The organism is bacterium (genome assembly GCA_023150945.1).
GTDB lineage: Bacteria > Zhuqueibacterota > Zhuqueibacteria > Zhuqueibacterales > Zhuqueibacteraceae > Coneutiohabitans.
Window position 1 is genome coordinate 57,672 of sequence record JAKLJX010000008.1, and the last position, 115,343, is coordinate 173,014.

A 115,343-nucleotide genomic window follows, 5' to 3' on the forward strand; every position below is an offset into this window, starting at 1 on the left:
GAGAGAAACCAAGTTAGCCACAACGTCTGCGATGCTAGCAGAACTGCCGCGGGAGGCGGGCTTTACATTTTTGGCGGACTCGGATACGAGGGAAACTATATTGTCCGCGATAATATCATCAGCAGTAATATGGTTCTGCATGCGTCCGCCAACAACGTAGGCGGTGGCGTGGTGATACAAAATGCTAGTCCGATTCTGACTAACAATATCATCTCCGGTAATGTTGCTCTTGGGGGTGGTGGGATATGGGTTTACCACGAGCCAATGTATACCGGAATTCCCAGGCCTATATTGATCAACAATACCATCACGAACAATACTGCTGCGGGAAGGGGCGGAGGTATTCTCGTATCCGGACCACAGCCAAGTGTTATGGTGATGAACACCATCTTATGGGGAAACGTTGCTGGGCAAATTCGGGTCGGTGCTGGCTCAATCACGGTGCGCTATTCTGATGTGCAAGGCGGCTGGGATGGTGAGGGGAATATTGATGCCGATCCGGTATTTTCCGACAACTCGTTCCGCCTTGCGGATACCAGCCCGTGCCTCGGTAAAGGCGTGACCAGCCATAATTCTGGCACTGTCACGTTGCAGGCGCCTGCCACGGATTTCTTCGGCAATCCACGTCCCAATCCCACCGGCTCACGTCCGGACCTGGGCGCCGTTGAGCACAGCCGCGCTTTTCCCAAACAGCCGCATCTGGTCGAAGTCCCGAGCGATCATCCCACCATTCAGTCCGCCATCAATGCCGCAGCCAAAGGCGACACGGTTTTGGTTGCCGACGGCACCTACTACGAGAACATTAGCTTCAAAGGCAAGGCCATCACGGTGGCGAGCCACTATTGGGCTGATGGCGATACCAACCACATCAACAACACCATCATCAACGGCAGCCGGCACAGCCATCCCGATAGCGGCTCGGTGGTGTATTTTATTTCCGGCGAAGATACCAGCTCGGTGCTGACCGGTCTTACCATTACCGGCGGCAGGGGCACGCCTATACTCTGGGAAGATGGTTACCGCAGTAAAGAGGGTGGGGGCATTTTCGTGAAAAATGCTGGGGCAAAAATTGAATGGAACAGGATCGTTAATAATCAAGTAACGGCTGTGGCTGATACCTTTGCGGAGTCTGCCGGCATCTTTGTCATGGGAGGGGTCGGTGGTCATATCGTTATTCGGCATAACGACATCAGTTACAATACCGCTACGACTACAGGGGCGAATGGGGCTGCTTTCGGCGCTATTGCCTTGGCAACAAAGGAAACCTGTGTGTTTGAGAAAAATCGGGTTAGCCACAACGTCTGCGATGCTAGCAAGATTGCTGCGGGAGGCGGGCTTTACATTTTTGGCGGACTCGGATACCAGGGACACTATATTATCCGCGATAATATCATCAGCAGTAATATGCTTCTGAATGCGCCCGGCAGCAACGGCGGTGGCGTGGTGATACAAAATGCCAGTCCGATCCTGATTAACAATATCATCTCCGGTAATGTTGCCCGTGGTGGCGGCGGGATATGGGTTTACCACGAGCCGATGTATACCGGAATTCCCAAACCGGTCTTGATCAACAATACCATCACGAACAATATCGCTACCCTAAGGTGCGGAGGTATTATCGTAACCGGACCGCAGCCAAGCGTAATGGTGATGAACACTATCTTATGGGGGAACAATGCTCCTACCAACCCACAAATTGGGGTCTATGGTGGTTCCATTGCGGTGCGTTATTCCGACGTGCAAGGCGGTTGGAGCGGCGAAGGGAATATCAATGCAGATCCAGTATTTGCCGACAACTCGTTCCGCCTTGCGGATACCAGCCCGTGCATCGGCAAAGGCGTGACGAGCCATAATTTTGGCGCTGTCACGTTGCAGGCGCCTGCCACGGATTTCTTCGGCAATCCACGTCCCAATCCCACCGGCTCACGTCCGGACCTGGGCGCCGTTGAGCACAGCCGCGCCTTTCCGAAACAGCCGCATCTGGTCGAAGTCCCGAAGGATTATCCCACCATTCAGGCGGCTATCAATGCCGCGGCCACAGGCGACACGGTTTTGGTCGCCGAGGGCACTTACTACGAGAACATCAATTTCAAAGGCAAGGCCATCACCGCGGCGAGCCACTATTGGGCGGATGGCGATACCAACCATATCAACAATACCATCATCAACGGCAGCAAGCCCAGCCATCCCGATAGCGGCTCGGTGGTGTATTTTATTTCCGGCGAAGATACCAACTCGGTGCTGACCGGCTTTACCATTACCGGCGGCAGGGGCACGCTTACACTCTGGCCTTCTTTCCCTGGTTTTATCGATAAAGATGGCGGGGGTATTTATGTGAGAAATTCCGGGGCAAAAATTGAAAAAAACAAAATTGCCCAGAATCATGTTACTGCTGCCGGTGATACCACAGTGATGGCGGCCGGTATGTTTCTCGTGGGCGAGGTCGGTGACCATATCGTTATTCGGAATAACGACATCAGTCGAAATACCGCTACGGCTACAGGGGTGAATCTTACGGGGCTGGATGGCGGTGCTGGCAACACTGTTTATTTAATGACGAAGGCAACCTGTGTGTTTGAGAAAAACCGGGTCATCCAGAACGTCTGTAACTCTAACAATTGGGCCAACGGAGGTGGACTTGCGATTGATGGTGCCACAATGGGATCCCAGGGACCCTACATTATCCGCGACAATATCATCAGTGGTAATAAAGTCCTGAATGGGCCCTACATCAACGGTGGAGGTGGCGTGCTTATAGGTAACGCCAGTCCAATTCTCACCAACAATATTATCTCCGGTAATGTCGCCCGTATTGGGGGCGGTTTCTGGATTCTCCACAATCAATCATATACCGGAATTACGAAGCCGGTATTGATCAACAATACCATCACGAACAATAGCGCTACCGAAAGGGGTGGTGGTATTCTTTTCGATGGCGACCCGCAGGTTTATGCAATCGTGATGAACACCATTTTATGGGGCAACAGCGCCGCCAGAGGCTCGCAAATTTGGGTCGATGCTGGCTCTATCACGGTGCGTTATTCCGACGTGGAAGGCGGTTGGAGCGGTGAGGGCAATAAGAATGTGAATCCCCGGCTGGTGGCTGACAGCTTGTCGAACGACAGCGAATGCATTGGCGCTGGAACCCATGTTTACGATTTTGGCAATGGTATCGTTTGCTGGTGTCCGGGCAAAGATATCAACGGCAGGTCGCGACCCTATCCTGCAGGCACTAAGCCGGATATTGGCGCGTGGGAGTCAATGCTTTGGACTACTGCCGTCGAATCCCAGCCGAGCGCAGAGATTCCGAAAGCCTACGCTCTGCATCAGAACCATCCCAACCCTTTCAACCCCAGCACCACCATCGAATTCGCCCTGCCGAAAGCGAGCTTGGTCACGCTGAAGATTTATGATTTGCTCGGCAAAGAAGTCGCCACGCTGGTGGCTGAAAAACTGCCGGCGGGCAGGCACCAGCGCGTGTGGGAGGCAAAGGGCTTGGCCAGCGGCGTGTATTTGTATCGGCTGGAGGCGGGTGAGTTCGCGCAGGTGAGAAAGCTGATTCTGCTGCAGTGAGTCTGTTCGCTGGCTGAATTTGTTCTCATAAGTAGGAATTTTCATGCCGCCTTTCCCAGATTCGCCAAAAAGGGCCGGCTGATTGGCAGTCACGTTGCCGATAACGTTTTGAGAAAGCTGCGTGCAAGCTTCTATGCAGGCGGCATGGCGCTTGCTATTGGATTTTCACTGGCCTGTGACGGCGTCTTGGCGTCACTTCTGGCCACGATCAAACCTCGGGGAGCACACCGGAAAATCATCGAAAACTAGCAGCAAAAATTACCGCCGAGCCTGTGGCAGGTCTGGGCAGGCTCTCACCGGCAGTCACGCACTCGCGTTGCCTGCCATCAGTTTCTTTCCCGCCTACCCAATCTGGCCTGGCTGCAGGCTTGCCCCGGCTTTTCACATCAATATCACACTCCCGCCAGGAGGGAGCCTGCAATGAGCCTCATGAAACGACGAGGTGGAATCTGGAGGTGGCTGTGCTTGCTTCCTGCCGTCACGATGTCCAGTTGCACGATTATCGGTTTGACCATTGGCCTGACGAGTGATGCGCACCGGCCCAAGGCAATGACCGTCCCCGGCTGGAAGGTCGATTCCCTCCGGGCCGACGACAAGATTGAAATCCGGTTCAAGGATGGCACCACACTGAGCTGCAATCATTTTGTGGTGGAACCTCTCCCGCTCTATCAATACGCAAGCCTGCATGCCGAAGCCCAAACACGGCTGCCCGCTGAGCTTAGTCTTCCGAATCTGGGAGATACACTGACCATGTCATTTGCCTCTATCATCCCGCAAGCACCGGAAATGATCGTGGCTGGGCAGTTGTCGGAATTCGATGTTGACCTGATCCGATTCACCACGAACGAACATGGCGCGGTAACCACGAAAGCCAGGCGCCTCAGCGAATTGCTCCGCCTGCGCGACCCAAAAGGACACGAACTCAGCGGCGAGATGATTAGAGATCTGATCGACCAGGGCAAGATTCCGGTGCGTTCGGGCCTGACCCTCGTCGAGCAGGGCGGGCAGAGAATGGTGGCGGCCAATCAGATTCAGCAAATCCGGCAGTCTGCTCCCCCCAGGAATGGCGCCTTTATCGGCCTTGTTGTCGGGGCGTGCCTTGACGCGATGGTCATCTTGGCGATTTCGTCCTTGAGCTTTGGAGGAATCTGAGGGTCATGGTTTGAGCAGCAGGTCTCCTGCTGCTGGTGAACAGTACCGACCGAGGGGAATTCGCTTACGATTCCCCGCTGTAGCTCGGCCGCTCTTCGTGCCACCCCACACCTGCTGTCAGGCAGCAAATGAAGTTCTCGCGATCGTATGGAGGCCACCATGATTACCGAAAAACGGCAGTGCCCGAGCTGGAGGCCATTGTGCCTTCTGCTTGCTGTCGCACTGTGCGGCTGCAGCATTATTGGCTTGTCGATCGGCGCGATCAGCGATTCCCGTCGCTCCTCGGCTGTGACCATTCCTGGCTGGCAAGTGGAAACTCTCAAAGCGGGGTCGCGAATAGAAGCTTTGTTGTGGGAGGGCAGCAGCGTCACCGGCAAGTACACCGGCATCGAGCTTATGCCGCTCAATCAGTACGACGCAATCTATTCCGAGGCGCTCGCGCGTCTACCTGAAGGGATTCACTTCCCGGGACGGGGAGACACCATCATCATGACGTTTGCCACGCACGTGCCGGAAACACCTGAAACAACGGTGACCGGACAGTTGTCGCGAATAGAGCTTGGTACCATTCGGGTTGTCCAAGACCGGACCGGCACATCCAGCATTGTCGGGTGGCGTCTCAGTGAATTGCTCCACTTGAGCGATCAGAAAGGTAATCATTTTACCGGCGAGACGGTCAGAGACCTGATCGGCCACGGCAAAATACCAGTGCGATCCGCACTCGCTCTTTCAGAAGGTGGGGAGAAAAGGTTGATTGCCGCCAATCAAGTTCAAGAGATTCACGTCTTGCCCGCCAAGAAATCGGGCGCACTTACCGGTTTTCTGGTGGGCGCGGCGATCGATGCCGTGGTTCTCATCGCTGCGGCGTCAGCGGATTATGGAGGAGGCCTCAGCACCAGCGAGAGCGGCAGCATGTCCTGCCCCTTTGTTTACAGTTTCGATGGTAGGCAATACGTGCTCGACTCCGAGACTTTTGGCGGCGCAATCTTTCGCGCCGCGCAACGCACCGATCTCGACAATCTCGACCATTTGACTGAAGTGAACGGCGGCTACCGCATCAAAATTACCAACGAACTGCCGGAGACGCAGTTTGTTGACGAACTCCGATTGCTCGTGGTTGACCATCCGCGCGACACCCGCGTCGTTCCATCTTTCGCTGGAAGAATTCATACCCTCACCGCGCCGCAACCGCCCAATATGGCAAAGAGCTATCGTGGAGATGAAGTACAGAATTTGATTATGGACAAAGACAATCGCGTTTGGGTGAGCAATCCTTTTGGTCGAAATCCCGAGGACAAGTCACAAGCACGAGACGGCCTGTTGCTGGAGTTCCCTCGTCCCGCAGGAGTGAACGCAGCCAAACTGTACTGCAACCTGCAAAACACCCTCTGGGCTTCCTATCTGCAAGGCCAGCTTTTGGCGTTGCACGGCCGCGAATTGCCGGATTGGTATGCGCTCATGAACAGCTCGCCGGAGGCGCGTGCCGCGCTGTTCCAAGCCATGGTGCGAGAAGGCATGCTGCGGGTGCAGGTGTGGAATGGCCAGAACTGGCAAGAGGCCGGTTTCTTCTGGGAAGTCGGCCCGAGTGTACCGAAAGATCAAGTGCTCTGGCTCGATCTCAGCAACATTCCCGGCGACACACTTCAGGTGAAGCTCGAATCCACCGCCGGTTTTTGGATGATCAACAGCGTTGCGATCGACTATTCCCCCGAGGCCGAGCTCATCGTCACCGAGTTGCTGCCGCAGCAAGCGCGCGATCAGTTGGGCCAGGATCAGCGCGAAATTCTGACGAACAACGACGCCCGCTACTACGTGATGCCCGCCGTAGATGATTGGGCCGAACTTGTGTTTTCCGCACCGCCAGCGCGACCCGGATATCAGCGGTCGATTCTGCTCAAAAGCTCAGGCTATTATGAAATTCATGTGACCGCCGCAGGCGAGCCGCAGCGCGAGCTGGTGGCGCAGTTGATGACTGAGCCGGGCGCGTATGGACAATTCACGTTGCGCTTGTTGCAACAGTATCACGACAATCTTCTGGCCAAGATGCAATGAATGACATGTTTCGGTGCTCAGGAGGCAACCATGAGTCTGGCGAAACCGCGATTGCTGAAAAGGTGGGTGGCATTGTCCTTGTTGCCCGCCATGGTGTTGTGCAGTTGTAGCATCATCGGTTTGATTATTGGTGCGACAAGCGACGCGCGTCAACCCAAAGCAATGACAGTTCCGGGCTGGAAAGTGGACACCCTGAAAGTCGGTGCCAAGGTGGAAGTTCTGCTCAGAGATGGCCGCACGATGAACGGCAAGTTCAAAGGCATCAAGCCAATGCCGTTTAACCAGTATGTCACCCTGCATAACGAGGCAAAGGCGCAACTGCCGGAAGGGATGTACCTTCCCAACCCGACAGATACTCTCGTCATGACCTTCGCCGCGCGCAAGCCGCAAGAGTCTGAAGTGACAGTGACCGGCCAACTGGCTGCATTCGTGCGCGATTCTGTGCGGATCGGTCAAAACGTGGCTGGAAAAGCAAGAATCGTTGCGTGGCCACTCAGCGAGTTGATCCGCATGAGCGGCCACAGGGGCAATGAGATCACGGGTGAGACTGTCAGGAGGCTGATCAACGACGGCACGATACCGGTGCGATCCAGCCTGGCCATATTGGCGAAGAGCGAGCAGAAACTGATTCCGACCAATCAGGTTCAGCAAGTTCACCAACTGGCGGGCAAGAAAGAGGGCGTACTTGTCGGTTTTCTGTTGGGCGCCGCCATTGATGCAGCGGTACTGGTGTATGTAATGTCTCAGCCTCTTTTCGATAGCGATGACTGTAACTCCAGCGGTACCGACAACCAATCCTGCCCCTTTGTTTACAGTTTCGATGGTAAGCAATACGTGCGCGATTCCGAAACCTTTGGCGGCGCTATCTTTCGTGCAGCACAACGTACCGATCTCGACAATCTCGACCATTTGACTGAAGTGAACGGCGGCTACCGCATCAAAATCACTAATGAATTGCCGGAGACGCAGTTTGTTGACGAACTCCGATTGCTCGTGGTTGACCATCCGCGCGACACCCGCGTCGTTCCATCTTTCGCTGGAAGAATTCATACCCTCACCGCGCCGCAACCGCCTAATAAGGCAACGAGCTATCGTGGAGATGAAGTACAGAATCTGATTACAGACAAAAACGATCACGTTTGGGTGAGCAATCCCTTCGGTCGAGATCCCGAAGACAAGTCACAAGCACGAGACGGCCTGTTGCTGGAGTTCCCTCGTCCCGCTGAAACGAACTCCGCCAAGCTCTGCTGCAACCTGCAAAACACACTCTGGGCTTCCTATCTGCAAGGCCAGCTTTTGGCGTTGCACGGCCGCGAATTGCCGGATTGGTATGCGCTCATGAACAGCTCGCCGGAGGCGCGTGCCGCGCTGTTCCAAGCCATGGTGCGAGAGGGCATGCTGCGGGTGCAGGTGTGGAATGGCCAGAACTGGCAAGAGGCCGGTTTCTTCTGGGAAGTCGGCCCGAGTGTACCGAAAGATCAAGTGCTCTGGCTCGATCTCAGCAACATTCCCGGCGGGACTCTGCAAGTGAAGCTGGAATCCACCGCCGGTTTTTGGATGATCAACAGCGTTGCGATCGACTATTCCCCCGAGGCCGAGCTCATCGTCACCGAGTTGCTGCCGCAGCAAGCGCGCGATCAGTTGGGGCAAGATCAGCGCGAAATTCTGACGAACAACGACGCCCGCTACTACGTGATGCCCGCCGTAGATGATTGGGCCGAACTTGTGTTTGCCGCACCGCCAGCGCGACCCGGATATCAGCGGTCGATTCTGCTCAAAAGCTCAGGCTATTATGAAATTCATGTGACCGCCGCAGGCGAGCCGCAGCGCGAGCTGGTGGCGCAGTTGATGACTGAGCCGGGCGCGTATGGGCAATACACGTTGCGCCTGCTCAATCAGCACCTCGCCGAATTGCCGACCAAGGTGGAGTAAAGCGAATGTTTCCACGGATTGTCATCACCGGCATGGGAGCCGTCTCTGCCGCGGGCGTGGGCCTCGCAGCGCTGCTGCATGTTCTGCAAGAGGGCCGCTCCTGCGTCGGGCCAATCGACGCGCTCTCCTCCTCTGACCTGCCTTGTCGGTTTGGCGCGGCCGCGACCTCCTTTGCCCCGCAGGATTTCCTTGGCAGCCGGGAGATCAAACGCCTGGACCGCTCGGCGCAACTGTTCGTGGCTGCCGGTCAAATGGCGCTCACCGACGGCAACTTGCTCAACGGCAAGGTTGATTTGTCACGCCTCGGCATTTTTGAGGGGACTTCTTTGGGGGGATTGTCGCGGACGCTGGCCGAGCATGAAGTCCTGTTGGCTAAAGGCGCGCGGGCAGTGAACCCGCATCTGCTGAGCGCGGCGATGACGGGCGCGGGCGGCAGCATGCTTTCGCTCTTGCATCATCTCCACGGCCCGGTGATGGCCTTCTCCAACGGCAGCGTGTCTTCCGCCTGTGCCGTGGCCGCGGGCGTGCACCAGCTTCGTTTGCATGAAATCGACGCGGCCGTGGTTGGTGGCGGCGAGGCGCCACTCAGTTTTCCCGTCATGGCGCTCTTTTGCCGCGCCGGCATGCTCTCGACGCGCATTGATGCACCGGAAACCGCGTGCCGGCCTTTTGATGCGAGCAGAGATGGCGCGGTGCTGGGCGAAGGCGGTGCGGCGCTGATTCTGGAGCGGCTCGAATCGGCCCGCCGCCGTGACGCCAAGATCTACGGGGAAGTCTTGGCCGTGGCATTCACCAGTGAGGCCTACAGTCTGGTTGCACCGGCGCCCGATGCCGGAGAGCAAGCCCGCGCGCTGCGCCTGGCGCTTTCACAAGCAGCGCTGCAGCCAAATCAAATCGGCTGCCTCGCGGCGCATGGCACTTCAACGCCCTTGAATGATCGTTTGGAAACGCGCGCGATCAAGCAGGCTTGCGGAGAGCAGGCCGGCAAAATTCCCATTACTGCGATCAAATCCATGCTGGGGCATACCCTGGGCGCCTGTGCCGCCGTCGAGGCCGTGGCAACGCTGCTGGCCATGCAGCACGGCTTCGTTCCGCCAACCATCAATCTCACCACACCTGATCCCGAATGTGATCTGGATTATGTGCCGCAGCGCGCGCGGCAACAGCCGGTTGATCTGGCGCTGGTGAAAAACGCGAGCTTCGGCGGCAAGAATAGCGCAATAGTCCTGCGTAACTGGCACGGAGTCATTTCCGATTGAATTGGATGAATCGCTATTGCAACTGTTTTCAACACACAACGGAGGTTGACGATGCGACATTCGCTGTCTGTAACCTCATGCGCGCTGGTGGCGGCATTCCTGCTGGCGTCGCTGCCCGCTGCCACCCAGGCGCAATCGCTGTGGCTGAATTGGCGCCAGGACAGAACGCTCACTCTCGAGATTCTCAAACCGGATTTTGACGGTGAGGACAACAGCACCTTCGCGACTTCAGTACTCTTTCTCGCGCTGCGCCAGCCGATTGGAGACCGAGCCATGCTCGTGGCAGAGCTGCCTTTTGCGCATGCCGGCTGGGACTCCAGATTTAGCGGGGACGAATCCGACAACACCCTTGGCAATCCCTATGCCGGATTCGAAATCTACAACCAAAACGCCAGTTTCATTGCGGAAGTGGGCCTGCGCGTGCCCGTGGCCGAGGAGGACAAAACCGCCACCTTCGTAGGCCTTATCACCGAGATCACCGAGCGCTATGACGCGTTTGCGCCGAAATTTCTTCCGCTGAGCGCGCTCATGAACTATCGCTATCAAGCGCCGACCGGCTTCGTCCTGCGGCTGCGGGGTGGACCGGTGTTTTGGATCAACACGGACAAAGATCGCTACGAGGATGGCACGGAACTCTTCTTGAACTACAGCGCACAAGTAGGATATGAGTCAAAACGATTCGATCTTCTTGGCGGCTTCTCCGGGCGTGCGTTACTGAGTGAAGAAGATCTCGATGCCCGCGAACGGACGGTGCATCAACTGGGCCTGGCCGCCACCGTGACTTTGGGAAGTGTGCGCCCCGGCCTGCAAGTCCGGATTCCGCTGGACGAGGATGTGACCGAGATGCTCGATGCAGTGTTTGGCTTGCATCTCGGAATCGTGCTGCAGTGATCTGCCACCAACCAACCGGCCACCCGGCCGCCAGAGCGGGTGGCCGGTTGGCGAACGGCAGCAATCGGTTACGCTCTTCTTTCCGCTGCCCAATCGGGTGGAATGTGAGATGAGGTGGGGCGAATTGGTTTTGGATTTCGCGGTAATACTGGCTGAGAATCCTGCACACAATCCCGCTCGAACTTCCTTCCAGTCATCCCCCAGCCCGCGTCCCGTGTGACGCGCGCGCTTGATCACCTTGACCTGCCCAGAGCATCGCGCCCGCCCTTTTTGCCGCAACGACTGCAACGTTTTGTGCCGGCAAGCTGGCCGGGCGGAGCCGGCTTGTGTTCAAAACATTACGCTCTGCAATGCCTCCTTTTGCGCGATTTTTCAAAGCGCGCGGCGCCTCCTCTCCGGTAAGCCATTACGCAGAATCAGTTTACTCGCCAGCGCAACGTGCCGGATTGCTGCTGGCATTGGCCTTGCCTTAAAGCAGCGCAAAACGACCCCGCACCGCGGGAAAACATATGAAAACGGTCAGATGGTTATGCGTTTCTTTTGCCTGTTTTAATGTGAGGGAGCCAACATGCTCTTCAATTCATGGCAATTTCTGATTTTTTTCCCCCTGGTGGTGGCGGCTTATTTCCTGCTGCCGCACCGGCTGCGCTGGATGCTCCTGCTCGGCGCCAGCTACTATTTCTACATGTGCTGGAAGCCGGAGTACGCCCTGCTGTTGATGTTCTCCACCGTGATCGATTATTACACCGGCCTGCAAATGGGAAAAGCGACGAGCGCGCGCAAGCGAAAATTCTATTTGGGCGTGAGCTTGAGTTCGAACCTCGGCATTCTGTTTCTGTTCAAATATTTCAATTTCCTCAATGCCTCGGCACGGGCGGTGTTCGATCAATTCAACCTCTTCTACAATGTCCCGATGTTCGAGCTGTTGCTGCCCGTGGGCATTTCCTTCTACACCTTCCAAACCCTGAGCTATTCCATCGACGTTTACCGCGGCCGCCTCGCCCCGGAAAAGCATCTGGGCATGTTTGCGCTGTATGTGACTTTCTTTCCCCAACTCGTTGCCGGCCCGATCGAGCGCTCCACCAACCTGTTACCGCAGTTCTACCGAGTGCACGGCATTGATCGCCAGCGCATACTCGACGGCTTGAAGCTCATGCTGTGGGGTTTCTTCAAGAAAATCGTGATTGCCGACCGCCTGGCGGTCTATGTGAACCAGGCCTACAACAATCCCGCCGGTGCCAGCGGCGCCGACTTGCTGGTTGCCACCTATTTCTTCGCCTTTCAAATCTATTGTGACTTTTCCGGTTATTCCGACATCGCCATCGGCGCCGCCAAAGTGATGGGGTTCGAGCTGATGGAGAATTTCCGGCGGCCGTACCTGTCCCAATCGATTGCCGAATTTTGGCAAAGATGGCACATCTCCCTGTCGACCTGGTTCAAAGACTACCTCTACATTCCGCTGGGCGGCAATCGCGTCGCCAAGTGGCGCTGGCTCTGCAATCTTTTCATCGTCTTTCTCGTCAGCGGCTTGTGGCACGGCGCCAACTGGACCTTCGTGGTGTGGGGTGCGCTGCACGGTTTCTATCTGGTTTTTTCGATATGGACCGACAATGCCCGCCGCTGGCTGTGGCAGGCCGCGCGTCTCGACCGGCTTGCCGGTGTCGTGCGCGTCACGCGCATGCTGCTGACGTTTCACTTGGTGCTGTTTGCCTGGATCTTTTTCCGCGCCAACCATCTCGCCGATGCCTATTTGATCATCACCAAAATCGCGCCGGCGGTGGCCAGCGTGTTCCGGTTCGAGCTGGTGCCGGCGGTCAGCCTGATCGAGACGCGCGCCTTGTTGCTGATGCTGGTGCTGATCACCGGCATGAGTCTTTATGAGCGCTTTCAAAGCGCAGTGGGCGCCCGGCTCGGCAATCGCTATGCCCGCGTGGCCTTTGCCTCGGTGTTGTTCTGGGTGATCCTGGTCTGGGGCGCATTCAACAATCAACAGTTCATTTACTTTCAATTCTAGTTGCCGGCGATGAAGACATTCAGACAGTTTGTGCTCATTTTCGCGATTTTTTTCGCGAGCGGCGAGGCCGTGGTCCGGCTGGACAAGCAGTTCCTGTTCTTCCACGGCAGCCAGTTCGTTGAAATCTCCAACGACGCCAGACGCAGCGTTGAGCTCGAGGCCGTCGAACACGGCCGGCTCACCATCTCGGCGAACGATTTGCGCATCATGGTTTTGGGCGATTCGAAATTCTATGGCCCGGGCGTGGAATTCGACAAGATCTTTTCCCAGCAGCTCAAGGGCATGCTGGCCCAGGACAACCGCTTGCGCCACGACAATGTGCTGGTGCTCGACCTCAGCCGGGGCGGCTACAACACGCTGATGAACCGGTTGACGTACTTCGAATACGTCGACCAATTCAAGCCGCACGTCGTCATCCTGGGGAACAACTACGAAGATGTCTACGGCAACCAGGACGTGCCCGAGGCCATCAGCAATTCCAACCTGAACCCCCATGAACAAACGAGCAAAGTGTTTGCGGAGCGCCCCACCGACAATATGCCGCTGTTTCAGCGCGTGCGCGATCAGCTATATCACTCCAGCCTGCTGGAATTCATCATGTCGGGGCTGAATCTGGAATTGAAACTGCATGGCGTGATCGTGCCGGGCAGCGTTTTTCATCATCTCATCTATAAATCACACCGCGAGGACTATCCCGGCTGGATCAAGGCGCAAAGGCATCTGCGCGATATGATTGCGGACTGCCGGCAAAGGGGCATTGCTCTGATTGTTTATTCGGTTCCGGAGCTGAACATGCTGGACAACTACGCGCCTTATGAGATGGTGGATCGCAAGCTGGCGGCGTTTTTTGCGACATACGCTGTTCCGTACATCAGCGGCGTGCAGCCGTTTCGCGGCATGAATTCAAACGAGCTGGCATTGTCCCGCTATGACGGCCATGCCAACGACAAGGGCCACTACCTCATGGCCCGGCAAGTCTACGCCTCGCTCGCGCCCACGCTGCAGCGCGAATATGCGGCGCAGATAAGTCCGGCCGGCTACCGCGCCGAAGCGTGGCGGAGCGCGGGCAGTGCCCTGCAGTGAGCGGCAGATCCCGCAATGAGATTGCCGCGGACGAGAGGTTGTTGACAGGTATTTTTCACAGGCAGAGACCGTACATGAAAAAGTCGCATCAAATCATGCTGCTGGCGTTGGTTCTGGCGGGCGCCGGCATGCTCGGTGACGCACCGATCGCCGCAGCCCAAACGACGAAATGGGTTGATCAAACGAATGGCAACGACAGCAACGACGGCAACAGCGAGGCGACGGCGTACGCCTCGCTGCAATTCGCGCTCGATCATTCCGTGAGCGGCACGGCCGCGGCGCGTTCGCTCATCCATGTGAAGGGCGGTGTCCACGGCGCGGCCGGTTTGACGAACCCAAACGGCGCGCGCACCGCGATTCTGATTCGAAACCTGGACTACGTGACGATTCAAGCCGTGGCCGGGCATTATCCCATGCTGAAGCCGCGCACCGACGGTGTGGTTTCCCTGTCGGCGGTAAATTGCAGGCATCTTACCATCGCCGGCCTGATCTCGGTGCAAACCGGGGCGCAGTCCGATCACTGGCAGATGTTCAATGTCCGGGATCTGACGGTGCGCCACTGCGTCTTCGAGGGCGGCCAGCGCGGCATCAAGTTCTGCACGGCGTTGCGCACGGCCACGCTGGAGCAAAACCTGTTCAACAACATCACGGCGCTCGACACCGGTGATGCGCTGGAATTCCTGGAGGCCGCGTGCTCCGGCGTCAGGATTCAGGACAATCTCTTTCATGACAACACCCGCCACATTCGCTTGCAGGCGCAGGCCGGCCAGACCATCGCTGACTTCGTCATCCGGCGCAATTTCATGATCGGGACGCCCGGCGAAGAGGGCGTGCGCCTGATCGGTGCCCAAAACGTGGTGCTCGAAAACAACATCGTGATCTATGCCGCGCAGCAGGGCTTGTTCATCGATGCCGGCTGTCGCAACATCACGGTACGCCACAATACCTTCTACCGGAATCGATTCGAGGCGATTCGCACCGCGACCGCGGCGGCGGACATTGTGATCAAGAACAACATTCTCTACGGCAACGGCACCTACGCGGCGCTGGCAGCGCCGGTTTCCTCCCTGCCGGGCGCAGACTACAATCTGATTTACCACACCGGCAGCGCCACCGAATCCGCCATGCAGCCGGCCGTCACGGCCTTCGGTGCCAACAGCAGAATCGGCAGCGATCCGCTCTTTGTCTGCACGATTCGCGGCGAAGAAAACCTCTATTTGCAGGACAACAGTCCGGCGCTGGCAATGGGTGTTGACTTGGGAGTCGGCGAAGATATCGAACGATTCCCCCGGCCGCTGCCCCGTTCGACGCGGCCGGACGTGGGCGCCTATGAAAGCCCGCTGCCGCATCCCGCCATTCCCATCATCGCTGTGACCCCGGGCGCGCACCATTTCGGCGAATTGAAAATCGGCGCGACCCGCGCGCAGACCATCGTCGTGAGCAACCTCGGCAACCGCGATTTGCAGGTCAGGCGAAGCGTGCTGGTCGGCGACAATGCCGCGGAGTTTGCGCTTCTGAGCGGCAAGGCGCCGTTCACGCTGGCGCCCGGAGCGTCACGTGAGCTGGCGATCGGCTTCACGCCCAAATCACTCGGCGCGAAGAGTGTCACCCTCGAACTGCATTGCGATGATCCGGACCATAGCCCGTTTCTGGTGCGCTTGTCCGGCGTAGGCGGCCTGCCCGGCCTGGCCGTAGCGGTCGAGCACAACGACAGCAAACAAGTGCCAGCCGGCTTTGTGTTGGAACAAAACTATCCCAATCCCTTTGGCTGCGGGCCGGCCTCGCTGGTTTCCGAGCCGGAGAATTCCCACACCACGATTCGCTTTACCCTGCCCACCACCGCACAAGTTACGCTGCAGGTTTTCGATGCACGGGGAGCGTTGGTCACGACGCTGGTGGCGGGGAGGTTCACTGCCGGCCGCCATGAGCTCCGGTGGCACGGCAGAAATGTCCACGGCCAGCCGCTGGCCAGCGGCATGTATTGCTACCGGCTTACCGCCGGCCGTTTTTCACAAACCAGGCAGATGCTGCTGGTGCGCTAGCGCCGGCATTCTTCTGTATCATTCAATCACTGTTTTCATCCCGTCAGGAGGATATCCCATGAAAACACGACGTATGCCTTTCGCGCTGACTGCCGTGTTGGCGCTCGCGTTGGCAGCCGGCGGCGCTGAAACGGCCGCAGCACAAACGACCAAGTGGGTCGATCAAATCAACGGCAGCGACAGCAACAACGGCAACACCGAAGCGACGGCCTATGCCAGCCTGCAGACGGCCCTCAACAATTCTCAAAGCGGGACTGCCGCCACCCGTTCGCACGTCTATGTGAAGAACGGCACCTATGCCGCGGCGGGACTGGTAAATCCCGGCGGCACCAGCACCGCCGTCTTGATTCAGAATCTGGATTATTTGACCATTCAAGCGGCGCCGAATCACGCGCCGCTGATTCAACCGGCGACCGCGGGCATGGTCTCTGTGTCGGCCGTCAATTGCCAGCATCTCATCATTGACGGCCTCGCTTCCGATCAGACCGTGGCGCAAGCCGACAACTGGCAGGTGTTCGACGCCCATGATCTGACCGTGCGCAACTGCAGCTTCACCGGCGGGCAGCGCGGCCTCAACTTCAGCACGACGCTGAACAACGTGATCGTGGAAAAAAGCACCTTCCAGAACATCGCACTGCTCGAAACCAGCGATGCGCTGGAATTTCTACGAGCCTCCTACAGCAACGTCACCATTCAGGACAACACGTTTTTGAACAACAAACGCCATATTCGCCTGCACGAACAAACCGGCAACACCATCGGCAATTTCACCATTCGCCGCAATCTGATGAACGGCACGAGCGGCGAAGAGAGCCTGCGCTTGATCGGCGCCGCGGACGTGGTCATCGAGAACAACGTGGTGATGCACAGCGCCCAGCAGGGCCTTTACCTCGATGCGGGCTGCAGCAACATCACGGTGCGGCACAATTCGTTTTACCAAACCGGCTTTGAAACCATCCGCACCAAACTCACCTCAGCCGACATGGTCATCAAGAACAACATCTTCTACTGCAACGGCACGCATGCGGCGCTGGCCGCGGCGCTCGCGCCCCTGCCCGGCGAAGATTACAATCTCATTTTCAACGCCGGAACCATGACGGAAACGACGGCACAGCCCGCGGTCACGGTTTGGGGCGCACACACCCAAAGCGGCGTCAATCCGCTGTTCGTGAGCACGATTGCAGGCAGCGAAGACCTGCATCTGCAGAGCGGCAGTCCGGCTCTCGGCGCCGGCCTCGATTTGGGCGTCGCCAGCGATTACGGCAATGCCGGCCGGCCCCAGCCGGCCGCCTCCAATCCGGATTTGGGCGCATATGAAAACTCCCGCGCCACGCCGGACAATGGCAGCGCAAACGGGGCCATCAAAATCATGCCGCTGGGCGATTCCATCACACAGATGTATACCGATCACGACAGCTATCGCCGGCCGTTGTGGTTCCTGCTGCGCGACGGCGGGTTCAACGTCGATTTCGTCGGCAGCCAGAATGTCAACAAAGGCGGACCGCCGCCGCATGCGGATTTCGACATGGATCACGAAGGCCATTCCGGCTGGCGCACCGATGAAACTCTGGCCTCCGTTGGCGGCTGGGCCAGAACCTACCGGCCGGACGTCGTGTTGATCCATCTGGGCAGCAACGACGTGTTTCAATACCAGAGCAACAGCAGCACCATCACCGAGCTGGGCCAGATCATCGACACGCTGCGCGCGGTGAATCCCACCAGCAAAGTCCTGCTCGCGCAGATCATTCCTTCCATCTACAATGCCACGGACATCGTTGACCTCAACCAGCGCATGCCGGCGCTGGCGGCCTCGAAAAACACGCCGATCTCACCGGTCCTCGTCGTCGATCAGTGGACGGGATTCAGCGTGAATCAGGATATGTATGACGGCGTGCATCCCAACGATAGCGGCGATCAAAAACTGGCGAACAAGTGGTATGCGACGCTGGCGGGGGTGTTGAGCCATGCCACCACGAAGTGGGTCGATCAACTCAACGGCAGCGACAGCAATGACGGCAACCGCGAAACCACGGCTTATGCCTCGCTGCAGTTTGCTCTCGAACAGTCGAAAAGCGGCAATGCCTCCGCCCGTTCGCTGATTTATGTGAAGAACGGCACGTATGGCACGGCCGGCTTGACCAACCCGGCCGGCGTCGCGACGGCGGTCCTGGTGCAGAATCTGGACTATCTGACGATTCAGGCTGCGCCCGGCCATTCCCCCACGATCAAACCGGCGGCCGCCGGCACGGTATCCTTGTCCGTGGTGAACTGCGACCATTTGATCATCGACGGCCTGGCCTCCGATCAATCCCTGGCGCAGGCCGACAACTGGCAGGTGTTCGATGCCAACGATGTGACGGTGCGCAACTGCACCTTCGCCGGCGGCCAGCGCGGCATCAAGTTCAGCGCGACGCTGACCACGGCGCTGGTGGAAAAGTGCACGTTCAAGAACATCGCGCTGCTCGCCACCAGTGACGCGCTGGAATTTCTGCAGGCTTCCTACCACGGGGTGACCATTCAGGACAACACGTTTCAAAACAACATGCGCCATCTCCGCCTGCATCTGCAAACGGGCAACACCATCACCGATTTCACCATTCGCCGCAATGTCATGAACGGCACGAGCGGCGAAGAGAGCCTGCGGCTGATCGGCGCCACCAATGTCGTGATCGAGAACAACGTGGTGATGAAGAGCGCGCAGCAGGGGCTTTACGTCGATACCGGCTGCAGCAACATTACCGTGCGCCACAATTCGTTCTACCAAACCGGCTTTGAAACCATCCGCACCAAACTCACCTCCGTCGACATGATCATCAAGAACAACATCTTCTACGGCGACGGCGCCCACGCCGCGCTGGCCGCGCCCCTTTCGCCTCTGCCGGGTGAAGATCACAACCTCATTTTCAACACCGGCACCGTGACGGAAACGGCCGCGCAACCGGCGGTCACGGCCTTCGGCATGAACAGCAAAACCGGCAGCGATCCGTTGTTTGTGAGCACCGTCGCCGGCGCGGAAGATTTGCATCTGCAAAGCAGCAGTCCGGCGATTGCGATGGGTGTGAATGTGGGCGTGGGAGACGATCTTGACCGCGGCGCGCGGCCGCAACCGGCGGCGACCAATCCCGAGGTGGGCGCTTATGAAAGCGCACTGCCGGTGGTGTCAACGCCGGATATCGCCGTGAACCCGGCGGCCATGAACCTGGGCGAAGTGACGATCGGCTCCAATGCCTCGCAGACGCTGGTGGTGAGCAATGCCGGTAGTGCTGCGTTGCAGGTCACGGCCACCAGCCTGACCGGCAGCCATGCCGGCGAATTCACGATCGCGAGCGGCGGCGCACCGTTCACGCTGGCACCGGCGGCGACCCACAACCTCGTGTTGCGCTTCACGCCGGCCTCGGCAGGCGCCAAGAGCGCGAATTTGAATTTGACCAGCAACGATCCGGATGAAAATCCCCTGGTGGTGGCGGTGACCGGCAACGGGCGTACGCCGCCCGCCAGCGCCTATGTTCTGCTCGCCGACAACAAAATTCAGGTCAAGGGGCAGAAGCCGTCGAATGGCAACGTTCACTCCAACAATGAACTGCTCTTCGACGCCGGCAATCCCAGCACGCACACCGGCAATCTGACATCGGTGGGAAAGACGACGATCAAGAGGAACAACACGATTCAAGGCAATGTCAGGGCGGGCGGCGCGCTGGTGACCGAAAACAACGTCACCATCACCGGTGCGGCGAACGGCAACATGGCGGTGGCATGGGTGACGCTGCCCACACTTTCCTTCTCCGCGGGTACCGAGAAGATAGCGGTCGCCAAACACCAGAGCCTGAGCCTGGCGCCGGGTTACTATGGCGATACGCGGGTGGACAACGACGCCACCTTGTTCTTGCGAACTGGCGAGTATTTCTTCAAGAATTTCGAAGTGAAGGATCGCGCCGTGCTGGCGATTGATGTGACGAACGGGCCGGTGAAGATCAATGTCGCGGCGGCCCTGAATTTCAGAAATTCCGCGGAAATGACCATTTCGCCGGACGGCGACGATGGCAGCAGCCTGGTCACGTTCAACAGCAAGGGCGCCGTCATGCTGGAGGACAACGTGATCATCCTGGGCGCGCTGGTTGCTCCCGTCAAGCGCGTCACCCTCGGCAAGAATGTCTTCTTCAAAGGCTCGATCACAGCCCGGGAAATCATCATCGGAGACAACGCCACGTTCTTGTATCACACTGCCGCAGGCGCGCCGCCCAAGGCCAGTGCCGCCGAGCCCCAAACGCCGCAAGCAACGGAACAATCCGGCGTGGTGAAAGGCTATGAGCTGGCGCAGAACTATCCCAATCCCTTCAACCCGAGCACGACCATTCAATTCAGCCTTCCGAGTTCTGAACAGGTGACGTTGCAGATTTTCGACATGCGCGGCGCATTGGTGAAGACGCTGGTCGCGGGAATCCTCACTGCCGGCAGCCACCAAGTGCGGTGGAACGGCACCAACAAAAATGGCGAACACGTCGCCAGCGGCATGTATCTGTATCGCATTCACGCCGGCGATTTCGTACGGACCAAGCAGATGTTGCTGGTGCGCTGACCGTTCGCCGGTCCTGATGTCCACACTGCCGCTGCCATTCTTGCTCTTGCCCGCTGGGTGGGGTTTGCCCAAGCGGGCAAGAGTTTGAGCAGACGCGGCGCAGAATTCCATAGCCGTGTCAACAAACTGGAGCGCTGCCAATGAGAACAGACAGAGTGATCGCGGGGGTGAGTACCACGCTGCCCAAGTCATGCCCGCGCTCGCGGGCTGGATATTTTTTGACGAAGGCAAGGCGCGCCGCGCGCCACAGCAGCAGCCGGCCAGGCGACCTCGGACTGAGCCTGATGAGTGTTGCGCGCCGGCAGCAAGCGAAGGAACCAGAGAAAGGAAGTGGTTTACTGCTGCAGCGCCAACTCCGGCACGGCAGCGGGCTTCGTTCAACCCTGGCCGCTTGCACGGGCCTCTGCATTGATCCGCTGCCAGCTTTTGACGCGGTGAAACTTCCTCTCAGCCTCTCCACCCGGTACTGTTGCCATCCTGTGCGATGTTGAAGCCGGTTACACTGACATACCCTCTCGCCCGAAGATACGCGGCAACCGCGACCTCCGATCCGGTTTGTTCCTTGCGCAGAAAGGCATTGTGCAGGTCGGTTTCCGCCACCGCGGCGGCTTCATCTTCTTCCTCATATTGCTCCGGCAGTTTTACGAGAACGAAGTGGTGATGCCATTGGTCTGCACTTGTTTGGGTCAGGCAGGCGATGGACGGCAGGAAGCCGCCGGCCTCACCATAGCTGCCCGGTTCGAAGCGAAACAGTGAAGGCAGTTTCGGTTCGCCCTTGTCCGGCTGCGACTCTCGCAGGCAACAGGACTTGTACTTCTTGCCGCTGCCGCAGGGACAGGGATCATTCCTGCGAACTTTGTCGGTCATATCTTCCCGTTCTCATATTCAGGTGAAAGACCCGCCGAGCATAGGCTTGGCCCACGATCAAAGAAGAAAACAATGCGCTGAACTGGCCGCCACGCTGCTCATCCGTTCAGCACTTTGGCAATGGCTGTGATGGTATGCCAACTACGCGTCGTGGCCGGCACGCCGAAAATTCGATCCAACTGGCCCAGGTAGCCGATCACTTTCATGTCCCGCCGGTATGTGCCGAAAACGAACCGGCCCTCGCGCGCGAGAACTTTCAGCAGCCATTTGCCGCGGGCAGGAAAAGTCATCGGCAGACTTGGTGACTGCGAGGGAACTCGCGTCAGAATGCTTACGAATCGGACGAGATCGGCACGCGCCGGCAGTGTCGCGAATGCCTCGTGAGACAACAGCCGGATGATGTCCCGGCCCTGGCAGATGGTGATCGCGGCAGCGAAAGGAAGCCGGCGTGCGATCTCCGCACGCAGTTGCGTGCGGCTGACGGGCTGCCGGATCACAAACGTGCCGGTTGCGCCCAGGTTGACGGCGTCAAGGTGGTGCAGTTGTTTCGCCAGCAAAGTCGGCCGAAAGGTTCTGTGGCCGCCAACGTTGAGACCTCTCAGAAAAACGACGAGTGCCATGAGTTGACTCCCACGGTAGATTCCTGCGCCGGCACGGCAAAACCCAACGCCGGGCACCGGCTCAAGCGTCGAGGCCCGTGCTCAGTTCTCGCCCTGCTTTCGAAATTGCGGTTGGATATTGCCAAAACGTCGCGACATAGTCAAGCGGGAATCCATCTGATGCCATAAGGCGCTCACAGTCAGAATAAAATTCTGAAAGATCCTGGACCACAAAGCAAACGCTTGCCCCGCGGAGCCGCGGAGAGCGCGGAGTTGCCAAATCAAAAAGCCTTTCTCCGCGTTCTCGGCGCCTTGGCGGTGAGCTTTTGCCTTCTACAGTCAGAATAAAATTCTGAAAGATTCCTGACCGCAAAGCAAACGCTTGCACCGCGGAGCCGCGGAGAGCGCGGAGTTGCCAAACCAAAAAGCCTTTCTCTGCGTTCTCAGCGACTCTGCGGTGATCTTTTGCCTTCTACAGTCAGAATAAAATTCTGAAAGATCCAAGCCCACAAAGCAAACATCTGCGCCGCGGAGCCGCGGAGAGCGCGGAGTTGCTGCATCAAGAAGCCTTTCTCCGCGTTCTGCGCGCCGTGGCGGTGAGTTTTTGAGGTGAATGGCACGGCAGTGTGCCCCAATCTTCACAGGATCCTTACTGGATGACACTTGGATGACAGTGGTGGTGGATACCTCGTGCGAGGCAACAGTGTACGAATCGGCCTTATTGCTGCCCGTAAGGTTTCAGAATTCAACTTGTCTGAAGTTCGGAATAGAGCATGACGCTGGCGAAACGATCCCGCCCGCGAAGATGTTTTGGCGCAAGCGGCCTGCTTGCCTTCGTTCGCAGGCTTGAAACCGGCGTTGTGCCATTCGGGAAATGATCATTCTGGAAAGGGAGTGATGAACTTTCGCCACGGATCGACACGGATTGCCACGGATGAAGCCCAAACACGAAATCCATGAGAATCCGTGTTCATCCGTGGCCTAGGCTTTAGTCACTCAAAAGCGTTTACCCTCAGTTGGTACTCCCAGCGACTTGATACCGCGTTAAGTTTCTGGGAAGGAAGGGAAGCGAGGAGCATTAGCCACGGATCGACACGGATTGCCACGGATGAAGCCCAAACACGAAATCCATGAGAATCCGTGTTCATCTGTGGCTCAGGCTTTAGTCACTCAAAAGCGTTTACCCTCAGTTGGTACTCCCAGTAACTTGATACCGCGTCAATGCCTTAGTAGTCAAATTTGTGCAAAAAAAGCAAAGATTTTTTCAAGGAGTGCCATTTTGATCTGTGTTTACACGGGTTTCGTAACACTTTTTCAAATCTCCAACTTTTGAGATTCTTGCTAAAAGAATTCACGCAAAGATGCAGAGCCGCAAAGGCCCGCAAAGGTTTTTCAATCATTTGTTCTCTTCATGAAAGTCTGAAGTCAAGATTTTCTTTGCGTATCTTTGCGTCTTTGCGTGAGCTGTTGTTTTTCTTTTTTGGTTGCGGCTCGTTGTGTTTCTGGGAAGTAAACTCGAGTCTTTTCTTTGCGCGCCTTCGCGGTGAGCTTTTGCCTTCTTTGGTTCCGGCTCGTACGGGTTGGGGAAGACGGAGGTCACGTTTTCCTTTGCACCCTTTGATGCCTTGGCGAGCGCTTCTGCCTGCTTTGGTTCCGGCACAGTCGGGTCATGAAGTGAACTCGTCGCGCGACCGGCGCTTGCTTTTCTCATTGAATTCTGCATATTGATTTCACGCCCCGAATGCAAGATCGGCTTCTGCGGCCTCGAACGAATTGCGCTTTGCGGGAGTTGCCATGCCTCTTCAAGAATTGTACAAGCTCCGTCCCCATGAATCCCTGATGCAGAACAGCCTCTGGCATCATGACTACCATCCCGAACTGCCGGATTTGGAACCGCGCAGCACGCTCACGATCGGCAGCTTCACCGGGCCGGGCATTATCCGCACGATTCACCTCACCCTCAATATCACCGGCGATGATCGCGAAGAACTGCTGCGCGGTGTTTTCCTCGCGGTCACGTATGATCGCAATCCCTTCCCCTCGGTTTATGCGCCGGTGGGAGATTTTTTCTGCGACTCCTTTGCCGGCGAATCGCTTTGTTTCGCCAGCGCGGTGATGGCGAAAAGACCCACCAACTCACTGTTCTGCTATTTGCCCATGCCGTTCCAGCAGGAGATTATCGTGCAACTCCTCAACCGGACGGACAAAAAAGTGACCGGCTATGGCTACGTGACCGCCGAACGTCTGCCGGCGTGGGAGGCGGCAAACGCCTATTTGCATGCGCAATGGCGCGCGGCCACGGTTCGCCTGCCGCAGGAAACGATTCCTCTGCTGCATACGGAGGGCCGCGGGCACTTCCTGGGCTGTCACCTCACCGCCACCAGCGCGTGTCCCTACTTCGCCGAGAATCAAGGCATCTGCGAAGGCAATGTCGAGTTCTTCATCGACGGCAGCGCGCAGCCGGTGTGCAATTATCTCGGCACGGAGGACTTTTTCGGGTTCAGTTGGAACTGGCGCAAATTGTGGTATGATGACCGCGCCGGCACGACTTACCTGCGCGACGAGGGCGGCGTCACCAAGCTGGCGTGCTATCGCTTTCTGCTCGATGATCCGGTGCGCTTCGCCACGTCGCTGCGGGCGCGCATCAATTATGAATATGAGTTGCAGAATCTGCCGTTGCAGCAGGCCAAAAGCGCGGGCAACGGCGTGGTGCAGTTCGGGATGGTGACCTATTGGTATCAAGCGAGCGCGTGCGATGCCCGCGCCGGCGAGGTGGTTCATTGATTGTGAGGGTGGCTCTCATGAAGAACTTGTGGCCTGTCCAAATGTTGTCGGTGCTGACGTTGAGCGCCTGGTCTCCGGCACCGGTCCCGGCGCAAACCGCGCCGCAAGCCGAGGCGCCGCGCCTGCTCATTCGCTGTGATGATTTCGGCATGTGCCATGCGGTGAACATGGCGATTCAGCAAGTCATCGCGGCCGGCATTCCGGTTTCGGTTTCGGTGATGTTCGCCTGCCCGTGGTATCAGGAGGCGGTGGAAATCCTCCGGGCGCATCCGGAAGTCTCCGTGGGCGTGCATTTGACTTTGAATGCCGAGTGGAAAAACTATCGCTGGGGACCGGTGGCCGGCCGGTCGCAAGTGCCCTCGCTGGTCGACCGCGAAGGCTTTTTCTTCCCCTCGCGCGCGCTGTTGATGGCCAACCGCCCGAAGGATTCGGAAGTGGAGAAGGAACTGCGCGCGCAAGTCGAGCGCGCGTTGCGCACCGGCCTGCGCATCGACTATCTCGATCATCACATGGGCACGGCAATGCAAACCGAGAAGTGGCGGCGGATGGTCGAGAAGCTGGCGCAGAAGCACCAGCTCGGCATTCCGCAATATTTCGACGAGGCTTATTCCAGCGCGACCTATGCGGCCCCGCAAGCCGGCAAGGTGGACAGCCTGGTGGCGCACTTGCAGAAGCTCGATCGGCAGCGGGTGAATTTGCAGGTCATGCACGTCGGCCTCGACACGCCGGAGATGGCGGCCTTGATCGATCTCAACGCCTTTGGCTTGGCGAACATGAGCCAGCATCGCCAGGCCGAGCTGGCGGCGCTGCTGTCCCCGCAATTCCGCGCGGCCGTGGAACAGCACGGCGTGCGCTTGATCACGTATCGCGATTTGATTGCGGCAGAGGGGTTGGCGAAGATGCGGCGGCCGGGTTTGACGCAATGATCTTGATCCACCGCCCACCGCCCGGGCGCTCGGAGCGCCCGGGCGGTAATCCCACAACATTGCTCATTTTGAACCAAACAGATACTTTTCCAAATCTCTGTCTTCCTCCGTACCATAGCCGGCGACAAAATCCTCATATTCCTTCGCTGTTTTGAAAAATCGCTCGCGAAAAGCAGGCATCCACAACTCACCCTCTCGTGCGCCGACAAACTCCAGATAGTTGGAAAACGGCCAGTCGCGCAAGTTGGCTACCAGGCCGTCCTTCTTTGGGTTATGGTGAATATAACGGCAACATATAAGCTGATAGCGGTCGCTGTAAACGTGCGCGTGCCGGAATCTCTCGTTATGAAACAAGCTGCCGCGGCGGTGATACCGTTTGTTGATGGCTTGGGCATAGCTTTGTTCGAGCCGTCCCACGAAGCGCGAAAGATTGTCGGAGATTTTCGGCTGTACAAGGAGATGAAAATGGTTGGGCATGAGGCAATAGGCGATGAGGTTCATCTCAAATGCGTCGCGATATTTCTTGAGCAGGCGCAGAAAGTGAAGGTAGTTTTCGCTTGCGAAGAATATCTTTTTGCGATCTTGGCCGCGGTGATAGATGTGGTAATATTCCCCGGCGTGAAATTCGGCGTAACGATATGGCATGATTGATTCCTCCCATGATTGAGTCACCACCGCTACCGCCCGGGCGCTGCGAGCGCCCGGGCGGTAAAAAGGGCAAAATTTCAAAAATTTTTGAAGCCGCTCGCTGGCGCTCGCTCTGTAAAAGCAACAGCAACAACAACAACCACAGCAACAGCTCAGAGTTTCAGAGTCCAGAGATTCAGAGTTCAGAGTAATGGGGACACAACCACACGAAACCCGAAGTTGGAGTACCAGTTGACGGGATCGCCCCTGAGGCGACAGGCGCACCGCACGCCCCACTGATTGAAGTGGAACGCACCGCCCCGCAACACGCGGACTTCTTCGCCTTCAAGACTATCATCTGCCGGCTGTTTGTAATTTTCCCGCCATTTCGTCCGGCACCATTCCCACACATTTCCGCTCATCTCTTCACAGCAGTAAGGCGAACACCCAGCGGGAAAACAACCCACTGCGCTCGTGGTTCCAATCTTCGTCTCATCGTAGTTGGCCAAATTCGCCTGTGCTTCATTGCCCCAGAGATAAAGGCGTTGCGGCAAAGGATTCGGCTGCAAAGCTGGGCTGTACGATTCTTCGAATTTGATCCCGGCAATCGGCTGAATTTTCATTTCTGTTGGAAGCTCGAGTCCGCCGCGCGCTGCTTTCTCCCACTCCGCTTCTGTCGGCAGTTGCACTGCCCAATCTGCCGGCAAGCGTCCCTCCTGCTGCCATTTGGCGGTGAGCCATTTGCAAAATTTCACTGCTTCGTGCCAAGTCACATAACGCACCGGCCGGTTGGCAGGATCCTTCAGGCATTCAGAATTTGCTGGTTTGTGCCCACTGGCAGTCACAAAGAGCTGGTATTGCGCCACGGTAATGGGGAAGCGTGCCACCCAATATTCATAGTCAAGCTGAGAATTGGTGTGAAGTGGTTTTTCTCTCTCCAAGGCTTCATTATCGAAGTCAGGACTTCCCATCCAAAACGGACCAGCCGGCACCAGGCAGAATTGCATGTGCTCAACCGTGGTCACCTCCAGCCGTGGGTCACCGCGCTTTGCCAACTTGTCACCAATTTGGGCGCGTTGGACCGGCGTGGTCTTTTCAAACAGAAGTCTTATTGAAAAGACAAGCTCGGGCTTTATCGCAAGAGGGTCAGGCGCCATCTCACTCAAAAAGGCCTCCATCTGATCAGTGAGCTTGAGATCAGCGGAGAAATGTTCCTCGGCCAATAGCCGTTTGACCACGAGAAATTCCATGATCGAACGGTGCGCGAACTTGTAGTTGCCCTCGGCATCACGATTCAGCAGCGAGCGGCCGCGCAGTTGCCAATCCTCCAACGCGATATTCCACTTCTGCGCCAACGGTTGCAGCTCCTGGCCGGGGATGCGCTCTGAGCCGCGGCTGGCCGCGTTGACGTAAAGATCAAAAGCCATTTGCTCGGAAAAGGTGCGCAGATGATCGGGATTGACCCAGCCGCTTTCGCGCTCATACCATTTCTCCAACATGAGGCTGTAAAGCTCAGAGGCGGTTTTAATCTGTTTGCCGCTGGCGAGTACGTCCGGAATGTAGGCGAGCAGCATGGGCCGCACGCTCAGCAGCGGAATTTTGGCAACGATTTCGCGGGCTTGCTGGCGCTTTTGCCAGCGCAGCCGGCCGTAGCGCTTGTGAAGGTAGGCATCGACCAACTCGTCACTGAACGGAGTCAAATAGAGCTTCCAAAACTCATAGGTGGCGCGCTCGCCCAGTCCCCGCGGGGTCACCCGCACGATGCCACTGTCTTTGGGAATCTCTTCATCACGCGGGAAGAATTGCGTGCGGCAGGTAATCAGAATTCGCTTGAAACCCGCGCACAAGCGCATCAGCTCGGCCAGCCGGGCGCGATGATCTTTGGTCGCGCGCAGGTCTTCATCATAGGCATCGAGAAAAATGATGGTCTCGGCCTGGTCCGCGATTTTGGTGATGTAGGCATCGGCATTGGGCGCGCCCAACGGCACCACTGCCAGGCGATGGCGTTTGCGCCGCGGTTGTTTTTGGTTGTGGGCGTAGTAGTTCAACACAAACGAGGACTTGCCCATGCCGGAATCGGCCAGCAACAGCAAATGGCGATTGCTGTCGCTGGTGCGGAGATGGCGATCAACGACGTCAAAAAGCTTTTCCTGGGGCACGAGAACCTGGCGCAGTTCCGCTTCCTGCGAAGGGTCAACACTCGAACAATAGGGCGGCACGTAGTAGCGGGTCGAGTTTCTGATCTGATCAGGATGGTAGAATTCAGAACCGAACTTCTGCTCGAGCAGTTTTTGCTTGCGGTGTTGTTCCCACACCGGCTTGGCGCCGTAGTAGGCCGCGATCACGGCAGTGACGATCCCGAGGAGGGGCAGAGCATTCTGGCTCAGCCAGTGCAGCAGCGGTGAGTAATCAGTTGGCATAGTTTTTCTTCGCGTTTCTGCGCCTTTGCATGCGCTTTTGCCTGCTTCGATTCCGGCTCGTTCGGATCAAGTCATACGTTGGGCGCTGCCATTTCAGAACAAGATGCAGCAAGATACCCAACGCAGATAGATCGCAACTCAAATGCAATCGCCAACGGACAGTAACAACCCAACAGATGAAAAAACTCTCTATCAGTTGGCTTGTTTCAATCCGCTGGAAAAGATCTTTGCTGGCGAAACCACGATTTCACTGCAAGGAGACGAATATCACAACGTTCGGTCGAATTCTATAGCACAGACCCAAAGCCCCAAAGGGGCAAAATGTGGAAGCGAAGGGCAACGCCCTGGAAAATCGATACCCATTGCGTTACCACCAAGCCCCACCGAGGCGCCATGAAACCAACACCGGAACCGCAGAGTCGCTGAGAACGCAGAGAAAGGCTTTTTGATTTGGCAACTCCGCGCTCTCCGCGGCTCCGCGGTACAAGCGGTTGCTTTGTGGTCAGGAATTTTTCAGAATTTTATTCCGACTTTGAGCGTCTTATGGCAAAAATTGCCCTTCCCCGCGTTCTCTGCAACTCCGCGGTTCCGCTGCTGCCTTTGTCACTTGGTGAGAGGCCGGATTCGCCTGGTTCATCGCGGCCCACAGGACTTCAAATATCAACCCGGCTGCAATCTCGCGGCGCGCTCATTATGCAGAAATGCGCAAGGAAAAACAAGGCCTTCATTGGCAGGGCGCCAGTGGGAAGAAAGGGCTTGTAATTGAGCCAGCGGCGCGCTACCATGCGCGTGATTCGTCGCAGCATTGGCACACGGCCTGGCGTTCGATGAGGAAAAGCTAACGAAGGGCGGCGAAACTGGCGCAGCGCATGCAAACCTCTCTCCGGCATTCCTCCGGAGTGGGTGAATTGCCGGCAGTCTCCCTCCCGCCGGCAGCCAATGTTTCCGCCGATTTGCATCTCCCCTGCCGCCTGCGCGCTTTTTCATCCCGCCGCCAGCCCCAAGCCTTCTCCGTTTCCAATTCGCATTTCGCATGATGATTTTTGGGAGCCGTTTATGACATGGAATCAGATGGTTGTTGCTTGCCGCTGGTGGCTGGTTTCGTTGGCAGTTGCATTTGCGGTGTCGGGACAGAGTCCCGCGGTGCTGGTGCGCTTCGATCTGCGCCAGCCCGAGGAGGTGAGCCGCTTGCAGGGCTTGCCGCTCAAAGTTTGCTTGCGCACGGACAACTTCGTGCTGGCAACCGTTGCGGTGACGGAGCTGCCGCACTTGCAGCGCAGCGGCCTCGCTCATGAAATTGTCGATCGCGAGGCTTGGTCGCAGCCGTACTATCTCCTCGGCCGGCCGGCGCTCGCCAAAACCTTGCCCGCCGGGCGCACCGCAAAGGTCATTGTTGAAAGCGCAACGGAAACCGTAGTCAAAATGAGCGCAGCAGAGGCGCTGCTGGCGGCGCAACAGGGGTTGCAGCCGGTGCGGCTGGCAGAGCGTCCGCTGCCGCTGGTGGCCGGCGGACCGCAATTTCACCCGCAACTGGCCGCTGCCGGCGCGGATACCATGCTGCAGCGCTTGGTGAAGCAAGTTTCGGACTCGACCATCGGCGCATATTTGCGGCGGCTGGAGGATTTTCGCAGCCGCTATTCCTTCTCCGATTCCATCGTGCCGGCGCGGCAGTGGCTGTTCAAAAAATTCCAGGAATTCGGCTACACCAACGTGCGGTTCGATCCCTTCCCCTGGTTCAACACCACGCAACTGAATGTGGTGGCAACCAAACCGGGAACGCACAAAACGCCGCGGCTGATCATCGTCGGCGGACATTATGATTCAGTGGTGTATGACGGCGGCAATGCCGCGGTGTATGCGCCGGGCGTGGATGACAACGGCTCCGGCACGGTGGGCACGCTGGAAGTGGCGCGCGTGCTGGCCGGCGAGGAGTTGGAAACCACGGTGCTGTTCATTCCCTTTGCCGGAGAAGAACAGGGCTTGGGCGGCAGCCAGCATTTCGCGGAGAATGCCTTGAACCAGGGCCTGCCCATCGATCTCGTGCTCAACATGGACATGATCGCCAATGTCGCGGATGCCTATCCTGATTTCAACATTCTGACCGACCGCCCCACAGAAGGATTTGCGCGGCTGGTCGAGCAACTGACCAGGCAATACAGCACGCTGATTCCGGTGGTGGCGCCCAGCGGCAGCGGCAGCGATCATTTCTACTTTCAACAGTACGGCTTTCGTGCACTGTTCATTCAAGAGGGTGACTTCAGCCCGCATTGGCATCTGTCCTCGGACGTGGTGGCCAACATCAGCATTCCTTATGCGACGGAAGCCATCAAGGTGGTGCTGGCCGCGGTGGTGAAAGTGGCGAATGCGCCGGCAACGCCGGTGGGACTGCAGGTCGCGGAAGTGGGCGACGGGCAATCGCAAATCTTGAGCTGGCAGCCCAATCAAGAGCCGGATTTGGCGGGCTACAAGCTTTATCTCGGCTCTGCCAGCGGCAATTACAATCAAATTCTCACGCTGACCACACCGGTGGATACGCTGCGCGGCCTGACGGAAAACCAGCGCGTGTATGCCGCGGTGTCGGCCATCGACCAAAGCGGCAACGAGAGTTTGTTGACGCCGGAACTGGCGTTCACGCCCCGCACCGCACCGGTGGCGCCCGCGGCACTGGAGGCGACCTCGCGCACCAGCACGATTACGCTCACCTGGCAAGCCAACAACGTCGAACTGGATTTGGCCGGGTACAACCTCTATCGCAGCCTGTCACCGCAGCAAGGTTTCGCCCTGGCCGCGTTCGTGCCGGCGCCGCAAACCACCTGGGAGGATGCCAACGTTGCGCCGCGCACTTTTTACTATTACCAAATCAAGGCAGTGGATCGCACTGCGATCGAAAGCGCAGCCTCGAATTTGGTGAAAGGAAGGCTGGCCACGCATGATCAGGGCATCTTGATCGTGGACAACACGCGCGACGGCGACGGCAGCGCGTTGCGGCCCACCGATGAGGCAGTGGACAACTTCTATCGCGCGCTGTTGGCGGGTTACAACGTCACGAGTGAGTGGGATCTGGCGGACAGCACGGCGCAACAGATCGCCCTGAGCGACGCCGACCTGGGCATCTATTCCACCGTGATTTGGCACGTGGATGCGCGGCAGGCCCGGCCGATGACGGCGGACACGGTGGCGTTGCGCAAGTATCTCGCGCAGGGCGGCAATCTCTGGCTGGTGGGCTGGTCGCTGCTGCGCTCACTGGGCACGCCGCCGAGCAACGAGGCCGTTTATCCGAACGGCAGTTTTGTGCGCGACTTTCTGAAAATCCGCGCGGCCCGGGTTGCCACTGATCGTGATTTCAAAGCGGCAGAAAGCCAAATGGCGGGCTATCCCTCGCTCAGGGTCGACAGCTTGCGCGCCACGCTGTTCAGCGGCAACCTGTTGGAGATCGACGCTTTTCTGCCGCCGCTGGCAGAGGAGCCGCAGACCGAGACGATCTACAACTATGTCTCCGCCGCGGGCATTGCCGGGGTGAATCACGGCCGGCCCGTGGGCTTGCGCTATTTGAGCGACCGTTACCGTCTGGTGGTGTTCGATTTTCCGCTTTATTTCATGGAGGCAGGAGCAGCGGCAGAAGCGGCCCGCAAAGCGCTGGCGGATTTGGGCGAGATGGCGACGGTGGTCGAGGAGGGCACTGCGCCGCACGGCAGCGTGCCGCAGCAATTTGCCTTGCAGCAAAACTACCCCAATCCTTTCAATCCCAGCACCACCATTCGCTATCAATTGCCGGTGGCGAGCCACGTCACGCTAGCCATTTTCAACACGGCCGGCCAGGAAGTGGCGCGCCTGGTGAATGGCGTGCAGCCGCCGGGAACCTACACCGTGTCGTGGCAGGGCAAAACGCCGGAGGGCAAACCGGTGGCTTCCGGAATCTACTTCTGCAAGATGATGACGGAGAATTTCACGCAGGTGCGGAAGATGGCACTGGTGCGGTAGTCGCGGCGAAGCGGAAGTGCCGCGCAATGCGACCGCGACACGCACGGCTGTGTTGCGATTGTGTCCCGGAGTTATGTGGCATTCACTCGCAATCGATGAACCGGCCACCCTGCCGCCAAGCAGGGTGGCCGGTTTGCATGACGCATGCACTCAGGTCGCGCTCGCAATGCGGTGGCCGTGCACTTTGAATTTGTAGATCCCCGGTTTCATCCCTTCAAAAACGACCCGGCCCGCGGCATCGGATTCGCCATCGTCGAGATATTTTTCCCGGTTGGAATAAAGCTCCACAATCACACCGGCAGCGCCGACATTCACCACCAGATCGCCGCCGGCATGCTCCACTGCCACGAAGTCACTCTTCTCCCCTGCGGCACTGTCGCGAAAACCGAGAGCCGGCTCCAGCGGTGCAAGCGTTAACCGAATCTCCCGCAGGACTTTCTTGACCTGCTTCACCGCGGCCGGCAACACACTTTCCGCGTAAGGCCTCGCGCCGGCTCGCTCGTCCAACGCAGCCGCGATCTTCTCCGCCAGCCGCGGCGGCACGGGGATTTCCCACGTTTCCACTTGCAACAAGTCCGGAAAATCCGACAAGCGCGCCAACAGCATGCGGCAGGCGTGGCATTCGCTGCTGTGCTGCCTGAGGCTCTGCTGCTGTTCCGCGGAGAATACGCCCAGGGCATAGGCTTCGAGCGCCGCGTGCGTTGCCGCACAGGCTTGGTGATTCTCCAGATTCAGCCTGTTCACCTGCTGCCGCAGGCGTTGCAGCCGTTCCCGGCACGCCGGGCAATTGTCGAGATGCCGGTCAAACGCCCGGCGCTCCGCCGCGCGCAAGCCATACGTGGTCAGGTACAGTGCCAACTGATTGGTGTTCAGGCAGTCCATTCTACTCCTCGCTGTCGTGATTGGCCACCAACACTGCCTCTCTTCACTTATGATAGACGAACAGCGGCGGTCTTTTTATGCGGCAGATTCGGGGCATTCCAATCCGAATGAACGGGATTCAATCTCCGGTCATCGCGGCCGGAGCGCTGGTCAAGGCGGAGCGCAGAACTTCGCAAACGGCGCGCCGTGGAGGCTGTAGCAATACCGGGTGATGTCATACTCCGGATCGCGGCCCGCGGCATGGCGCGCTTGTCCCAGTTCCACACACGTGCGGCGCAGCGCTTCGCCGGCCGTCGCGGCTTGTTGCACGAAATGGTGATAGAAGCGCGCGGCCACCCGGCGGGCGCCGGTTTCATGCACCGGGAGGCCGGTGATGAGGCAGGCGGCGGCGCCGCATTCGAGCAGTTCGTTGGAGAGGTTCTCGCCGCGCGCTGCGGTCATGCCGCCGGAGCGGCAGCCATTGAGAAAGACAATCGGCTGTGAGGGCAGGGTGACGCCCACGGTTTCGCGGAAGAAGCCCGGCGCGAGGTAGCTCTCCTCACCCGCAGCGAGCTTGCTGCCTTCGACGTGACCGCAGTAGTGCAGCACGCGCAGGTTGCGCCTCTGCGTCTCCATCTCCAGCAGCAGCTCGGCCAATTGATCGAGATCCTGCGACACCAGGTGCACCCGGGTTCCCGCCTGGCGCAGAATGCCTTCCACCTCCTGAATTTCAGCGTTGACTTCCTGCAGCTCTTTGCGATCACCGTGCCAATCGCCGTAGAAGATGATGGCCTCCGGCGCCGCGCCGCGGCCGGCTGTTTCATCCGCAAGGCCACGAAAGCCGGCGCCGGGCGCCGGAAAAACCGGAAAGGAAACGGCGCAAGAGAACCGCTCGCAGAGAAAGCACTGCTGCTCCTCATCATAGACCAGAGGCCAGGGCAGCTCGAGACTGTCGAGCACGAATTCCACCTGCGCCGCGAGATGGGCCGGCAGGCTGAACAAGCGATTGTAGAAGCCGGCCAGGCCAAAGAAGCGATGCAGCCGGTGCCCGATGTCGCGCAGCGCCTGTGCCGGCGAAAGTTCCGCTTTCTGGCCGTGCCGCACGTAGGCGGCATAAGCCGCAAAGGCCTCCTGCACATCCAGCTTGAGATGGCGGAGCTTTTCCGCGCGCAAAAGATAAGGCTGCTTTTCCTGGCGCCCGAGATGGAAATCGGGAAAGGCCTCCTCCAGGCCACGCACCTGTTCGAGCGTGTGCGTCAAGAGCAGATCGTTTTTGAATTCGATCAAACTGATGCTCACTTTGACGCTGGCCGGCAGTTGGCCGGACGCCGGCACGGGGAGAGAGCGGGATGGCGGCGTGCGCAGCAGTTCCGCAACCGGACGGAAGTGCCGGTCTTTGCGCACCAGAGCGAGGCGCCGAAACTGGTGCGCCAGCACAGGAACCACGCGTTTGGCGCTCCACCACAGGAGAGCGAGCAGCACCAGCACGCCGCCAAGCCGCCAAGACCACCACTGCACCGCGGCGAGCGTTGCCCGCTCGAGCTGGATCGGTCCGGCTTTGAAAGGCTCTGCAACAGTGAGAATTTGATTGAGGCGTGGCTGCTTCAGCGTCTGCACGATGCCGCTCGGCCAGCGAATGATCAGTTCCTCCACCTTTTCGCGGAGGCCAAAACCGAAGGCGAGGCGCAGGCTGTTTTGCGAAGTGTGCATGCCGCCGCCTTGCACTTCGCGGATTTGCCGCAAATCTCCGGCGCGCGCTGCGACGCGGACGCCAATCGCGGCGCGGTTGCTGCGGTGGCCAACCAGACTCAGGTGAAGATAATGATTGCTGTTGCCGAGATTGCGGTAGAGTTTGTTTTCCGGATAAGGCGGGAAATTGACTTTGGGCGCTCCCAGGCGTTTGTCATAGCTGTTGCACAAAAACAGGTCGAGATCACCGTCATTATCAATATCTCCCCATATCGCCGCAAGACAATGCGCAGGATTATCGATGCCCGCGGCCGTGGTGATGTCGGTGAAGGTCCATCCCAGTGCAGGGTCAAAACCATTATTGCGGTACAACACATCTGGCAAGAGACGATGGACGGCTTGCAGGCTGTCGATTAACCAACTTGACGCCGTCACATACAAATCCAAATCGCCGTCATTGTCCATGTCAGCAAAGTTGGGCGCATGCGCGGCAAAAGGACCGGCGACACCGGCTTGCGCTGCCATGTCATCAAAAGTGCCGTCGCCGTTGTTGCGAAACAACCGATTGTCACCGCCGTCGTTGGCCACGTACAAATCCAAGTCGCCGTCATTGTCGTAATCCGCAAAAATGGCGCCTTTGGAATTGGTCGAATCCGCCACGCCCGCCGGCACGGTGACATCTTCAAACGTGCCGTCGCCGCGATCGCGGAAAAGATAGTTGGGCGCATCGTGCTTTTTGTACGACCAGTTGGAGTTGGTCAAATAGACATCAATGTCGCCGTCATTATCGTAATCGCCCGTGCAGCCGGTCATGTGTTTCGCAGAACGAATGTTGACCAAGCCGGCTGCTTGCGCGGATTCGACAAAGGTGGCATTGCCCTGATTGAGAAACAATTGCACCGGCACGGCGCTGGGAATCAGTACGTCTAAAAAGCCGTTGCGGTCGAAATCCGCCAAAAGCACCGGCCCGCCATTACCCGGCAACGCAACACCAGCTTCCGTGGTCACTTCGAGAAAACTGCCATCCGTTTGGCCGAGGAAAAGACGATGCAGCATCTTGCTTTCATGCGTGAAAAACAGATCCAATCGGCCATCGTTGTTGAAATCTCCCCACGCCACCCCGCCGTTATGCGACCAGCGCGTCGTGTAGATGCCGCTTTTTTCGGCGACCTCGGTGAACGTGCCATTGCAGTTGTTGTGAAACAGCATGCCGTGGCCGCCATTGACGACAAGATCGAGATGGCCGTCGTTATCAAAGTCGCCGCAGGCGGCGCCGCGCGATTGCCACGCGCCGACAATGCCGGCGGCGGCAGTGATGTCTTCAAAATTGGTGATCATCGGTTGGGTGATGATCAACCGTTGATTTGCTGCAACGCGCACGAGCTGCTGGACCTGGCCGGAGGGCCAGGAAATGCGCAGGCTGTCGGCATGCGAATGGACACCCAATCCGAAATGAATTTGCTGATTGACGCCGCTCGTGATGGTTTGGCGCAGATCTTTTGCCACGATTTCCACGCGGCTGCCAATGCCATCAGCATTGCTGGCGAGGCCTTTGAGCTGAATTTGCAGCCAATGATGTTGCGGGCTGTCGTTGCGATATAGCACGCAGCCGCCGGGCGCGACGGAAATGAGATCGAGATCGCCGTCATTATCATAATCGCCGGCGCTCAGCGAATAGAAAGACAGCTCGGGATTCCACGCATGAATGGGCACGGCCTTTTCTTCAAATTGACCACCTACTCTGCCGCGCCAGGCGCTGACGAGGCCGTCAGCCGAGGTGGCGAGCAAATCAAGAAAGCCGTCATTATCAACATCGGCCCGCGCGAGCAATTGCAGCAACCGTGAGTCAAACGCAGAAGGAAAGAGGCGGTGATGCGGCGTCGCCACAAAGCGGCCATTTTGATAAAGGTAACAACGGGACGGGAGATCGATGAGCAGGTCCAAATCCCCGTCGTGATTCAGGTCCATGGCATCGAAAAACGCCGGGGCCTCGTGTTCGAAAGCGATGGCATCCAAACCGGCCGTGGTCGTGGCCTCCTGAAACTTGTCACGGCGATTCAGGAACGCCTGCAAGAAAGGCCGCGAATTGTTGAGAATGATCAAGTCGGGCCAGCCATCCCGGTTCAAGTCGGTCCAAAACGCGCGGCTGACATCGAAGAAATCGGGAAGGCCGGCGGTTTGGCTCACCTCGGCGAATTTTCCCTGGCCGAGATTTCGCAACAGTAGCGCGCGGTCGGCGGGTTCGGGCCGGGGATCGAGATTGCCCTGCGCAGCAAAAATGTCAACCAGTCCATCATTGTCAAAATCCGCGATTGCCAGGCCGGTGTTGCGGCCGGTGCTGGCACGTCCGAACAAGCTGCCGCGCGAAGTGAAGGTCACCTCGCCGGAAACCTGCACGCCATTGTTGATGAAATATTCATCCTGATTCTCGCCGGCACTCAAACAATCCTGGTCGCCGTCGTTGTCCAAATCCACCCAGAATGTCGCAGCGTGATTGAAGCGCAGGCGCAGCCCGCTGGCTTCGGCCACGTCCGTGAAGGTGCCGTTGCGTTGATTGCGATAGAGTAAACAGGGTTGATAATGGCGATTGATCAATTGCAGATCCACCCAACCATCACTGTCAAAGTCGACGAAGAGGGCGCGCATGGCATCGGTTTCGCGATCGAGGCCGGCAGCCTGGGTGACGTTGGTGAATTTGAGCGGAGCCTTCACCGTGGGGTCGCCTGGCATGGGCAGAACGGTCGAGGCAGCGCACAGTCCGGCGAGCAAGGCCCGCCACCAGCCGCCGCGCGCCGGCCCAAGGGTTCGTTGTCCGTTTGCCGGTTTCATGGCTGCCTCATGAGTTGGTGGCCCAGCTCGTGTTCCAGACACTGCCGCAACTGCACGCGGCCGCGCGCCAAATGAGAAGTCACCGTACCCTGGGGCAGCGCGAGAATTTCGGCGATTTGCCGCAGCTTAAAGCCATCGAGCCAGAGCGCGAGCACGGCGCGCCGCGCGACGCTGCGCAGTTTCGCCAGGCAATTGCCGAGACTCTCCTCCAGGTCGCCACCGGCAGGCGTTGGACTGAAGCTGCGGGAGGCGAACGCAGCCGGCGGCGCGAGTTCGAGCAAATCGATCAGCTCGGTTGGGCGCCGCAGTCCGGAGGCGCGCTGCCGGCGATAGAAATCAATCAGCTTGTGCGTGATGGAACGATCGAGGTAGGTTTTGAAGGTGCTGCGGCCGGCGAAATGGCGCAGCGCGGTGGTGAGTTTGAGAAAGAGATCCTGCGTGAAATCTTCCGCATCCGCGCCGGGTACACCTTTGCGGATCAGGACTTTGTAGACATACGCATGATAGCGTTGAAACAGAGTCCGGAACGCCCCCTCCTCCCCCTGCTGATACTGCTGAATCAGAATTTCATCGTCGGGCACGGTCATGTCTCCCTCCCGAGGCCATCGGTCGGAAGCGAGTCATCTGCGTTTCATCCGGCTGGCTTCAGCAAAGGCGCCGACGCTCTCATCGTTGCGGCGGTAATATCCGCTATTTCCGCTTGAAGAGCAAGCGAAAATCCGGCGCCCGCCGGCTGCTTTGCCTCAATGCGTGAGTCGCTGACCCGGTCAAGTTGGGCCGGCTTACCACTGAGCAACGTGGCTGCAGAGAAAGCAGGAGGCGATTGCATTTTTCATCGCAAGCCGGCAATTGGCAAGAGGGAGCGACACTGAGTGCCGCTGCCCGAGGTCGAATCCTCCCTCCCGCAAGACACGCAGCGCCCAGGGTGATTTTGCGTTCAGCAAGAATACTCGGCGGCCTGCACCTGCTGCCAGTTTCTCTTCCCCGCCGAGGCCAGCAAAAATTTCTCACGACTGCATAAAAATCGCGCTGGCTGCGTCTGGAGGATTGTGAGAGCGAAATCGACGCCAACGATCCTACGAAGGGCAGAATTGTTTCCATGCGCCCTGAGCCGGTTCAGGTTTGTCGGCACAAACTCATTGCCAAAGCGGACCAGGTCTGCTGCCAGGAAACCGGCCGGCGTTACGTAGGAATTGATTTTGTGGCAAAATTATCCCAAGCCGTTCAATCCCGAGACGGAGATTGGCTTCGCGCTGCCGGAGGCAAGTCACGTGGTGGTGACAATCTGTGACATCACGGGCCGCGAGATTCGCAAGCAGGCGAAGAAGATGACTTTGGTGCGGTGAGGGACGGGACAGAAGGAACAAAATGCGAGGCGCGTGCGGTGTTTTTCGCTTCTGTTTGCGGCACCGCCCGTGCCAGCTAGATCAAACTCGAGTAAGGAGGTCTGATATGTCACGAAAAGTATTTTCCAACCTGCTCAAGAGCATCTTGGTCTTGAGCATCATTATGGCGTTCCCACAGATTGGCAGGACGCAGGCCGGCGCGGAATTCCGGGTCGGGGTTCAGCAGAATGCCGATCTGCTGGCCGTTCGAAATGCCATCACCGCATTGGGAGGTAACGTCCTGGATTTTGTCGCGGAATACGCCTTTGTCATTCACATATCGCGCGACCGGATTCCAGATATCAATCAAATCCCGGGGGTGATACGCGTCGAAGAGAGGAAGCTCCCTGAAGTTCTGTCGGGCGGCCCCGGTGAAATTCCGGCGCTCGGCGCTCTGGAAGTGACTCAGGAAGAACAGCGATTCATTGATTCGATCTTTGTTCCGGTTTACACCGTGCCGGCCAATGCCCTGGCGAAAACCCGCGCTCTCCTGCAGGACGTCATGGCCCGGCCGTTGCGGGTTGACAACAGCCTCTCGCAGTATTTCCCGCCTATCGGCAATCAGGGTAATCAGGGATCTTGCACGGCGTGGGCGGCGTGCTACTACTGGGCGACGTACACGCAGGCCAGAGACGGAGGCTACGATGTATCTCGCGGGATCGAAGATAGTGAGGCCAGAAAGCAGATTGCCAGCCCGGCTTTCATGTATCCCCTGACCAATAGCGGCAGCGATCTCGGAGCCGCCACCGCCAAAGTCGTGAACCGGCTGAATGAGGTGGGCTGCGCCAGTTGGGAATTCATGCCCTATTCTGATGCGGATTATACCACCTGGCCCTCGGAATCCGCCTGGATCGAAGCGTTAGGCCGGCGAACGCTGCAGTCGTATGCAATCGATTTGACGACGCCAGAGGGAATCGCTGCGCTCAAGCAACATCTTGCCAACGGCAACATTGCTGTAACTCGGACGGCGGTCTATTCGAACTGGTATTACGAGTTTGGTCTGGACGGTTCGGGTTTGAGCAACGGCGTGCTTTATTCCCACAGCGGCGCCAGCTTCGTTGGGTCCCATGCCATGACCATTGTCGGCTATGATGATGACAAGTCTTTTGAGGAAGACGGCGTCACCCAGCATGGGGCATTCCTGATTGCCAATTCCTGGGGCAACGCGTGGGGCACTTCCAACAGCGCCAACAGCACCTCACCGGAGGGACAAGGTTTCATGTGGGCAGCGTATGACTATGTCTTGGCTCCCAATGGCGCCTTCGATGTTGCCTATTACAACGAAGATCGCGAGGATTATGCGCCACGCCTTTATGCGACTGCGGCGCTTACGCATCCGCAGCGAGGGCGCATTGCCTACTGCGGCGGCATCGGTTCCCCCGCCACGCCCCTATGGACGTCGTACCATCCAGTGCGGTATGACGGAGGCTATAATCTCAGCCTGGCGGAAACCGCTCCGCTCGTTGTCGATCTTACCGATGGCATACCGTTTTTGCGCGAGTATATCAACCACCTGTTTGTCGCGCTGGAAGTGGCAGATGGCGCCGCCGCTCCCGGGCAGATTGTGCAGGCAGTCTTTTCCTACGATTTCAACGGGGATGGCACTTTCTATCATTACAGTTCCGCCGATCCGATCGTGACCGTCATGCCGGGCGAGCGCGGCTATGCTCGCCTCGCGCTCGGCGGATTCGAGAAATCCCTTGCGCAGATCTATGCCGAAACCTATCCGGGCTATGCCCTGCCGCCAGAACTCGAGGATAGCGGCCAGTTTTTTGAAACCAACGGCGGCGCTCAAGTCATGGCGAGATTCTCGGCGACACAGATTCTCAATCTTGGCTATTACCAGGGAACCATGAAGCACAGCCTGCTGGCCAATGCCAGGCCAGGGGACAATACCAGCTTTCAGGCAGCGGGTAAATTTGGCTTCTATCTTGATGTCATCTTCAGCTCGTTGGGAGATTTTACCTTCTACTCTGAAGCCGGCCTGAATCCCGATGGCCTGGACCATCTCGCGCTTTACTCAACGCCCGATCCCGAGGAGTGGTTTATGGGGTGGGAAGATCAATTCCAGGGCGGCGACAATGATCATCAGGATCTGGTCGTGGTCGCGAAAAACATCTATCTGCCGCTGCCACCCGGGTCGGTTTACTCGCCGCTCAGCGGACGTGTTGATGTCACACAAAACATCGATATTCCCATCATCTTTGCCCGTGCGGTTGTGCCAAAATTCTTCGGCATTCAATCTGTCAATGTCCTCGGCAGCCAATCCGGTGTCCACATCGGATCTTTCTCATTCGAAGACGGCAACAAGGCAGTGAAGTTCGATCCAATCAGGGACTTTGCAATTGGCGAGCAAGTCACCGTCACACTGACCACAGCCACAGGACTCGCCGAGCCTTACACCTTCTCCTTCATGATTGCTCCGGCTCAGGGGGCTGAGACCTTTGCTGCCGCGCCGGGCTCGCCGTACCGCCTCAGCTCCTTCGCCGGCGACAAGACGCGCAATCTGGTCACCGCGGATTACAACAATGACGGTCATCTCGATTTGCTCATTCTGCGCGCGGAAACCAATCATGCGCTGATCTTCCTGGGCGAGGGCGACGGCACGTTCAAAAAGCTGTCTGATGACAAGTACCTGGGCGCGGAGGCTTGGCCGATCTACCATCCGGATCCCCGGCGCTACTATCCTCAACACGTGGCAACCGGCGACCTCAACGCCGACGGCAAGATGGACCTGGCCGTCTGCACGGCTGACCTCGAGCCGGCGACGCCGGACTATGTGCTGGTGCTCTACGGCCTCGGCGACGGCTGGTTCGGCTCAGCGTTTCCTTATCAAGTCGGGCGCGATCCGTGGAATGCCGCCATTGCTGACCTCAACGGCGACGGCCGGCAAGATATTGTGGTGAACAATCACGCGGAGACGACTCTTGCCGTGCTTCTTAGCCAGAATCAGATTCCCGCTTTTGCAGCAGCGCGATTCTATTCCTGCGCACATCCGGCGAACGCGCTGGCCGTGGGTGACTATAACAATGATGCCAGGCTCGATCTCGCCGTGGTCGGGGGCGACAAGACCGAGGCGTCAGCGGTGCAGGAATTTGGCACCGTGTTCCTGGGAAACGGCGACGGCACTTTTACGACCCAGCGCGGCTTCGTGTCCGGCGAAGGGCCGTTGCAGCTCGCCAACGCCGATTGCAACGAAGATGGCATTCTCGACCTGGTGGTGGCGAATGAAGACGACGGCTTCCCGAATTATGCCGGCAGCAAGAGCATCTCGGTGTTGCTGGGCCGCGGCGATGGCCGCTTCTTCCCGCGCGTGATCCATCCGATTGCCTTGACCGATTGTGAACCGCGAGCCGTGACCGTCGCGGATCTCGACAAAGATGGGCATGTCGATGTCATCGTGGCCGCCTCCGGCACCGGCGAAATCGTGGTCCTGCGCGGTGACGGCAAGGGCAATCTGGCGAATCCTGCAGCGTATCCGGTGGGCGACACGCCCACCTCGGTGGTTGCGGGAGACTTCAACCACGACGGCATTCTGGATCTCGCCGCCGGCAACTACGGCCGGAAAGACAGCAAGGGCTGGTACGGCCCGGGCGCGATCAGCGTGCTGCTCGGCGCCCCCGCCGCCACTGCGACGGAAACCATCACCTTCGGCGAAACCGGCAACACTGATTTTGCCGGGGTGACGCAGGACGCCCACATTCGTGAAATCGACTTTGCGCAAAACCGGAATTACGGCAACACCACCCGCTTGCGCGTGCTCGGCGCCAATGCCGAGAAGAAAGAGTGGCGCGGCTTGCTGCAATTCGATTTTGTTCCGGGCTTGCAGTCGCGCGGCGTGAACGCGGCGGATCAGATCATTTCCGCCAAAATCAGTTTGTTGCTGGCGGAATCTGAAGGTGTCAAGGCAGATCAACTCTCGTTGCATCGCCTGCTGCGGGCGTGGGGTGAAGGCGCGGGCGATAACACCGAAGCCAAATCCGGTGAGGTCACCTGGCTGAGCGCCAAACACGCACAGGAATGGTGGGCCAGTCCCGGCGGTGATTATCTCATCACGCCTGATGCCGTGCAAGCGGTGGGCAACGCACCCGGCACCTGGTGCGAACTGAACGTGACCCAAGCCGTCAAAGCGATGTTGGCGGCGAATGCCAACGAGGGCTGGTTGCTGATTCTCGAACCCAATGCCGGCATGCGGTACTTTCACGCCAGTGAAGAATACTTGACACCGGCATATCGTCCCAAACTGACGGTCGTGGTCCAGCCGGCGCTCGGCAAACCAGCCGGCGATTCGAAGAGGGCTGTCACTGGTGTGCCGCAGGAGTTCCGGTTGGAGCAGAATTATCCCAACCCCTTCAATCCCGAAACCGAGATTGGCTTCGCGCTGCCGGAGGCCTCAGCCGTGAAGCTGACGGTTTTCAGCCTGCTCGGCGAAAGGGTGCGCACGCTGGTGGAACAAGAATGTTCGGCCGGCTTTCACCGCGTCATTTGGGATGGCAAAGACGAGCGCGGCCGGCTGCGGGCAAGTGGAATCTATCTTTACCGCCTGCAGGCCGGTGAATTTGTGCAGGTGAAGAAGATGAGCCTGCTGCGATAAGGCGCGTTGGCCGTTCGCCACGGCTTGCCGTCACGCGCGCGGAAATCGCCACTCCGCCACTCGCGCTGTTGCCTTGACTTGTGTGTGTGATTCCGCGTGTCATTCAGCAGGAATCCTGCAAGGGACGTGGCGCCGTGCTCGAATCTTCACAGGATTTTTGCAGAACAACACGGGCGAGGGCTATACTTTCCAGTGTAACAAACCACCAGCGTGACGGAACCAACCAGGCACAAAGACGCCTCGCGTGTCTTTGTGCCTTTGCTTTTTCCTGAACAAAAAGCCCTTGAAATTGAAAACGACGCTGGTTACCATGCGCTCCCAAGCCTTGCGCGACGATCCCCCCGCGGCCGGCATGAGTAATGACTCGCCGGAGAGTGGCGGCCAACCCGGTTTCGTTCCCGCCGTCATCTCCTCACTCGCAGTGCAGTTGATTTCGCCAGTAAACCGGGGTCCGGCGCGGCTGCGCGTCAACGCTGCGTTCCCCCTGACGCCGCAGCGTAACGCCAGTGCGGCGGCAGCATACTCACTTCAGAAACTCACACGCAACAGAAGGGAGAGGCAAGATGGCATGGCAGCGACGGCTGTGCAAATTGGGATTCCTGCTGGCAGCGCTGGCGGTGTTGCCCCTGCCGGCGCAGGACAAGCAGCAGGCAGCAGATTACCTGCGGCAGCATTACACCAAATACGAATACCGCATCCCGATGCGCGACGGCGTCCGCCTGTTTACCAGCGTCTACGTGCCCAAGGACAAATCCCAGCAGTATCCCATCCTGCTGCGCCGCACGCCCTACAGCGTTGCGCCTTACGGCCTCGATTACTATCTCGACAAGCCCGACAATCAGCGCTGGCGCTATTTCCAGGAAGGCTACATCATTGCGGCGCAGGACGTGCGCGGCCGTTACCTGTCGGAGGGAGAATTTCAGGACGTGCGGCCCTACCTGCCGGCGAAGAAAAGCAAACGCGACATCGACGAAAGCACGGATGCCTACGACACGATCGACTGGCTGGTGAAAAACATTCCGGGCAACAACGGCCGCGTGGGCGTCAGCGGCATTTCCTATCCGGGATTCTACAGCACGATGGCCGCCCTCGATGCGCATCCGGCGGTCAAAGCCGTATCGCCGCAGGCACCGGTTTCCAAATGGATGGCCGGCGATGACTTCTACCACAATGGCGCTTTTCTCCTCTCGCATGCCTTCGATTTCTACGTGCGCTTCGGGCAACCGCGGCCGGAGCCGACCAGTACGCCCCTCCCTCCCTTCGATCATCAAACACCCGACGGTTACCAGTTCTTTCTGAATCTCGGGCCGTTGTCCAACGCCAACACCCGCTACATGAAGAATCAGGTGGCCTTCTGGAATGAGCTGGCGCGCAACAGTGTCTGGAATGCCTTTTGGGAGGCGCGCGATGTGCTGCCGCATCTCCGCAAGATCAAGCCCGCGATGCTGGTGGTGGGCGGCTGGTACGACACGGAGAATCTCTACGGCGCGCTGCACACCTATCAGGCCATCGAACAAAACAATCCCAGCGCTTTCAACATGCTGGTGATGGGGCCGTGGTCGCACGGGCAATGGGGAAACGACGAAGGCGAACAACTGGGCGATCTCAACTTCGGCGCCAAGACCGCGGCGTTTTACCTCGAACACGTCGAACTGCCGTTTTTCAATCATTATCTCAAGGAACGCAAGCCCCCGGAGCTGCCGGAAGCCGTGGTGTTCGAAACCGGTGGCAATGCCTGGCGCATGCTCGAGCGCTGGCCACCGGCGGAAGCCGCGGCGGTGGCGCTGCATCTGCATGCAGACGGCACGTTGCGCTTCGACGCTCCAGCGGCCCGCGACAACGCGTTCCGCGAATATGACAGCGATCCCGCCAAGCCCGTGCCCTACACCGCGGAAATCAGGCACTGGTACAATCCCGCCTTCATGCTGGAGGATCAACGCTTCGCCGCGACACGGCCCGAGGTGCTGGTCTATCAAAGCGAGCCGCTCGCGGCGGACTTGTGCGCGGCCGGGCCGATTACCGCCACGTTGTTCGTGTCCACCAGCGGCACGGATTCCGATTGGATCGTCAAGGTGATCGACGTGTTTCCCGCAGACACGCCCGACCCGGATCCCAATCCACGCCAGGTGAAGATGGGCGGCTACCAACAGCTCGTGCGCGGCGACGTCATCCGCGGAAAGTTCCGCAACAGCCTGGCGGCGCCCGAGCCGTTCGCGCCCGGCAAGATCACCAAAGTGGAATTCGTGCTGCAGGATGTTCTGCACCGCTTCAAACAAGGCCATCGCGTCATGGTGCAGGTACAAAGCACCTGGTTTCCGATGATCGACCGCAATCCCCAGAAGTTCATCGACGTTTTCGCCGCGCAGCCCGGGGATTTTCAAATCGCCACGCAGCGCGTGTACAGCTCGGCGGAGTATCCCAGCCGGGTCACGTTGCGCATTCTGCCCGAGGCCGGCCGGCGGTGAAACCGGCGCCGGAAAAACCTCTTGAAATTCACCAAAGGTTCTGATACATACTGGCACGCGGCGGCCGAGTTTGGAATGCCGCACCGCCGGGCGGCGCAGCGGCTGCTTGCGGCGGCCGCATGATTCATCGCCGGCCATGCTGATCCTTCAACGTCGGGTCGGCATTTCTGCTCTGGCGCCCGATGGGGCTGGGTGGCATCTCATGATTACCGGTTTTCCCGGACATTGCCCTGGGAAAGAAAGCCGTAATCAGGAAAAATCACCAAGCCCCAGCAGGGCGCCATAGAACCACGTCAGGAATACCGCCCCTGCCGGGCTAAATGCGACAAATCCTATCGGTTCCCAAGGCGCTGCCCGTGGGCTGTTACATGCGACCCCGTCGGGGTCAACCCGGCCTGCTAAACGAGGAGAGTGTATACTCAACGTTGTAGTACTCATGTGTGCAAGGAGAATTGAATTCATGCGCGATTTGACCGTTGTCATGCCCTTGACGGCTGCGCCTTATGTGCAATCTCTGCTCGAGGAACTGTCGCAAGCCGCGGTGGTTCGTGAGATCGTGCTGCTGCATCACGGGGTGGAATTGCCGGCGCTGGCAAAAACGGCGGGCCTGCAAGTGGAGGGGCTGCAAGCCGGCCGAACGTTGAATGCGATTTGCGGGCGCGTCAAGACCAGCTATGCCCTGCTCATGCCGCAGCCCGTGGAGATTCAACTCGGCCAGCAGGCGTTGCAGCGGCTGGTGACCGTGGCGGAAAGCACGGGCGCGGGCATGGTCTATGCGGATTTCCATGAGATCAAAAACGGCGAACGCAGCGAGCATCCGCTGAATGATTACCAGCCCGGCAGTGTGCGCGACAATTTCGATTTCGGTGCGCTGCTGTTGTACGACATGAAAGCAGTGCGCGCGAGTTTGAAAAAATACGGCGCGGTGGCCAACGTCGCATATGCCGGCTGGTATGATCTCCGCCTGAAGCTCTCGCTGCGCGCGCCGCTGTTTCACCTGCAGGAATATCTCTACACCAAGGTCGAAGCCGACGTGCGGCACAGCGGCGAGAAGCTGTTCGACTATGTCGATCCGCGCAATCAAGCCGTGCAACTGGAAATGGAAAAAGTGGCGACGCAGCATCTCAAGCGCCTCGGCGCCTATCTCGCCCCGCGCTTCAAGAAAGTGCCCAAACCGGCCGCGGCCTTTCCGGTGAAAGCGAGCGTCATCATTCCGGTGCGCAACCGTGCGCGCACGATTGCCGACGCAGTGCACAGCGCGCTCAGCCAGCAAACCGATTTCCCCTTCAACGTGATCGTGGTCGACAATCACTCCAGTGACGGCACCACCGCGAAGCTGCAGAGCCTGGCAGCGCAACATGCCGGTTTGCGGCACTTGATTCCCGGCCGCCGCGACCTGGGCATCGGCGGCTGCTGGAACGCAGCGATTCAATCCGAGCACTGCGGCCGCTACGCCGTGCAGCTCGATTCCGATGACATCTACAGCGGCCCCGATACGCTGCAGCGCATCGTGGAGGAATTTCAGCGCGGCGATTACGCCATGGTCATCGGCTCCTACCGCCTGGTCAACATGAACCTCGAGGAAATTCCGCCGGGCCTGATCGACCATCGCGAGTGGACGCCGGCCAACGGCCGCAACAACGCGCTGCGCATCAACGGCCTGGGCGCGCCGCGCGCCTTTGACACGGCTTTGCTGCGCGCGCTGCCCCTGCCCAACGTCAGCTATGGCGAGGACTATGCCGTGGCGCTGCGCCTCTCCCGCGAGTATCAAATCGGGCGCATTTACGATTGTGTTTACCTCTGCCGCCGCTGGGAAGGTAATACCGACGCGGCGCTGCCCATCGACAAGATCAACCGCAACGATTATTACAAAGACAAGATCCGCACGATCGAGCTGCTCGCGCGGCAACGCCTGAATCGCCGCCGCCGTTGAGGCGCAGCGGCGCCTCGTCCTCATCGGCTGCGGATTCCGCCACCGCGCAACCAAGCGCATGATTCCGTCGCCAAATCCGGGAGTCGAAGTTTGTTGTCACCTCGTTATTTTGCGGAATATGGGCCGGCCAAGAATTCACCGACGCTGGCCCGGCTGGCGCTGGATCTGCTGGCCCAACAACAAGCGGCCTGGCCGCAACTCCGCGAAGGCTATCGCGCCCTTGCCAGCGTGCAAGTGCGCGAGTTGGACAATCACGAGTATGCCGTGCGGCTGCAGTTCAATCCCCTGCGCGTGGTGAGCAGCGGCGCCAAGGTCGATCCCCGCTCCATTCAAGCGCGGCCCTGCTTTCTCTGCGTGGAAAATCTGCCGCCGCCGCAACAGGGCATTCTGTATCGCGAAGAATTTCTGGTGTTGTGCAACCCCGCGCCGATTTTCTCGCAGCATTACACCATTTCCCACCTGCAGCATCAGCCGCAGGCGCTCGCCGGCCACGTCGAGACGCTGCTGCGGCTCGCCCGCGATTTCAGCCCGTATTTCACCGTGTTCTACAACGGCCCGAAATGCGGCGCCTCGGCGCCGGATCATTTGCATTTTCAGGCCTGCCCGCGGCGGGTGATTCCCGCGGAAACGCAGATGTATGAACCCGCCCGGCGTTTGCTGATGAAAAGCCTGCTGGGCGTCTCGCTGCACAAACTGCAGGGCTTGGGCCGCGAAGTGCTGCTGCTCACCGGCTTCGAAGCCGCGGCGCTGGCAACCGTGTGGCGCCGCACGCTGGCGGCGATGCAGGCCGTGCTGCCGATCGATCATGAGCCCATGCTGAACGCCATCTGTTTCTATGAAGATGAACTCTATCACGTTCTCCTCTTTCCGCGGCACAAGCACCGGCCGGAGGTCTTCTTTCGCGAAGGCGAAGATAGAATCCTGATCAGCCCGGCCGCGGTGGACATGGGCGGGCTGATCGTCACGCCCATCGAGAAGGACTTCCGGCAGGTCGAGGCCGCGCTGGTGGCGGATATCTATCGCGAAGTCTCCATTCCACCGGAAGTCACCCATCAAATCCTGGCACGCATATGATTGCAAGCGAACCACGTCTCAAAGTCGGTGTGCTCGATCACCGGCAGCAAGTGCGCGGCACCTTCAACGGCGGCTTTGCCCTGCCGGACGGCCGGCAATGCCACGGCGCGTTTACGGCAGTTGTGGCAAACGGCGCCGTCGTCCTGAAGAACGGCAGCGGCGAGACCTGGCTGAGCGCGCCGGCTATTCACTGCCGCAGTGTTGCCGCCGCCACCTTCACGCTGCAGGAAGTCGTCATCGGCATTGCTTTTCATTGGGAACGCAAGGAAGACCAGACTTTTGCGGGTGATCTGCTGCTGCTGGCGCGGGAGGAGGGCACGCTGGCGGCGATCAATGCGATCGCGGTGGAAGATTATCTCGCCAGCGTGATTTCTTCGGAGATGAGCGCCACCGCGCCGGTGGAATTGCTGCGCAGCCATGCCATCACCTCGCGCAGTTGGCTGGTGGCGATGCTGGAACGCGAACAACGGGAACAGCGGCGCGGCCGGCCTTCACAACGCACGCTGGCCCGGCCGGGCGAGCTGATCCGCTGGTACGATCGCGAAGATCATGATCTCTACGACGTGTGCGCCGATGATCATTGCCAGCGCTATCAGGGCGTAACCAAGATCATCGCACCGGCGGCGGCCGCGGCCGTGCAAGCGACGCGCGGCGTTTTCCTAGTCTATGCGCACGAAATCTGCGATGCGCGTTTTTCCAAGGCCTGCGGCGGCTTGAGCGAGAACTTCGAAAATGCCTGGGAGAATACGCCGGTACCTTATCTGCAGTGCCTCGCGGATGCGCGGCAGCCGCACGCGCCGCTGCGCAGCGAGGCCGAAGCGGAACAATGGATTCTCTCCCAACCAGACGCCTTTTGCAACACCACCGACGGCAGGATTCTGCAACAAATCCTGCCGTCGTTCGATCAGGAGACCACGGATTTCTTTCGCTGGCAGGTGAGTTATGCGCGCGAACAACTCGAGGAGATTCTGCACCGCAAATCAGGGATGCGCTTCGGCGCGCTGCGCGATCTGGTGCCGGTGCAGCGCGGTCCCTCCGGCCGGCTGGTGAAATTGAAGATCGTGGGCAGCGAGCAAACGCTGATCGTGGGCAAGGAGCTGGAGATTCGGCGCTGGCTGTCCCCTAGTCATCTCTACAGCTCGGCATTCGTTGTCAAGACCGAGCGCGATGGCCGCGGCCTGCCGGTGCGCTTCACGCTGCACGGCGCGGGATGGGGACACGGGGTGGGTTTTTGCCAGATTGGCGCGGCGGTCATGGCGATTGCAGGCTATGGCGCGGAAGAAATCGTGCGGCACTATTTTCGCGGCGCAGAGCTTCAGAAACTCTATTGAGGCGCGCGGCCCGCCTCAGTAAGCCGTGAGGTTTCGCGCCGGCCAAGTTCCTCCCGGGCCTCCACTTTCCCCCCAACTCACCATTCACCCAGAGCATCATTTCCCAGCGGACATGAATCAAATCCACTGGGAGATGCTGCCCGCGGTCTGCGCTGGGTCTGCGGCTCTCATTTGAGCGGCGTCAGCGTGAGCAGGATTACATCATGTGATTCCACGCGGCCGGCAAAAGGCCGGTCGGTTTTGCCGCGACTCTTCTTGCCCCACAAATCGCGAATGGCATAAGTCGTCCTGGTGAAATCGAGGGCGCGTTCGGAGAAATCATCCGTGATCGCATGCTGCTTCCAGGCAAAGGAAACCTCCTGCGCCGCGTGACCGCGATTCAGGAAGCACACCGCCCAGGCGCCGTGCGCCAGCGGCTTGAACCAAATCTCCACGCTGTCGCGGCTCGAGTATTTGAAGCCCTGAATGCCGAGCGAGTCTTGATTGACCGCAATGGCTTCGCGGTTCGTGAGAATGGCAACGGTTTCCGGCGTCATATTGCGCAAATCATTGCCGGCCATCAGCGGCGCGGCCAGCATACACCACAGCGAGAAATGGGCGCGATCTTCATTCACGGCCATGCCGTTGCCCACTTCCATCATATCGGGATCATTCCAATGACCCGGCCCGGCGTGCATGCGCAGCCCGTCCTGCATGTCGAGAATGTAAGTGATGCCCCAGGATTTCCACGTGCCGTGGTCAACGAGACAGTCGAAGCAGTCGGTGATGTCGCCGGTGGTGCGCCACAGATGGCCGATGTTCTTGCCCCATTCCCACGGCTTGTTGCTGCCCCATTCACACAGACTGAAGACGATCGGGCGGCCGGCGGCGTACAGCGCCTGGCGCATGGTCAAATAGGCGCCTTCGGCATTGAGGGCTTCGGTGTTGCACCAATCATACTTCAAGTAATCCACGCCCCACTTGGCGTATTGCATTGCGTCCTGGAATTCATAGCCGCGGCTGCCCGGCCGGCCGGCGCAAGTTTTCCAGCCGGCATCGGAGTAAATGCCGAACTTCAGGCCTTTCGCATGCACGTAGTCCGCGAGCGCCTTCATGCCGGAAGGAAAGCGCTCCGGGTGCGGCTGAATGAAACCCAGGCTGTCGCGCTCGCCGTGCCAGCAATCATCGATGACGACGTACTGATAGCCCGCCGCCTGCATGCCGCTGCTCACCATCGCCTCGGCGGTTTCGCGAATGAGCTTTTCCGTGACGTCACAACCGAACTTGTTCCAACTGTTCCAGCCCATCGGCGGCGTCCGCGCCAGGCCTTCGAATTTCTGTGCCCAGGCAGAGGCCGCGGCCAGCACGACGAGGAGGAGAGCTGTTCTTTTCATGGACCAACTCCTTTCGGGATCGGCTCGAATATGCTCGAGCAGGAAACACGAAAAAATTCCGCCGGCTTGCCAGGCCGGCAAGCTGTGGCAAAACTCTGCGACGCCGGCGGTTGCTCATCGTGGCGGCAGCAGTTGCAGGGCGGTGATTGCCGCGCTCAGTTGGCCGGCGATCTTCTCATGCGAGGCAACACTGGGATGGCCGTTGGCCACGTATCCGCCCGCGAAATGATCGAACTGGGCGAAATGAACCTCCTGCCGGCCCGCCGCCTGTTCTTCCGCCACCACCTGCCGCACATTCGCGCGCATCCACTCGGGATGCGCCGCCGTGGCCAGCAGCACCACGCCCGGATAAACCTGGCGCAGCCGCGCCAGCAGCGCATGATAGCGCTGCCGGTATAGCAGCGAGTTTTCCGGTGAGACGTTGCCCTCCTTGTCCTTCAATCCGGAATAATCATTCAACCCCAGACAAATGACCACGAGATGGGGACGCCACTGCTGAAAGTCCCATTTCGGTTCGGAAGCGTCCATCAGCGCGCGGTCGAAACGATCGGGCAGATTGAGGCTGCGGTCGCCGGTCCAGTCGCACACCAGGCCGATGCCGGAACGGGCGGTCACGTGATATTGCGCCTGAAAATGCCGGGTGATGAGCCACGCAAATCCCATGTCGATGTTGGTCACCGGAAAAGTCTCTTCCCACGGCATGCTCGCCACCGTTGCTTCATTGCCCTCGGCGACGGTAAACGAGTCGCCCAGGAATTCGATTTTGATGGCGGGTTTCGGTGGCGGCGGCAGCAGCTCTGCGCCGGGATCGAGCAGCAGCCCGGCAAACGAAAAGACTCTGTTTTGGACGCAATTGCGCTTGGTCAGGCGCAGCGTGTGGCGGGTGTTGGCAAGGCCCTGCGCCAACAGGTAATCTGCCTCTGCGCTTTGGTCGCCGCGAAAAACGCGCTGCCATGCGCCATCAAGGTAGACGTTGTAGTAGTGCTCGCCGTCAGTCATGCGCACGCCGATGCGGGTGCCGGTGAACTCGGCGTAGATCTGCACGCCCGGCCAGGAATGCCGGGGATGCCGGGCATCGCTCAAATCCCATCTGCCGAAAAGCTGCAGGTGGGGATGATTGGCCGGAATGAAATTCAAAGCGGAAAGCGTATCGCGCTGGCCGACAGAGAACGACAAGACGACTTGCGACAAAAGCAGCAGCCAGTTCATCTGGATCTCACGAGTTGGACGGAATGAATTGCGGTGCGGCAAACGCAATGGTGTTGCCGCGGGCTTGAACGGCATGGCCGCGCCGGCCTCACTCCCAATGTCACTGACTTATGCGGCAGAATGCGTCCCAACCTTGGCTGGACCAAGGTTGGGCGATCGTTTGTGCTGCGGGGAGTCACCGATGGCATTCCACGGCTCAGCCGTGAAAGACTTCGCCGAAAGGTCCGCGGTATTGGGCCTCACTCCGCCACGGCGCCGCGCCGCGCCGTCAACTCGGATTCGATCTGCCGCATGGTCTGCTCATCCAGTTTGTAGAACAGGATCAAGACAATCGCCACCACGCCGGCCACCGCTGGGATCACGCTCATCAGCGCTTTCAAGCCGAACAGCACCTCGGCATTCTGGGCGATATTGGCCTGAAAACCGAAGGCCGAGAGCAGCACGCCTGCGACAAAAGTGCCGATCGCCCAGCCGAACTTTTGCGACATGGTGGAGGCCGAAAACACCAGTCCGGTGGCGCGACGGTGGGTTTTCCATTCGGAATAATCCGCCGCATCGGCATACATCGCCCAAATCAACGGTGACAGCGGGCCGCCGGCAAAGGAGCCGATGATCTGCAGGATGAACATGGGAAGGATATGGTGCGGCTGCAGCACGAAGAACGCCGCCGTGCACACCGTGGCGGTGATGAAAAGCATCAGGAAAGCGCGCTTCTTCCCCACTTTTTGGGCAAAGAAGTTGGTGAAGATGACGCCGAGAATCGCCAGCCACTGGCCGATGGCATTGAAGGCCGAAGTGAGCGCAATGAAGCCGAAGGTGTAGGTTTTGCCGAAGAGCGTCAGTTGTTGGTCACCGACGTAGTACTTGAAATAATGCGCGGTCACGCTCATGCGGGTGGCGACGAAGAGAATGAACAGCAGCGTGGTGAAGAGCAGCAGCACCCAGGGCTTGTTGGCGATGAGATCCTTCAGGTCCTGCGCGATCGATGATTTCTGCGTCTTGGGCGGCTGCACGCGCTCGCGCGTGGAGAGAAACGTGATCAGAAAAAAGACGATGGCCGCCGCGCCAAACACCATCATCGTCACTTGCCAGCCGCGCGCATAGTCACCCTTGCCGAAATACTCGGTCAACGGCAGCGCAAAAGCGGAGACAATCGTGCCGCTGAGATAGGCAAAGACGTATTTGTAGGAGGAGACACTGGTGCGCTCGATGGGATCCGGCGTGATCACGCCCAACAGCGAGGAATAGGGAATGTTGATGGCGGTGTACAGCATCATCAGGAGAATGAACGTGACGTAAGCGTAGATCAGCTTTCCGGTCGGGCTGAAATCCGGTGTCGAAAACGTCAACACGCCCACCACCGCGAGCGGCACCGCCATCCACAACAGATAAGGCCGGAACTTGCCCCAGCGGGTGTTGGTGCGGTCCGCCACCATTCCCATCATCGGATCATTGACGCCATCCCACAACCGGCTGAGCAGAATCATGGTGCCGGCGGCCGCGGCGGTGAGGCCGAACACATCGGTGTAAAAGTAGAGTAGATAGGCGGAGATCGTTTGCCAATACAACACCGAGGCCAAATCCCCAAAACCATAGCCGATCTTTTCCCGCACGGAAAGCTTCATTCGTTCATTGCTCACGGGGTTCTCCTCCGGTTGAGTCGCGCTGTGAAGTACCACAACATTGAGTCACTTCTTCAATCTGTCATGCCGGGGAATTTTGCGAGAAACTTGACGCGAGACTTGCCTCTTCACCGGATGCTTGCTACACGGCGTCGCGGCAAGTGCCGCAGGATTTGCGCTCTCCTGAGCTCGATTGCAACGGCCGTCCGCTCAGCGCAGCACGAGCATCTTCATCGAATCCTGCCAGGCGCGGCCGTTGGCGTGCAGGCGCAGGCGGGCGAGATAAACGCCGCTGGCGACCCGATTCCCGGCATCCGTCTCCGCGTTCCACGTCGTGGTGTAATATCCCGCGGGCAGCAGCGATTGCTGCAGCCGGCGAATCAACTGGCCGGCGGCATTGTAGATGCCGAGGTCGACCTCACCCGGCGCCGGCAAGGCATAGGCAATCTGGGTGGAAGGGTTGAACGGATTCGGGTAGTTCTGCTGTAAACCAAAGCCGCGCGGCAGCGCGCCTTCTTGCGGTTCTGCCACACTGGTGGGATTGGGCTTGCCGGTGGGCGAAAGCAAGGCTTCGATCGCGCCGGCGAGGTAAACCAGTGGCGCGTTCCAGTTGATGGCGTTTTCATTCGAGGCATAGCTGCACACGTTGTCGACGTACGCGCGCGCCCGCTCGCTGCCGAGATAGCCGGAGCAATTGCCGCCATCGTCACTGCGCGCATTGGCGTTGGGTCCGCCCGCCAGCAAACCGGGAACCGGCTCAACGATGCCGTCCGCCTGTGACTGGCGATGGTGCGGATGCAGGGGAGATTTCTCGCCCAATCCGGTTACGAAACAATAGCCGGTGGCATTGCGGCCCAGCAGGTAATCGAGGTTGTGTATGGCTGCCTCCAGATACGTGGCCTCGCCGGTGAGGCGGTAAGCTTGCACCAGCGCCATGCCCTGATTGGCGGCAACGCCGTTGCTGCCCCACACAAAATCGCCGTTCGCGATGCCCATCGCAACGCGATAAGCGGAAGCGTTGGCAGCGGTGCGCAAGCTGCCGGCGAGATTCAACAAGACAGTTTTGACCGCGGTGGTGTCAAGCGCAGGGCCGAGGTGGGCACGGTGAAAGGCCAGCGAATACACGCCCAGCGTGTTGACCGAGGGCCACGCGGGCACGCCAAACGGTCCCACCAGCGGATTGGCGGCCGCCAGAAAGCTGTCGGCTTTGGTGGTGATGAACAACTCTGCGGCGGCCCAGCGCAGTTCGTCGGTGGCGCTGCCATCGCCATACTCGCCGGTGGTGATGTCGGGATCATACGCCGCGTTGAGGGCGCGTTGATCGTAGCGCACGTTGGGATTCCGGCGTGCCCAGCGCCAGGCGGCCAGGCCGGCCTCCAGACAGGTTTGCGCGAAGCCCGGCATCTCGGCATTGAACCCGGCGAAGATGCGGCTGGCCTGCGCCATCACCGCGGCAAAATCGAGCGTGGCGGCGGTGCTCTTCTGCACGACGTAGCGCCGCGCCGTGTCTTGCTGCGGCATGACGAAGCCGCTGAAGTTGGCGGTGGTGAGCTTGTGATAGACGCCGCCATCATTGGGATCCTGCATGGTCAGCATCCAGGTGAGATTCCACAGCGCCTCGTCGAGAAGGTCAGGCAAGTTGTTGCCGCTCTCTGGAATGTTGACCGCCAGTTCGCGGAAATACGCGGGAAATTGTTCGAAGGCCGCCAGCAGCGTGTAGGTGGTGATGCCGGAGTTGACGATGTACTTGTTGTAATCGCCCGCGTCATACCAGCCTTTGGGCGAGGCGATGATGGTATTGACCGGCCGCGCGGTGCTGGCGGTCGAAGCATGCACCCACACTTGCGTGTCCGGATGGCCGGCCGGCCGTTTCCATTTTCCGGCAAAGGGATCGACCAGTGCCGTCGAGGCGCGCAGAAAATAGTATGACTTCAATGCCATGACGGTTACGGTTTGATGAACATAATTGCCGATGGTGAAAGGATGCGAGATTCCCAAACCCGGCACCACGAGGGTGTATTCTCCCGGCTGCTGCAACGGGGTGAAGTCGATCAACTTCACCGTCTCGCCGGAATGCGGCCAGAGACGCGCTGCGCCCAGCGTGCCGGTGAGCAGAGTATCGGCTTGGTCGCGCGTGGTCACGTAGAACACGTTGCCCGCCGCAGCCACGGCAACGGCGAATTTCGGGCCGGCGGGATGGAAGCCGATTTGATTCAAACGAATGGCATCCTGCCCGGCAGCCGTGGCCGTAACGAACAGGAGCAGCAGCAGCAGGCGAGCATGGAGCATTTTGCAGAACATGTTTTCTTCTCCAACGTTGGGGCGTTACGGCACGGCCGCTCAATCGCTCGGCGGCCAGGCAGATTCATAGGCGGCAATGAGACGATCCATCAATTGATTGGTTTCTTCGTTGACAACTTTGCGGGCCGGCACGGCATCAAACCAGGCCAGGATCTCGCGCGCGCCGGCGGCGAAGGAAATAGTGGCGCGAAAGTCAGGCACCACGCGCTTGATTTTGGAATTGTCGAAGATCATGCTGTGGGCTTTGTCGCCGAGCAGGCTGGCGCCCCACTCCGGGGCATAAGCGGCGATCAGCTCGGAAGGCACATGCACGAGACGCGGAGACACGCCCGCGGCCTGGCCGACGATCTCGAAAATCTGATTCCAGGTGAGAATCTCATCGGAGGTGAGGTGGAACACTTCGCCAATTGCATGCGGGTTGCCGAGCAGCCCGACGAATCCCCGCGCAAAATCGCGATGATGGGTCAACGCCCACAGGGAAGTGCCGTCACCGTGCACGATGACTTTGCGGCCGGTGCGCATGCGATCGACCACGGTGTACTGGCCGTGCATGGGCAGCAGCGTGCAATCATATGTGTGGGAGGGCCGCACGATCGTGACGGGAAAATTCTCCTCCTGCTGCGCGCGGCGCAGCCGTTCTTCGCAGGCGATCTTGTTGCGGGAATAAGCCCAGTAAGGATTGTGCAGCGGCGTGGATTCGGTGACGGGCAGCAGCGCCGGCGGGGTTTGATAGACCGAGGCCGAGCTGATGAAGACATATTGCGCGGTGCGGCCGCGAAACAATTCCAAATCCACTTCGAGGTGTTCGGGCGTGAACGCGATCCACTCCACCACCGCGTCGAAAACCCTGCCGGCCAGCGCCTGACGCACCGCAGCGCCATTGCGCATGTCGGCCTGCAGCACTTCCGCCGCGGCGGGCAGGCGGCGTTCGCTGCGGCCGCGATTGAGCACACTGAGCTCGAGGCCGCGCTCCACCGCAAGCTGCGCGCAAGCCGAGCTGATCACACCGGTGCCGCCAATGAACAAGACTCGCAAGCCGGCCTCCTCCTCTTTGGAATTTCCGCTGCGGGATCAATCTTCCAGCTTGTCGTACCAAGTATGCTTCAAGATCAAGCTGGTGGTGATCAGGACAATTGTGTCGTAAAGCACGAACATCTTCTCCTGGATGACTAGGCAAATGGGAAGCGCGACCAGGCTGGTTTGCCAGATGATGCCGATCACGACGTTGAACATGTCGCGTTTGAAATTGCGGTTTGCTTTGAAATCGGGATGCTCCGCCACCACCAGCTCATGCACCGGTTTCCAGAAGCCCCAGGGCCGGACTTGTTTGTAGAAGCTTTTGAGCACTTCCATGTCGTCGGGCTGGGTGGCAAAAGTCGCGATGAAGCAACCGGCCAGCGAGGCGGCAAAGATGAGGGGGAATTGATAGATGGTCGGCGACAGCGGCGCCACCAGCGGCGTGATCAGCGAGGCCGCGATGCCGGTCAGCATTCCCCAGAAATAGCCATAGCCATTGAAGCGCCACCAATACCATTTGAGCACATTGGCCGCGGTGTAACCGCCCCACAGCGCATTCACGATCCACTGCGTCACCGAGTTGATCGATTCCACGAAGAAGCCGAAGCTGACGCCCACCACCACCACGCCGAACGAGCACAGGTAACTCATGCGAATGAGGGTCTTGGAATCGGCGTTGGGATTGATGAAACGCTTGTAGATGTCATTGACGAGATAGGCGGGCGCGGCATTGACCGTGGCCGCAAAGGTCGACATGAACGCCGCCAGCAGCCCGGCCATCAGAATGCCGAGCAGGCCGATGGGCACGAAGTTTCCCAGTGCGTAGGGCAGGATCAGCTCGAAGTCGAGGTCTGCGCCCATGCCGCGCAATTGCGGCATGAAATAGGCGAGCGCCAGCACGGTCAGGCCGGCAATCAACATGTAGCGCGGAAAGAACAACACCACCGAAACAAACGCGTTCATCTTGGCTGCTTCCTTCGGCGAGCGCGTCGAGAGAATGCGTTGCATGTCATAGTTGGGCGCCGGCCCGGCCATGCTCACCAGCGTGCCTTTGAACACCATCATGCCCCAAAAGATCGCAAACAGCGAATAGCCGTCCGCCGCGATTTTCGCATTCACCGAATCCAGAATGCCGCTCCAATCCAGGTTGAGATGCCAGCCGAAGAAGATGCTCTTCCAGCCGGCGGGCAGCACGTTGTTGAGCATCGCGGGATCCACTTGGTTGATGGCAATCACGCCGACGGCGAGCGAGGCGATGACCATGATGCAGAACTGCGCCAGTTCGGTGAGCACCACGCTGAACATGCCGCCCTTGATGACATATATCGTGGTGATGCTCATCAGAATCACGGCATAGGTGTCGGGCGAAAGCTGCCAGGGCAGAAAGGTGGCGGCAAACTTGCCGATGCCCTTGAAATCATAGGCGAGAAAGCCGATCACGCTCACCATGGCAAACACCACGATGATGATGTGGCTCAGGGTGGCGCCCCTGCCCGTGCCGAAGCGCGTCTTCAGCCATTCGGCGCCGGTCATGGCATTCGAACGCCGCAGCCAGGTGGAGAGAAAAACCATCAGAAAGATTTGATTGAAAACGGGCCAGAGCCAGGGAATGAAGACGCCCTTCAAGCCATAAACGAAAGTGACGTAGACCAGCCACATGGTGCCGGTCACATCGAACATGCCCGAGGCGTCGGAAACGCCCAGCACGTACCACGGCAGCACGTTGCCGCCGAGAAAATAGGACTTGAGGTCGCGCGTCGCCCGTTTCGCCACCCAAAAACCGATGAGCAGGGTCAGCGTGAGGTACAAGAAGATGATGCTGATATCGATCCAATGCAACTGCATGCGCTCTCCCTTCCGGTTGACAGCATCTGATTGGCGGATGCCGGCTTAGCGCCGGCGCGTCACCACGACGGCCAGATCCTTCACAAACGAGGGCACCGGCAGCGCCAGCGTGCCTTCGGCCTCGGCTTCCATTGCGATCGGCTTTCCCAGGAAGGCGCCGGTTTGGGGATCATACCACGCCACGGTGTAACGGCCGGGCGGGAGCTCGGGAATGATTTGCGTGAACACGCCCAAAGCGCCGGGCTGCTTGCCCTCCTGCACCAGCGACCATTGATAGTCCATGTTCTTGAACCACAGGGCGCAGTGCTCGCCGCTGTAGATGATCCGCACCAGGCAGGCGGCCTGCTCCTCGGGCTGGGCCGTGAGCCGGCCCGCCGCCAGCGTCTTGAACACGAGATGCTGCTGGTCGATTGGCAGCGCCTGCGCGAAACGTGACAGGCTCGCAAACTCGCGCCAGAGATCGTGGGGATCGATGTAATTGTCCCACCACCAGGTCAATGGAATGATCGGCGTTTCGCTGAACCAACCCGACCAGATGCCGTTGTGCAATCCGATGTGCTGCGGATCAACCGCAAAGGTACGATCGGCGCCGCGGAACTCGACGCCAAACTCGCCCAGCACCACCGGCTTGTGATAGTATTCGATCGTCGCCTCGTGCAAATCGATGAAGTGCGGCGCGACGTTGACCGAATTGTAATCATGAAACATGACGTAATCCAGCGCCGGCGACTTGAACGCGTCCACCAATTTCTCCGGATAGGAACGCGTCGAGCTGCTCGACACCAGGCGGTCGTGCACGTCGATCGCCTGGACGTACTCGGCCATTTCCACATGCCAGCGATTCACCGGAATGGACTGGCCCGCCATCAGATCCGCTTCATTGTAGAATTCCCAGGTGGCGAGACGCGAGCTGTGGCCAAAACGTGAAACCAGGTATTTGTATTTGCGCTTGAAGAATTCCCGCGCTGCCGTATTGGTGAAGAGTTCGGCATCCGTGGCGCACGGACCGCCGTTGGCTTGATTGTAGGGATTTTCCAGCCAGCGATTTTCCTTGAAGAAACCCAGGCCTTTGCGGGCAATGCCGTGGTAGTCCATGCAGAGAATGAGGTAGATGCCATACTTGTCTGCCAGCGCCAACAGCATGTCGAGACGCCGCGCTGAGTCCAGATTGTAGCGGCCCAATCCGGTTTCCTTCCACTCGAAGGAAAGATGCCAGGGGCACATCCAGATGCGGGTGAGGTTGAGGCCGGCCGCCTGCATTTTCTTGAAGTAGTATTCGTAGTCATCCGCCCAGCAGACATTGAGGCCGAGGCCGCGAAACGGCTCGCCGTTTTCGAGTTCGAAAATCCCCAACTGCGGCGCGCGCCGCAGGCCTCCCCGCTTTCCGGGATTGGCCTTGACCATCACTTCAAACGGCGCCTCGGATTTGCCGTTGATCCGAACGCGGAAGCGATGCAGGCCCGCTTGCTTGGGCGCAAAGCGCGCTTCCCACTGCTCCAAACCCTCGGCGTTTTGGCCGTCATAGAAAAAGGAGAGTGTGCGGCGCGTAAAGTCGGGCTGCTGCATCAGCAATTCCACCCGATTCGTCTCCAAGTCAAAGGGATTGGCGAAGCCCAGGTTCTCCTCGAAGCGAAAGCGGAGCGTTTCATATTGCCGCCCCTCGGTGGGCCGGTCGATCAATCCCACCGCGCCGAGATCAACAACGCCGCCCAGCAACACCGCGGCAATTCCCGTGAACAACCTCGCTCTGAAGTTTTGCATGATGGTTTTTCCTTAATCATTCAATCCATTGCGCGTGATAACGCCGGCATACCACTGCGCCGAGGCCTTCGGAAAACGGCGGCCGGTGGCATAATCCACATAGTGCAGCCCGAAACGCTTGGAATAGCCCTCCGCCCATTCGAAATTGTCCATGAACGACCAGGCAAAATAGCCGCGCAGATCGACCTGCGCGCTCAGGGCTTCGTGCGCCGCCGTGAGATAGGCGCTGAGAAATTCGATGCGGCCGGTGTCGTGCACTTCGCCGTTGGCCGCGACGTCCGCTTGGGCGCAGCCGTTCTCGGTGACGTAGATGGCCGGGGAATCATACCGATCACGGATCCACAGCAGCAGCTTGCGAAAGCCCCACGGCACGATGTTCCACTGCATTTCCGTTTTTTGCCAGGCGGGATCCGAGCTGAGCACCACGCCCTGATCCTCCGCCATGCCGCTGTTGTCGTGCGCGGCGCGCGCAGCGGCGGGAGTGGCGGCGTCCGCGGCATACATGGTGGAGTAGTGATTCAAGCCGAAGAAATCCGAGGAGCCTTTCAGCAGCTCTTGCTCTTCGTCGGTGAAATGGGGCAGCCGGTCGCCCAGGCGCTGGCGCATCACCGCCGGGTAATCGCCGCGAAAAACGGGATCAGCGAACCACCCCAGGAAAAACTCCACTGCCCGTTGTGCCGCCTGCCGGTCGGCCTCGCTGTCAGTGAGTGGCTCGCGCCAGTCACAGTTGTTGGTGAGAGCAATCACGCCCTGTTGCGCGGGTTGAAACTCGGTGCGATACTTTGCCACGGCCAGGGCATGCGCCCGCAAGAGGTGGTGGCCGGCGCGATAAGGCTCATCGCGGGAAACACGGCCCGGCGCATGCACGCCCAGGCCGTGGCCGAGCACCGCGCTGCACCACGGCTCGTTGAGCGTGAGCCAATGCTTGACGCGGTCGCCGAACGCGGCAAAACAAATCGCGGCGTAGTCGGCAAAGAACGTGGCGATTCGGGGATTCAACCAGCCGTCGTGTTCCGTTTGCAGGGCCAGCGGCAAATCCCAATGATAGAGCGTAATCCACGGCGTGATGTTGTGGGCGAGCAGCGTGTCGATGAGTTCGGAATAAAAGCGAATGCCTTCGGCATTGGGCTGGCCGGTGCCGCTGGGTTGAATGCGCGGCCAGGACAGCGAGAAGCGATAGGCCGGCAGCCCCATTTCGGCCATCAATTTGATATCGTCTTTGCAGCGATGATAATGGTCACAGGCAACCTCGCCGGTTTCATTGCGGTGAATTTTGCCGGGCGTACGGCAGAAGGCGTCCCAAATCGAGAGGCCTTTGCCGCCCGTGAGCCAGGCGCCTTCGATCTGATAGCTCGAAGTCGCGGCGCCCCAGACAAAACCAGGTGGGAATGTTTTCATGAAAGAAGCTTTCTGGCTGAGCAGCCGTTGGAAATGTGGCCGGGCGGCGGCCGCGCAGGCGTGATCACGCTGCCGCCGGCCGCAGCCCACGTTGGCAAAGTGTCAAGCGCACAACTCCTACTGCAACATTAAGCACGCGGGCAGCGCCCTTGGAACTGACAAAGTTCATTGCCTGCAGCCCTGAAAAGGCGGTATTGCTGACGTGCCTCTCTGGCGCCCCCTGGGGCCAGGTGTTATCTCATGACCACCGATTTTCCAGGGCGTCGCCCTTCGCTTCTACATTTCGCCCCGTGTCACTCAGGAAGAGTCTTTTCCAGCAACTGATGAGTCGTAGCAATCTCAACGACTGTGCAGTATGCTGAAAAGGATGCTGCCAGCATGACAATCCAGGGAGCGTGAGGATCGACGCAACAGTGTCAAGCTGGTCTGTCCAAGAGTACTCCAACCTTGGCTGAGCCGAGGTTTCCAAAATTTCGAGTTTCGTGGAAACTCTGAGGGCCTTGAGGCAACGGCCAAGCCGTTGCAGGAACAATTTCTCAAAGGCTTGCCCTTTCGGACAGACACGAACTACGGCACGACCATTCAGGAAATCTCCGAATTGCTTTTCAAATATGCCAGCAGTTCGTCGGCCTGCGTGAAAGCGATGCCGGTATGGGTGTCGGCCGCGCCGTAGTAGATCGCAATCCGGCCGGTGGCGGCATCGACCAGGGTCGCGCACGGAAACACGACATTGGGCACGAAGCCGCTGACTTCGTAGTCTTTTTCCGGCGTGAGAATGTAATCTCTGGTGCGATAGAGCACGCGGCTGGGTTCGTCGCGAGCAAGCAGCGCCGCGCCCATGCTGTACACGAAGCCATTGCAAGTGGTGGTGACGCCGTGATAGAAGAGCAACCAGCCTTCTTTGGTTTCGATCGGCACCGGTCCGGCGCCGATCTTGGTCGCCTGCCACCAGTTCCGGCCACCGCTGGACATCACGTGGCGATGCTTGCCCCAATAGATCAGGTCCGGGCTGTAGCTGAGCACGATGTCGCCAAAGGGGGTGTGGCCGCTGTCGCTCGGCCGGCTGAGCATGACATACAGGCCGTTGATCTTGCGCGGGAACAGCACGCCGTTGCGATTGAAGGGCATGGTGGGATTTTCCATGCGGATGAAGGTTTTGAAATCGCGCGTCATTCCCAAACCGATGGAAGGGCCGGGGAAATCATCGCACCAGGTAATGTAGTAAACGTCGTCGATCTTGACCAGGCGCGGGTCGTAGGCGTAACTGGTGGGCGCGGGATTTCCCTGCTCATCCACCCAGAGAATCGCTTCCGGCTCCAGCTTCCAGTTGACGGCATCCGGGCTGCGGCCGAAATGCAGCAGCGGCCGGCTGTTGCGGTGATCGATGCGGAAGACGCCGACAAACGCGTCCTGATAGGGAATCACCGCGCTGTTGAACGCGCGCGCGCCGTTGGGAATGGGATTCCAACTGATGATGGGATTCTTGCTGTAACGCCACACCACCTCCCGCAAGCCTTTTGGTTTGTCCTCCCAGGGCAGATTGGGCAATCCCGGACCCTGAATCAATGCGCTCATAATCGTCTCCCTTTGGGTTTGAAGAAGTTCCTCCTCAAAACAGCACAATACCGAAGTAATTCGCGTTCGCCCGAAAATGCTCCACCCTCGACAGAGCCGAGGTTTCCAAAACTTCGAGCACCGTGGAAACGCCGAGGTTTCTGATGCAACGGCCAAGCCGTTGCAAGAGCAACCTCATTCAAAAGGCTGCGATTTCGGACGGGCACTAGGCCATGAGGCGCTCAGAGTCAGAATATGATTCTGAAAGATTCTTGACCACAAAGCAACCGCTTGCACCGCGGAGCCGCGGAGAGCGCAGAGTTTTGAAATCAAGATAGTCCTTCGCCGCGTTCTTCGCGGTGAGCCTTTGATGTGAATGACATGGCAGTGTGCCCAAATCTTCACAAGATCCTTACTGGATGACAACTGGATGACAATGGTGGTGGATACCTCGTGCGAGACAACAGCGTACGAATCGGGCTCATTGCTGCCCGCGGGCTTCAGGTTTCAGCTTGTCTGAAACCTGGCATCGTTCTTTACGGCTCCTCATTCCCCAGCCGGTGGAGGCGGCAAGCTCGCCTTCCTCTCACTTCGCCGCCCGGGTGAACTCGAGGCGAATGGGCATTTGCGCCGCGCGATAGCGCGCGGAAGTGGCCTCCCCCAACAGCAGCAGACCGTTGCGCTGGGTGGCCTGTTGGCGGATTGCGAAGCGCAACGCATTCCGGCCGGCCGGCAACACCAGCAGGCTGCGGCCGTGGTCGCGCGCGTAATGCACGGCGTAGATCGTGCCGAAGTATTGCTGGGGCCGGACGAGCAGCGTCCCCAGCTCGAAATCATTCAGGGAAATCGTCACTTCGGAAGCGCCCAGCGTATCCGCGCCCGGCACCGGCGGGAACGAAGTCGAGAGGCGTGCGCGCAAATCCGCGGCCGCCAAGGTTTCAGCTTTGGTGGTGAAGAACGGATACTCGAAGTAACCCTCGTCCACGCCGAACACAAAGGCAAATCCGGGCTCATTGTTGCGGTAATTGAAATTGGGCCATTTTGCCCGATCATAGGCGCGCACCGGAATATCATAGACCAGACGGCCTGCAGTTTCAGCGGCAAAGAGCGTATCGGTGGCGAACGTCCGTTCTTTGAATTGAATGCGGTAGGAATCCCCGTGCTGCGGCCCGAGATTCGGATTGGGCACAATCGCCTCTTCGTTCTCGCGAAACTTCGCGCCGTAGACGGTCATCAGCGAGCAGAGTGCGGCATGCTCGGGCTTGCGCCAGTTGATTTCATAGACGTCATCCCATTCCGGATCGGAGTAGCTCCACACCATCACGCCGGCAACGCCGTTCTTGAGCGACTGGTCGAAGATCGCCGCGAAGAGCTGTTCGCGGCTCTGCTCGAGCCAGCGCTCGCCGCGCCGAAAGCCGAACTCGCCGATGACCAGCGGCTTGCGCAGGACGTAGTGGGCAGTCTGCGTGTAATCGTCCACCAGTTGCAGCAGCGAGTTTTTCTCGCTCAGCATGTTCTCCCACCAATGTTCGGCGGGATACATGTGGAGATCCACGTAGTCGAGCGCGCTCAGGCGAAAGACATTTTTGATATGATCGCGTTCGAGGCGATTGTCGACCAGCACCAGGCTGATGCTGACGAGATGATGCGGATCGAGTTGTTTGACATATTCCGCCATGCGCCGCGTCCAGTCGATCATTTCAGGATACTTGTCGAGCCGGGCACGCGCTTCGTTGACCAATTCCCAGGAAAAAATCGTGGGATCGTCGCGATAGCGTTTGCCGGTGACGGTGTTTCGGCGGGTGACGAGTTTGTGAATGAAGCCTTTCACCCAGGTCTCGATTTGCGGGTCGGTGTAGAAGGAATCATGTTTGGCCGTAATCAACGAATCACCCTGCAGTCCGCGCCATTTGAGATACATCGGCATGCCGCCATAATCCTGCCAGTTATTGATCAGGGTGATCATGACCTTGAGGTCGAGGCCGCCAGCCGCGGCCAGCACCGAATCAAGCTGAACGAAAGACTCCTCGACCCAATTGTTCGGGCCGGCCTGAAAGTAGTACTTCTGCACCGGATGGTGGTTGGCGACGGAATCGTTCGCGCATTCGCCGATCGCCCATTGCCGGATTACGCGGATGCCGTGGGCGTGCGCGTGTTGCAGGGCTTCGGCGACCATGCCGCGCTCTTTGTCTCCATGAATAAGGCGGGTGTTGGCGCCGAGAAATCGAAAAGGCTCGCCTTCCAGATAAAATTCGGTTCCCCGCACCGTGACAAAATAGAACCGGGAGGGATTGAACCAGCGATCATACAGGTGAAAGCGGGAATTCAACAGCAACGTCACGACCACCAGAACTGCCAGCACCAGCAGCGTTCTTTTCATGCCTCCGCCCTTCGCTCATCGTTTCACATTCATGCCCAGCCAGCCGTGTCATTTTTCCTTCACCAGTATGGTGCCGTTGGCTTCGATCAATTGACCTTTTTGCAGGCCGGCGCGCAGCACTGCGGTGTAGCGCACTTGCGCCTCTGCCAGAGAGATCTCGCCCTGCAACACTTCCTCCAGCGTGCCGTCTGCGTTTTGATCCATGATGATGATCACCTCCGGGCAGACGATGGGCCGGTTGTTGGCGATGATGAATTCATTGAAGGGCGGCACGTTGGCAGGGCGAAAGCTCCTGATTTCGATTTGATGGTCGTTGCTTTCGTGGAGATACCGCTGGATGTTCGGCGTCCGCACCGCCAGCCGGTTCTCGCGTGCCAGCATGTCCAGGCCGTAGGCGTAGACTTCCTGCGCACGGCTCAGGCTCATCTCGCCCAGCATGATCCGGTCGATGACACGGTCCTGATCGAAATCAACGGCCACCACGTTGGTGCCGACCAGTTCGTTGTAAGAGGCGGAATGATCCTCCAGGTGCAGCGAGCGCAGGCGGTAGGATTCGCCCTGCACTTCGAAGCGGTACTGCGTCAAACCGGATTGGGGTTTCTGCTGCGCACAGCCGAACGCGAAAAGTCCACACAATAGCAAGCCTGAAAGCATGGTGCCGGCGTGGCCGGCTCGGCGGGGCAGCGCAATGCCATTACCCATGACGATTCCTCCCGCGCGGTGCTCGCCGCCAGCGGCGCGAATAGCTCAGACGAAAGTCCAGCCTTCCGCGGCACGGGGCGGCTCAGCCAGCGCGCTGCGTTTGAGACTTCGTACAACACTCCGGCAGCGCAGACGGCGCAGGCACGGAAGCAAGTGTGCTCTCCCTGCCGCTGCCCGGGCGCTGTCACTGCGTGAATCGAACGAATGCGGGGGCGATTTGATCGTCTCCGAAAAATCAGTTGGGAACCTTCACCTCCACGGGTGTATTGCGCAACGACTGCTCAAAGAAAAAATTCACCGCGGAGAGGTTGTAGCGGTAAACAGCGGACTTCTGCGCGGTGGTGTCGAGGTAGGTCGTGTGAGTCATGTCGGGTTCGGCGAGCAAGTTGAAATCGCGATAGATGCGGTAATACCAAACTTGATTGTCGGGCTTGGCCGGATCCGCGGGCGGATCCCACCGCAATTGCACGTGTGCTTGCGGTGTAGCTTCAGCGCGGAGATTTCTGACCGAATCCGGCTGGCCGTGGCTGACGCCCTTGCGTTGCGCCAGCAGCCACCAGGGCAGCGTGGGCTCCTGCCAGGCCGGCGTCCAGGCAGCGTGCCCCACGCCGGGATATTCCGTGTAGCGCACGTGCCGTCCGCCTGCCCGCAAAATGGCCTGATACATGTCGCGCGACAATTGCGCCGGCACGATGGGATCCTCCGCGCCGTGAAAAATCCACAATGGCGTTTGCTTGATTGCTTCCGCGGTTGCGCTGTTGCCGCCGCCGCAAATCGCCAACGCGCCGGCAAATCGGCCCGGTTCCTTGGCCAGCACGCCAAACACGCCGTAGCCGCCCATCGACGTGCCCTGCAGGTAAAGCCGCGTGGTGTCGAGGTTGTACTCCACGCACAGCCTGGCGATCACCTCCAGCGTCTTGCGCATGTCCGGGCTGTGCTGCAGCCACCAACTGTTGCCCCAACCATTGTTCGCCACCAGGCTCTTGGGCGTCAAGACAAAACAAGGATCGCGCGTCTGCACCGGCGCGTGATACCAGCTCAAATCCCACGACACGGTGTCGTTGCTGCCGTGCAGAACGGTAATGAGAGGATAGCTGCGACTGGAATCATAAGCCGGCGGCACAAACAAACCATAGCGCATGCCCGCATGATATCTTTCCGTGTAACCTTCCGGCAGAAGACTCGCCGGGCGGCCCGCTACGATGCTCTCATGCGAACAGGCCCAAAAGAGAAGCATGGACAATGCGGCAGCGGCGAGAGCTTTTTGATGCAGCACCATGACTGTCTTGACCTCAGCGCGAGGCAGAGAATTCGAGCAAGCATTGCCGGCGCAGGGTTACGCTGATTTGCTTGGGCGCCCGGCTTGGAACAAGCTATGTCATCCGCCTCAACCAACGATTTCCGGCACAGCGATCAGCGGAGATCCGGCCCGGCCTCTTGCTCTGCCTGCAGCATCTTGATGCAATTCATCAACGCGCGGGCGTTATGATAATTGACCTTCCAGTCCCGCGCTTTGGGAGCGTGTACTTGTTCCGGACTGTGGTCCAGGCCCTCTTCATACCATTCCCCATGTTTGTGATCGATGAGGAACTTGTCAATGTAGGCCCATTGCTTCTGGAAAGCGCGGCGATACCCGGCCTCTTGCGGGAAGAGTTGCGCCATCAAGAGCAGGGCGTTGAGCGCTTCGGCCTGCACCCACCAAACCTTCGCCTTGCTGATGATGGTGAGGGTATCCGAACCGGCGAAATAGTATCCCCGGTCGTACAAACCGCCGTTGCTTTCATCCCAGCCGTGGGCGAGGGCGTGATCGACCAGGCGCTTGGCCACGGCGAGCGTTAGCGGGTCAGCGGGCATGCCCAACGCATCAGCCGCCTCCAGCAGCAGGTAGGCGGTTTCAATATCATGGCCGAAAGAGATGTGATCGAAACGGAAGTTAGCCTGCCGCACCGCGGCGCAGGAATCCCGAAACGACACCGGCCGCCAACCGTCCTGGAAATAAAGAATGAGAAAGCCGCGCGGATCGACGATGACGTCGCGCACCAGCGTCAGCATCTCCTCCAGGCGCCGGCGCAGCAGCGAGTCCGGCCACACGTGATACAGTGCGGTGAAGGCTTCGAGCAGATGAATCGCAGAGTTCTGATCCTGCCAGCCGATGCTGGGCGCATCCCAGGCTTTGGTGGTGCTCTCCCCCCGGCGCAAGCGATCACCGTTGCGCGCAAGATGCTCGCAATAGCCGCGCTGCACGGGATCATGGCTGTGCTGTTCGAGCCAGAGAAAAGTCTCTTGCGCGAGTTGCAGCGCCGCCGGGTCGCCGGACATTTTGTAATAAGCCGCCAGCGCATAGATGGCGAAGGCATTGCCGTACGCCCGCTTTTCCTCCTGATAAGAAAAAGCCACCGGCCCGCCCGCACGATCGCGCAGCATGTAGAAGCCGCCGTACTCGTGATCCCACAGCTTCTCGCGCAAAAAGCGGAAGCCGTGCGCCGCGATGCTGCGATAGCGATCATCCGCCAGGAACATCGCAGCCTGGGAAGCAGTCCACACGTGGCGCGTCTGCGTCACGATCATCTTGAGCTGCGGGCCAGCCGGCTGCCAGTCATGGGAGAAATCACAGAGAAAACCACCGGCGAGCGTATCCAGCGACCGCGGATACCAGACCTGCAGCAGCTCATGGCGCAGGGAATATTCCATCCGCTCGCGCAAACGTTGGCGTTCCGAAGAACCATCGCCGGCAACACTCGCGGCCGCCGGCAGAATGGCCAGCATCGCCATCAGGGAAACGCGCACAATTTGGGCAAGGGAGGGCATCATGAGGTCAGTACTCTCTGAGCAACTCCAACATCTTCCGGTCGAGTTGGTGGCCTTTGTAGTTTTCGTATTTCACGTCGCTACGCTCGCTGTTGAGCACGCCGAATGCGCCCTTGAGATTCCACATGGCGTGTCCCCAGCCGGCTTCCCGCCACAATGACAGAATGTCTTTCATCCAGCGCAGCACGATGTCGTGCGGGGTCTTGTTGTAGCAGCCCCATTCGCCGACGTGAACCGGCACGCCCTGATCGGTCAATGGCCGCCAGCGGCCGATGAGTTTCTCTTTGAGCGCGGCCTTGTCCCACAGTTTGCCGTCGTCACCTGGCAGCGGCCAAGTGGGCGGATTGAAGGTTTCGAATTCGTCCTTGGGCACCCAGGTGGCGGTGTAATGGCTCAGGCTCATGGGATCATAGCCGCGCGTGCTTTGCACCAAACCAAGATCGACAATGCCCAGCACCGGCGTGCGGCCGATGTCCTTGCCGTCCGCGACGATCAAGCGGTCCGGGTCAATTTCTCGAATGCCCGCCACCAGCGCCCGGACGATTTCAACATAGCGCGTTTCGTCGGACATTTTGGGCGGCTCGTTGATGAGATCAAAACTCAGGCGCGAGCTGGGAATGCCCCGGTAACGCTGCGCAAAGGCACGCCAGTGATACACTGCGGCCTCCAGCGCCTTTTGCATGTTTTCCGGCGTGTCGTTGAAGAGATCCATGGGCTCGAGATGACGGCCGTTGATGCAGTAGCCCGGCAGACGGTGAAAATTGAGATTGATATGAATCCGGTATTGCCGGCCCAACGCGATGACGGCATCGATGTCTTCCAGCACGGCCTCATCGATTTTGCTCCAATCGTCCTTGGCGCCCCAGGTCCAGTAGGACATCGGAATGCGGGCGAAATCAAAACCCCATGCGGCCATGATCTCGAAGTCTTCTTCTTCGAACTTGCGCCGGGGATTTTGCGGATCAGACTTGGCCTGGAAATTAAAGCCCCGGTAACGCGGGAATTTGAGCCTGCCGGGCGCCGTTTCCGCCAGGTCCTGCGCGGCAAATCCAGAAAGGGCCATGGCGCCGAGCGCCGCGCCGCTGGTCTGCAGAAAGTCACGTCTGTTCATGCCGGGTCGATCCTTTGGTGCATTGCAGATTCAATCGTTGCAAAACAGCATTGGTTTTCAAAACGGAGAACTCAGAGTAAACGGAGCTGAGGAAGCGGAAGGACGCATTCTCGGCAGCACTTTCTCGGTTTGCTGCGGTTCCGTTGTGGACTTTGTCACGCCGTGGTGTTGCCAACCTGATCGGGTTCATGGCAGAATGACGAATTTGTTGGTGGCCGTCCAATCGCGGCCTTTGACGCGCACGAGATAGACGCCGGCGGCCAAGGCATGCGTATTCAGCGTGAAGTGCCGCCAGCTTAGCCCGCCCGTTGCCACCTGTTCGCGTACCAATTGGCCGTTGACATTGTAGAGTTGCACCGCGGCTGCGGAAACCTGCTGATTCAACCTCACGTTCAGGGCGCTGCCGGTTTTCACGGGGTTGGGAAAAACATAAACGGAAGGCGTGGTGGGCCGCGGTTCATCGCCGGCCACCTGTCCGGTGAAGTAACGCTCCGCCTGCTGAAAAGCAGCCGCCGCAATTTTTTGCCCAATCACCCGGCCGGGAATATCATCAATGGGTGGATGAATGCCGCCCCAAATGCGGGAGAGGCTGCACTGATCGGAAGCGTCGCGATAGGTCGCCCACTGCAGCGTCACGTCCACGCTCGGGCCTTCTTCGAAAACCAAAAACTCGTTCTGCCGGCAATGAAATTCGCCCAAGCCGCCGGGGAAGTATTCATCGCCGGTGAGCTGCGTCAGGATCTCGGCCGCAGTGCGCGAATAAGTAGAATGCCCGGAGATGTAACCCGCGAACGGCGGCGTGACAAAAGTCGGCCGCTGATAGGGAAACCAGTTTTCCGCCAGGATCCAGCCCACGCCGGCCGCCTCGGTTTCCGGATCGCCGATGTAATCGTGGCCGCGCCAGGTGTAGAGTTTGATCTTGCCGAGATTGTTGATGTCCTCCCAGGCCAGCTCGTCTCCTTCCTGCACCACTGCGATGAAACCGTCAATCAAAGGAATGCCCGCGGGAGAATAGTTGGGCAAGGCCGGATCGCTGCTTTGGCCGTGATCCGCCAGATAGCGCAGCGCAGAAATCGGGCGCACGTAATCATACCACCCCTTGATGCCCCACGCCGTGATCGCGGCATCGTGCATGGCGCCGCCCAGGGCAAAATACGCCTTCACCTCCCATTCCAAATCATCCAGCACCGGGCCGATGCCTTTGAAGCGCTTCTCAAAAAGCGGATGATCGGCAACGTGATTCAGAATCGTGAACCAATGGCCGGGCGGCGTTTCCGAGTTGGGGCCGTCGGCCCAGAATTCCGCCAGCACGCGCGTGTAATCCCCGCGCGGTACCATCTGCGGGGTGTAGGGCTTGCCGGTGCGGGGATTGACAACGTGGCCTTTGCCGGCGTCACCGCCCTGCCGCAAATCGTAAAAGTCGCGATAAGCGCGCACGGTCTCGGGCAGGTGCTGAACATTCCCGATGGCAGCCGGCGAGATGTCCCACAGCACGCCGTCGGAAGGATCATGATGGCTTTGCCAAACCGACACCAATACAAAAGACCATTTGTATTCTTCCGACAGTCCGCCGACCGCCGTCGTGTCGAGAAATGGCGGCGGCCCGGGATCATGATAGACGCGATAGGCATAACCGTCACGCTGATAAATCGTGCGATCGGCAGCGGTCAAGGCAAACGGGGCCACGGCCCCCCACTCCGGACTTTGAAACTTCGGCGTGTTGCCCGGAATGACGTTGCCGGCTTGATCGATGAACACGTCCAGGGTCAACGGCTGCCAGCGGTTGGGATCAAGGCAGGAAGGGTTGCCCGGAAACAGCGTGAGCAGGGGCGGATTGACGGGCTGATAATGAACGTAGGCATAATTGCCCTGTTCATTCGAGCCGTCCTGCAAACCGTAATCGATGAGACATTGCGCAATGTAATTGCCCAGTGCCGCCGGCGGGCCGCCGGCGTAGTCCGTCGAAGTGAAGGCGGGATCATAGCCCAATGCGCTCAGCAAAGAATCGAAGCGGGCCAGGGTCGCGCTGGCATTGGGAGAAAATTGAAAACGATGGCGCAGCAGGCGATAGGCCGCGTAACTGATGGCCTCTTCCTGCGCCGCCTTGACCTGCGCCGGAATGTTGACGCCGTTGAAGGGGCAGGTGAAACCGTTAACGGTCTTGCCGAGCAGGTAGGTCGCGGCGACATTGTCGTAGGCGGCCCAGGCATCATACATGGCCACGGCCACGTGAAAGAGATTGCGCGCGTGCACCGGCGGCCGCGCGAAATCCTTCCGAATCGCCTGCAGTTGCGCTTCATTCCAATAGCGTGCCACCGAGTGCCCGGCTGCCGCCGGGACTGCGGCGCACATCACAATCAGCAGGGCCGCTGCCTGCAGGATTTTCCCGCTGGCAGTCCCTGCCGGCTTGCCAGCCGGACGCAATGGTTTCGCCATGCCTCCTCCACTGCGAATGGGCGCAAAGGTCGAAGCCTCAATTTGCGCGCGCCAGTTGTCCTTATTTCACCAAAAACGTTTTGCCCACCACGCTCACACCCGTGCTCCTCAACGTGAGAATATAGAAATAAATCCCCGAGCTTGCCACTGCAGTTTGGCGGCCGTTCCACGCCAGGCTCTTTTCTCCGCCGGAGGAATAGGAAGCGCGGATCTCCTGCACCACTTGTCCTTGCACATTGAATATCTTCAGCTCGACCTCGCCGGGACCTGCGAGCGCAAAGCGAAAATTCGTGGTGCCGCGGAAGGGATTCGGATGGTTGCCGAGCAAGCGCAACGCACCGGGCATGGTTGCCGGGCTTTCTGCCGGGCGGGACACGCTGCTCACCAGGCCACTCTGTTCACGAATGCGAATGGATTGATTGGCCGGCACCGCGCCGATCTCGTCACGGTGGCCGCTGGGCCAGGTCACGGTGATACGTTCCGCTTGTGGCGCGCTGCCCAGGCCAAAGTGCAGCGGCCGGATGCTCTGCGAGAGAAAATGCGCGCCGTGATGAAGTTTCCGGTGCGCCACGCCGTTGGCCACGACTTCTACCACCGCGCCGAATCCGTCACGGTTCGAGATCGTGCCTGTGAGCTTGATCGCCAGCCAGTTGCCGTGCGGCCGGGTGTTTTGGTAGAGATAGGGAGATTCGAAGAAATTGGAAATCAACAGATCAGAGTCGCCATCGTTGTCATAATCAAAAATCGCCACGGCGCGGGCGACGGTGCTGTCATCCATGCCAAGGGCCGGCGCGATGTTCTCGAAAAGCAGGGTGCCCTGCTCGGCGAGGTTGCGAAAGATCACGTTGGCAAAATCCGGCTGAAAATTGCCGGTCACCACCGCCAGATCCTCGTCGCCGTCGTTTTCGAGATCAAAGAACTCGGTGCCCCAGCCCCAGCCTGCCAGCGCCACGCCGGCGGCCGGCGCGCCATTGATGAAACGGTTTTGCCCGGTGTTCAAAAAAAGCGGATTGGTTTCCGGAAGGCCGGCAGACTGTGTGATGTTGGTGAGATAGAGGTCAAAATAGCCGTTGCCGTCGCAATCGGCAATGGTGAGGCCCATGCCGTGAAACTCATCTTCCAGCCCGAAATCGGCGGTGCGCTCTTGAAAAGTCTTGTCGCCGTTGTTCAAATACAGCTTGTTGGGTCCGAAATCATTCGCCAAATAGAGATCGAGATGGCCGTCATTGTTGGCGTCGAGGGCCACGGTGGTCCAGGTGGCGCCGGCATCGGCGGTACCGCTGGCGGTTGAAACATTGAGAAACCGGCCTTCGCCGAGATTCTCATACAGCCGGTTGCTGCGATCATTGGGCTGTGCGAAGAACTCGGCGTAGATCGAGAGGTACAAATCCAGATCGCCGTCGCGATCATAGTCGAACCACAACGCGCTGCCGGTCAACTGATTCCGCCGGGTGGAGATGCCGGCTTGCGACGTCACTTCGGTAAAGGTGCCGTCGCCGTTGTTGTGAAAGAGCTGATTGGGGCCATAATGAGTGAGCAGAAGATCCGGCCAGCTGTCGTTGTCATAGTCGCCCCAAGCCGCGCCCATCTTGTTGCCCATGCCATTGGGATTTGCGGTGGTGGTGGCATTTCTGCCGGCGAGTCCGGCAGTGGTGGTTACGTCGGAAAACGTGCCGTCGCCGCGATTGGCAAACAGCCGGTTCCAGGTGCGGGGATCGCTGGCCTTGTAGGAGTCTTGCACGACGAAGTAAACATCCAAATCGCCGTCGCGATCATAATCAGCCAGGGCCACACCGTTGGTGCGGGCCACCGTGGCCAGGCCGGCCTCCTGGGTGCGCCGCACGAACTCCTGCCCGCTGGCCTCTTGCCCGGCAAGCAATGCGGCCACGAGCAGCAGAATCAGCGGCTGTTGGCATGTGGTGCTTCGAGGTTTGCGGGATCCATCCCAGAGGTGCATGCCCGGCTCTCCCTGAATAAAACGAAGGGCGACCAGCAAAAACGGTTCTGCCATGCCGGCCGCCCTGGGTCACTTCACTCCGGTGTGGCGAGGCTTACTTGATCAGCAGCATGCGCCGCTGCGACAGGAAGTCGCCGGCCTCGAGGCGATAGAAATAGACACCGGAGGACAACTTCTTGGCATCGAACTGCACGGTGTGGGCACCTTCGGCCATCGGACTGTCCAACAGCGTCAGCACGCGCTGGCCGAGTACGTTGTAGATCGACAGCTTGACCTTGGAGGGCTTGCCCAGCGAGAACGCGATGTTGGTTGTGGGGTTGAAGGGATTCGGGTAGTTCTGATGCAGCGCGAAGCCCTCGGGCAGATTGTCGCGGCCGGCAACGCCGGTGGGCACGAAGGCAATCACCTGCAAGTAGTCGATCGCCACACCGCCACTGGCCGAAGACAGGGTGATGGTGTGGTTGCCGCTGGTCATGGCGAACTGATCGGTGAACACATCCGAGGTGTCGGCAAAGGGCACGCTCGGCACCACGACCTGGCCGTCAACCGCGACCTGGCCCTGCACTGTGCCGGAGGCCGCGTAGAACAGCCGCATCATGTACTGGCCGTTGTACGGCGCATTCACACTCAACGAAATGCTGCCGCCGGCCGCCAGCGCGACTGATTTGAAGCCGCTCGGCGCCCAAGCCACCGGCACACCCACGGGGTCTTCCGCATGCGGAATCACGCCTTCGACCTCGGCATCAGGCGCAGTCAACTCGATGGTATTTCCGCCGACGAGGACGGTGATCTTGCTGAAGTTCTGATAGCCCCACGACGGCTCGATACGGATGGTGTTTTGCCCGGCCGGCAGATCGAGGGCCACGCCGGTGCCCGCGATGCAGCCCGCCTGGGTGATGCGGGAATCAAACCATTGGTTAGTGGGATCTCCCAGACTGCCGGACCAGAAATACTCGCCGTAGTTGTTGTTGTTCCGCAGCGTGGGTTTACCGTTGATGATGATGCGCTGGCCGCGGTCGCTGTTGCCGCGCAGGTGCGTGTGCACCACCAATTCCGCGGTGCCGGCCGTGGGCACGTCGAACTTCCATTGAATGAAACCGCCGCCGTCCATCTGATAGTAGGTGAAGCCTTGCACCACATTCACGGTTGCGCCGGTGCCGACGGTGACTTTCTCCGCTTCTTCGGTCAACAAAATGTCGAGCTTGGGAGCGGAAACCAGATCTTCAATGGCCTTGACATAAGCGGCCTTGTTGGCCTCAAACGTGGTTTTCGCGTTGGGATACCAGTTGAGGTCGCCCAGCGGCAGGCCGTCCGTGCCGGCGGTTTGGAGCTGAGTGTTGGAATAGGTGAAATTCTCTGGCAGCGGCCAGATGCTGTTCACGAAGCTCTGCTCGTCCCGTCCTGGATCCCAGAAATACCGCGCCGCCGGAATCACCTGGGGATTGGCGTAGAGATCCGCGATGTGTTGCGTCATCTGCGGGAAAATATCGTCGGTGAGGTAGGTGGTCAGGCCGGGATTGGTGTTGAAGTTGTTTTGAATGACCATGTTTTCCCACGCATCGAACCAGCCCTGGGTGGTGTCGCTGATGAAGGGCTGGGGCAGAATGGGAGGAACCTGGTTGGCATCGAAGGTGTCGAAGCGCGGGTCGCGCCAGTAGCCGTTGTTGGCCAGCACGATCTGGCGATCGTAGTTGGTGCCGAAGCGTGCCGGCAGCGCGCCGATGCCGAAAAAGCCGGGTGCGTCGATGCGATTCGGGTCGGTGTATTGCGCTTCACTCTCGCCGTGCCAGAAATAGTTGACGAACAGGTTGTTGACGACGTAGCACTCTTTCCAAATCGCGCCCGCCTGGAAAGAGCGGCCGACATTCACCAGCGTGTTGTGGTTGAAGCGCAGATAGTTGACCGGCACCGCTTCCGATTGGAACGGGGTAAAGCCGATGTTGAAGAAGGTGTTGTTCTCGATCACCACCGTGTCCGCGCCCACTTCAAACCGGATGCCGAGGCCTTCCCAAATTTGGGTGGGTCCAAAAATGTTGCGGAATTTGCAGTTGGTGATGACGAAATCGTTGTTGGGTCCGTCCGGCCCCAGATGGTGCCAATCGTTGCGGTCGAAGACGACGTTGTCGAAGACATAGCGTTTGCCGTCGCCCAACAGCTTGATCGGTTCGTAGGTGGCCAGCACGCCCTGATCGGTCTGGCCCATGATCCAGACGTTTCTCACCGTCAGGTCGTGAAAGCTTTCGAACATCGTGCCGTCCGGACCGCCGCCGCCCGAGCGCGCCACGCGCTGAATGATGGCGGGGCCGAAATCGGTCTGGCCCGGCGGAACAGCGGCTTCGGTTTCACCGACGAGGCGCAACGGAAAATCGGCATTCGAAATGCGATCGGTGATCCAGTAGAACCCGCCGCGTTTGAGCACGTAGACGCGGTCCGCCGGCCGGTTGGTGTCATTGGCGATCGCGTCGCGCAACGCATTGACGATCGGGATGTCGGATCCGGGGCTGGTCTCCCACTCCACGACCAGCGGAGATTGCGCGCGGGCCTGGGGCGCCGGCGCCAAAAAGACTCCTGCCAGCAGCGCCAACAGCATAATACCGTACTTCAGCTTCATCGTAAGCCTCCAATCGCGAGTTGGTGGTTGGGTTGATTAGTAGTTTGATGGGCTTCTAAAGCCGGTAACGTGCACCGAGATCGATGGAGAAACCATAAAACTCCATGTAAGAGGGATTAAACGTCGACGAGCCGCGATAATTGCGGTCCGCCCGGTTGTTCAGGTTGTTGAAATTGGCGAACACCTCCAAATCCCGCCGGATTCTTTGCTTGAGGGTGAAGTCGAAACGGCCGTACGCCGCGGAAAAGGAGTCGAAGATGGGATTGGCGGCGTCCACGTAGGTGCTGATATCGGTTTGGTACAGGTAGGAGAAGCGCGCAGAAAAACCCTTGTAATCGTATCCCAGCGTGACATTGGCGATGTGCGAGGGCTGGTCCGGCATGCGGCCGACGCGCACCGTGTCATCGATTGCCTGCCAGTAGGTGCGCGGCCGTTGTGTCCGAATGGAATCGGTATCGACGATTTGATAGCCGCGGTACTTGGTTTCGGAATCGATGTAGGTGTAGTTGGCATTCAACACCAAACCCTTGAGCACGCCGGGCAAATACCAGAAGTTGGTCTGCCAGTCCAGCTCGACCCCGCGATATTCGGCTTTGAAGGGATTGTTGATGTAGGTGTAGATCGTCGGGCTGGCGCGATCAAGCCAGGTGGTCGGAATGTTCAATCCCGCAGGCAGCGTCTGCAGCAGAAACGTCGAGCTGACCGTGAAGTTGACAGGAATGATCAGGTCTTTGATCGATTTGTAGAAACCGGAGACGGTGAACAAGCCGACTTTGTTATCATAGACTGAAACGGCCGCGTCGTAGTTGGTGGCCTGCGCCGGCTTGAGCAGGGCATTGGCGGCGCGCAGCGTGGAGCGGAAGGCGTCGATGGTGGTGATCGGCGTGTATTGCAGATAATCCGGCCGGGTCAGCGTTTCGGTGCGGGCCAGGCGGACTTTCATCCACTCCAACGGCTTGACCTGCAAGTGCACCATCGGCAACCAGAACGAATTCTCGCGGATGTTTTCCAATCGCTGGAAATCCGCGGGCGCCGCATCGCGCCAGGCAGTGATGATCTCGCGATAACGCTGGCCATGATACTTGGTGTAGTCATCCTCCCAGCGAATGCCGGGAATGAGGGTGAGGCGCCGGCCAAAGTTGAGCTCCGCCATCACATAGGCGGCTTTGTAGCGCTCTTTGCCGTCGTAGTCCCTTCCCAGTGTGCCAATGGAGTTCACGCGATACTCGGAATCTTCCTCTCCCAACGCCTGCAGCGTACGCTGCAGTGCCCGGGTCAATTCCATCATTTTGCCTTCGTTGGCCACGAACCCGAGATCAAAGGGATTGCCGAAGGCGTCTTCCAGAAAATCGCTGCGGGTGTAGTTGTCGCGCACCAGCCCGATGGGAAGAACGCCCAGGTCACCGATGATCTGCTCCAGATTCCAGCCGGGAAGCTGTGCGGCGATTTGGTCGAAGGGTTCATTCAGATTGCCGGCGCCGCTGCCGTATTGCAAACCGGCGCGGCCTCTTTGAAATTCATCGTTGTTGCGGCTCAGCCAGCGCAGTTTGCCACCGGTTTTGAGGTAACCCGAGATCCAGCCGCCGAACTGGAAGGGCGCCTGCAGATTCAATTGCGCGGTCGACACGTTCTCTTCGCGGTCGGTGCGAGACACCCAGATATCCTGCAGGGCGGTGAGGGAATCGACTTTGATGCGATCCGGAATCTCGCTGGGGTGGGTGTTTTCATCCACCAGCTTGGCGCCCGGCTTGTAGATGTCACCCTCCTGCCCGAAACGCCAGCGGAAGTCTTCGGGATTCTCGGTGCGCGTAGCACTGCGCGCGAAACCGGCATCGTAGCGCAACCAGTCGAGGTTCTGTTCAAAGCTCAGTGCGCCCGTGAAAATGGAAGTCGTGCCGGTGCGGCGTTCCAGATCATAGTAATGCCGGCTGTAGTTGACGTTGATGGTGTTGATGCGATAAAGCGCATCGGATTTCAGCCGGTTATAGAAACCGTTCAAGGAGAGCTTGCCGTGCGGGAGGCGATAGTCGAGCACGGTGCTGCCGCCGATGCGGCCGCGCGTCACCGTCTCTTCGCGCAACAAAACCTCCGACGGCACGATGACCCGTTCCTGCGTACCGGTTTTGGTGGACTGCCGGTAATTCGCCGAGAATTTGTCGGCGCTGCGATCATAGTCGTCGGTGTTGAAGTTGACAATCACGCCCAGGCGACTGTTGAGAAACCGGTCGCTCACGCCGCCGGTGAAATTGTAGTTGCCGTAGTAGTCTTGCAGGCGATTGTAGCCGCCCTGCGCGGTGGCGTTGAAGGAGAGATTCTCCGGCGCTTCTTTCAAACGCAGATCCACCGTCCCGCCGATGGCGTCGGCATCCATGTCCGGCGTGATCGCCTTCTTCACCTCGATGCCGTCCAACATGTTGGAGGAGATCAGCGACAAATCCACGCTGCGGTCTTCCGCGCCGGTGGAGGGCACGCGCACCCCGTTGACCGTGACGGTGTTGTACTTGGGCGAGAGGCCGCGAATGCTCACTTTGGTGGCCTCCCCGCCTGAGCGCTGAATGGCAATGCCCGGCAGCCGGCCGATCGACTCGGCGGCATTCACGTCCGGCAGTTCCTTGATGCGGGCCTGCGAGACGATGTTGGCAATGGTGTTGGAGGTGAACTGCTGGTTGATGGCGCCCAATTGGCCCTCCGCCTGCGCCGTCACCGTGACCACCTCGCCCTCGATGATTTGAAAATCCAGCTTGATGGTTCGGTTCACCGTTTGGCCGTCTTCGACCTTGATGTCAACGGTTTTTTCACGATAGCCGATGTAGCGCACCACCAGTTTGTGTTCGCCCGCGGGCACTTGCAGCACGCTGAACCTGCCCTTGAGGTCAGTGGCCGCGCCCAGCCGCGTTCCCTGAATAAAAACGCCGGCTCCCGGCAACGGTTCATTGTTTTGGCTGTCGAGGACAACGCCCTCGATTTTGCCCTTACCCTCGGGATCAGCCTGCAGCGACACAGCCAGCATCAACCAAGATCCGAGGACTACCGCCAGGCTCAAAAGATTTCGGCGCATTGCTCACTCTCCCTTTCTCGTAACCTGCACCAGGCTGTTACTGCCTCACTGCCTGCCGCGCCGGCGCAGCCAGCCACTGTCACCTTGGTTCTGGTCCCTGGCCGGCTCCCGCTGACGCCGGGAGTTGGCGGGTGCCGGCGTTCAGTTCCCCAAAACAGAAAAACCGTCCCTGCGGTTACGCGTCGAGTTGTTTCAAGATCAATCAGGAACTGATTGCTTTCTCCTTCTCGGCAACCACACAGACGGTTTTCGAACAAACGGCAGCGTTCTCGGCGCGAGCCGAAAGTGAACTAAGATGTTTATTTAGATTGCTTTAATGCCAATCGCGCTCGTTTAGCCATTCCTGCTGGAGCTTCTTGTCAAGTGTGCATCTACGAAAACGTTTTCGCAAAAATAGCCCAAGAATTCCTCTTTTGCAACAATTTTTTGTACTTTTGATTTTTTTTTTGTAGTTTGGGGCGCGCAGATCGCGGGATTGCGCGAAGACATCATATGCGAGCACATGACTTCCTGGCGAAGATGAGGCAGGTGAAGCGCTCACACGACTACGAAACTGGCGAAAACGATTTCGGAAACTCCGCTTCCACCTCAACCGCTGCCGGCGCTGAGAACTGCCAATTGCGGACACAGTTCAACGGCATTCCGAGAAGCAGACCCTGGCCACGCCACTCAGACTGCTGCGCCAGCCCGACGCTGCATTTCGCCTGATTTGCCCACGCGGCGAAGCGGCAGCCAATGCGTTGCGAGACTCGAATGGTTCTGGCGGAGACCTTCACGCGCACGACACCATGGAGAAAACGCAGATGAACGGCACCATTACCATCAAAGACATTGCGAGACTGGCCAAGGTCTCCCAATCCACCGTCTCAAAAGCCCTGAACGATCGCCCCGACGTCAGCTTGGACACCAAGGAACACGTCCTCAAAATCGCCGCGGAACACAACTTTTTGCCCAATGCCTCCGGCAAGGCGCTAAAGAAAAAATCCACGGAAAACATCGGCGTCATTTTTCGCCGCGATGACAATCCCCTTTCCAGCAATCCCTTCTACTCGCGCGTGCTGGAGGGCATCGAGGCCGAATTGGCGTTCAACGACTATAATCTCCTGCTCCACCTGATTCCCGAGCATCGCATTCCCGTGCTGCCGAAAATGGTGCGCAAGAAACAGGTGGATGCCGTGGTGCTGGTCGGCATCCGGCATGAAGAGTTCGTTCAGCAGTTGCAGCAGGCCAAGGTGCCGGTCATCCTGGTGGATCCCAAGACCGACATTCCCAATTGCTCACAGGTGCTCATCGACAACGAGAACGGCGCATTTCTCGCAACCCAACATCTCATCCAGAACGGCCACGAGCGCATAGGCTTCATCTCCGGTGAGCTTTCCCGCCTGAGCTTCAAGCAACGGCTCGACGGCTACGTGAAAGCGCTGCGCTACCACAGCCTGCCGGTCGGTGAGCAGTTGATCAAAGCCGGCGGCGTGGAAGCCGGCTATGAGCTGACTCGCGCCCTGCTGCTGGAATCACCGCGGCCGACCGCCATTGTCGCCGCCAACGATATCAACGCGATCTATGGCTACAAAGCCGTCAATGAATTCGGCCTGCGCATCCCGGATGACATCAGCATGGTCGGGTTCGATGATATCGACCTGGCCAAGATGGCCACCCCGCCCTTGACCACCGTGCGCGTCTATAAAGAAGAATTGGGATCGGTTGCCGTGAGGAATCTGCGGCAGTTGCTGCAGGGAAAATCGTCGCATTACACCACCACCATCATCCCGGTGAGGCTGGTGCAAAGAGAATCGGTGCGGAATCTCAAAAAAACGGAACCCTGAACATGAAAATGTCCGTGCAGTGCCTGGCCGCTGCGCTGCTCCTGCTCACGGGGCAGGCGCTGGCGCAAGACAATCGAATTCGGTACAATGCCCAGGACTTGTTTCTCAGCGGCGCCAATCTGGCGTGGGTTGCCTTTGCCAATGACATTGGCCCCGGAATGATGGATCGCAATTCGTTTGCGGAGACGATGCTGCAGATGCACGATCACGGCGGCAATGCTTTGCGCTGGTGGCTGCACACCAACGGCACGGTGACGCCCGCATTCGATGCCAGCGGTCGCGTCAGCGGACCCGGCGAAGGCACCATCGCAGACTTGCGCGCCGCCCTCGATCTCGCCTGGGAACGCGAGATCGGGCTGATTCTCTGCCTGTGGTCCTTCGACATGCTGCGCGCCTCCAACAACGCGACCGTGCTGAATCGCAACCGGCTGATGCTCACCGACACCACCTACACACGCGCCTACCTCAACAACTGCCTCATCCCCATGGTCGATTCGCTCAAAGGCCATCCCGCGCTTTTGGCCTGGGAGATTTTCAACGAACCGGAGGGCATGAGCAACGAATTCGGCTGGAGTGACATCCAGCATGTTCCCATGTCCGCCATTCAGCGCTTCGTCAATCTCAGCGCCGGCGCGATTCACCGCACCGACAGCACGGCGCTGGTCACCAGCGGTGCCTGGAGCTTTCTCGCCCTCACTGACGTGGGCCTGACTACGCTTCCCAAGACCGGCCCCGCGTTGACGGAACGCAGTGCCGCCGAGCAGCAGCAACTCACGGAATGGTTCAATCAAAAATATCGTGCGGCGCTCGCCACCGAACAAGTCGTGGCCTACCTGCAACACCTGGAAAGCCAGGCGAATTTCAACTACTACACCGACAGCCGATTGATCGGCGCGGGCGGCGATCCGCTCGGCACGCTCGATTTCTACTCGGTGCATTACTACACCGGCATCCTGCCGCGCACGCCCACGGCGGTCTCGCCATTTCACCACCCCAAAAGCTATTGGCAGTTGGACAAACCGCTGGCGGTGGCGGAGTTTGCCCTGCAGACGACGTACGGCGTGGCGAAGATGGCGCTTTATGAAAACCTCTACCAAAACGGTTATGCCGGCGCGCTGGCGTGGTCGTGGACCGACGTCAATCTCTCCAGCCATGCAGATATGCTCGCCTCAATGCAATTGATGTGGGACAATCACCGAACCGACGTCGATGTCAACGGCATCGGCGGCGACTGGCCGCTCATCGCGCTCACCAGCCCCGCGAATGATGCCGTTTTTCCCGACGGCGCCGAGGTGGTGATCGAAGCCGTCGCCTCAGACCCTGACGGTCAGGTCGTTTTGGTGGAGTTCTTTGCCAACGACACACTGAAGATCGGCGAACGGACCGTTGAACCTTACGCCGTGTCCTGGTCGAATATCCCGGGCGGCATCTACGCGCTCACGGCGGTGGCCACCGATGACCGGGGCCATCAACGCACCTCCAATCGTGTGCAGATTCAAGTGGGCCGGCCGCCGTTCGTGCGGCTGGAGGCGGAACTGGCCACGCGCGCCGGCGAACTGCAGAATCTCATCATCAAGAACAACCCGGCGGCGAGCAACGGCGCCTACGTGGAGATGCGCACCCAGAGCGGCTCGCTCACCTGGGACATTCCCGCTATTCCAGCGGCAGGCAAATATGAAATCGTGTTCGGCTATCGACTGTCGTTTGACACGCCGAAGCATCAATACGTCAACGTCAACGGTGTGCGCGCCGCCGAAGTGGTGTTCGACGGCAACATGAATGCCTGGCTGGAAAAGAAAGTCAGCGTTGATCTCGCCGCCGGCAGCAACAGCATTGCCCTGGTCTTGTCCTGGGGCTGGATGGACCTCGACTACCTCGGCATCCCCAGCAACCTGCTGACGTCGGTGCAGCAGCGCGACGAGGCGCCGTTGCGTTATTCCTTGCAGCAGAATTATCCCAATCCTTTCAATCCCGCCACCAAGATTCGCTATTCCCTCGCCCAGCCCGGCCACGTGAAGGTGTTCGTGCACGATCTGCTCGGGCGGCAGGTGGCGGTGCTGGTCGATCAAAAGCAGAATCCCGGCTTCCACGAGATCATGTTCGAGGGCGGCAACCTCGCCAGCGGCATCTACCTGCTCCGCCTGCAAGCCGGTTCATTCCGGGCGGAAAGGCGCATGCTGCTGATCAGATAATGAGTGTCCGTCCGAAATCACGAACTTTCGAGAAAATGTTCCTGCAACGGCTTGGCCGTTGCATCAAAATCTTGAGAGTTGCCACGACATTCGAAGTTTTGGAAACCTCGGCTCAGCCGAGGTTGGAACATTCTCGGACAGACACAAACAAGCTGACCAATATCTCCGGGCCGGGCGGCGTGGCAAGATCGCACCGCCCGGCGCTGCGCCGTGCCATGTGAACGAGGAGGAACGATGAATCTGGCGGCGTTGCTCGTCGGTGTGTTCGCCTTCCTGCTCTATCTGGCGTGGGAAAGTCATTCCCTGCGCCGGCAACGAGACACCATTGCCCTGCGCCTGAGCGTGACCGGCACGCGCGGCAAATCGAGCGTGGTGCGAATCATTGCCGCGATCTTGCGTGCGGACGGCAGAACGGTTGTCGCCAAGACCACCGGCTCGCAGGCGCGTTTCATCCTGCCGGATGGCCGCGAGCTTGAAGTTCCCAGACGGGGGCCGCCTTCCATCATCGAACAGAAACGGCTCATCAAATTGGCCAGCCGCTGCCGGGCAGATTGTCTGGTGGCGGAAGTCATGAGCATCCATCCCGAGAATCATTGGGTCGAATCGCGGCAGATCCTGCAGCCGCAGATGGTCGTCATCACCAATGTCCGGCCCGATCATCTCGAGGCCATGGGGGAAACCAAAGCAGAGATTGCCGCGGTGCTCAGCCTCGCCATTCCCGCCCACTGTCGCGTGTTTGTTCCTGAAAAAGAAAACTATGCTCCGTTTGCGGCCGCGGTCGAGCAGTCCGGCGGCGAGTTGATTGCCGTTCCGCCCGGCTTGGCCGCCCGCCTCCTCCCTCCTGCCCCGGAATTGCAGAAAACCGAATTCGCCGACAATCTCGATCTCGCGGCCGCGGTGACCAGCCATCTTGGCATCACGGCGGAAATCATCTGGCAGGGCATGCGACAAGCGCAGTATGACCTCGGCAAGTTTGGCGTCTGGCGCTATCGTTCGCCGGAAACCCAAAAGACGCATTACTTCGTCAACGGCTTTGCCGCGAATGATCCGGAATCGACCTGGCAGGTTCTCGCCAAAGCGCGGGAAATACTCCCTGCTGCCGCGCACCGTGTGCACGGACTGCTGAGCCTGCGGCCGGATCGCGGTGATCGCACGCAGCAATGGCTGCATGTGCTTGCGGCCGGTGCGCATGAGCATTTCGGCAAGTTGTACGTGACCGGCGCGCATGCGCCGCTCGTCGCGCGCAGACTGCAATCCGCCGCCGCACGCCCCGCGCCGGCCGGCCGGCGCAGCACCGCCCTCCCGGCCACACCAGGTAATTCTGCATTGCCTTCCTCAAAAAAAGTGGGTATCCTGAAGGGCAAAACGGCGGCAGCGATGATGCAAACCCTGCTGGCAGAATGCGAGGATCAATCGGTGATCTTCGGCTTCGGCAACATCAAGGGCACGGGCGAGCTGCTGGTGAATCACTGGAAGGCGATCGGCGAGATTTATGGGTTATGAGATTACGTTTATCGGCCTGCTGGTTGCGCTGCTCTATATCGGCATTACGGGCTGGTATCCCGGCGGCATCATCGTGCCGAGCTATTTGGTTTTGTTCGTCGATCAGCCGGCACGTATTGCCGGTACTCTGCTGGCCGCGCTGTTGACGCTGCTGTGCTACAGAATCGCTTCACACCATCTGATCCTTTTCGGCCGGCGGCGTTTCGTGTTCATGATCTTGGTTGGCGGAATCTGGACTTTGCTCTGGCTGGCAATTCTCCCGGCGGTGTTGCCGTTGTCGCTCGAATTCAGAGTCATCGGCTGGGTGATTCCCGGCTTGATCGCCAACAACTTCGAACGCCAGGGCGTGTTGTTGACGACTGCTTCGCTGGTCACGGTTACAGTGGTGACCTATTTGCTGGGAAAGATAATTCAATAGGTTCGTAGTAGCGCCTTTAGGCGCGCAACTTTCAAAATGGGTTTGCACTCCCGAATGCCAGCGCGATGCCCAAGCTTGATACTACAACGTCAAGTCGAATTCTATTGCACAGACAAATGGCGCCCCATGGGGCGAAATGCAGAAGCGAAGGGCAACGCCCTGGAAAATCAGTCGTCATGAAACAACACCGAGCCCCATCGGGGCGCCATAGAAACACACCAGAAATGCCGCCCGGTCAGGGCTAGATGTGATGAACTTTGACAGTTCCCAGGGCGCTGCCCGTGGGCTATTACATGTGACCCCGTCGGGGTCAAGCTGGCCTTCTTGAGAAGCCAGTGTACTTGACGTTGTAGTGTTGAGCAAGACGCTTAAGGGCGTCACTACAAACGACGCCTTAGGGCGCACAGCTTTCAAAATGGGCTTGTACCCCCAAATGCCAGCATGATGCCCTCACTCCTCAAAAGAAGAGATCACCTCCCCTCCCGGCAAAAGTCCGATCGTGTGATCATTGCCGCCGGGCTGGTGAGCCTGGCGGTCTTGGTGGTAATCAAAATCGCTTCGCCGCGCAGTCCCTTGCCCTATGCCGATCAAATGCGCACTGCCGCGCGCTTCATGGAGCAGGCCACTGCAATCGTCAGCAGCGGCTACGTCGCGGCCGGCAACCAGATCGATGCCACGATCGACCCCAATCACACCGGCCTGGTTGGCCCGAAAAACTCGGATTTGACCACTACGCTCGGCCAGCTCGAAGCCAAACGCACAACCACCAACCCCAACATGGCCGCACTGCTCGTTCATTTGCTGCATCAGGCCGGCGTGCAGCCGGGTGACACCATCGCGGTCGGCAGCTCGGCCTCCTTTCCGGCGTTGCTGCTCGCCACCCTCGCGGCCGCGCGCGCGATGGAAGTCTATCCCGTCGTGATCCTCTCGCTGGGCGCTTCCGCCTATGGCAGTACCACGGTTGATTTCAATTTGCTGAGCATTTACCAACTTCTGCTCCGCGCAGGGGCATTTGCCATTCCACCGGCCGCCATTTCGCTCGGCGGGGAGAGAGATACTGGCCAGGATTTCGAACCGGAGGTCAAAGAACGCTTGCTTCAACAAATTCAGCGAAGCGGCATCCCCTTCATTTATGAGCCTGATCTCCAAAAGAACGTCGCGCGGCGGATGAAAATATATCAGGGTCATTCCGCCGCCGGCAGAATTTCCGCTTTCGTCAATATTGGGGGCAACTACGCCGATCTGGGCACGAGTGCGCTGGTGCTTGAAGTCAAGCCTGGATTGAACCGGAACCTCGCGCTTCCGGCAGAATCGGAACGCGGCGTGCTGTTCGAGCTGGCGGCACAGGGCATCCCGTGCATACATCTGCTGTTCATCAAAGGGCTGGCCATGAAATACGGCCTGCCGTGGGACCCAATTCCATTGCCTAAACCGGGCGACATGCTATTGACCAATTCCTTGCTGTGATGGCTTTTTCAAATAGAGGAGAGAATCATGTACCACAAACGAGCATCGTTGTTGCTGGCCGCGCTCATCGCCATGATTGGCTGGTTCGGCCTGTCCGCTGCTGTGGCGCAGGAATGCAGAACCCATGACGGCGCTTGCGCCGATGATCAATGCACCGTGGTCATGGTCGGCAAGAAAGCCTCGGTTGACGGCTCGGTGATTTCGACCCACACCTGCGACTGCGGTTTTTGCGATTGGACCTGGCGCTACGTGCCGCCGGCTGATCATGCGCCGGGCGCCACCCGCAAGATCTACTATTTCGATCAGTTCACCACCGACCATCCCAGCAAGGGCCTGCGCTGGGACGCCATCGACGACAACTACGCCGGACTCGAAATTCCGCAAGTCAGCCACACCTACGGTTATCTGCACGGCGCCTTCGGATATGTCAATGACAATCAAGTGGCGCTGGGCGAATCCACCATCGGCTGCCGCGAGCAAATGCAAAACAACACCTCGGCGCCGAAGTTCGACATCACCATGCTGACGATGATTGCGATGGAGCGCGCGAAAACCGCGCGCGACGCGATTCAGATCATGGGCGATCTGGCGGTGAAATACGGCTACGGCCACACCGATGAAGGCGAGATGCTTTCGCTCTCCGATCCCAACGAAGTGTGGGTATTCGAAATCATGCCGGTGGGGCCGTTGTGGACGCCGGAAAGCGGCAAGCCGGGCGCGGTGTGGTGCGCGCAACGCGTGCCCGACGATCACGTCAGCGTGTGCCCCAACGAATCACGCATCGGAGAAATCGATCTCAACAACAAAGACTATTTCATGGCCTCGACGAATGTCATCTCGTTTGCCGTCGAGCAGAAGCTCTATGACCCCAAGAGCGGCAAGCCCTTCAACTGGAAGCGCGCCTACTCGCCGAGCGAATTCAGCGCCACCAGCTCGAACGGCTCGCGTGGCCGCTTGTGGCGTTTCTTCGATTTGGTTGCGCCCTCGCAGAAATTCAGCCCGGACACGCCCAACATGGATTTGCCCTTCTCCATCAAGCCCGAGAAGAAATACTCGGTGAGTGACGTGATCTGGCTGCTGCGCGACAAGTTCGACGGCACGCCGTTCTACACCGCACGCGGCCTGCAGGGCGGGCCGTTCGAAAATCCCAACCGGCTGCCGTACGGCTTCACACTCGACGGCAAGAAGTACAACACCTCGCGCTGCATCGGCGTCAATCGCGCGGAATATGTCACCGTCATCCAGTGCCGCGACTGGCTGCCCAATCCCATCGGCGGACTGGTGTGGATCGGCTGGGGCGCGCAGGATACCGACTGCTTCATGCCCTTCTACCAGGGCGTGACGCGCATTCCGGAGTCTTTCAAGATCGGAGATCACTGGACCTTCGACCGCAAGTCCGCGCGCTGGGCCTTTGACTACGTCGACTTTCACACCCAGGTGGTTTACTCGCATGCCATCAAGGAAGTGCGAAAAGCCCAGGAAAAATGGGAGAAACCGCTGCTGGAGCGCACCCCGGAAATCGATGCTTACGCGCTGCAGCTTTACAAAAAATCGCCCGAGCAGGCGCGGCAATATCTCACCGACTATTGCATCAACAATGCCAATCTGGTGATCAATGCCTGGTGGGAATTGGGCGACGAGCTGCTGGTGAAATTCAACCACCTCTGGTATTACGATATTCAGGAACGCAAACGCAAACCGCTGGAGTATCCCGAGTGGTGGCTGCGGGAGCTGGTGCGCTACAACAATCTGCAACCGCAACCGGAAGCACAGCCCTAACCCGTGGCGCGCCGGACGTGCGCGTGACATGCAGTCGATGCACGAGCAGGCCCGGCGCCGCCGCAATTTCTCAAGGAGATTGATGATGAAGCAAATATGCCAGACGTTGGGTTTGTTGCTGCTCGCCGGCGGGCTGCTGGTGCTGCCGGCACAGGCGCAAGACAACGTGCCCAAGGCCAAACTGCCGGTGCTCACCACCTCGGCTGGCCAGAGCGCGGATGTGAATACTCTGAATGTGATCATGGAACAAGCCGAAGTCAGCTTCGATTATTGTGATGTGCCGACCGCGGCGATGGTCAAGGCCGGCGTCGGGCTGGGCGGCGCGAAAGCCAAAACGGGCTTTCATGTGGAAATCAACACGGATCTCAATCAATTCAAAGCGGGCACGCCTTATCAAACCGTCATCTTCGCGATTGGCGCCAGTTTGAAGGGCATGGGTGCCTCCGGCTTGACGGTGGAAGCCGAAGTCAAACGCCTGACGGAGATCATTCAGCATTGCAAGCAGAACAAGATCTTCATCATCGCGGTGCATGCCGGCGGTGAATCCAAACGCGGCGCGCCGGGCAGCGACAACGAAAAGATGATCGAGGCGGTGGCGCCGTTCGCGAACTACCTCGTGGCAGTGAAGGACAGCAACAAGGACGGACGATTCACCAAAATTGCCAAGGACGCCGGCATTCCGTTCACGCAGGTCGACTATGCGCTGGGCATCGTTGACGTGATGAAGAAAGCCTTCGAATAATGGCCCTGCACATCGGCGTCATTCTCCTGGTGATGGTGATCGCCTACGCGCTAGCGGCGTGGCGCAAGCTGTCCGTCGAGATATGCATGCTAGCTGCCGCCGTCGCCGGCGGGCTGGCGGGCGCCTTCGTCAGCACGCCTCCTCTGCTCGAATTGGCCCGGCATCTGGTCGAAGGCACGCTCACCTATCTCGACGTCATGCTGGTCTTTGTCACTGCCACGATCTTCATCACCATCGTGGCGGAATCCGGCGGCGTGAACTACATTGTCAGAGGCATCATCCGCGCGTTCTATCGCCAACGCGTGATCGCGCTGCTGTTGTTGATGATCATCATTCTCATCCCCGGCGCCCTCACCGGCGCCGGCAGCATTTCGATCCTGACCGTGGGCGCGGCGAGCGCGCTGGCACTCAGGCACCTGGGCGTGCCGCAGCGCAAAGTCGCGGCCATTCTCTTCATTCTCGCCGGACTGAGCGCGGCCGCCCCGCCGGTGAATATCTGGGCGATGATCGTCTGCGCCGGCACCGCCATTCCGTACGTCGGCTTTGAATTCACGCTCGGCATTCCGGTGTTGCTGCTGGGAACGTTCACGACGCTCACCCTGGGCTGGCAGCGGGAACAACAACGGCCGTTGGCGGAAGTACTCGCGGCCATGCCGGAGGTGCCGGCAGGCATGCGCTGGTGGAAAGTGTCGCTGCCGTTTCTGGTTTTCTTCGGACTGGTGGTCGCGGCGCGCGTTTGGCCGTTTGCCACGCCCATTCTGGGATTGCCGTTGCAGTTTACCATTGCGGCGGTGGTCGCTTTTCTGCTCAGTCCCAAGAAAGTCAACCTGCTCGCCCTTTCGCGCGACACGGTGAAGCTGCTGCTGCCGCTGCTCGCCACCATGGCGATTGTCGGTTCCTTGCAGCAGATCATGACCGCGACCGGCGTGCGCGGCCTGATTTCCTTCGCCGTCATCAGCACGCCGCTGGTGCTGCTTTACCTTCTCCTGATCGTTCTCATTCCGGTATCCGAAGGCGTTTTGACCTACGGCGCCGCCGCGATCATCGGCATTCCCCTGGTCTGGTATCTTGATTCCATCGGCTTGCACGCCACCGTGGTGATTGCCGGCTTGAGTCTGCTCTGGCCGCTGGGCGACGGCCTGCCGCCCACCGCGTTGATCGGTCGCCTCACTGTCATGGTCTCCGGCTACAAAGATTCCTACGGCTCTTTCCTGAAGGCAACCTGGCTGCCGTGGCTCATGATCACGCTGGTTGGAATTCTCATGATCATCTTCAGCGCCAAGCTGAGCTTTCTGGTCGGCTGGAGCATGTAACTCATCTGGAGTCCCGCCATGTCACTCATCATGATTCTATACTATGCCCTCAGCGTCTTCATTGCCGGCATGTTGCTCTGGAATTTCGTCCGCGAGAAGGAAGATCGCGAGAAGATGCTGTTGTACTTGATTGTGTTGCTTCCTTTCATTCTGCGCATTCTGCGGATCAGATAGAAAAAAAGAGCGCGGGCTTCAAGGCCGGGGCTGCGCCTGCCGGCCGGAGGGTTCGCGCTTCCCTGGATTGGAGAGAGGTGAAAATGTCACGTGACTGGAAGATTAAGACGATCTACCTTGCAGTGGTCGGCGCCCTGACCGCGCTTGCCGCCGTGCAGTTTCATCAGCACCGGCATTATCAGCTCCCCATCGTCGCCGGGCCGGGCGTGACGAAAGTGACCAATCTGAGCGATTACTGCGAGAGCTTGCGGGGGACCATGGCCGACACCAAGGTGTTCTTTCTCGAAGGGAAAGAGCCGGGCGGCAAGGTGCTGGTGATGGCCAACACCCATGCCACGGAGATCGACGCGATTTTGGCGGCGCTCATCTTCATCGAGAATGCCGTGGTGGAAAAGGGCACGGTGATCATCATTCCGCAATTCAACCACAGCGCCAGCCGGACCACCAAGCCGGGCGACGGCTACCCGCTCTTCTTTGAAATCCCGACGGCCTGGGGCAGCAAGAAATTCCGCCTCGGCGATCGCGGCGCTTCGCCGCTCGAGCAGTGGCCCGACCCGGATGTTTACGTGCATTATCCCGACAAGCAGTTGCTGTCCTTTCTCGATGCGCGCAACACCAACCGCACCTGGCCGGGCCGGCCGGATGGCCCGCTGATGGAACGCGTCACCTATGCCGCCATGCAGTTGCTGCGCACCGAGCAAGTGGACCTTGCCATCGACGTGCACGGCGCCGAAACCATGTTCCCGGTGACCAACTGCATCGTCGCGCCGGAAAAATCCATGCGCCTCGCCACCATGGCGTCCCTGACGGTGAAAGCGATGGAGGGATTCGAGAACCACGTCGAGCCTTCGCCGCAGGGCTTTCGCGGCCTCTCCCACCGCGAGATCGGTGATTTTTCCGAGACCCTGCCGTTTTTGTTGGAAGCGCCTTTTCCCTTTTTGGATCAGCCCACCGGTCCCAAGACGATTGCTTTGCTGTTGACCGGAAAAGATCCGTTTCTCCTGAGCTTGGCCAAGCAGAAGAAGCTTTTTGTTCCCTATGATGAAACCGGCTGGCCGGTGAGCCAGCGGGTGGGGCAGCATTGCTCCGTGGCCCTGGAAATCATCAAGCAATTCTCGCGCAAGAATGCCGAGCGGGCAATCGTGGTCGGCAATGTCCCGCGCTATGCCGAGATCGTGGAAAACGGCGTGGGCCATTACTATCATGATCCGCGCCAGGTGCCCAAGGAGAATATTTATCAGAATTAGATTTTCAGGAAAGCAGGCTCATAACGATCAAGTCGAATTACGCAACCAGATTACGTTCAGGCCCGCGAAACACGCCAAGAGGATTTTCGCGCTTTTTTCGTGTATTTCGCGGGTACTGAGTTCAAGCCCGTCCAAGTGGAAGTGTCTCACGCGTGACCTGTTCCCTCAATTCGTAGAAGTGGCCTCTGGATATGTCATTCAGGCGAATCTTGTGAAATATTTAGCACTGTGCCCAGGTCTTCACAGGATCCTGGCAGGATGACAATGATAATGGATTCACTTCTCAAGGAAACAGTGCACGAGATTTCAAGGAGATTCCATTATGAAGAACGAGAAAACCGGCCTCCTGACCAGCGGCAATATTGCCAAGACGCTGGGCGTTTCCGACGCCAAGGTGAAAAAGGCGATCGAAGACCTGAAGATCAAACCCGAGGCCAAGAAGGGCGTCTGCAACTATTACGCGCCGGGCGCGCTGGCCAAGATCAAAGCGGCGCTGCAATAAAGGCCTTCTCCACTCACTGCGTACCCTTGCATTCAAGCTGAATCATGATGAAAATGGAATATGCGGCGCTGGCAGGTTGGTGGATCCTCTGGTGTGCGATTCACAGCGGCATGATTTGGGTAACCGTCACTGACAATCTCAAGCGCCGGTTGGGGGGAAAATTTCGCTTCTATCGTTTGTTTTTCAATTTGACCGCGATCGTGACGATCATCCCCGTCATTCTTTACGGGCGTTCATTGCGCTCTCCCGTCATCTTCCGCTGGGAAGGATTCATGATCGTTTTGCAGTTTTTGCTGTTCGCCATGGGAATCTGGCTGTTCCTCGCCGGCGCGCGGCATTATGACCTGCTGCAATTCCTCGGTCTGCGCCAAATCCGGACGGGCGCTTCCCACGGCACACTCACGGCGGCCGGCGGGCTGCACACCACCGGCATTCTTCGCCTCACACGACATCCCTGGTATCTGGGCGCCATCCTGCTGTTATGGACGGGCGATTTAAATCTCTCCACGCTGATTGGAAATATCATCCTCACCCTTTACCTGATCGTCGGCACGGTGCTGGAAGAACGTAAGCTCGTTCTCGAATTTGGTGACGACTATCGCCGCTATCAAACGCAGGTCTCCATGCTTTTCCCGTTCAAATTTCTCGCCTCGAGATTCCGGCGGTTTGAGCAAACGCCAACGCGAAAGTCAAATTAGGCCATAGGGCGTGCAAAGTTAGAATAAGATTATGGACCACAAAGTAAGTATATGAACCGCAGAGACGCGGAGAACGCAAAGTCTCAAAATCAAGAGAATCTTTCTCCACGTTCTTCGCGTCTTGGCGGTGAGCTTTTTGTGTGAATGGCGCGGGCGTGTGCCTAAATATTCACAAGATCCTTACTGGATGACAGATGGATGACACCTGGATGACAGTGGTGGCGGATACATCGTGCGAAGCAACAGAGTACGAATCGGACTTATTGCTGCCCGCGGGTTTCAGGTTTCAGCTTGTCTGAAATCTCGCATAAATTCTGGCGTTTGAAACTCGGAATAGAACTCCAAAAGATTCCCAGCGCGGATAAACCGCAACTCAAACGAAAATGCCGCCGGCTGGCAACAACCCAATTGATGGAAAAGCCCGGGAGCAGTTGGGCGGTTTCCCGCGATTGGCATTTTTCTCCGGTCACGGCAACGATTTCGCTTTGAAATTACCATCGCTGGTCTTGTCCTCCGCCTCGGTTTGCGCCAGCGCCGGAAACAGCCGCGACATTTTGCTGGTCAGGGTCGTGCGCGGAATCTGCAACAGCCGCGCTGCCTCGCTGATGTTGTTCCCGCTTTTCTTCAGCGCCCACCCGATGATTTCCTTCTCCCGCAATTGCATGAACTCATCGAAAGCCGGATAACTCTCCAGCGCCTGTTCGCGGCTCACTGCCGGCGGCACGGCCACGGGCAAGCCCAGAGCCGCAGCCGCCACTGGGCCGGCGCGCGACAAAGCCACCAGCCGCTCGACGCAGTTCTCCAGCTCGCGCACGTTGCCGGGCCAGCTATGGGCGCCGCAGGCGGCAAGAATCTCCGCGGTGATCAAACCGCTCTGCTGCGCGGCACCGTGCTTGCGCAGCAAATGCTCGATCAAAAGCGGAATATCCTCTTTCCGATCGCGCAACGGCGGCAGCCGCAGCGACAGAATGTTCAAGCGATAGAACAAATCTTCGCGAAACAGCTTGTCTTCCACCCGCTTGCGCAAATCCACTTTGGTGGCGGCGATCACCCGCACGTCGACGCTCAAACTCTCCGACCCGCCGACGCGCGTAATCTCACGTTCCTGCAGCACGCGCAGCAGTTTCACCTGCATGTGCAGCGAGAGATCATCGATGTCATCGATGAACACCGTGCCTTGATGGCCGCGCTCGAAATAGCCGTAGTGCCGCCGGATCGCGCCGGTGAACGCGCCCTTCTCGTGACCGAACAACTCGCTCTCCAGCAGGGTCTCGGGGATGCCGCCGCTGCTGACCACGACGAAGGGATGCTTGCGCCGCGGGCTGGCTTGATGCACCGCGCGCGCGACCAGTTCCTTGCCCGTGCCGCTCTCGCCTTCGATGAGAATGGTGGAGTCGGTTTGCGCCACCAACTTCACCTGCGCCGCCAGGTGCTGCATCGCCGGTGAACTGCCGATCAAGCGCCGTTCTTCCAACACACGCAAACGGGTCTTGAGCTGCTGGTTTTCACCTTCCACCTCCGTCAGGCGCTGAATGTTGCGCAACATCGACAGCAGCTTTTCGGGCGAGAAGGGCTTGGTGAGATAATCGTAGGCGCCGAGTTTCAACGCGGTGATCGCGGTATCGACGGTGGCGTAGGCGGTGATGAGGATGACCTTGCAATTCGGCGCGCCGGCGAGCACCGCACTCAGCACCTCCAGGCCGCCGGCTTTGGGCAGGCGGAGATCGGTGATCACTACTTCGTGGCCGGCTTTGGCAAACAGCTCCAAGCCTTCCTCGGCCGTGCTCGCCGCCGCCACCTCGAATCCTTCCTTGCGGATGATGCTGGCCAGCGTGGTGCGGGAGATTTTCTCGTCTTCAATGATCAGAACTTTCATGGTCTTCATCCACGCGCAGGGTAATCGTGAAGGCCGCGCCCTGGCCGGCCGCGCTCTGCACGCTGATGCGGCCGCCGTGCCGTTCCACGATGCTCTGGCACACGGCCAGGCCCAAGCCGGTGCCGGTGCCGATCTCTTTGGTGGTGAAGAACGGATCGAAAATGCTCGGCAGGTCTTCCGCGCGAATGCCGATGCCGTTGTCCTTCACCGTCAGAAACACACCGCCGTCCTGGCGGCCGGCAGTGATCGTGATTTCGCCGCCCGGACCCACGGCGTCATAGCTGTTCAGCAACAAATTCATCACCACTTCCTGAAAGAGCTGGTGATCGATCGCAACCAGCGGCAGGTCCGCCGGCAGATCGAGGGTGACGCGCAGCTTTTTTTCTTTCAGGCGAAGATCGAACAGGCTCACCACTTTGCGGGTGGCGGCGGCGATGTCGAGGCGGCTCACCGAGGAAGCGCGCTGCCGCGCAAAGCCCAGCAGCTTCTGCACCACGGTTTCGATGTTGCTGATCTCCTCTTCAATCAAGGCCAAATACTGCTGCGTCTGCGCCGTGTTTTCGGGTTCCCGCCGAATGGCATAAAGGCACGAGCGAATGCCGTGCAGCGGATTATTCACTTGATGCGCGACGCCGGAAGCGAGACGGCCGATGGAAGCCAGTTTCTCTGCCTGATAAACCTGGCGCTGCGCACTCTCGATTTGCGCCAGGGATTGCTCGATGCGCTGTTTCATCAAGTCGAAGCGATCGAACAGAAAGGCGATGTCATCCACCGTGCCGGAGGAGGGACTGGCGGGGCCGCCGGCAAACTCCACGCTGTCGATTTCCTTGACCAGCCGGCTGAGCGAGGCGGTCAACCGGCTGGCGAGAAAGTGCAAGACCACGAGCGTGGCGCAGGAGACGATCATGGTGGTGACGAACAGCAGCACGAACAGCAACCGTACCTGCTTGCGGATGGGCGCGGCGTCAAAGCCGATGGCCGCGGTGCCCCAGACTTTGCCCGCAATGTGCAACGGCAGCCGGGATTCGATCACCCAGGCAAAATGGGGATCGCGAAAAAGGCGGCCGGCGGCCGGCGGCCGGCCCGCAGCAGGCGCGGCAGCGGGAATGGCGCCGGCGGATTGCGCGGGACTGAGGGCGAGCGTCTGATCCTGGAGATCGCGCACCACCACGTATTTCACATTGTCGAGCGAGCGCATGAAGTCATCCAGGTAGGTCTGCAGCACGCCTTCCCGGCTGCCGCCGAATTGCTCCTCTTCGATCAAGGCATCGATCACCGCCACCGCGAACGTTCGCGCAACCGCGACCGCGGAATCGTATTGCCTGGCGATGATGATCTCGCGCCACTGAAACAGCAACACCTGCGATATGATCAACAACAGCGCCAGCAGCACGCCGCCGGTCACCAGCAGAATGCGCATGCGCAGCGTGGCTTGCAAGGGAAAAGTGTCGCTCATGCGGGCCTCCGGAGGGCGTGGGCGCGATCGGGCTTCATCGTGATTCCAGGCGGGTGGTATCGGCGGCGACAATGGCGGCCACCGCGGCATAATCGGCATCCGAAGCTTCCACAAATCCGTTGACGAATTCGCCATCCCAGTTGCGCGTCGTTCCCTTGCGACGGTGCTCCTCCTGATTGACCGCCAACAGCGCGGTTTTCATGGCGGCAATCAGCTCGCGGTCGTAATCGGCGGCCACGGCAATCGGCGAGCTGGGAATGGGATCGGAATAAAGCACGGCATGCACGCCGTGGCCGATCAGGTCCTTCACCAGATATTCGCGCGTCACCCCGGCATCGAAGTTGCCATTCAGCACTTGTGCGATCACGGTGTGATGATGGGGGAAATTGTGTACCTGGGCGAGATCACGAGAGGACAGGCCATGCCGCGCGAGTTCGTAATCGAGCAGCCAATGCGAGGAAAACGATTCGCGCGCGGGCAGCGCGAGTTTCTTGCCGCGCAAGTCGGGCAGAGAAACGATGGCCGCTTGCGGATGGGCGATGAGCACGGAACGGGAAACCGGCGCGAAGTTTTCATTGAGCGGCTTGAGCACCGGGATGACGCCGTATTTGGCGTGCGCCTTCACATAGAGATAGGAGCCGAGAAAAACCGCGGAGGCGCGGCGCGTGATCAAATGCTGCAGGGCCTCGTTGTAATCCTGGCTGAGCAGAAGTTCGAAACGGTAGGGCGTGTTGGCGGTGAGATAGTCCATGATCGGCTGATAACCGCGATAGAGAATGCGCGGCCGGTAGCGCGAGATGACGCCGATGTGCACCACCGGTTTTTTGAGAGCGAGGGAATCGACCGTGTTGGCCTGCGCGGGCGGGAACTCCCTTGCGAAATCCATCACGATCAGGTAGAAGAGCGCGGTGAGCGCGGCGATGGCAAGCAATCCGGCAGGCAGCAACAACGGCGCGCGCCGCCAGCGTAGATTTGGCCGCGGGTTCAATCGGGTCATGGTTCGTCGGTCATGTGCGTCCAATAACCGTCGCTGTCCCTTGTTGCATTATCGTCACAGATGATGTCGAATCTTCGTCAATATGACGATATTTCGTCAGCGACTGCCCCCAACCTGCAACACCCACCCCTAAATGTCAAGTGAAAACATGGGGCGGCCGTTTCCAGCCGGTGGCATGGGGATTGTAATTTGACGCTTTATTCACGCCTATCGGCTCCTCACGCTGGAGCCTGCGGCAACGCCGGCGCGACAGCACGCCCATTTGACCACGATAACAGTCACGGAGACCGGGAATGGAAAAGATCATTGCCCGCTGGGAATGGCGGACGTTCGGCCACGCTTTCGGCGTCGCCGAGGAAAAAATCAAAACCTATCCCGCCAAAGTGCGGGAGAGTTCAGAGGTGTACATTCTGTCGGCGCGCAGCATGGACAACACCAAGATCCGCGACGGCCTCATGGACATCAAGTATCTGGTTCAGGTGAACGAAAACCAGCTTGAACAATGGTATCCCTTGATGAAGGCGGGCTTCCCCATTCAACCCGAACAACTGCAGCAAACGCTTAAAGCCTGGAAGATCGAAATCCCGGAGGCGGACCTGCGCGAGTATTCCTACGATGAATTCTTGGACGTCCTGGTGAAACGCCATCCGCTGCTCGCGATGGTGCACGTGTACAAAGAACGGCACGGCTACACCATCAACAACTGCATCGTCGAGATTGCCAACTTGAAATTCGACAATCAGCCGATCCGCACCATTGCGGTGGAGCATGAAGATGCGGCGTTGGTGTATGACACCGTGCGCATGTTGAGTCTCGCAGGTTTGGAAAACACCAACTATCTGAAAGCGCTCAAGCGCTTTGCCGCGATGCCCTGAGGGAAAGGAGCGCCGCCGTGCCCAAACCGGCCTCGTTGCCCGCGCCTGTGGTCCGGCGTGGAGACGAGGCCGGCGGGCGCAAGCGGCGATCGTGCAACGAACATTGGCGCGCCTGACCGAGGTTGCGCTGAGCATCTCCCCAACCTGAATCGGAGCGTGAACATGGCCAAAGAAGTCGAAAGAAAATTCCTGGTCAAAGGTCTCGAGTGGAAGCGCCTGGCCGAGGGGGTGGCCTACCGCCAGGGCTATCTCTCCACCGTGAAAGAACGCACGGTGCGCGTGCGCACCGTGGGCGATAAAGGCTATCTCACCATCAAGGGGCTGACCGTCGGCGTCACGCGCAGCGAGTTCGAATACGAAATCCCCGTGGCCGACGCCAACGCCCTGCTCGACGATTTGTGTGAGCGGCCGTTGATCGAAAAAAACCGCTACAAAGTGGCGCACGCGGGATTGACCTGGGAGATCGACGAGTTCTTCGGCGAGAACAACGGACTCGTCGTGGCGGAAGTGGAGCTGCAGGATGCCCAGCAAAAGATCGAGCTGCCGGCCTGGATCGGTGAAGAAGTCTCCGGCGACCCGCGCTATTTCAATGCCAATTTGATTAAACACCCCTACACGAAATGGCAGCCGTAACGACTGAGACGCTGGACGACATTCTCGACCTCGAGAAGCACAAGCTGTCCGTCATCCCGCAGAAGCAAGCCACGCCGGTGGAGCAGTGGCTGAAATATGTCAGCGTGCCGGTGGGATTTTTGATTTTCGGCCTGCTCTACTTCATGCCCACGCCCGCCGGCCTGACCGCCGCGGGCCAGGCCGTGCTCGCCAGCTTCGCGCTGGCGCTGGTGCTGTGGATTTCGGAAGCGATCCCCACCCACGTCACCTCGCTGGTGCTCATGGTGTTTCTGGTGTTTCTCAACGGCTGGGACATGAGCAGCGTGCTGGGCTCGCTGGGCTACGATGTCATTTGGTTGAATGTGATGGCGTTCGTGCTCAGCTCGTTGCTGGTGAAAACGCAGCTTGCCAAACGCATCGCGCTCAACCTGATCGTCCGTTTCGGGCACCGCGGCATGCCGATGCTGCTGGCCTTCGTGATTTTGCAGCTCTCGCTGGCACCCTTGATTCCCGCCACCGCGGCGCGCACCGTGATCACCCTCCCCATCATGCTCATCGTGGCCGCGATCTACGGCTCCACCAGCGAAAAGCCCAACAGTTTCGGCAAGAATCTGCTGCTGCAGAATCTCATCGGCATCAACGTCGCCTCCTCCGGCTTCCTCACCGGCAGCACCGCCAACATCATCGCCATCGCCTTCATCTACAATCTCGGCGGCACCAAGGTCTACTACAGCGACTGGATGTTCGCCAATCTGCCGCTGGTGATTGTGCTGTTGCTGGTCACCTGGTATCTCGGCCCCAAGCTCATCCTGCGGTTGAAACCGGAATGCGCCACGCCCCACATCGCCGGCGGCATCGACGCACTGAAGCGCCAGTTGGACAAGATGGGACACATCACCGCGCTGGAGAAAAAGGGCGCACTGATTTTCGGCGCCGTCGTCCTGTTGTGGGTCACCGACCGGTTTCATCGCAGCCTGTTCGGCTTCGAGATCGATCCGGTGATGGCGGCCTTGGTGGGCGGCATCATTGCCCTGCTGCCCCGCATCGGCATTCTCAAATGGAACGAAGCCGACATTCCCTGGCATCTGATGCTGTTCAGCGCGGGCGCCTATGCCGGCGGCCTGGCGCTCAACGATACCGGCGCGGCGCAATGGGTGATTTCCCAAATCTTCACGCGCTTGAATTTCAGCCATGACATCAGCTTCTGGCAGGTCTACGTCATCGTCATTGCGCTCATGCTCTATTCGCATCTGGTGTTCACCAGCAAGACCATGCGCACGATCATTCTGATTCCCTTCATCATCTCGCTGGCGCGCGAGCTGGGTTTCAGTCCGCTGGCGCTCGCCCTGCCCGCGGCTTTCACCATCGATTGGGTGATCGGCCTGCCGATCAGCGCCAAGCCCAACGTCATTCTCTTCACCACCGGCCAATACTCGGTGTTGGAGAACATTCGCTATGGCGTGATCGTGGCCACCATCGGCCTGGGCCTGCTGATCATCGCCGGCTTCACCTGGTTTCGCGTGCTCGGCATCACGCCCTAGCGTTGCCGGCGCGTGGCCGCCGGGTTCATTTCATTTCGGCAGGAATCGCATGCGTGTCAATCTCATCATTCTCGGCCTGCTGCTCGCCGCAGCACCGGCGGCTCTGGCCGCGGGGCGGGTCTTGCGGATGACGGAGACGCTCTCGTTGGCGGCCGACGGCAGCGCCCAGGTCAGCGTGCAGTTCAACGCAACCGCCGCGGCCGGCGACACGCTTATTCTGCCCTATGCCTTCACCGCCTGGCCGGATACAATTGTGCACGGCGGGAAGATCGGCAGCGCGACGGAACGCCTCAGCCACGGCCGGCGCCAGCTCATGCTCACGCTGGCGGAGAGCGTCACGGCGCAGGACACGCTGCGCTATGCCTTCGCCTTGCAGCAGGCGACGCCGCTGGGCGGGCCGGCCAAGCAGGATTTCGGCAACTACGATCTGTCCTATCGCATGGTACACACGTCTCCGGCGCCGCTCGAGCGCTTCACCGTGGCAATCATTCTGCCCGAGCATTTCGTCGTCAACACCATCCAGTCGAGCACGCCCGCCCGTCCGGCCAATGCCGGCACGTCGCCCTACAAGCTCGGGATGATCGCCGGCCGCCACCGCGTGACCTTGACCGACTCGACGGTGCTGCAGGGCGAGGTCGTGGCGCTGGCCTTCCAGACGAAATCCGGACGCAAATCGCCCCTGTTCATCGCGGTGCTGGTGTTGATCGCCGGCATTTATCTGCTTCTGTTTCGCGATCTCGTGTTTCCCGGCCGCAGCAAGGCATAAGCCATGGCACTCCTGTTCAAAAACACCAAGCTGGTTGAGCTGCAAATCGACGAGTATCTCGATCAGATCGTGCAGGGCGGGCTGGTGTTCAAAGAGGGCGTGCGCTTCTATCTCGAAGGCCGCAGCGAGGAGTTCGAAACGCATCTGGCGCTGCTGCGCGAGATGGAGAACAAGGCTGACACGCTGCGGCGCAACATCGAAAGCCAGCTCTATCTGCGCACGCTGATTCCCGAATCGCGCGGCGATGTGCTCGGCCTGCTGGAAAGTGCCGACAAGGTGTTGAACATCATCACCGACACCTTGCTGGAGTTTTCCGTGGAGATTCCCAGCCTGCCCACCGAGGTGCACCAGCAGTTCCTGGACCTGGTGGATTACGCCATCAATTGCAGCGAGCACACGGTCGGCGGCATTCGCGCTTATTTCCGCAATCTCGCGGCGGTGCGCGACCACATCAACAAGGTCCAGCTCTACCGCCGGGAAACCAACCGCATGGCCGAGACCATCAAACGCACCATCTTCCGGCGGCGCATGGCGCTCAGCCGCAAGATTCACGTACGCTACTTCAGTTACCACGTCGAGCGCATCGCGGAGCAGGCCGATGACGTCTGTGACCGGCTGGCGATTGCCGCGATCAAGAAGTACGAATAGCAATGAGCGCCACCACTCTGTTTTTCATCAGCAGCGGCATCTTTCTCGGCTGGTCGCTGGGCGCCAACCACGCGGCCAATGTCTTCGGCACCGCGGTGATGTCGAAGATGGTGCGCTACCGTGTGGCCGCGATTGTGGCCGGCATTTTCGTGACGCTGGGCGCCGTGTTTGGCGGCGCGGGAACGACGCAGACCATCAACCAGCTCGGCGCCGTCAATGCCCTGGCCGGGAGTTTCACCGTGGCGCTCGCCGTGGGCGTGGCCGTGGCGTGGATGACGTATCTCAAGCTGCCGGTCTCCACCTCCCAGGCCATCGTCGGCGGCATCATTGGCTGGAACTTGTTTACCGGATCACCGACCGACACCAACGCCATCGTCAAGATCGTCAGCACCTGGGTCACCAGCCCGCTGCTGGCCGCGTTCTTTGCCTTCGTATTGTTCCTGCTGCTGGAACGCACGCTCAAACGCGCGCGCATCCACCTGCTGGAAATCGATGCCTACACGCGCGCCGGTTTGCTGATCGTGGGCGCGCTTGCCTCCTTTGCGCTGGGCGCGAACAACATCGCCAATGTGATGGGGCTGTTTGTGCCGGCCTCGCCCTTTCACGATGTCACGTTGGGCCATGGCCTCACCTTCAGTGGAACGCAGCAGTTGTTCCTGATTGGCGGACTCGCGATTGCGATCGGCATCTACACCTACGGCCAGCAGGTGATGGTCACGGTGGGCAGCGATCTCTACCGCATCACGCCGCTCTCCGGCCTGGTGGTAGTGCTGGCCGAGTCGATCGTGCTTTTTCTGTTTTCCTCGCAAACGCTGGAGGCTCTGCTGCTCCGGCTGCATCTGCCCACGATTCCATTGGTGCCGTTGTCGAGCACGCAGGCGGTGATCGGCGCGGTGGTGGGCGTCGGCATGGCCAAGCAGGGCCGCCCGGTGAATCTGCGCGTGCTCGGCAAGATCGCCGCCGGCTGGGTGATTGCGCCGCTGGCGGCCTTGCTCATGACTTTCATCTCGTTGTTCTTCGTGCAGAATGTTTTCGAGCAGCGCGTCATCGCGGCGCAGCCGGCTGCAGCTCCGCTCGTTGCGACCGCCGCGGCGCCGGCAGGATTATCCGGCCCGTTCTTCGCGCCGTGATGCGCCGGGAGCGCGGCTCCGTTTGCCGGCGCGTTCAGGCAATGGCTCATGACAGCGCCGGTTGCGCTCCGCGCAGAACCGTCATTCATTCGTCAGCAGTAAGGGAAACGTACTCTATCACCCCACACATGCAAGGGAGGTAAATCATGAGAAAGTTCGCGCTCATTTTCTGCGGACTGTTGTTGCTGCTCGGGCCCGGCCTGGTGCTCGCGCAAAGTGAAGGCATTGCCGAGGGCCCCAAGGTGCCGCTGGGCACGGAGGCGCGTTCCGGCAAGCTGTTCTTTGAATCCGAGGACGGCCAGTTTCAGTGGTGGCTCGATTCGCGCATTCAGGCTGACGGCGCGCTCTATTTCGAAAACAAGAATCGTCTGAGCAACGGCACCATCATGCGCCGCGCCACGCTGGCGCTCAAAGCCGTGCTGTGGAAAAACTGGCAGGCGGAAATCGATCTCGATTTCGGCGACGCCGTACTCGATGCCCGCGACATTTGGATGCGCTATAACTTTCCCAACCGCGGGCTGGCGCTGCAGGTCGGCAACTTCAAAGAACCGTTCGGCCTGGAGCGCCTCACCAGCTCGCGGTTGCTGACTTTCATGGAACGGGCAAGCGCCACCAATGCTTTCGCGCTCGGCCGGCGCATGGGTTTTGCCGCGCGCTACTGGACCGACCACGGCCAACTGACGCTGGGCGTGTTCGGGCATGAGCTGGGCACCAAGATCGACAAAGGCACGCAAGACGAAGGTTATTCGGTCAATGGCCGGCTCACGGTGGCGCCGATCAACAAAAAGGGCAGTACGCTGCATCTCGGCTTTGCCGCGGCCTCCAAAACGCCGGACGCGGTCTCCGATCTCCCGGCCAACACCATCGAGATCAATGCCCGCACCGAGACTTATGTCTTCGATCCCAAGCCGCTGCACACCGGCGACATTCGCGATGTGAACTACTATGATCGCTTCGGTGGTGAGCTGGGCGGCGTCAAAGGCCCGTTCTACTTCCAGGGCGAGTTCATCGCCACGAAGGTGCACCGGTGGTACGGCAAGCCGATCGCCAAATTTGCCGGCGGCTACGGCACGGTGAGCTTCATGCTGACCGGCGAATCGCGCGTGTATTATGTCGACGAAGGCGAATTCGGCCCGGTGGACAAGCCGAAACGCGATTGGGGCGCATTGGAGCTTGCCGCGCGCTTCAGCAAGCTCGACCTCAATGACGAAGCGGCCGGCATTAAAGGCGGCCAGAGCGACCAGTTGATGCTCGGCCTGAACTGGTACCCCAACATGAACTTCAAGATCATGCTCAACTATTCGCGGGCGATGCTGGACAAGTTCGCCACCAGCAAAGGCCGGATGAACGGCGACGATGAATTCTCCTTCGTGCAAATGCGCTTCCAGGCCTCGCTGTAACGGGACAGAAGCTCGAACTCTCACAGCCGAATACTCGATGAGGTCAACACATGAAAGCCAATACTGCAAAGTATGTTCTCGTGCTTCTGGGCGCGGCGCTGGTGCTTGCTTCCTGCTCACGCAAGGAGCCGCCCCTGGCCCCGGAAGTCGTGGTGGTTCCCGGCAAGGCCGTGATCAATGAAGTCTATTCCCGTGGCGTGCCCACCGATCCGGACTGGGTCGAGCTTTACAATCCCGGCACCACGCCGGTCGACATCAGCGGATATTTGATCTATGATTCCGGCGGGCAAAGTGGCGTGAAACCCAAGAAGGCCATTCCCGCCGGCACTTCGATCACGGCGAAAGGCTATTACGTCATCGTCACGGATGGTTCCGAATCCGCTGACTTCGGCCTGTCCAGTGCGGGCGAGCAGGTTTGGCTGGAGGACACGGCCGGCAATGTCATCGACACCGTGACCTTCACCGCCATGGACGTGACGCAATCTTACGGCCGGCTGCCGGACGGCGGCACCACCTGGCAACTCTGCAACACCATCACCCGCGGCAGTACCAACAAGCCGTAACCGTTTGAGCAGGGAGAAGCCGGCGATCGCGCCGGCTTCTCCCACAGTTTTGGAAGGAGACGAGAACGTGCCCACCGCCCCTCTCCCGCCGCGTTTTACTTCTGCGTTCGTGCGCGCCCTCAGCAAGGCCGCTGCGCTGGCGGCCATGGTGCCCTTGCTCCTCAGCTCATGCCAGCGCAGTGAGCCGGCGGCTCCGGCGACGAAGCCGGCCACCAAAAGTCTCGAGCTCGTCGCGGTGCATGCCATTGCCGTGGGCGAGCCTTCGGGACTGGCCTATGCCGCACGCACGCAAACGCTCTACATGATATCGGATTCGCGTTCCGAAATCTTCACCATTGACAGCACCGGCAAGATTCTGAGCGCATTGCCGGTAGCGGCGCAGGACATGGAAGGGATCACGCTTTCGCCTGGGGCGGATACCATCTATGTCGTCGAAGAAACGGCCTCGCAGGTCACGACCTTCCTGGCCAACGGCGTCAAGCTGTCGTCCTTTCCGGTCATGGTCAGACGCGATCCGAAACACGCGCTGGAGGGCATCACGCTCGATCATCGCGGCCATCTCTTTGTGATCAACGAAAAGAATCCCACCATGCTGCTGGAATTCGCGGGCCGCGTCGAGCTTGCACATCAAGTGCTGGACTATACCTCCGACATTTCCGACATCTGCTACGACGCCGGTAGTGATTGCTTCTGGATTGTCAGCGATGAGTCGAAGAAAGTGATCAAGATCTCGCGCGCCGGCGCCCTGCTCGGCGAATGGGATTGCCCGGCAACGCAGGGCGAGGGCATCGCGTTGATTGGCGGCCGCTTGTATGTCGTCTCCGATGCCGAAGCCAAGCTGTACGTTTTCCATAGACCGTCCTAAGAAAAGGAATCGACAATGAAAACTGGTTGGAAATGGTTGTGCCTGTTCCTGCTGCTGGCCTTTGCGGGCGGGGCGATGGCGCAGCAGGTGTACATGAACGAAATCTATACGCGCGGCGTTGCCACCGATCCCGATTGGATCGAGCTGTACAACGGCGCGGCGGCGGCGGTGGACATTGGCGGCTACAAGATCTACGACAGTGGCGGCAAGGCCGGTACGAAACCCAAAAAAGAGATTCCCGCCGGCACCGTGCTTCCGGCGAAGGGGTTTTATGTTGTGGTCACCGATGGCTCGAATCCCGAAGACTTCGGCCTGAGCAGCGGCGGCGAGGCCGTCTGGCTGGAGAATACCGCCGGCGCGGTGATCGACACCGTTGCCTTTCCGGCATTGCAGACCACCGAATCCTTCGGCCGCTTTCCCGATGGCGGCGCATGGCGAGTGTTGAAAGTGATCACCCGCGGCACGCCCAATGTGTTCGTGGTGATGAATGAAATCTATTCCCGCGGCACGACGGCGGATCCGGATTGGATCGAGTTGTACAACGCCTCGGCCACACCGATCGATCTCGGCGGCTACAAGATCTATGACAGCGGCGGCAAAGCCGGCACGAAACCCAAGAAAGAGATTGCCGCCGGCACCGTGATTCCGGCCAAGGGATTCTACGTTGTAGTCACCGACGGCTCGAATCCTGAAGACTTCGGCTTGAGCAGCGGCGGCGAGGCGGTGTGGCTGGAAAATGCCACCGGTGCAGTGATCGACACGGTGGCGTTCCCCGCGATGGAAACGACGCAGACTTTTGGCCGCTATCCGGATGGCGGCGCGTGGAAGTTGCTGAACGTGATCACACGCGGCACGCCCAATGTCATCGTGCTGATGAACGAGATCTACTCGCGCGGCACCAGCGCGGATCCGGACTGGATTGAACTATACAACAGCTCCGCTGCGCCGATGGACCTCAGCGGTTTCAAGATCTACGACAGCGGCGGCAAGGCTGGCACAAAACCCAAGAAGCAAATCGCCGCCGGCACGGTGATACCAGCAAACGGTTTTTATGTGGTCGTTACTGACGGCTCGAACCCCGAAGACTTTGGTCTGAGTAGCGGCGGCGAGGCCGTCTGGCTGGAAGACTCAACCGGCGCAGTGGTGGATACGGTGGCCTTTCCGGCAATGGAAACGACCCAATCTTTCGGCAGAGTCCCGGATGGGGGTGAGTGGGGTCTGCTCACAACCATCACCCGCGGCGCCACCAACGGCAGCGGCACCGGTGTCACGGACAACGCGCCGATGGTTGCCAGTTTCCGGCTGGAGCAAAACTATCCCAATCCCTTCAATCCCTCTACCACTATTACCTTCACCCTGCCGCGCAATGGCGCGGTTGTGCTGCGGGTCTATGATGCGCTCGGCCGGCAAGCGCGCGAGCTGATCAACGGCTATCGCGCCGCCGGCACGCATCAGGTGATTTTTACTGCCAATGGTCTGGCTACCGGCGCCTATTTTATGAGATTGGAGGCAGCGGACCACGTCATGCAGAAGGCGATGCTGCTGGTGAAATAGTCCGCGCGCCGCACGGCGCCTGCTGTCAGGACGGGTATTCCGCTGCAGCCGCAGCTCAGCTCGCCGCACGGAGCAACTGAAACAACAAAGCCTCGCAGGTTTCTCTGCGGGGCTTTTTTTTGTTGCGAACCCGGCGGCGTGCGGTATGCTTGAGAAGCGAGTCCGGCGCTGCGATTCGGGAAAACATGGCGAAGATTCAGGCGCAGTGCCTCGTCATTTGCACGATGCGACTGGCTGACGCGTGAACGAACTCGCTCAGACAACCCCAAGCAGTCTGCGCGCGGTGCTGTGTCGCCTGCATACACAGGATGATGCTGCGCAACAACTGACCTGCGCGAGCTCTGCTCGAGCCGATTACGCCGAGTGTGTTGCCTCTTGCATGAAATCAGGCATTTGTGCAGCCGCCACCTTTTGGATGCTGCCTGGCATTTGATTTGTGGGGAGGAGAAGCAGCGCGTGGCAAAAAGCGCGCAATGGTACATCCAACTCGGAGGCAGAAACATGAAGGCAGGCCGGAGGCACTTCCGCGACATCTTCGTTGCCTTGCTCGCAGGCGCATGGCTGGTGGGCTGTGCGGCGGATTCGCCGCTTGGCATTCTCTTTTCCCCGCCGGATTGCAGCATTGTTTACATGAGCAAGTATGACAGTGATGTCTCGCGGCGCTGGGCTGAAATTGAGCTGATGGTGCAAAACCGCGATGACAACAGCACGGCCTACAGCGTCGGCTGCACTTTCAAACTCAAACGCGGGAATGTGATCATCGATCGTGGTTTCGCCAGCTTTGGCACGCTCGAACCAGGCGAAGCCGCCATCGCCACGGTTCGCTTCACCGGCATTGAGTCGCATCGTGAGTACAGCTATCTCGAGTACACCTTGTTCTGGTATGACGCGCAGGGCGGCTATTATGAGAACTGACCGGCGGCAGAGGCTGGCGTGCAGCCGGTCTCACGCTCGGTCAGTACACTGTCGCGTTCGAAAGCCTATCCACCACCCTGTCATCCCGCAGGCTCCTGTGAAGATTTGGCCGCGGTGCCGAGTCACTCGAAGTGTCCCTGCGGGAGCTTGGCGGCAACTCATGAGAACCGGTTTCCCCAGGCGTTGCCTGCGCTAATGCATGCCATCCCCATGGGGCTCAGCTTACACCATTTTCTGGCCGAATGAGCCGCACCCCGCCTTTTGTCGTTCCGCGCGAATCTTCTCGGGTACAAAGTCACCTCTTCGACTGAACGATCATTACAGTGCCGGGGAGGATCCTTGCAGCAGCGCAACGACTCTGCATGCAAACGAGAAGCGCAGGCACGTAATCGTACTGTCCACCTCATGAATGTCATCTCTTCTCCGCTCACGGCAGCCAATCCCGCCCACTGCCCGCATTCATTCCAATACGATTTCCGCCAGCACGGGAAAATGATCCGAAGTGAATCTATCGCCACAAGCGTCGGCAATGACCCCATGCCGCAAGACGCTGCAGTGCGAATTGACAAAGATGTAGTCGATGCCGGGGCGCTCCGTGGCGCGGCCAAAGCCGTGAAATGTCCAATCCGGACCATAATGCGGCCGGCGGCTGAGGTGGCGCGCATCCTGCAACTGTGGCCCCGCGGCAGCGCCGTTACCGGTAAGAACTTGATAAACCGGCGAGTCGGCCGTGGCATTGAAATCGCCGGTCACAATAACCGGCGCGTTGACGGATCGGCGTTGCATTTGATCCAGCAGAAGCTTGGCACTCTCCACCCTCGCCTGCTCGCCGATATGGTCAAAATGGGTGTTGTACAGATAAAATTCCGCATTGGTGCGCCGGTCTTTGAACTGCGCCCAGGTGACGATGCGAGTGATGGCCGCATCCCAACCCAGGCTGCCGGGCTGTTCGGGCGTGGGCGAGAGCCAAAATGTGCCGTGGCGCAGCGGCACAAAGCGGTCAGTGCGATAGAGAATCGCCGAATACTCGCCTTTTTCCCGGCCATCATCGCGGCCAACGCCCAGCCAGGCAAATCCGGGCAGCAGCGCGGACAGATCCGCCAGTTGATCGTTGAGCGCCTCCTGCAAACCGATGAGATCTGCCTGATGAAATTGAATGGTGTTGGCAACAAGCTGCTGGCGATGCGGCCAGGCATTCTCGCCATCATCTGGAGTGTTCAACCGGATGTTGAAGCTCATCACCACGAGCGACTTATCCGTGGCCGGCGCGTGCAATCGCATGCACGCGGAGAGGGGCAGACACATGCTGGCCCATAGCAAGAATTTTGAGATATTGCTCATTTGAAGTTCCCTGTGCTTGTGCAATTCGTTTCACTGCCTCGATTTCTCACCATTGGGAGAATCACATGAAACATTTCTCTCCCACTGCCGTCTATCCTGGCGCAATTCCTTGCCATAGACCCGGCTGAAAAGACATGCCTGAACAGAACACTGCCACCAAGGTTTCTATGTATACCGGCTGTGTCCGGCACACCCAGGATAGTTGGATCACCAAACCATCTTAACGGAGATTCTGTGAAAATGTCAAAGAAAAAGTTGCTGATTCTCTCGGGAGTGGCGGTGGTCGCCATTGCTGCAGTTGCTGTTGGCCTGATGAAAAAGAACGGCAACCAGGCGCTGGAGGTACAAACGGCACCGGTCAAGCGCAGGCAGGTGATCGAAACCGTCACAGCCGCCGGCAAAGTGCAGCCCCACATCCAGGTGAAGATCAGCGCCGACGTGAGCGCCAAGATCACCAAACTCACGGTCAAGGAGGGCGACTGGGTGGAAAAAGGCGAACTGCTGGTCGAGTTGGATCGTGAGCGGTACGTTGCCGCCGTGGAGCGCGCCGAGGCCAGCCTGCGTTCGAGCCAGTCCGAGGCTGAGCTCGCCAAAGAGAGTATGCTGAAAGCGGAAAAGGATTATCTGCGCAGCAAGGAGTTGTTCGCGAAGAAAGTCGAGTCTTCCGCCGCTTATGATGCGGCTGCCGCTACCTATCAGGTCGAGAAGGCGCGCCACGAGGCAGCGCTCAACAACGTGGAACAATCCAAGGCTTTGTTGAAGCAGGCGCAGGACGATCTCTCCAAAACCCGGATCTATGCGCCGATGACCGGCACGATCAGCCAGCTCAACAAGGAAGTGGGTGAGATTGCGCTCGGCTCGCAGTTCCAGGAGGACGTCATTCTCGTGCTGGCAGATCTGGTCGGCATGGAGGCGCTGGTGGATGTCGATGAGAATGACGTCGTCACGCTGGCGCTGAGCGACACGGCGCACATCGAGGTGGACGCGGTGCCCGGCACGATCTTCCGTGGCTTCGTCTCGGAAATCGCCAACACCGCCAAAGTCACCGGCACCGGCACGGCTGATCAGAAAACCGAATTCGAGGTCAAAGTCGCCATCACCGGCACGGTCGGCGGTGCCGCGACCAACGGCGTCGCGCAAGCGCTGGAAGTCCGGCAGGAGACCAAGCGTTCGACGGCGGATCTGCGGCCGGGTATGTCCGCCAGTTGCGACATCGTCACGGCGACGCATGACAGCGTGATCGCGGTTCCGATTCAAAGCGTGACCGTGCGCACGCTGGAGCAATTGCAGCAAAAGCCCAAAGGCCGCAAGGAGGGTGAGGCCATTGCCGAGGAGGCGGCGCCGGCCTATGTGCCCGACAAGGACGGATTCGTCGAAGTAGTGTTTGTGGTGCAGAACGGCGTGGTGCAGGCGCGCCAGGTGAAAACCGGCATTCAGAGCGACACCCATATCGAGATTGTCCACGGTCTCTCGGAGAACGATGAAGTCGTGGTGGGCAGTTTCCGGGCGATCAGCAAAGACCTGCAAAACGGCATGGCAATCAAAACCGCGAACGCTCCGAAAAAAGAAAATCAGACATGAAAATCCTCACGGAACTGGGCGAAACGCTCAATCTCGCGTTCGCCGCCATTCGCGCCAATAAGACGCGCGGCCTGTTGACCACGCTCGGCATCATCATCGGCATTGTGGCCGTGGTCACCACCATGACTGCGGCCAATGGTTTGGGCAATTCCTTCAAGGAGAGCATTTCAGCCATCGGCTCGGACGTGCTCTACGTTTCTCGCATGCCCTGGGTCATGCACGGCAACTGGTTCGAATTCCGTAACCGCGACAATCTGGAATTGCAGTACGCCGCAGAGCTGGAACGCCGCCTGCCGGACGCGGTGGCGGTCAACCCCACCACGCACACCAACAAAAGCATCAAATACGAATCCAACACACTGCAGGACGTGAGCATCATCGGCACCACCGACAAGCACATCGTGGTGTCCAGCTCCCTGCCGGAGTTGGGCAGGTTCCTGACCGGTATCGACGTGCAATACAAGAAGAAAGTCTGCGTAATCGGCAGCGAGATCAAGCGGCGCGTCTTCGAGAATGTCGACCCGGTCAACAAGCGCCTGCGCATCGGCCGTGATACGTATCGTGTCGTCGGCGTGATGGAGAAACAGGGCAGCGCCGGCTTCTTTGGCGGGCCGAATTTCGACAGCCAAATCTACCTCCCCATCACCTCTTTCGTGCGGTCGTTTGGCGCCAGCACCGACCGTAATTTCGACATCGCCGTCAAGGCGCCCAGCACCGAGGCTTTGGGCGATTTCGAATTTGCCCTGATCGGCGAGATGCGCAAGATCCGCAAGCTCAAGCCCACGGAACGGGACGATTTCTCGATCAATAAGATGGACTCGCTGATGGCGGCCTATAACAACGTCATGGGCGTGATCGTCCTGATCGGCCTGGTGATCACCGGCGTGTCGCTGTTTGTCGGCGGCGTCGGCGTGATGAACATCATGTTCGTTTCCGTGACCGAACGCACGCGCGAGATCGGCATTCGCAAAGCCATCGGCGCCAAGCGGCGCACGATTCTCACGCAATTTCTGTTCGAATCGTCGACGATCTGCTTGCTGGGCGGATTAGTGGGCGTGGTGCTGGCGGTCGGCGTCACCCAGATCATCAATTCGCTGGTGATGCCGGCGAGCATTTCTCTCCCCATAGTTGTGGTCGCGCTGGTGGTGTCGGTGCTGGTCGGCGTGTTCTCCGGCATTGTCCCGGCGTTCAAAGCGTCGCGTTTGGACCCCATCGAGGCATTGAGGTACGAATAATGAATCTGAACGAAGCATTGCGAATGGCCCTGCAGGCGATCCGCG

75 protein-coding genes (2 of these 75 cut by a window edge) are annotated in these 115,343 nt (G+C 59.2%); 45 read left to right on the forward strand and 30 right to left on the reverse strand.

Going from position 1 to position 115,343, the window contains the following annotated elements:
- The 10 genes from L6R21_12585 to L6R21_12630 all read left to right on the forward strand — a co-directional run.
- On the forward strand, nucleotides 1-3,573 hold the 3' portion of the coding sequence (locus tag L6R21_12585; protein ID MCK6560023.1) for a T9SS type A sorting domain-containing protein. Its footprint begins 639 nt before the window's first position; 3,573 of the gene's 4,212 nt are visible here — the last part of the coding sequence; the start codon falls outside the window, past its left edge; its stop codon occupies nucleotides 3,571-3,573.
- A gap of 465 nt (nucleotides 3,574-4,038) precedes the next feature.
- Complete coding sequence (locus L6R21_12590; GenBank protein MCK6560024.1) at nucleotides 4,039-4,725, forward strand: hypothetical protein; 687 nt, start codon at nucleotides 4,039-4,041, stop codon at nucleotides 4,723-4,725.
- A 159-nt stretch (nucleotides 4,726-4,884) separates the two neighbouring features.
- Complete coding sequence (locus L6R21_12595; GenBank protein ID MCK6560025.1) at nucleotides 4,885-6,777, forward strand: hypothetical protein; 1,893 nt, start codon at nucleotides 4,885-4,887, stop codon at nucleotides 6,775-6,777.
- A 30-nt stretch (nucleotides 6,778-6,807) separates the two neighbouring features.
- Nucleotides 6,808-8,709 carry a hypothetical protein gene (locus L6R21_12600; protein MCK6560026.1) on the forward strand — a complete coding sequence of 634 codons (1,902 nt, stop codon included), beginning with the start codon at nucleotides 6,808-6,810 and terminating at the stop codon, nucleotides 8,707-8,709.
- Between the two features lie 5 nt (nucleotides 8,710-8,714).
- Nucleotides 8,715-9,968 (forward strand): beta-ketoacyl-[acyl-carrier-protein] synthase family protein, encoded by a 1,254-nt coding sequence (locus L6R21_12605; GenBank protein MCK6560027.1) that lies wholly within the window; start codon nucleotides 8,715-8,717, stop codon nucleotides 9,966-9,968.
- 51 nt (nucleotides 9,969-10,019) lie between these two features.
- The gene (locus L6R21_12610) at nucleotides 10,020-10,859 is read left to right on the forward strand and encodes a transporter (protein MCK6560028.1); all 840 of its coding nucleotides are present in this window, start codon (nucleotides 10,020-10,022) and stop codon (nucleotides 10,857-10,859) included.
- Between the two features lie 568 nt (nucleotides 10,860-11,427).
- On the forward strand, nucleotides 11,428-12,873 hold the full coding sequence (locus L6R21_12615) for an MBOAT family protein (GenBank protein ID MCK6560029.1): 1,446 nt from the start codon (nucleotides 11,428-11,430) through the stop codon (nucleotides 12,871-12,873).
- Between the two features lie 9 nt (nucleotides 12,874-12,882).
- On the forward strand, nucleotides 12,883-13,956 hold the full coding sequence (locus L6R21_12620; protein MCK6560030.1) for an SGNH/GDSL hydrolase family protein: 1,074 nt from the start codon (nucleotides 12,883-12,885) through the stop codon (nucleotides 13,954-13,956).
- Between the two features lie 74 nt (nucleotides 13,957-14,030).
- Nucleotides 14,031-15,998 (forward strand): right-handed parallel beta-helix repeat-containing protein, encoded by a 1,968-nt coding sequence (locus L6R21_12625; protein MCK6560031.1) that lies wholly within the window; start codon nucleotides 14,031-14,033, stop codon nucleotides 15,996-15,998.
- 58 nt (nucleotides 15,999-16,056) lie between these two features.
- Nucleotides 16,057-20,574, forward strand: coding sequence for a right-handed parallel beta-helix repeat-containing protein (locus L6R21_12630; protein ID MCK6560032.1), 4,518 nt, complete (start codon nucleotides 16,057-16,059; stop codon nucleotides 20,572-20,574).
- A gap of 447 nt (nucleotides 20,575-21,021) precedes the next feature.
- On the opposite strand, the gene L6R21_12635 is transcribed toward L6R21_12630, so the two are convergent.
- The 3 genes from L6R21_12635 to L6R21_12645 form a co-directional block, all read right to left on the reverse strand.
- On the reverse strand, nucleotides 21,022-21,441 hold the full coding sequence (locus L6R21_12635; protein ID MCK6560033.1) for an SEC-C domain-containing protein: 420 nt from the start codon (nucleotides 21,439-21,441) through the stop codon (nucleotides 21,022-21,024).
- 98 nt (nucleotides 21,442-21,539) lie between these two features.
- Nucleotides 21,540-22,061: a hypothetical protein gene (locus tag L6R21_12640; GenBank protein ID MCK6560034.1), complete on the reverse strand. Its 522-nt coding sequence runs from the start codon at nucleotides 22,059-22,061 to the stop codon at nucleotides 21,540-21,542.
- 1,375 nt (nucleotides 22,062-23,436) lie between these two features.
- Nucleotides 23,437-23,751 (reverse strand): hypothetical protein, encoded by a 315-nt coding sequence (locus L6R21_12645; protein MCK6560035.1) that lies wholly within the window; start codon nucleotides 23,749-23,751, stop codon nucleotides 23,437-23,439.
- Between the two features lie 83 nt (nucleotides 23,752-23,834).
- Between L6R21_12645 and L6R21_12650 the strand changes: the two genes are divergently transcribed.
- Both L6R21_12650 and L6R21_12655 read left to right on the forward strand, forming a co-directional pair.
- Complete coding sequence (locus L6R21_12650) at nucleotides 23,835-24,824, forward strand: DUF2961 domain-containing protein (GenBank protein ID MCK6560036.1); 990 nt, start codon at nucleotides 23,835-23,837, stop codon at nucleotides 24,822-24,824.
- A gap of 17 nt (nucleotides 24,825-24,841) precedes the next feature.
- A complete protein-coding gene (locus L6R21_12655) occupies nucleotides 24,842-25,750 on the forward strand; it encodes a ChbG/HpnK family deacetylase (protein MCK6560037.1) in 909 nt (302 codons plus the stop codon).
- A 63-nt stretch (nucleotides 25,751-25,813) separates the two neighbouring features.
- Here the strand turns inward: L6R21_12655 and L6R21_12660 are convergent, their stop codons facing one another.
- The gene (locus L6R21_12660) at nucleotides 25,814-26,395 is read right to left on the reverse strand and encodes a transposase (GenBank protein ID MCK6560038.1); all 582 of its coding nucleotides are present in this window, start codon (nucleotides 26,393-26,395) and stop codon (nucleotides 25,814-25,816) included.
- A gap of 185 nt (nucleotides 26,396-26,580) precedes the next feature.
- Nucleotides 26,581-28,797 carry a formylglycine-generating enzyme family protein gene (locus L6R21_12665; GenBank protein ID MCK6560039.1) on the reverse strand — a complete coding sequence of 739 codons (2,217 nt, stop codon included), beginning with the start codon at nucleotides 28,795-28,797 and terminating at the stop codon, nucleotides 26,581-26,583.
- 1,056 nt (nucleotides 28,798-29,853) lie between these two features.
- Between L6R21_12665 and L6R21_12670 the strand changes: the two genes are divergently transcribed.
- Nucleotides 29,854-32,778 carry a M20/M25/M40 family metallo-hydrolase gene (locus L6R21_12670; GenBank protein MCK6560040.1) on the forward strand — a complete coding sequence of 975 codons (2,925 nt, stop codon included), beginning with the start codon at nucleotides 29,854-29,856 and terminating at the stop codon, nucleotides 32,776-32,778.
- A gap of 150 nt (nucleotides 32,779-32,928) precedes the next feature.
- Here the strand turns inward: L6R21_12670 and L6R21_12675 are convergent, their stop codons facing one another.
- The 3 genes from L6R21_12675 to L6R21_12685 all read right to left on the reverse strand — a co-directional run bounded on the left by L6R21_12675 (nucleotide 32,929) and on the right by L6R21_12685 (nucleotide 38,744).
- Entirely contained in the window at nucleotides 32,929-33,660 is a 732-nt protein-coding gene (locus L6R21_12675; GenBank protein ID MCK6560041.1) for a hypothetical protein, read from the reverse strand.
- A 150-nt stretch (nucleotides 33,661-33,810) separates the two neighbouring features.
- Nucleotides 33,811-38,157 (reverse strand): FG-GAP-like repeat-containing protein, encoded by a 4,347-nt coding sequence (locus L6R21_12680; GenBank protein ID MCK6560042.1) that lies wholly within the window; start codon nucleotides 38,155-38,157, stop codon nucleotides 33,811-33,813.
- Nucleotides 38,154-38,744 (reverse strand): RNA polymerase sigma factor, encoded by a 591-nt coding sequence (locus L6R21_12685; GenBank protein ID MCK6560043.1) that lies wholly within the window; start codon nucleotides 38,742-38,744, stop codon nucleotides 38,154-38,156. Before L6R21_12685 ends, L6R21_12680 begins: the two co-directional genes overlap by 4 nt.
- A 612-nt stretch (nucleotides 38,745-39,356) precedes the next feature.
- Here L6R21_12685 and L6R21_12690 point away from each other — a divergent pair.
- From L6R21_12690 to L6R21_12715, 6 genes are all read left to right on the forward strand, one after another.
- Nucleotides 39,357-39,503 carry a hypothetical protein gene (locus L6R21_12690; protein ID MCK6560044.1) on the forward strand — a complete coding sequence of 49 codons (147 nt, stop codon included), beginning with the start codon at nucleotides 39,357-39,359 and terminating at the stop codon, nucleotides 39,501-39,503.
- A gap of 106 nt (nucleotides 39,504-39,609) precedes the next feature.
- Nucleotides 39,610-44,136 carry an FG-GAP-like repeat-containing protein gene (locus L6R21_12695; GenBank protein MCK6560045.1) on the forward strand — a complete coding sequence of 1,509 codons (4,527 nt, stop codon included), beginning with the start codon at nucleotides 39,610-39,612 and terminating at the stop codon, nucleotides 44,134-44,136.
- 563 nt (nucleotides 44,137-44,699) lie between these two features.
- Nucleotides 44,700-46,601 carry a CocE/NonD family hydrolase gene (locus tag L6R21_12700; protein MCK6560046.1) on the forward strand — a complete coding sequence of 634 codons (1,902 nt, stop codon included), beginning with the start codon at nucleotides 44,700-44,702 and terminating at the stop codon, nucleotides 46,599-46,601.
- Between the two features lie 460 nt (nucleotides 46,602-47,061).
- The gene (locus L6R21_12705) at nucleotides 47,062-48,534 is read left to right on the forward strand and encodes a glycosyltransferase (GenBank protein ID MCK6560047.1); all 1,473 of its coding nucleotides are present in this window, start codon (nucleotides 47,062-47,064) and stop codon (nucleotides 48,532-48,534) included.
- A gap of 93 nt (nucleotides 48,535-48,627) precedes the next feature.
- On the forward strand, nucleotides 48,628-49,608 hold the full coding sequence (locus tag L6R21_12710; protein MCK6560048.1) for a DUF4922 domain-containing protein: 981 nt from the start codon (nucleotides 48,628-48,630) through the stop codon (nucleotides 49,606-49,608).
- Nucleotides 49,605-50,939, forward strand: coding sequence for a SpoIID/LytB domain-containing protein (locus L6R21_12715; protein ID MCK6560049.1), 1,335 nt, complete (start codon nucleotides 49,605-49,607; stop codon nucleotides 50,937-50,939). Before L6R21_12710 ends, L6R21_12715 begins: the two co-directional genes overlap by 4 nt.
- Before the next feature lie 167 nt (nucleotides 50,940-51,106).
- Here L6R21_12715 and L6R21_12720 read toward each other — a convergent pair whose 3' ends face one another.
- The 18 genes from L6R21_12720 to L6R21_12805 form a co-directional block, all read right to left on the reverse strand.
- Nucleotides 51,107-52,312, reverse strand: a complete 1,206-nt coding sequence (locus tag L6R21_12720; protein MCK6560050.1) for a glycoside hydrolase family 27 protein — start codon at nucleotides 52,310-52,312, stop codon at nucleotides 51,107-51,109.
- A gap of 114 nt (nucleotides 52,313-52,426) precedes the next feature.
- A complete protein-coding gene (locus L6R21_12725; GenBank protein ID MCK6560051.1) occupies nucleotides 52,427-53,521 on the reverse strand; it encodes a GDSL-type esterase/lipase family protein in 1,095 nt (364 codons plus the stop codon).
- A gap of 239 nt (nucleotides 53,522-53,760) precedes the next feature.
- Nucleotides 53,761-55,161 carry an MFS transporter gene (locus tag L6R21_12730; GenBank protein ID MCK6560052.1) on the reverse strand — a complete coding sequence of 467 codons (1,401 nt, stop codon included), beginning with the start codon at nucleotides 55,159-55,161 and terminating at the stop codon, nucleotides 53,761-53,763.
- A gap of 192 nt (nucleotides 55,162-55,353) precedes the next feature.
- On the reverse strand, nucleotides 55,354-57,444 hold the full coding sequence (locus L6R21_12735; GenBank protein ID MCK6560053.1) for a glycoside hydrolase family 9 protein: 2,091 nt from the start codon (nucleotides 57,442-57,444) through the stop codon (nucleotides 55,354-55,356).
- Between the two features lie 39 nt (nucleotides 57,445-57,483).
- Nucleotides 57,484-58,479, reverse strand: a complete 996-nt coding sequence (locus L6R21_12740; GenBank protein ID MCK6560054.1) for an SDR family oxidoreductase — start codon at nucleotides 58,477-58,479, stop codon at nucleotides 57,484-57,486.
- A gap of 36 nt (nucleotides 58,480-58,515) precedes the next feature.
- Nucleotides 58,516-60,306 carry a Na+:solute symporter gene (locus L6R21_12745; GenBank protein ID MCK6560055.1) on the reverse strand — a complete coding sequence of 597 codons (1,791 nt, stop codon included), beginning with the start codon at nucleotides 60,304-60,306 and terminating at the stop codon, nucleotides 58,516-58,518.
- Between the two features lie 45 nt (nucleotides 60,307-60,351).
- Nucleotides 60,352-62,067, reverse strand: coding sequence for a glycoside hydrolase family 5 protein (locus tag L6R21_12750; GenBank protein MCK6560056.1), 1,716 nt, complete (start codon nucleotides 62,065-62,067; stop codon nucleotides 60,352-60,354).
- A 12-nt stretch (nucleotides 62,068-62,079) separates the two neighbouring features.
- A complete protein-coding gene (locus tag L6R21_12755; protein MCK6560057.1) occupies nucleotides 62,080-63,465 on the reverse strand; it encodes a GH1 family beta-glucosidase in 1,386 nt (461 codons plus the stop codon).
- A gap of 582 nt (nucleotides 63,466-64,047) precedes the next feature.
- Nucleotides 64,048-65,040: a glycoside hydrolase family 130 protein gene (locus tag L6R21_12760; GenBank protein MCK6560058.1), complete on the reverse strand. Its 993-nt coding sequence runs from the start codon at nucleotides 65,038-65,040 to the stop codon at nucleotides 64,048-64,050.
- Nucleotides 65,041-65,605: 565 nt separating this feature from the next.
- On the reverse strand, nucleotides 65,606-67,399 hold the full coding sequence (locus L6R21_12765; protein ID MCK6560059.1) for a cellulase family glycosylhydrolase: 1,794 nt from the start codon (nucleotides 67,397-67,399) through the stop codon (nucleotides 65,606-65,608).
- Between the two features lie 48 nt (nucleotides 67,400-67,447).
- A complete protein-coding gene (locus tag L6R21_12770) occupies nucleotides 67,448-68,101 on the reverse strand; it encodes a hypothetical protein (GenBank protein MCK6560060.1) in 654 nt (217 codons plus the stop codon).
- Nucleotides 68,102-68,336: 235 nt separating this feature from the next.
- The gene (locus tag L6R21_12775; GenBank protein ID MCK6560061.1) at nucleotides 68,337-69,338 is read right to left on the reverse strand and encodes a dienelactone hydrolase family protein; all 1,002 of its coding nucleotides are present in this window, start codon (nucleotides 69,336-69,338) and stop codon (nucleotides 68,337-68,339) included.
- A 176-nt stretch (nucleotides 69,339-69,514) separates the two neighbouring features.
- Entirely contained in the window at nucleotides 69,515-70,912 is a 1,398-nt protein-coding gene (locus L6R21_12780) for an AGE family epimerase/isomerase (GenBank protein ID MCK6560062.1), read from the reverse strand.
- A 4-nt stretch (nucleotides 70,913-70,916) separates the two neighbouring features.
- On the reverse strand, nucleotides 70,917-72,020 hold the full coding sequence (locus tag L6R21_12785) for a cellulase family glycosylhydrolase (GenBank protein MCK6560063.1): 1,104 nt from the start codon (nucleotides 72,018-72,020) through the stop codon (nucleotides 70,917-70,919).
- Nucleotides 72,021-72,206: 186 nt separating this feature from the next.
- Nucleotides 72,207-74,456, reverse strand: coding sequence for a T9SS type A sorting domain-containing protein (locus L6R21_12790; GenBank protein ID MCK6560064.1), 2,250 nt, complete (start codon nucleotides 74,454-74,456; stop codon nucleotides 72,207-72,209).
- Nucleotides 74,457-74,517: 61 nt separating this feature from the next.
- Entirely contained in the window at nucleotides 74,518-76,413 is a 1,896-nt protein-coding gene (locus L6R21_12795; protein ID MCK6560065.1) for an FG-GAP-like repeat-containing protein, read from the reverse strand.
- A 94-nt stretch (nucleotides 76,414-76,507) separates the two neighbouring features.
- Complete coding sequence (locus L6R21_12800) at nucleotides 76,508-79,024, reverse strand: T9SS type A sorting domain-containing protein (protein MCK6560066.1); 2,517 nt, start codon at nucleotides 79,022-79,024, stop codon at nucleotides 76,508-76,510.
- 55 nt (nucleotides 79,025-79,079) lie between these two features.
- Nucleotides 79,080-82,082, reverse strand: a complete 3,003-nt coding sequence (locus L6R21_12805; protein MCK6560067.1) for a TonB-dependent receptor — start codon at nucleotides 82,080-82,082, stop codon at nucleotides 79,080-79,082.
- A gap of 803 nt (nucleotides 82,083-82,885) precedes the next feature.
- Between L6R21_12805 and L6R21_12810 the strand changes: the two genes are divergently transcribed.
- The 12 genes from L6R21_12810 (at nucleotide 82,886) to L6R21_12865 (ending at nucleotide 95,943) form a co-directional block, all read left to right on the forward strand.
- Nucleotides 82,886-83,908, forward strand: coding sequence for a LacI family transcriptional regulator (locus L6R21_12810; GenBank protein ID MCK6560068.1), 1,023 nt, complete (start codon nucleotides 82,886-82,888; stop codon nucleotides 83,906-83,908).
- Nucleotides 83,909-83,910: 2 nt separating this feature from the next.
- Complete coding sequence (locus tag L6R21_12815) at nucleotides 83,911-86,100, forward strand: Ig-like domain-containing protein (GenBank protein MCK6560069.1); 2,190 nt, start codon at nucleotides 83,911-83,913, stop codon at nucleotides 86,098-86,100.
- Nucleotides 86,101-86,334: 234 nt separating this feature from the next.
- Nucleotides 86,335-87,603, forward strand: coding sequence for a poly-gamma-glutamate synthase PgsB (gene pgsB / locus L6R21_12820; protein MCK6560070.1), 1,269 nt, complete (start codon nucleotides 86,335-86,337; stop codon nucleotides 87,601-87,603).
- Complete coding sequence (gene pgsC, locus L6R21_12825; protein ID MCK6560071.1) at nucleotides 87,593-88,021, forward strand: poly-gamma-glutamate biosynthesis protein PgsC; 429 nt, start codon at nucleotides 87,593-87,595, stop codon at nucleotides 88,019-88,021. The genes pgsB and pgsC overlap by 11 nt, the downstream gene beginning before the upstream one ends.
- A gap of 441 nt (nucleotides 88,022-88,462) precedes the next feature.
- Nucleotides 88,463-89,488: a poly-gamma-glutamate system protein gene (gene pgsW / locus L6R21_12830; protein ID MCK6560072.1), complete on the forward strand. Its 1,026-nt coding sequence runs from the start codon at nucleotides 88,463-88,465 to the stop codon at nucleotides 89,486-89,488.
- 27 nt (nucleotides 89,489-89,515) lie between these two features.
- Nucleotides 89,516-91,267, forward strand: coding sequence for a C69 family dipeptidase (locus tag L6R21_12835; protein MCK6560073.1), 1,752 nt, complete (start codon nucleotides 89,516-89,518; stop codon nucleotides 91,265-91,267).
- A gap of 82 nt (nucleotides 91,268-91,349) precedes the next feature.
- Complete coding sequence (locus L6R21_12840) at nucleotides 91,350-92,009, forward strand: DUF6305 family protein (GenBank protein ID MCK6560074.1); 660 nt, start codon at nucleotides 91,350-91,352, stop codon at nucleotides 92,007-92,009.
- Nucleotides 92,009-93,322 carry a C4-dicarboxylate ABC transporter gene (locus tag L6R21_12845; protein MCK6560075.1) on the forward strand — a complete coding sequence of 438 codons (1,314 nt, stop codon included), beginning with the start codon at nucleotides 92,009-92,011 and terminating at the stop codon, nucleotides 93,320-93,322. The genes L6R21_12840 and L6R21_12845 overlap by 1 nt, the downstream gene beginning before the upstream one ends.
- Before the next feature lie 18 nt (nucleotides 93,323-93,340).
- Complete coding sequence (locus L6R21_12850; protein ID MCK6560076.1) at nucleotides 93,341-93,496, forward strand: hypothetical protein; 156 nt, start codon at nucleotides 93,341-93,343, stop codon at nucleotides 93,494-93,496.
- Between the two features lie 83 nt (nucleotides 93,497-93,579).
- Nucleotides 93,580-94,743, forward strand: a complete 1,164-nt coding sequence (locus L6R21_12855; protein MCK6560077.1) for a succinylglutamate desuccinylase — start codon at nucleotides 93,580-93,582, stop codon at nucleotides 94,741-94,743.
- Nucleotides 94,744-95,065: 322 nt separating this feature from the next.
- The gene (locus L6R21_12860; GenBank protein ID MCK6560078.1) at nucleotides 95,066-95,245 is read left to right on the forward strand and encodes a hypothetical protein; all 180 of its coding nucleotides are present in this window, start codon (nucleotides 95,066-95,068) and stop codon (nucleotides 95,243-95,245) included.
- A 44-nt stretch (nucleotides 95,246-95,289) separates the two neighbouring features.
- Nucleotides 95,290-95,943, forward strand: coding sequence for a DUF1295 domain-containing protein (locus L6R21_12865; GenBank protein ID MCK6560079.1), 654 nt, complete (start codon nucleotides 95,290-95,292; stop codon nucleotides 95,941-95,943).
- Between the two features lie 466 nt (nucleotides 95,944-96,409).
- Here L6R21_12865 and L6R21_12870 read toward each other — a convergent pair whose 3' ends face one another.
- From L6R21_12870 to L6R21_12880, 3 genes are read right to left on the reverse strand one after another with little or no spacing between them, the layout of a single operon-like run.
- Complete coding sequence (locus tag L6R21_12870) at nucleotides 96,410-97,819, reverse strand: sigma-54 dependent transcriptional regulator (GenBank protein ID MCK6560080.1); 1,410 nt, start codon at nucleotides 97,817-97,819, stop codon at nucleotides 96,410-96,412.
- Nucleotides 97,800-99,275, reverse strand: a complete 1,476-nt coding sequence (locus tag L6R21_12875; GenBank protein ID MCK6560081.1) for an ATP-binding protein — start codon at nucleotides 99,273-99,275, stop codon at nucleotides 97,800-97,802. Before L6R21_12875 ends, L6R21_12870 begins: the two co-directional genes overlap by 20 nt.
- Nucleotides 99,276-99,309: 34 nt before the next feature.
- Entirely contained in the window at nucleotides 99,310-100,272 is a 963-nt protein-coding gene (locus L6R21_12880) for a PhnD/SsuA/transferrin family substrate-binding protein (protein ID MCK6560082.1), read from the reverse strand.
- A gap of 293 nt (nucleotides 100,273-100,565) precedes the next feature.
- Here L6R21_12880 and L6R21_12885 point away from each other — a divergent pair, with 293 nt between their 5' ends.
- The 11 genes from L6R21_12885 to L6R21_12935 all read left to right on the forward strand — a co-directional run bounded on the left by L6R21_12885 (nucleotide 100,566) and on the right by L6R21_12935 (nucleotide 111,141).
- A complete protein-coding gene (locus L6R21_12885) occupies nucleotides 100,566-101,147 on the forward strand; it encodes a hypothetical protein (GenBank protein MCK6560083.1) in 582 nt (193 codons plus the stop codon).
- Nucleotides 101,148-101,309: 162 nt separating this feature from the next.
- Entirely contained in the window at nucleotides 101,310-101,780 is a 471-nt protein-coding gene (locus L6R21_12890) for a CYTH domain-containing protein (GenBank protein ID MCK6560084.1), read from the forward strand.
- Complete coding sequence (locus L6R21_12895; protein ID MCK6560085.1) at nucleotides 101,768-103,300, forward strand: anion permease; 1,533 nt, start codon at nucleotides 101,768-101,770, stop codon at nucleotides 103,298-103,300. Before L6R21_12890 ends, L6R21_12895 begins: the two co-directional genes overlap by 13 nt.
- A gap of 49 nt (nucleotides 103,301-103,349) precedes the next feature.
- On the forward strand, nucleotides 103,350-104,066 hold the full coding sequence (locus tag L6R21_12900) for a hypothetical protein (protein ID MCK6560086.1): 717 nt from the start codon (nucleotides 103,350-103,352) through the stop codon (nucleotides 104,064-104,066).
- Between the two features lie 3 nt (nucleotides 104,067-104,069).
- Complete coding sequence (locus tag L6R21_12905) at nucleotides 104,070-104,714, forward strand: DUF47 family protein (GenBank protein ID MCK6560087.1); 645 nt, start codon at nucleotides 104,070-104,072, stop codon at nucleotides 104,712-104,714.
- Between the two features lie 2 nt (nucleotides 104,715-104,716).
- The gene (locus L6R21_12910) at nucleotides 104,717-105,844 is read left to right on the forward strand and encodes an inorganic phosphate transporter (GenBank protein ID MCK6560088.1); all 1,128 of its coding nucleotides are present in this window, start codon (nucleotides 104,717-104,719) and stop codon (nucleotides 105,842-105,844) included.
- 146 nt (nucleotides 105,845-105,990) lie between these two features.
- Entirely contained in the window at nucleotides 105,991-107,244 is a 1,254-nt protein-coding gene (locus L6R21_12915) for a hypothetical protein (protein ID MCK6560089.1), read from the forward strand.
- A gap of 50 nt (nucleotides 107,245-107,294) precedes the next feature.
- Complete coding sequence (locus L6R21_12920) at nucleotides 107,295-107,807, forward strand: lamin tail domain-containing protein (protein MCK6560090.1); 513 nt, start codon at nucleotides 107,295-107,297, stop codon at nucleotides 107,805-107,807.
- A gap of 67 nt (nucleotides 107,808-107,874) precedes the next feature.
- A complete protein-coding gene (locus L6R21_12925) occupies nucleotides 107,875-108,672 on the forward strand; it encodes an SdiA-regulated domain-containing protein (protein MCK6560091.1) in 798 nt (265 codons plus the stop codon).
- 15 nt (nucleotides 108,673-108,687) lie between these two features.
- Complete coding sequence (locus L6R21_12930) at nucleotides 108,688-110,226, forward strand: lamin tail domain-containing protein (protein ID MCK6560092.1); 1,539 nt, start codon at nucleotides 108,688-108,690, stop codon at nucleotides 110,224-110,226.
- A 501-nt stretch (nucleotides 110,227-110,727) separates the two neighbouring features.
- A complete protein-coding gene (locus L6R21_12935) occupies nucleotides 110,728-111,141 on the forward strand; it encodes a hypothetical protein (GenBank protein ID MCK6560093.1) in 414 nt (137 codons plus the stop codon).
- A gap of 459 nt (nucleotides 111,142-111,600) precedes the next feature.
- Here L6R21_12935 and L6R21_12940 read toward each other — a convergent pair whose 3' ends face one another.
- Nucleotides 111,601-112,482, reverse strand: a complete 882-nt coding sequence (locus tag L6R21_12940; protein MCK6560094.1) for an endonuclease/exonuclease/phosphatase family protein — start codon at nucleotides 112,480-112,482, stop codon at nucleotides 111,601-111,603.
- A 240-nt stretch (nucleotides 112,483-112,722) separates the two neighbouring features.
- Between L6R21_12940 and L6R21_12945 the strand changes: the two genes are divergently transcribed.
- The 3 genes in view from L6R21_12945 to L6R21_12955 are tightly spaced (each overlapping or abutting the next) and all read left to right on the forward strand, a layout consistent with a single transcriptional unit that may run on beyond the window.
- Nucleotides 112,723-114,063, forward strand: a complete 1,341-nt coding sequence (locus tag L6R21_12945) for an efflux RND transporter periplasmic adaptor subunit (GenBank protein MCK6560095.1) — start codon at nucleotides 112,723-112,725, stop codon at nucleotides 114,061-114,063.
- Complete coding sequence (locus L6R21_12950; protein MCK6560096.1) at nucleotides 114,060-115,298, forward strand: ABC transporter permease; 1,239 nt, start codon at nucleotides 114,060-114,062, stop codon at nucleotides 115,296-115,298. Before L6R21_12945 ends, L6R21_12950 begins: the two co-directional genes overlap by 4 nt.
- On the forward strand, nucleotides 115,298-115,343 hold the 5' portion of the coding sequence (locus tag L6R21_12955) for an ABC transporter permease (GenBank protein ID MCK6560097.1). 1,202 nt of this gene lie beyond the right edge of the window; only the first 46 of its 1,248 coding nucleotides appear in the window; the start codon lies at nucleotides 115,298-115,300; its stop codon lies beyond the right edge, outside the window. Before L6R21_12950 ends, L6R21_12955 begins: the two co-directional genes overlap by 1 nt.

Excerpts from the sequence above, each read along its gene's own strand:
- L6R21_12595 (MCK6560025.1), top strand. The coding sequence starts at position 4,885 with ATGATTACCGAAAAACGGCAGTGCCCGAGCTGGAGGCCATTGTGCCTT.
- L6R21_12600 (MCK6560026.1), top strand. The coding sequence starts at position 6,808 with ATGAGTCTGGCGAAACCGCGATTGCTGAAAAGGTGGGTGGCATTGTCC.
- L6R21_12605 (MCK6560027.1), top strand. The coding sequence starts at position 8,715 with ATGTTTCCACGGATTGTCATCACCGGCATGGGAGCCGTCTCTGCCGCG.
- L6R21_12610 (MCK6560028.1), top strand. The coding sequence starts at position 10,020 with ATGCGACATTCGCTGTCTGTAACCTCATGCGCGCTGGTGGCGGCATTC.
- L6R21_12615 (MCK6560029.1), top strand. The coding sequence starts at position 11,428 with ATGCTCTTCAATTCATGGCAATTTCTGATTTTTTTCCCCCTGGTGGTG.
- L6R21_12620 (MCK6560030.1), top strand. The coding sequence starts at position 12,883 with ATGAAGACATTCAGACAGTTTGTGCTCATTTTCGCGATTTTTTTCGCG.
- L6R21_12625 (MCK6560031.1), top strand. The coding sequence starts at position 14,031 with ATGAAAAAGTCGCATCAAATCATGCTGCTGGCGTTGGTTCTGGCGGGC.
- L6R21_12630 (MCK6560032.1), top strand. The coding sequence starts at position 16,057 with ATGAAAACACGACGTATGCCTTTCGCGCTGACTGCCGTGTTGGCGCTC.
- L6R21_12635 (MCK6560033.1), bottom strand. The coding sequence starts at position 21,441 with ATGACCGACAAAGTTCGCAGGAATGATCCCTGTCCCTGCGGCAGCGGC.
- L6R21_12640 (MCK6560034.1), bottom strand. The coding sequence starts at position 22,061 with ATGGCACTCGTCGTTTTTCTGAGAGGTCTCAACGTTGGCGGCCACAGA.
- L6R21_12645 (MCK6560035.1), bottom strand. The coding sequence starts at position 23,751 with ATGAGAAAAGCAAGCGCCGGTCGCGCGACGAGTTCACTTCATGACCCG.
- L6R21_12650 (MCK6560036.1), top strand. The coding sequence starts at position 23,835 with ATGCCTCTTCAAGAATTGTACAAGCTCCGTCCCCATGAATCCCTGATG.
- L6R21_12655 (MCK6560037.1), top strand. The coding sequence starts at position 24,842 with ATGAAGAACTTGTGGCCTGTCCAAATGTTGTCGGTGCTGACGTTGAGC.
- L6R21_12660 (MCK6560038.1), bottom strand. The coding sequence starts at position 26,395 with ATGCCATATCGTTACGCCGAATTTCACGCCGGGGAATATTACCACATC.
- L6R21_12665 (MCK6560039.1), bottom strand. The coding sequence starts at position 28,797 with ATGCCAACTGATTACTCACCGCTGCTGCACTGGCTGAGCCAGAATGCT.
- L6R21_12670 (MCK6560040.1), top strand. The coding sequence starts at position 29,854 with ATGACATGGAATCAGATGGTTGTTGCTTGCCGCTGGTGGCTGGTTTCG.
- L6R21_12675 (MCK6560041.1), bottom strand. The coding sequence starts at position 33,660 with ATGGACTGCCTGAACACCAATCAGTTGGCACTGTACCTGACCACGTAT.
- L6R21_12680 (MCK6560042.1), bottom strand. The coding sequence starts at position 38,157 with ATGAAACCGGCAAACGGACAACGAACCCTTGGGCCGGCGCGCGGCGGC.
- L6R21_12685 (MCK6560043.1), bottom strand. The coding sequence starts at position 38,744 with ATGACCGTGCCCGACGATGAAATTCTGATTCAGCAGTATCAGCAGGGG.
- L6R21_12695 (MCK6560045.1), top strand. The coding sequence starts at position 39,610 with ATGTCACGAAAAGTATTTTCCAACCTGCTCAAGAGCATCTTGGTCTTG.
- L6R21_12700 (MCK6560046.1), top strand. The coding sequence starts at position 44,700 with ATGGCATGGCAGCGACGGCTGTGCAAATTGGGATTCCTGCTGGCAGCG.
- L6R21_12705 (MCK6560047.1), top strand. The coding sequence starts at position 47,062 with ATGCGCGATTTGACCGTTGTCATGCCCTTGACGGCTGCGCCTTATGTG.
- L6R21_12715 (MCK6560049.1), top strand. The coding sequence starts at position 49,605 with ATGATTGCAAGCGAACCACGTCTCAAAGTCGGTGTGCTCGATCACCGG.
- L6R21_12720 (MCK6560050.1), bottom strand. The coding sequence starts at position 52,312 with ATGAAAAGAACAGCTCTCCTCCTCGTCGTGCTGGCCGCGGCCTCTGCC.
- L6R21_12725 (MCK6560051.1), bottom strand. The coding sequence starts at position 53,521 with ATGAACTGGCTGCTGCTTTTGTCGCAAGTCGTCTTGTCGTTCTCTGTC.
- L6R21_12735 (MCK6560053.1), bottom strand. The coding sequence starts at position 57,444 with ATGTTCTGCAAAATGCTCCATGCTCGCCTGCTGCTGCTGCTCCTGTTC.
- L6R21_12745 (MCK6560055.1), bottom strand. The coding sequence starts at position 60,306 with ATGCAGTTGCATTGGATCGATATCAGCATCATCTTCTTGTACCTCACG.
- L6R21_12750 (MCK6560056.1), bottom strand. The coding sequence starts at position 62,067 with ATGCAAAACTTCAGAGCGAGGTTGTTCACGGGAATTGCCGCGGTGTTG.
- L6R21_12755 (MCK6560057.1), bottom strand. The coding sequence starts at position 63,465 with ATGAAAACATTCCCACCTGGTTTTGTCTGGGGCGCCGCGACTTCGAGC.
- L6R21_12760 (MCK6560058.1), bottom strand. The coding sequence starts at position 65,040 with ATGAGCGCATTGATTCAGGGTCCGGGATTGCCCAATCTGCCCTGGGAG.
- L6R21_12765 (MCK6560059.1), bottom strand. The coding sequence starts at position 67,399 with ATGAAAAGAACGCTGCTGGTGCTGGCAGTTCTGGTGGTCGTGACGTTG.
- L6R21_12770 (MCK6560060.1), bottom strand. The coding sequence starts at position 68,101 with ATGGGTAATGGCATTGCGCTGCCCCGCCGAGCCGGCCACGCCGGCACC.
- L6R21_12775 (MCK6560061.1), bottom strand. The coding sequence starts at position 69,338 with ATGCTTCTCTTTTGGGCCTGTTCGCATGAGAGCATCGTAGCGGGCCGC.
- L6R21_12780 (MCK6560062.1), bottom strand. The coding sequence starts at position 70,912 with ATGATGCCCTCCCTTGCCCAAATTGTGCGCGTTTCCCTGATGGCGATG.
- L6R21_12785 (MCK6560063.1), bottom strand. The coding sequence starts at position 72,020 with ATGAACAGACGTGACTTTCTGCAGACCAGCGGCGCGGCGCTCGGCGCC.
- L6R21_12790 (MCK6560064.1), bottom strand. The coding sequence starts at position 74,456 with ATGGCGAAACCATTGCGTCCGGCTGGCAAGCCGGCAGGGACTGCCAGC.
- L6R21_12795 (MCK6560065.1), bottom strand. The coding sequence starts at position 76,413 with ATGCACCTCTGGGATGGATCCCGCAAACCTCGAAGCACCACATGCCAA.
- L6R21_12800 (MCK6560066.1), bottom strand. The coding sequence starts at position 79,024 with ATGAAGCTGAAGTACGGTATTATGCTGTTGGCGCTGCTGGCAGGAGTC.
- L6R21_12805 (MCK6560067.1), bottom strand. The coding sequence starts at position 82,082 with ATGCGCCGAAATCTTTTGAGCCTGGCGGTAGTCCTCGGATCTTGGTTG.
- L6R21_12810 (MCK6560068.1), top strand. The coding sequence starts at position 82,886 with ATGAACGGCACCATTACCATCAAAGACATTGCGAGACTGGCCAAGGTC.
- L6R21_12815 (MCK6560069.1), top strand. The coding sequence starts at position 83,911 with ATGAAAATGTCCGTGCAGTGCCTGGCCGCTGCGCTGCTCCTGCTCACG.
- pgsB (MCK6560070.1), top strand. The coding sequence starts at position 86,335 with ATGAATCTGGCGGCGTTGCTCGTCGGTGTGTTCGCCTTCCTGCTCTAT.
- pgsC (MCK6560071.1), top strand. The coding sequence starts at position 87,593 with ATGGGTTATGAGATTACGTTTATCGGCCTGCTGGTTGCGCTGCTCTAT.
- pgsW (MCK6560072.1), top strand. The coding sequence starts at position 88,463 with ATGATGCCCTCACTCCTCAAAAGAAGAGATCACCTCCCCTCCCGGCAA.
- L6R21_12835 (MCK6560073.1), top strand. The coding sequence starts at position 89,516 with ATGTACCACAAACGAGCATCGTTGTTGCTGGCCGCGCTCATCGCCATG.
- L6R21_12840 (MCK6560074.1), top strand. The coding sequence starts at position 91,350 with ATGATGAAGCAAATATGCCAGACGTTGGGTTTGTTGCTGCTCGCCGGC.
- L6R21_12845 (MCK6560075.1), top strand. The coding sequence starts at position 92,009 with ATGGCCCTGCACATCGGCGTCATTCTCCTGGTGATGGTGATCGCCTAC.
- L6R21_12850 (MCK6560076.1), top strand. The coding sequence starts at position 93,341 with ATGTCACTCATCATGATTCTATACTATGCCCTCAGCGTCTTCATTGCC.
- L6R21_12855 (MCK6560077.1), top strand. The coding sequence starts at position 93,580 with ATGTCACGTGACTGGAAGATTAAGACGATCTACCTTGCAGTGGTCGGC.
- L6R21_12860 (MCK6560078.1), top strand. The coding sequence starts at position 95,066 with ATGAAGAACGAGAAAACCGGCCTCCTGACCAGCGGCAATATTGCCAAG.
- L6R21_12865 (MCK6560079.1), top strand. The coding sequence starts at position 95,290 with ATGATGAAAATGGAATATGCGGCGCTGGCAGGTTGGTGGATCCTCTGG.
- L6R21_12870 (MCK6560080.1), bottom strand. The coding sequence starts at position 97,819 with ATGAAAGTTCTGATCATTGAAGACGAGAAAATCTCCCGCACCACGCTG.
- L6R21_12875 (MCK6560081.1), bottom strand. The coding sequence starts at position 99,275 with ATGAGCGACACTTTTCCCTTGCAAGCCACGCTGCGCATGCGCATTCTG.
- L6R21_12880 (MCK6560082.1), bottom strand. The coding sequence starts at position 100,272 with ATGACCCGATTGAACCCGCGGCCAAATCTACGCTGGCGGCGCGCGCCG.
- L6R21_12885 (MCK6560083.1), top strand. The coding sequence starts at position 100,566 with ATGGAAAAGATCATTGCCCGCTGGGAATGGCGGACGTTCGGCCACGCT.
- L6R21_12890 (MCK6560084.1), top strand. The coding sequence starts at position 101,310 with ATGGCCAAAGAAGTCGAAAGAAAATTCCTGGTCAAAGGTCTCGAGTGG.
- L6R21_12895 (MCK6560085.1), top strand. The coding sequence starts at position 101,768 with ATGGCAGCCGTAACGACTGAGACGCTGGACGACATTCTCGACCTCGAG.
- L6R21_12900 (MCK6560086.1), top strand. The coding sequence starts at position 103,350 with ATGCGTGTCAATCTCATCATTCTCGGCCTGCTGCTCGCCGCAGCACCG.
- L6R21_12905 (MCK6560087.1), top strand. The coding sequence starts at position 104,070 with ATGGCACTCCTGTTCAAAAACACCAAGCTGGTTGAGCTGCAAATCGAC.
- L6R21_12910 (MCK6560088.1), top strand. The coding sequence starts at position 104,717 with ATGAGCGCCACCACTCTGTTTTTCATCAGCAGCGGCATCTTTCTCGGC.
- L6R21_12915 (MCK6560089.1), top strand. The coding sequence starts at position 105,991 with ATGAGAAAGTTCGCGCTCATTTTCTGCGGACTGTTGTTGCTGCTCGGG.
- L6R21_12920 (MCK6560090.1), top strand. The coding sequence starts at position 107,295 with ATGAAAGCCAATACTGCAAAGTATGTTCTCGTGCTTCTGGGCGCGGCG.
- L6R21_12930 (MCK6560092.1), top strand. The coding sequence starts at position 108,688 with ATGAAAACTGGTTGGAAATGGTTGTGCCTGTTCCTGCTGCTGGCCTTT.
- L6R21_12935 (MCK6560093.1), top strand. The coding sequence starts at position 110,728 with ATGAAGGCAGGCCGGAGGCACTTCCGCGACATCTTCGTTGCCTTGCTC.
- L6R21_12940 (MCK6560094.1), bottom strand. The coding sequence starts at position 112,482 with ATGAGCAATATCTCAAAATTCTTGCTATGGGCCAGCATGTGTCTGCCC.
- L6R21_12945 (MCK6560095.1), top strand. The coding sequence starts at position 112,723 with ATGTCAAAGAAAAAGTTGCTGATTCTCTCGGGAGTGGCGGTGGTCGCC.
- L6R21_12950 (MCK6560096.1), top strand. The coding sequence starts at position 114,060 with ATGAAAATCCTCACGGAACTGGGCGAAACGCTCAATCTCGCGTTCGCC.